Origin of the sequence: Pseudomonas sp. St386 (assembly GCF_018325865.1) — a bacterium.
In the GTDB taxonomy this organism is placed as follows: Bacteria; Pseudomonadota; Gammaproteobacteria; order Pseudomonadales; family Pseudomonadaceae; genus Aquipseudomonas; species Aquipseudomonas brassicacearum.
On sequence record NZ_AP021900.1, the window covers coordinates 3,898,008 to 4,013,350 of the forward strand.

The following is a 115,343-nucleotide window of genomic DNA, read 5'->3' on the forward strand; positions in this document are numbered from 1 at the left end:
CTTGCCGCAGATCACCTCCAGCAACTCGAACAACCCGGCGCGCTGGTTCGGACTGATTTCCCGCGTTTGGAGAATCGCTTGTTCCAGCTCATCCCGACCGGCCACCAGGGTCTCGGTCGGGTAGTCGAGCAGCAACGAAATCACCTTGAGAATGCGCATGCTCATTCCTCCCACAACTGCACGGTTTTGATCACGTCGCGGCGGTTGGCCTTCTTGCCACCGAACATGTTGGTGTCGGAGCTGCCACTGCAACCGCTGCCAAAGCTGAAACCGCACCCGGAACGCTCGGCGAACGCGTCGCTCATGGCGTCTTCGCGGTGGGCGCTTGGCACAACGAAACGGTCTTCGTAGTTGGCGATGGCCAGGTAGCGGTACATCTCTTCCACCTGGTTCACGCTCAAGCCGACGTCGGCCAGCACTTGCAGGTCCTGCACGCCGTCGACCTGCTCGGAACGCTTGTAGGCACGCATCGCCAGCAAGCGTTTCAGCGCAAGCTTGACCGGCTTTTCATCACCGGCGGTGAGCATGTTCGCCAGGTAGCGCAGCGGGATACGCAGGCTGTCGACGTCCGGGATCACCCCGTTCATGCCCACGGTGCCGGCCGTGGCAGCGTTCTGGATCGGCGACAGTGGCGGTACGTACCAGACCATTGGCAAGGTGCGGTATTCCGGGTGCAGCGGCAGTGCGAGTTTCCAGTCCACGGCCATTTTGTAGACCGGCGAGCGTTGCGCCGAATCGATCACCGACTGCGGCACGCCATCGGCCAGGGCCTGGCGAATCACCGCCGGGTCGTTCGGGTCGAGGAAGATCTCCAGTTGTTTCTCGTACAGGTCCTGCTCATTGGCGGTGCTTGCCACTTCGCTGATGCGATCGGCGTCATACAGCAACACGCCGAGGTAACGGATGCGGCCAACGCAGGTTTCAGCGCAGACGGTCGGCATCCCGGCTTCGATGCGCGGGTAGCAGAAGATGCATTTTTCCGACTTGCCGCTCTTCCAATTGAAGTAGATCTTCTTGTACGGGCAGCCGCTGATGCACATGCGCCAGCCGCGGCACTTCTCCTGGTCGATCAGGACGATGCCGTCCTCTTCGCGCTTGTAGATCGCTCCGCTCGGGCACGACGCCGCGCACGCCGGGTTCAGGCAGTGCTCGCACAGGCGCGGCAGGTACATCATGAAAGTGTTTTCGTACTCGCCGTAGATGTCCGCCTGGATCTTGTCGAAGTTCTTGTCCTTGCGCCGCTTGGCGAATTCAGTGCCGAGGATTTCCTCCCAGTTCGGGCCCCATTCGATTTTCTGCATGCGCTTGCCGGACACCACCGAGCGTGGTCGCGCGGTGGGCTGGTGCTCGCCCAGCGGTGCGGTGTGCAGGTGCTGGTAGTCGAAGTCGAACGGCTCGTAGTAATCGTCCAGGCTCGGCAGGTCCGGGTTGGCGAAGATGTTCGCCAGCACGCGGAACTTGCCGCCGATGCGCGGGTTGATCGAACCGTCAGCGTTGCGGATCCAGCCGCCTTTCCACTTGTCCTGGTTTTCCCACTCCTTGGGATAGCCGATGCCAGGCTTGGATTCGACGTTGTTGAACCAGGCGTATTCCATGCCTTCGCGGCTGGTCCAGACGTTCTTGCAGGTAATCGAGCAGGTGTGGCAGCCGATGCATTTGTCCAGGTTAAGGACCATGCCGATTTGTGAGCGAATCTTCATCTCAGTTCTCCTCGATATCAGTCGGCAGTGGACGCGGCAAATCATCGCCACTGGAACCATCGAGCCAATCGACCTTGACCATCTTGCGCACCACGACGAATTCGTCGCGGTTGCAACCGACCGTGCCGTAATAGTTGAAGCCGTAGGCCTGTTGGGCGTAGCCGCCAATCATGTGGGTGGGCTTGAGCACCACGCGGGTCACCGAGTTGTGGTGGCCGCCACGGGTCTTGGTGGTTTCCGAACCCGGCACGTTCACGATCCGTTCCTGGGCGTGATACATCATCACCATGCCTTCCTTGACCCGTTGGCTGACCACCGCACGGGCGGTCAGCGCGCCGTTGACGTTGAAGCATTCGATCCAGTCGTTGTCCTCGATACCGGCGCGCTTGGCGTCGATTTCCGAGAGCCAGACAATCGGTCCGCCACGGCTCAAGGTCAGCATCAGCAGGTTGTCGCTGTAGGTGCTGTGGATACCCCACTTCTGGTGCGGGGTGATCCAGTTCAGGACGATCTCGGTCTCGCCATTGCTGCGCTTGCCCTTCACGCCGGCGATGGTGCGGGTGTTGACTGGTGGCCGATAGCTCATCAGTTGCTCGCCGAACGCCTGCATCCACGGGTGATCCTGGTAGAACTGCTGGCGACCGGTGATGGTGCGCCATGGGATCGACTCATGGACGTTGGTGTAGCCAGCGTTGTAGCTCACGTGATCGTCTTCCAGGCCAGACCAGGTCGGGCTGGAAATGATCTTGCGTGGCTGGGCCTGGATGTCACGGAAGCGAATCGCCTCGTGCTCCTTGGACACCGCCAGGTGGCTGTGGTCGATGCCGGTGAATTCCGACAGCGCTGCCCAGGCTTTCACCGCGACATGGCCGTTGGTTTCCGGCGCCAGGGACAGGATCACTTCGGCAGCATCAATGGCGCTGTCGATTTTTGGCCGCCCTTGGCTGATACCCGCCTCGACTTCCTTGTGGTTCAGTTCGCCAAGGAATTTAACTTCAGTGTCGGTGTTCCAGTTGATGCCCTTGCCGCCGTTGCCGAGTTTTTCCAGCATCGGGCCCAGGGAGGTGAACTGCTTGTAGATGTTCGGGTAGTCGCGTTCCACCACTTGCAGGTTCGGCGCGTTCTTGCCTGGGACCGGCGCCACACCGGCACTTTTCCAGTCGGTGCCGCCGAATGGCTGGGCCAGTTCGCCGACGCTGTCGTGCATCAGCGGTACGGTGACCAGGTCTTTCTCGACACCCAGGTGGCCGACCGACATGGCGGAAAACGCCTTGGCGATGCCCTTGTAGATTTCCCAGTCCGAACGCGACTCCCAGGCCGGATCGATGGCGGCCGACAGTGGGTGAATGAACGGGTGCATGTCCGAGGTGTTCATGTCGTCTTTTTCGTACCAGGTGGCGGTCGGCAAGACGATGTCGGAATACACGCAGGTCGAGGACATGCGGAAGTCCAGGGTGGTCACCAGATCGAGCTTGCCAATGGCGCCCTCGTCGACCCATTCGGCTTCGGTGGGCTTGCACTCGGTGCTATGGCCGATGTCTTCGTTCATCACGCCGTTCTTGGTGCCCAGCAGGTACTTGAGCATGTACTCGTGGCCCTTGCCCGAGGAGCCCAGCAGGTTGGAACGCCAGATGAACATGTTGCGCGGGAAGTTCACCGGGCTGTCCGGCTGCTCGCAGGCAAAGCGCAGGGAACCGTCCTGCAGCGACTTGACCACGTAGTCCTTGGGGTCCATGCCCGCAGCGGCGGCATCGCGGCAGATGTGCAGCGGGTTGGTGTTGAGCTGCGGTGCGCTCGGCAACCAGCCGGCCCGTTCGGCGCGGATGTTGTAGTCCAGGGCGTGCTCGGGGAATTGCGATTTGTCGGCCAGGGGCGAGAGCACATCGTGCATGCTCATCTTCTCGTGGCGCCATTGCGAACTGTGCCCGTAGAAGAAGCTGGTGCCGTTCATCTGCCGTGGCGGACGGTTCCAGTCCAGGCCAAAGGCCAGGGGCAGCCAGCCGCATTGCGGACGGAGTTTTTCCTGGCCGACATAGTGGGCCCAGCCGCCGCCGGTCTGGCCGACGCAACCGCAGAGCATGAGCATGTTGATCAGCCCGCGGTAGTTCATGTCCATGTGGTACCAGTGGTTCATCGCCGCACCGACGATGATCATCGAGCGTCCACGGGTCTTGTCGGCGTTGTCGGCAAACTCGCGGGCGATCTGGATCGCCTTCTCGCGGCTTACGCCAGTGATCTGCTCCTGCCAGGCCGGGGTACCAGGCACCGAGGCGTCGTCATAGTCCTTGGCAACGTTGGCGCCGCCCAGGCCACGGTCGATCGCCAGGTTGGCCGCCGACAGGTCGAATACGGTGGCGACTTTCGCCACGCTGCCGTCGGCCAGTACCACGCTGTGCACCGGCACCCGCCGGAACTGCACCGCGTCACCGGCCACGTGCTGGAAGTACTCCTGGGCTTCGCCAGCGAAGTACGGGAACGCCACCTCGGCGACGTCGCCGCCGATCAGGCTCAGCTTGAGGTCGATCTCACGGCCCTCGCCGCCTTCACGGGGCAGGATGTTCCACTTGCCCTTCTCGCCCCAGCGATAGCCGATGGAGCCTTGGGGCGAAACCAGTTCGCCGCTGGCATCCAGGGCGATGGTCTTCCATTCCGGGTTGTTGTCCTGGCCGAGGTTGTCGGTCAGGTCGCTGGCCCGCAGGAAACGGTCCGGCTGGTAACCCGCACCTGGTGCGGCGCCGAGCATTGGCTTGAGCATCACCAGTACCGGCAGGTCGGTGTAGCGCTTGGCGTATTCGGTGAAATAGACGCTCGGCTTGTCCAGGTGGAATTCTTTGAAGATCACATGGTTGAAGGCCTGGGCCAGCGCGGCGTCGGTGCCCTGCTTGGGGTTGAGCCACAGGTCGGTGAGCTTGGCGACTTCCGAATAGTCCGGGGTGATCGCCACGGTCTTGGTGCCCTTGTAGCGCACCTCGGTGAAGAAGTGGGCGTCAGGGGTACGGGTCTGCGGAACGTTGGAGCCCCAGGCAATGATGTAGTTGGAGTTGTACCAGTCGGCGGATTCCGGCACGTCGGTCTGCTCGCCCCAGACCATCGGCGACGCTGGCGGCAAGTCGCAATACCAGTCATAGAAGCTCAGGCAGACGCCACCGATCAACGACAGGTAACGCGAGCCGGCGGCGTAGCTGACCATCGACATGGCCGGGATCGGCGAGAAGCCCACCACCCGGTCCGGGCCGTGTTCCTTGACGGTGTAGACGTTCGCTGCGGCGATGATCTCGTTGACTTCTTCCCAGTTGGAACGGATGAAGCCACCCATGCCGCGCTTGCTTTTATAAGAGTCGGCCTTGGCCTTGTCCTCGACGATGCTGGCCCAGGCTTCCACTGGCGGCAGGGTCTGCCGGGCTTCGCGCCACAGCTTGAGCAATGGCTTGCGGATCTTCGGGTACTTGAGCCGGTTGGCGCTGTAGATGTACCAGCTGTAGCTCGCGCCACGAGGGCAGCCGCGTGGTTCGTGGTTGGGCAGATCGTTGCGGGTACGCGGATAGTCGGTCTGCTGGGTTTCCCAGGTGATCAGGCCGTTCTTGACGTAGATTTTCCACGAGCACGAACCGGTGCAGTTCACCCCATGGGTGGACCGCACGATCTTGTCGTACTGCCAGCGCGAACGGTAGACGTTCTCCCAGTCCCGGGACTCCTTGCGGGTCTCGCCGTGCCCGTCTGAAAACTCGCCTTGCTTACGGTTGAAAAACCGCAGTTGATCCAGTAAATGACTCACAGTGTGTTCCTCTCAGGCTTGCTCCGCGGGGTCTGCGCCCCGCCCACGCAGGTTTAGGTTCGGCTTAGCAAGGTGTCGCGGCGCCCTTGCGGGCATACCACCACCAGGTCACCACGATGCAGCTCAGGTAGAAGCCGACGAACATGTAGAAGGCCATCTCCGGGCCGCCGGTCAGGGCCATCGAAGTGCCGAATGATTTGGGAATGAAGAAGGCTCCGAAGGCGCCCATGGCCGAGCTGAAACCCAGCACGGCGGCCGATTCCTTGCCGGCGTTCTTGATCGCGTGTTCACGCAGCTCGGGCTTTTTGCCCAGGGCGGCTTTCTCGTGCAGGGTGCGGAAGATCACCGGGATCATGCGGAAGGTCGAACCGTTGCCCACGCCAGTGGTGATGAACAGCAACATGAACATGCCCAGGAAGCCGTAGAAGCTGCCGCCCTGGCCGTTCTGCGGAAGAAAGTGCAGGACGCCGAACACCATCACGATCATCAACACGAAGTTCCACAAGGTGACCTTCGCACCACCGAGCTTGTCCGCCAGCCAGCCGCCCAGCGGCCGTACCAGCGCGCCCACCAGCGGGCCGAGGAAGGCGAATTTCAGGGCGATGACTTCCGGGAACGAAGTCTTGATCAGCAACGGGAAGGCGGCGGAGAAACCAATGAACGAACCGAAAGTGGCCAGGTACAGCCAGCACATCAGCCAGTTGTGCTTGCGCTTGAAGATCACCGCCTGTTCGCTGAACGAGGCGCGGGCGCTGGACAGGTCATTCATGCCGAACCAGGCGATCACGGTAATGGCGAGGATGAACGGCACCCAGATGAAACCGGCGTTCTGCAACCACAGCGAGCTGCCGTCGGCCAACACCTGTGGCTGGCCGCCCATGAAGCCGAACACGCCGAAGGAGATCACCAGCGGCACGCTGAACTGCATCACCGACACGCCCAGGTTGCCCAGCCCGGCGTTCAGGCCCAGGGCGGTGCCCTGCTGGGACTTGGGATAGAAGAAGCTGATGTTGGACATGCTCGAGGCGAAGTTGCCGCCACCAAAACCGCAAAGCAATGCGATCAGCACGAACACGCTGTAGGGCGTGGCCGAATCCTGCACGGCGAAGCCCATCCACAAAGCCGGTATCAGCAACGACGCCGTGCTCAGCGCGGTCCAACGACGCCCGCCGAAGATCGGCACCATGAACGAGTAGAAGATGCGCAAGGTTGCGCCGGACAGCCCCGGCAATGCCGCCAGCCAGAACAGCTGGTCGGTGCTGAAGCTGAAACCGATGGCATTCAGGCGCACGATCACCGTGCTCCAGACCATCCACACCGCGAAGGCCAACAGCAGCGCCGGGATGGAAATCCACAGGTTGCGCCGGGCGGTCAGTTTGCCGCTACTGCCCCAGAAAGCAGGGTCTTCCGGGCGCCAGTCATGAATGACCGGGCCCTTTTCAGGCGTTTGCAGAACGGACATGTTCTTCTCCTTGGGCAATGCTGGAAAACGGGGACTGAGTGGCCGGCGGCTGTTTACCCAGCAGCGGGCGCTTGCGCATTTCGCTGAAGTACATCCAGGCCAGGGAGACCCAGACCACGCCGTACATCAACATGAAGCAGGACGAGCGCACGCCGGTGAGGTCCACCAGGGCGCCGAACATGATCGGCAGCACGAACCCGCCCAGGCCGCCGGCCAGGCCGACGATGCCGGACACCGCGCCCATGTTTTTCGGGTAGTCGTTGGCGATGTATTTGAAGACCGAGGCCTTGCCGAACGCGAAGGCAATGCCCATCACGAACAGCAGCACGGTGAACAGCGTGGGGCTGAGACCAATGTGGAAATCGACGATGCCGTTGACGGTCTGCACTTGCAGTTGAGTCTGGGGATAGGAGAGCAGGAACAGGCAGATCCAGCTGACCCACAACACCCACCAGGTCACGCTCTGGGCGCCCCAGCGGTCGGACATCCAGCCACCGACGGCCCGCAGCACGCCACCGGGCAAGGAGAAACACGCCGCCAGCAGCGCCGCGCTTTGCAGGCTGAAGCCGTATTCCTGCACGTAGTACTTGGTCATCCACAAGGCCAGTGCCACGTAGCCGCCGAACACGATCGAGTAGTACTGGCAGTAGCGCCACACGGCCGGCTCTTTCAGGGTTTTCAATTGCTCGCGCAACGTCGCGCCGCCGGTGCCGCTGTGTTCCTTTTTCTCGGTGGTGAGAAACCAGAACAACAGCGCGGTGATGAACAGGATGGCGCTGAACACTTTCGGCACCAGGTGCCAGGTGCCGAACGCGATCAACGCCGGGGCGAGGAACTTGGTCACTGCCGCACCGGCGTTGCCGGCGCCGAAGACGCCCATGGCAAAACCCTGGTTCTGCTTGTCGAACCATTTGGCGACGTAGGCGATGCCCACCGAGAACGAGCCACCGGCCAGGCCGACGAACAGGCCCAATACCAGGAACTGCCAGAAGGCCGTGGCGAGGGTGATCAGGTACAGCGGCAATACGCAGGCCAGCATCAGCAGGAAGAACACGATCCGTCCGCCAAAGCGGTCGGTCAGAAGCCCCAGGGGCAAGCGCACCAGCGAACCGGTCAACACCGGCGTAGCGGCCAGCAGGCCAAACTGGGTTTCATTGAGGGCCAGCAGTTCCTTGATCGGAACCCCCAGCACGGCAAACATCATCCAGACCATGAAGCACACGGTGAAGGCCAGGGTACTCATCCCTAGTACCAGCCCTTGTTGCACTTGCGCTCGCATCACGATGCACTCCGTCAGTTCGATTGAGCGCAGCCTAGTGATACGAACCCCGCGAAAACTTGACTTGGGTCAACGTGTGCCGGGGCGGTCCAGGCCTATGCTTGGCCCGTCTACCTCCAAGGAGGTAGACCCGGATATTGATACAACCCTTTATTTATCAATACCTTGATCAAGTCTGCCGAAGCTTTTATGGAAATGGAGCGGCCGACAACTCTTTAGAGGTAGTGCGCCCAGGATTGGCTGCTACACCCCCAGGTCCAGGGCGCCCCCTATGCTCGGTTCACAGTTTTGCCCCGCAGGCCCGCGTCGATGATGCGTTGGCTGCGCAGTTCCCTGCCCGCTCGCGCCGGGCTGGCGGTGATCCTGATCGCCATCCTGGCCCTGGCCAGTTCCTTGAGTGCAGGGTTGATCGCCTGGTTCAGCCAGGGCGACGCTGCCGCCATCAACACCGCCGGCTCCGTGCGCATGGAGACCTACCACCTGAGCTGGAAACTGGCGGCGGGGGCCAACGACGACGTCCCGGCGATCATCGCCAGCCTGCAACAACGCCTCGACAGCCCTGCCCTGCGCGCCGTGCTGGAAGATGGGCCGGAAACCTCCCTGCACAAGAGCTATCGCGACCTTGTGCAACGCTGGAACCAGACTTTGCGCCCGGCCATCGAGCGTGGCGACTCGGCGTTTTTCCAGGCCAATGCCAATGCCTTCGTCAACCAGTTGGACCGGTTCGTTACCCTGCTGCAGCGCCAGAGCGAGCACAAGCAAGGCTGGCAGCAGGTGATCCAGGGCGCGGCGCTGTTCAGCACCATGATCATCCTGCTGATCGGCCTGTATGAATTGCAGTACGGCGTGGTCACGCCCTTGCAGGAGTTGGTGGACGCCACCCAGCGCTTTCGCCGTGGCGAGTTCCAGGTGCGAGTCAATCACCAGTCCGAAGATGAACTGGGCCAGTTGGCGACCAGTTTCAACACCATGGCCGAGACCATCGAGCAATCGCACCGCACCCTGGAAAACCAGGTCCGGCAAAAGACCCTGAACCTGCAACAGGCCAACGCCGCCCTGGAGCTGCTGTACCAGAGCAGTCGCAGCCTGGCGACGCGACAGGCCAATGCCGAAGGGCTGGATGAATTGATCCGGCGCTTCCAACAGCGCCTGCCGGGCCTGCGCCTGACGCTGTGCCTGCAAGGGCAATTGCAATCACCGGCCAGGCACCTGCTGGCGTTGCATGGCGCCGACAGCCGCCAGGTCTGCGCCAGCAGCGATTGCGCCAGTTGCCATAAACGCAACGCGGCACGCCCGCAAGCCTTCAGCATCAGCAACCAGGGCAACGAACTGGGTGAGCTCAAGGCTCATTTTGTCGACGGCCACGCCGCGCAGCCCTGGGAAACCGCATTGATCCAGGCCCTGGCCAACCTGATTGGTACGTCGCTGTCGCTCAAGCGCCAGCGCGAACAGGACCATCGCCTGCTGCTGCTCGATGAACGCACGATCATTGCCCGCGAGCTCCACGATTCACTGGCCCAGGCCTTGTCGTACATGAAGCTGCAAGTCAGCCGCATGCAGACCCTGATGCGTCGGGGCGAACCGGTGCAGACCCTGGAGACCGTCACTGGTGAACTGCGTGAAGGGCTCAACAATGCTTATCGCCAGTTGCGCGAGTTGCTGACCACCTTCCGCTTGCAGATCCACGACGATGGCCTGGTCGAAGAGCTCAAGGACACCGCCGAGGAATTCTCCAACCGAGGGGACTTCAAGGTGCATCTGTTCGTCGACACCCTGGCCTTCGAGCTGTCGGCCAGCGAGCAGATCCACATCCTGCAGATCACCCGTGAGGCGCTGTCCAACTGCCTGCGCCATGCCCATGCCGAAAACGCCTGGCTCGAACTGCGCCAGGAAGGCGAGACCGTGCGGCTGTCGATCGAAGACGATGGCCGCGGCTTCAGCGGCGAGGTCGACCAGCGCGAACACCATGGCCTGAACATCATGAACGAACGGGCCCGCAGCCTGCGCGGCCAACTGCAGATTCTCTCCCGAACACCCCAGGGCACCCGCATCCAGGTGCATTTCCAACCGGAATTCCTGGGCCAACACACCGAAGGCCTCGCAACATGAACGCCCCCCTGCGCCACACCCTGCTACTGGTCGACGATCATCCGATGATGCGTCGCGGCATTCGTCAGATGCTTGAGCTCGAAGACGATTTGCAGATCGTTGGCGAAGCCAGCCACGGCGAAGAAGCCCTGACCCTGATCGAACCGCTCAAGCCCGACCTGGTGCTGCTGGACAACAACATGCCGCAGATGAACGGCATCGAGACCCTGCGTCGGCTGCGCGCCATGCACTACACCGGCAAGGTGCTGCTGTTCACCGTGTCCGATGCCGAGGACGACATCCGCGATGCCTTGCGCCTGGACGCCAACGGTTACCTGCTCAAGGACATGGAGCCGGAGCTTCTGATCCAGTACATCCGCGATGCCCTCAACGGCGCCCTGGTGATCAGCCCCGGCCTGACCCGCGTCATGGCCCAGGCGCTGCGCTCGCCACCGCGCCAGGCCGATGTGGAACTGACCGAGCGCGAACGCCAGGTCCTCAAGACCATCGCCGGCGGCTACAGCAACAAGGTCATCGGGCACAAGCTGGGCATCACCGAAGGCACGGTCAAGGTGCATGTGAAGAACCTGCTGCACAAGCTCGGCTTGCGCTCACGGGTCGAAGCCGCGGTGTGGGCGATGGAGCATTTGCGCGGGGCGGGCTAGCCCAGCAAAACACACCGATTGTGGGAGCAAAGCTTGCTCGCGATAGCGGTGGTTCAGCTTGCGCAAATGTTGAATGTACTGCTGCCATCGCGAGCAAGCTTTGCTCCCACAGGGGATTGGCAGCAGATCTGGATTTCGTTCCCCACAGGACTTGTGTCTTGATCGCGCAGCCCATCCCTCTTCCGAGGTAGGCCAGCCGAGGCATAGGCCAATGACGACTTGGGCTCTACCATGACGACACGCGGAGGTACGCCATGCTGACCCACCCTTCCATCGTTTTACTGTTGCGTCGTCATCACCTGTTCAGCCAACTGCCGGAGCGGGTCTTTGAGGATGTCTGCAGCCTGGCCGTCCTCAAACGCCTGGAATGCAACAGCACGCTCATGCACCAGGGCGATCCGGCCAAGCGGTTTTTCTTGTTGGTCAGTGGCCAGATCAAGCTGTTCCGGGTGACCGGTGAGGGCCAGGAGAACCTGGTGGAGATCATCCAGCCCGGACAGACCTTCGCCGAGGCCCTGCTGTTCAGCGAGGCTCGTTGCTATCCGGTCAGTGCGTCGGCAATCAAGGACAGCGTGCTGGTGAGTATCGAGGGTACCCATTACCGCAAGGCCCTGGAGGACCAGCCCAAGGTCTGCCTGGCGATCCTGGCGAGCATGAGCATCCATCTGCACCAGCGCCTCAAGGACATCGATAACTTGACCTTGGCCAGTGCCAGTCGGCGGGTGATCAATTTCCTGCTGCAGGAACGCGATCCGCGGGATGGTCAATTGGTGTTGCAGGTGTCCAAGCGTCTGGTGGCTTCCAAGCTGGGGATTCAGCCGGAGACGTTTTCGCGGATTCTTCATCGGTTGGTTGATGGGGGGTTGATTGCCATGGAGCGGCGTCAGATTCGTATCTTGTCCGAGGATGGGCTTGAGGGTTATCAGCAGTAGGTTTGTGTGAATATCCGTTATTTAGGTAACGGCGACTTATAGTTCAGCCCTTACGGCGGCTCACTTTTGAAGAGCCCGGAAGCCGGCCCAGTCAAAAGTAAGCAAAACGCTCTCGCCCCACCACTTGGTGCCTCGCTTAGGCTCGGCATGCCCGCCTAGTAGCCGACCTGGTTCTTGATGGGGACCGCATTCCTCCTGTGGGAGCGGGCTTGCTCGCGAAGAGGCCGGCACATCCAACATCATCACAAACTGACCCACCGCTTTCGCGAGCAAGCTCGCTCCCCACATGGGTTTTCGGGTATTCAAAGCATCCGCATACGACACAAGAACCTGTGGGAGCGAGCTTGCTCGCGATGACGTCGGCACAGCCAACCTCACCGCGAGCTAACCCACCGCTTTCGCGAGCAAGCCCGCTCCCACAGGAAAAACGCGGTCCCATCAAGAACCAGGTCGGCTGTTAGGCCGCCTCGCGATGGACGTTGATCTCGGACGCCCCGTTAACCACGATGGCCGAACGCAGGTATTGCGCAGTGGGCCATGGATGGCCCTTCGCGGCGGCCCACGGAGCAATGCCTTCGTTCAGGCATGCCGAGCCTAAGCGAGGCACCAAGTGGTGGGGCAAAGCGCTTTTGGTTACTTTTGGCTGGTCCGGCTCCCGGCTCTTCCAAAAGTGACCCGCCGCAAGGGCGGAACCATAAGCCGCCGTTACCGAAGAAATGGATATTCACCCACCCCTAACCCGCATCAATCAACCCCACTACCCGCGAAAACACCAACTCCATCTCAGGCTCACCGCAATCCACCCCGAACCGCTTGCGCAACCCCAGCTGGTTCAGAATCACATGCACATCCGCCACCAAATCATGCTGCCGCAGACACGCCTGAACACACTGCAACGGACAACCATCCAACGCAATGATCCGCCGCCCCGACCGCGCCTTGTCAACCAGCGGCGCCACATGCCCACCCACCCCGACAATACAAGACATCTCCGCCAGACCCGCACGGTCCAGCCGCAGGGCGACGGTGTTGGCCAGTTGCGCCACATTGGAACAACCGGAACACGAATACACCAGGGGAAGCGCGTTCGAAGCTTTCATCAGACCGTCGCCAACCCCTTGCCCGCCCTCTCCAGATTGCGCCAGAGCCACGGCGGCAGGACGTCCGGATCAAGACTGTCGATCAGATTCTTCAGTGCCAGCCCCAACTCGGTATCCCCCTCGATCACCAACCGGCGACGGAAGAACAACGTGTCAGGATCTTCCTGCCGACTGGCCAGTAACAGAAACTCACGCCAGTTGCCGCTGATGGTGACCTGGGCCTCGGCCCGTTCGGCAATCCGCAATCCATCCCGTGCCAAAGTCAGGTACCAGCACAACTTCAAGTCCGGCACACGCAGGCACAACCATCGCCCACGCAGCACATCGAACCCGCCATCGCGCAGCGGCTCGGCCAGGCAGCGATTGAGCGCCTGCTGCAACGCCAGTCGCTGCACCACGAACGGCACCTTGCCCACCAGCGGCAGCAAGCGGTCGGCGCCTTTGAGCACCCACTTCTTCGGACTCAACACAGGCCCGCCTCCTCTACCTTCAACATGCCAGCATGACCGTGCCAGTAACCATTGCAACCGTCCACGAACAGCGGTGGTGCCTCGCCCTGGCGCACCTTGTCGAAGGCCGTGACCACCTCGGCCATGCCCTGGGCGCGAGGGCTCAGGCGCAGCACATCGGCGCCGCAGGCCATCAGCGCGTTGTAATCGGCCAGCAGGTTCGTCACCTCGCCGGACATCGTCTGGATGCCGTTGAGGGTGAACAGCTGTTGGCCTTCCTGACTGCTCAGCGCAAGGCCGTCGGGGTAGTTGATGCAGCAGAACTGACAGTCGTCCTTGGGGCGGTTTTCGGCTCGGGCGGTAAAGCAGCGCGCCGAGTACGCCAAGGGCAGATGACCGTAGGCAAAAATCTCCACCTCGGGCACCTCGCGGTCCATGTCCCGCACCTGCTCCAGCACATCGCCGATCAGCGCCGCCGAGCACTCCACCGGCGGCACCCAACGGATCATACCGCTGTCGAGCAATTGCCCCAGGGCGTGGCCGTTGTACAAGTTCAGTGCCGGGCCACCGACGAAAGGCAGCTTGCGTTCGGCCATGAACTGCACCGCGCCCATGTCATTGGCTTCCACCAACAACTGGCCGTTGTCACACAGGCGTCGCAGCGAGGACAGCTCCGAGGCCGCCTCGATCAGCGTCAGGCTCGACAACACAATCTGTGCCTGGCTGCACGCTTGCAGCTCGCGCGCCAACCCCAGCCACTGATCCAGGGAAAACGCCCGGCGTTTCGAACACACGGTTTCCCCCAGGTAAATCACGTCCAGCGGCAATGCCGACATCTCGGCATAGAAATTCCCCAGTTGCGCTTTGTCCCAATAAAACAGGACCGGTCCCAGGCTGAGTTTCATCTGGCCTCCCCTCATTGCCATGATCGATGGTAGGCACCCAGGGTGGTCTGGCTGCCTTCGGACAAGCCAGCCAGCACCTGGCGCCATTCTTCCTGCACCCGGAACCGTTGCGGCGCGGCCTGATGGGCGTCCAGTGCGGCGCGCCAGACCCGGGTCACTTGTTCAACGTAGGCCGGGCTGCGTTGGCGACCCTCGATCTTCACCGCTTCGACGCCGATGGCTGCCAACTCCGGCAGCAGGTCAAGGGTGTCGAGGCTGGTGGGTTCTTCCAGCGCATGGAAGCGCTTGCCGCCCACCAGGAAGCGGCCTTTGCACAAGGTCGGATAACCGGCCGGCTCTTCGGGCGTGTAGCGGTCGATCAGCACCTCGCTCAGGCGTGCGCTGAGGCCTTGGGCGTCCTCGCTCCAGCGCACCGCCTTGGCGGGCGAGCAGACGCCACACAGGTTCGGCGATTCGCCGGTGATGTAGGAAGACAAGTGGCAACGACCTTCAGCCATGATGCACAGGCTGCCGAAACCGAAGACTTCGATCGGCACCGGACTGCCCGCCGCCACCTGGCGCACCTGGGCCAGGGACAGTACCCGTGGCAGCACGGCGCGGCGGATGTCATAGCGCTCTGCATAAAAAGCCAGGGCCGCCGCGTGGGTGGCCGAGCCTTGTACCGACAGATGCAGCGCCAGTTGTGGATGGCGCTGGCGGGCGTAGCTGAGCACGCCGGGGTCGGCGGCGATCAGGGCATCCACGCCGAAATCGGCGGCGCGGTCCACCGCCCGTTGCCAGCGTTCCCAGCCCTTGGGTTGCGGGTAAGTATTGACCGCCACGTACAGCTTGCGTTGGTGCTGACGGATGTGTGCGACAGCCGCATCGAACTGCTTGTCGTCCATGTTCAGCCCGGCGAAGTGCCGGGCATTGGTGTCATCGCGAAAGCCGACATAGACGGCATCGGCGCCTTGGCGCACCGCCGCTTTGAGGGCAGGCAGATTCCCTGCCGGGCAAACCAGTTGCATGGGGCATCCTCATGAGAAAAACTCAAGCGCCGCCAGTCTAGCCAGCCCTCGGCCGGCGACCTTGACGGCAATCAATTGCCGTCAATGCATCAGCTCGGCGAATGGCAGGTACAGCACCTTGTCGTGCTTGTGCAGTTGCGCCTCACACTCCACCACCGCCAGCCCATCGGCCCAGCAAGCGGCCGCCAGCATCGCCGAACTTTGCTGAGGGTGCAGTTCCACGCACAGGTGGCCGTTGGCATCCGGAACCAACCTGGCCCGCAGGTACTGCCGGCGCCGGTTGCGCTTGAGCCAGTCGAACCCGGCCGGCACCTGCAACGGCACGGGTAACACGTCGCCCATGCCCTGGGCCCGGAACAGGAACGGACGCACGACGATCAGCGCGGTAATCAAGGCCGCCGACGGGTTGCCCGGCAGCCCGATCCATGGCTTGCCTTCCACATCCCCAAAAGCCAGGGGCTTGCCCGGCTGGATGGCCAGGCGCCAGAGGTCAATGCTGCCCAAGGCTTCGATGGCGTGCTTGAGGTGGTCCTCTTCACCCACCGAGACACCGCCCGAGGTGATCAGTACATCGCATTCGGCAGCGGCCAGGCGCAACGCTTGTCGGCTGGCCAATAGCTGGTCGGGCATGACCCCGAAGTCATGCACCTCGACACCCCAACCGCGCAACAGCGCGGCGAGGCTATGGCGATTACTGTTGTAGATCTGCCCTGGCGCCAGTGGCTCGCCCGGCTCACGCAGCTCATCGCCGCTGCTGAGCAGACCCACTTGCAAGGGGCGATAGACGTCCACCTGGCCGACACCGGTACCGGCGAGCAAACCCAACTCCTGGGCGCGCAGACGCGTGCCGGCTTCAAGCAACCGGTCTCCTCGACGCAGTTCCTCGCCTTCCTTGCGAACATGGTCACCGCCGTTGACCGACGGCAACCAGACCCGCTCGCCATCGACGCGACAGCTTTCCTGCGGCACCACCGTGTCGGCCCCCGGTGGCAGCGGCGCGCCAGTAAAAATCCTCACGACCTGCCCCGCCTGCAACGGTTCGCCCGGCTCGTCACCCGCGGCGATCCGCCCGCCCAACAGCAGGTAGCCGCCGTCACCCGGCAGGTCAGCGGCCCGCAGGGCATAGCCGTCCATCGCGCTGTTGTCCCAGGCCGGCAGGTTCATCGGGCACACAATGTCAGTGGCCAGCACACGCGCCAGGGCCTGGTCCAGGCCAACCCGTTGCACGGGCGGTGGCGGCGGTGCCTGGTCGAGCAGATGACGGATCGCCTCATCCACCGGCATCAGCACGCCGCTGTCGCACACCCGGCCGCTCACGAGCGTGTCTCGCAAGCCGTCGGGGCGATGCCGTCCTGGGGCTTGAGGTGCGGAGTGAAATTGCACGGGCCGGTGCGGCTGTCCAATTGCCCGGCCAGGATCTGCTCCCAACCGGTCCGGCAAGCCCCCGGCGAACCCGGCAAGCAGCACACCAGCACCCCATTGCTCATGCCCGCCAAGGCGCGCGATTGCAGGGTGGACATGCCGATCTCCGCCAGCGACACCTGGCGGAACAGCTCGCCGAAACCGTCCACCTGCTTGTCCAGCAGTGGCGCCACCGCTTGGGGGGTGTTGTCGCGCGGGGTGAACCCGGTGCCGCCGGTCATCAACACCACCTGCACCTTGGGGTCGGCGATCCATTGGGAGACCTGGGCGCGGATCTGGTAGATATCGTCCTTCACCAGCCCACGGTCGATGAGCACGTGTCCGGCTGTTTGCAGCAGGTCCGCCAGGGTTTGGCCCGAGGTGTCGGTTTCGAAGGTTCGGGTATCGCTGATGGTGAGGACCGCGATGTTCAGCGGTTGAAAGAGGCGTTGCGTCAGATGGGCCATGATCAGCCGTCCTGTCAGAAAAGATGGCCCAGCCTGAACCGCAATCGTTGCCGGGCCTATTCCTCCTTGGAGGTACCTCCCTCGGCGCTCAAGGCGCCAGGCGACTGCGCTGCCAGACGCCGTCTTGCAGGCGGTAGTCGAGGCGATCGTGCAAACGGTCGGCGCGGCCTTGCCAGAACTCCATCCGTTCGGGCCGCAGGCAATAGCCTCCCCAATGGTCGGGGCGCCGCACGGGTTGATCGGCAAAGCGTTTTTCGGTTTGCGTCAGCAAGGACTCGAGCGCAGCCCTGTCCTCCAGTGGTCGGCTTTGTGGCGAGGCCCAGGCACCCAGGCGACTGGCGACGGAACGGGATTCGAAATAGGCATCCGATAACGCCGGATCGAGTTTGTCGACCGGCCCTTCGATGCGGACTTGCCGCTCCAAACCCGGCCAGAAAAACGTCATGGCCGCCCAGGGATTGGCCGCCAGGTTCTGGCCCTTGCCACTTTGGTAATTGCCGAAAAAAGAGAAGCCCTCATCGCTGAACCCCTTGAGCAACAGGATCCGGCAATGCGGCCGACCCTGCTCGTCCACCGTCGCCAGGGCCATGCTGTTGGCTTCCACGGGTGGACTTTCGGTGTCGCGGGCCTGCTGCATCCAGAGCCTGAACAAAGCCATGGGGGCGTCGGGTGCCTGGGCTTCATCCAGGCCATCGAGGGTGTACTGACGGCGCATTTTTGCCAGGGAAAGTGGCATGACGGTGATCTCCACGATGGATTTGGGCCAGTGTGGGTTCTGCGGCGGTGGCGGGCCTTGATCGTTGTCAATGCCGGTTCTTGTGGTGAGTTGAAGGGTGCTATCGCGAGCAAGCTCGCTCCCACAGGTGATCTGTCGTGTTCACAAGATCCCTGTGGGAGCGAGCTTGCTCGCGATGAGGGCAACTCGGTCCAACCGGTCAACGGTTACTTAAGCCCCAACCGCCGCGCCAGCTTATGCAGATTGCTCGGGTCAACCTCCAACAGCCGCGCCGCCCCCGCCCAGTTCTGCCCGCAGCGTTCCAGGGCCTTGAGGATCGCCTGTCGCTGGCAACCATCGACAGCCTCGCTCAAGGGTTGCACGGGCGCATCCAACGCTTGCAGAGCCTGTTCCGGCAGCGCCTGCGCCGAGGCCGCGCTGGCGTTGACGTCAAGGTCCAGCACCTGCGGTTCCAGGGTCATGATCAGACTGCGACTGGCGCCGCGACTCAATTGCTTCAACGCCGCGCGGCTGATGACGTGTTCCAGCTCCCGCACATTGCCGGGCCAGCTGTACGCCAGCAGCGCCTGTTCGGCCGCCGGCGACAGACGCAACCCACGCAAGCCCAGGCGCGTGCGGTTCAGTTCGAGAAAGTGCCCGGCCAACATCAACACATCGTGGCCGCGCTCGCGCAGCGGTGGGATCGGTACCGGATAGACCGAGAGCCGGTGATACAGGTCGGCGCGAAACAGCCCGTCGCGAATGCTGTCAGGTAGATGCCGGTTGGTGGCGGCGATGATCCGCACATCGACGTGCAGTGGCTTGTCCGCCCCCAGGCGCTGGATCTCGCCGTTCTGCAGGGTACGCAGCAACTTGGCCTGCACGCTCAACGGCAACTCGCCGACCTCATCGAGAAACAGCGTGCCGCCATTGGCCGCATCGAAGCGCCCGGCGCGGTCGGTGGTCGCCCCGGAGAACGCGCCTTTGACGTGGCCGAACAACTCGCTTTCGGCCAGGGACTCGGGCAACGCTGCGCAGTTGACCTGGACCAACGGCTTGTGGCCACGTCGGGACAGCCGATGCAGCCGCCGGGCGAACAACTCCTTGCCGACACCGGTTTCCCCCAGCAACAGCACTGGCAGTTCGGAGTCGGCCAATACATCCAGCTCGTTGAGCAATTGCTGCAACCCCTCGCTGCGCCCGAGGATCTCACCTTCTTCGGCTGGCAGGCGCAGGTCCGCCGGATCGCTGCGCGACGCCCGCAAGCTACGGTTTTCCTGCTCGAGCCGGGTGACCCGCACGGCGGCTTCGATCTGCAACGTACAGCGTTTGAGTTCCTCGCGGGCGCGGCTGTCGAAGGTGCCGGCGTGCAACGCATCCAGGGTGATCGCCCCCCAGAGCCGGCCTTCCACGTACAGGCTCACGCCCATGCAGTCATGCACCGGCAGCGGTTCACCGACGTGGTTGTCGAGCAAGCCGTCATAAGGGTCCGGCAGACGGCTGTCCGGCTCGAACCAGGTAGGTTCGCGCGACGCCATGATCGCCGCCAGGCGCGGGTGCTGGGCAATCACGAAGCGCCGTCCCAGCGCCTCGTGGACCAGGCCTACGGTGGCCACGGGCCTGAGACTGTCATCGTCCAGGCGCAGCAGCCCCACGGCGCCACTGTTGAAGTATTCGCGCAGGGTCTGCACCAGGCGCTGCAATCGCACCGCATTGGGCAGCTCGACGATCAGGTCGGCGGCCAGGCTTTCACGCAGCATGGTAGTGATGACCCTCCAGGGTTCGTTTGACCCTTCACAGCCAGGGTGACAATCACCCTGCCAAAAATTTAATGCTTCATTTTCAATCAGTTGAATCTGGCACGTCGGCTGCAAAGAGAGCATTCATCTGTCCCTGCCGGGATTCAACCCAAGGAAACATGATGAGCCTCGATCTGCTGGAACAAAGCCTCGGCCAACTGGCCTGCGATATTCCCGGTGCAACCCGTACCTTCCATCATTACAACCTCGACTTCTGCTGCGGCGGGCAAAAGTCCTTGCGTGAAGCGGCGCTGGGCAAAGGCCTGAACCCGCTGCTGATCGCCGACGCCCTGCGCACCCTGCAAGCCGCCGGGGAGCTGGGCCATGACTGGCGCGACGAGCCCCAGGCGACCTTGATTGCCCACATCCTGGAGCGCTACCACGCACGCCATCGCGAACAGCTGCCGGAGCTGATCCGTCTGGCCCGGCGCGTCGAGCAGGTCCACGGGGCGCGCCCCAGTTGCCCGAACGGCCTGGCCGATCACCTGCAGGACATGTACCAGGAACTCGAAGGCCACATGCTCAAGGAAGAACAGGTGCTGTTCCCGATGCTGCAACAGGGCCTGGGCGAGCGGGCCTCGGCGCCAATACAGGTACTGCGCTACGAACACGACCAGCACGGTGAAGCCCTGGAAACCATGCTCGCCCTGACCGACCAGATCACCCCTCCCGCTGACGCCTGCAACACCTGGCGCGCCCTGTATCGCGGGCTGGTGGAGTTTCGTGATGACCTGATGCAGCACATCCACCTGGAAAACAATGTGTTGTTCGTCAATGCGATGAAGCCTGCTCACTAACTCTCAAACATTGCCCATTACTTCTGTGGGAGCAAAGCTTGCTCGCGATAGCGATGGATCAGTCAACATTGATATCGACTGACACTGCGCCATCGCGAGCAAGCTTTGCTCCCACAGGCATTTGCTGCTCTCATTTGCTGCCCTCATCTGCTGCTCAAAACTGCCAATAGAACATCGCCTTGGCCAACACCACGATCAGCACCATGTGCCCCAGGATACTGCGGCGCAACCAGCAGGCGCGGCTGAGTGTCAGGCGACCGCTCTTGAGCCAGTACGCCAGCCACAAATAATGACCGATGATACTCAGCGCCAGCAGGATCTTCAGGCTCAGCAGCAGGCCGAAGCTGTTGTTCAACGGCTGGCTCAATGCGCCGCGATGCTGCCAGGCCAGGGCCATGCCGGCGCCGTACAGCACCAACACGACGCCGTGCAGCACGCGTCGCGAGCGCTGGGCGATGGCCTGGTCGGCAGCGTCCCGCGTGCCTTGCACCAGCGGCCGGCGGGCGCTATGCCAGATGAAGACCTCGAAAAACAGCGTGCCAATAAAGGCGATGGCCGCCAACAGGTGCATGATCAGCAAGACCCCGTACATCATCGATTCCCTCCGCCCAACCGGCTCATCCCGGATGCCCATCCACCCGAGCCTTGAGCAGCATCGGCCCATAGCGCCAGGCGTACAGACCGAACGCCAACGTCCAGCACAGCGCCGCCAGCCACAGCCCGGCCAACGGCAACAGCAGCACCAACAGCACGCGGCTCAGGCACGCCAGGTTCAGCAGGATGAACGCCAGGGTCATGCCCGCCGGTGGCTCGAGGGCGCGCCCGGTATGGCCCAGGCTGACACGGGCAACCATCGCCAGGATCAATCCGGCCATGGCGCCGATGGTCAGGCCGTGCACCGCCAGGCTCGGGTTCACTGGCACGCCGAAGTGCCACAGCGCCATGCCCAGGCACGCCACCGCCAGCCAGGCGTAGGCCAGGTGCAACGACCACAGCAGCGGCACCCGCCACAAATCCCGATCATGCCAACGCACCAGTCGAATCCCGTGGCCCACCGCCAACGCGGCGAACAACAGGCCGACCCAGACGCTGGCCACCAGCGCCGGACCGAAGGCATACAACAGTGCCACCAGCGCCGACCCTGCCAGCAACAGGCGATCAAGCCATGGCCAAGGGGCAACGCCCTCGACCCGTCCGAGGCCGCGCTGGGTAAAGAATGGAATCACGCGACCGCCGATCAACCCCATCATCGCCGCCACCAGCCACAGGCCGGTGAGCACGCTCTGGCGCTGCAAGCCCTCGTTGTGCTGCACCAGGCCGTATACGGATAACCCATCGGCGGCGGCCAACAGCAGCAATACCAGCACAATCGGGTAATTGCGCTTCTGCCGCACACGCCACAACATCACGCCCATCAACGCGGCGACCGCTAGGGCAAAACCCAGCTCCAGCAGCGTCAGTAACGGCCAGGGCGCATCCACCAGCCAGGCCAGCCGCGCGCCCAGCCACAACAACGCCAGGGTTGCCAGGCGCTTGCCGCTCAGGCCGGGGATTGCAGTCCAGGTTTGCACTGCCGTCAGCAGGAACCCGGCAATGATCGCCAGGCCGAAACCGAACAACAGTTCATGCCGATGCCAGGCCAACCAGCCGCCAGCCGGCTGCCAGGCCGACAAGCGCCCGGTGAACGCCGCGAGCCAAAGGGGAACGACCAACAGCGCCAATACACACCCGGCCAAAAAGAACGGCCGGAACGCCAGGCGCCACAACGGCAAAATGGCCATGGCCTTGCGACGGTCAAGCACTTGCATACACCACTCCTTTGCCTCGCTGAACCGCCAGCGAGGTACGACAAATCAGGGTTCGAATGATCGGCTATCGACGCTGACTGGCCTTGTCTCAGATCAAGCCAGTTCATCGGCAACCTCCCGTCTCGAACAGGTACTTGCAAGGGGCTTGCCGGACCGGGTCAAGCCTCCCAACAAAACACCTCTGCCCCTGTGGGAGCGAGCTTGCTCGCGATAGCGCTGGGTCAGCAGGCATTGATGTCGGGTGTGCTACCGTCATCGCGAGCAAGCTCGCTCCCACAGGGACTATAGTTCATAGGGTATTTAATACCCTTTCATGGTTGTTTTAACCCTGTCAGGTCAGGGTCATTTTTACCCATCTCATCCCCAACGCCCCACGAATCAACGCCCGCAGGCATGGCCCGTCTCTTGCTCAGGCACGGCATCACCTTTCTTGTCGGGGTCATCCATGAAATCCGTCGTTCTGCCGCTTACCTGGTTCGTCTTGCTCTCCTGCGTCGTGGCGCTGGCCAGCGGCCTGTCCCTGAGCCTGGTCTGACCCCGATCACCTTTTCGCTATTACAAGGATTCCATGCCATGGTGCTCCACCGCGTCCATCACCAGATTCTGCGCAGCCATCACCTGTTCGAGCCTTTGAACGAAGAAGAGCTCAACGAATTGATGAGCAACAGCCAATTGCTGAACATCGACAGGGGCGATCCGCTGTTTCGCCAGGGAGAGCCGGCGCAGGCGTTTTACTTCGTGATTTCCGGCGCGGTGAAAATCTACCGGCTGACCCCGGATGGCCAGGAAAAGGTCTTCGAGGTGATCGGCGAGCGCCAGACTTTCGCTGAAGCCATGATGCTGATGGACACCCCCAACTACGTCGCGTCCGCCGAAGCCGTCGGCCCGACCCAGGTGTACCGGCTGTCCAACGCCACTTACATGCGTCTGCTGCAAAGCAACAGCCGGCTGACCTTCGCCTTGCTCGGCAAGCTCTGCGTGCGCCTGCACCAACGGGTCAACGAGATTGAAACCCTGTCGCTGAAGAACGCCACCCACCGCGTGGTGCGCTACCTGCTGACGCAACTGGTGCGCCTGCAAACCGTGGACAGCCAGTTCGAATTGCCGATGGCCAAGCAGTTGATCGCCGGGCACTTGTCGATCCAGCCGGAAACCTTCTCGCGGATCATCCGGCGCCTGATCGATGAAAAAATCATCACCCAGGACGGTCGCCAGATCGCCATTCTCGATCGCCTGCGCCTGGAACAGTTCGAATGACTACACAGCCCACTTGCCTGTATTGCCAACAAGCCAACCCGATACACGAAACCGAATGTCGCCAGTGCGGCATGCCCCTGCCAGTCGAGGCCGCAAAGGCCAGCGAGCGCCGGTTGCGGCGCTTCACCTGGTTCTGTGTCGGCTTGACGATCTTCTGCATCGTCATGTTCTTCTGGCTGCCCCGCGACATCGTCTGAACCCTCAATCCTGAGTCAATTGCCGGTACAACTGCGGTAAACGCAGCGGCAGTTGCTCGGGCTGGCGAATCAAGGTGTAGCCGTTGGCCCCGAACATGTACGGCAGGTAATCCCCCGCTTCGCGATCGATGGTAATGCAGAACGGCGTCAGCCCTTGGCGCCGGGCTTCCAGCACTGCCTGGCGGGTGTCTTCCACACCGTAGCGTCCTTCGTACAGGTCCAGGTCATTGGGTTTGCCGTCACTGAGCAGCAACAACAATTTGCGCCGCCGCTTGCAGCCCGCCAACCGTTGCGTGGCCTGGCGGATCGCCGCGCCCATGCGCGTGTAGTAACCGGGCTTGAGGCCCTGGATCCGTCCGCGGGTGTGATCGTCGTAGCGCTGGTTGAAGGCCTTGAGTTCATGCATGCGCACCTGCTGGCGGCGCAAGGAAGAGAACCCGTACAAGGCGAAATCATCCCCCAGCACCGACAGGGTTTCGCCGAACAGCAACAGGCTGTCACGGATCACGTCGATCACCCGGTGCTCGTCGTTGAGGTGGGCATCGGTGGACATCGACAAATCGGCCAGCAGCAGGCAGGCCAGGTCGCGGCGAGTCTGGCGCTGGTCCATGAACAGTCCGCGTTCGCTGCACTGGCCGTGCTGGCGCTCGACATGAAAGTCCAGCCAGGCTTGCAGGTCCAGTTCCGAGCCTTGGGTTTGCTGGCGCAACCATTGACGATCGTTGCGCAAGTGTTCGAACTGGCGACGCAAACGCTGGGCCGAGCTTCGCAGGCGTGCGGGCAACGGCTGGGGCTGGCAATCGCGAGGGGTGAAGGTTTGCAGGCTGACGAAGTCGTCCTGCAGTCGTTGTTTGCGGTAATCCCATTCCGGTAACAGGATGCCTGCGCCCAACGGGATGTCATCCACATCGGCCGGCGGCAGGTCCAGGTGCAGTTTCAAACCACCGCCCTTGCGCAAGCGGGTGCGCGACAGGGTCAACTGATCCAGATCCTCGGCGACGCGGGCAGCGTCCGGGTCTTCGCTGTCATCCGCCCAGCGATCCAGGTCCACGTGTTCGGTCCAACTGAACAGGTTTTCCAGGCGCACGATCAGCAGCCCACCGTCACGGGTGGCGTCGTCGATTCGCTCGGCGCGCTTGCGCCCGCCCTGCTGTTCACCGGGGGGTGTGGCCAGGTATTGCTCGGACTCCTCAAGGTTGGCGGCCTGGGGATTGGCCAGGTGTTGGGGTGGGTATAGCCACAGCGGCAACGGCCAGGCCGCCCGCTCGCTGCGTGGAAAATGTTCGACACTGCCCGGTTCGCGCAAGGCTTGGCACAACGCCCGCTCCAGGGCGGCTTCGGCCGGGTTGAGCGTGGCCGGATCGGGGCGCAAGGACAGGTGCGCATCCACCAGCCGCCGGTAGCGAGGGCGCAGCGCCGGGTAGCGCTTCAACACCGCCAGGGTCCAGCACTGATTGTCCCTGCCCCAGTGTTTCATCGGCCCCGACTGCGCGGCCAACAGCGCGAGCCAGCGATACAGCTCTTCGTTGAGCCCGACATCGGGAAACGCCGCAAGGCTCGCCGGCAGCCGCAAGTTATCGCCGTCACAACAGGCCAGGGGCACTTGCTTGCAGGTGCCGGCGATCTGCTGCAACAGGTTGCGACGCAGCAGCAAATCGCGGTCGCTGACCGCTTCCACCCCCAGGTGAGGCGCACCGCCGGTGGCGCGAAACAGCACCTGCAACGAGCGTTGCCGGGGGACCAGCTCGACCCGGGCCTCAGGAAAATCGACACTGGCCCGACGGGTGATGAAACGGTGCCAGACACTGCCGACCCATTCTTCCAGCTCGAGGGTGAATGCCATGGTTATCTCCTCTTAAGCCGAACCCATTGTGGCGAGGGGATTCATGTGGGAGCAAAGCTTGCTCGCGAAACAGGCGCCTTGATCTCTGAAAGATCGCATCGCCCCCATCGCGGGCAAGCCTTGCTCCCACATAAATCCTCTCATCACAAATAAGTCCGGCTCAGTAGTTGTGATGACTTACGAAGGCACCACCGCCGCCGGTGCGCGCAGGGCCGCACGGCCACGTTGACGGAAGCTGAACAGGTAGCAGAGCAACCCGGCCAGGAACCCGACGCCGCTGACCAGTCGCGCCCAGAACAGCGGCTTCAAATGATCCATCGTGGCCATGAATGGCAAGGCACTGCCATCCGTCATCCAGCGTTGCAACCACACCTGGACCACGCCGGCTGCGGTGAGGAACAAGGTGATCATCACCATCGACAAGGTCATCAACCAGAAGCCCCAGATCTCCAGGCGCTGCGAACGCTCGTCCGCCGCTTCACCCAAGCCCCGCAAGCGTGGCATGGCGTAGCTGATCAGCGTCATCACGATCATTGCGTAGGCACCGTAGAAGGCCAGGTGACCGTGGGCCGCGGTCAGTTGCGAACCGTGGGTGTAGTAGTTGACCGGTGCCAGGGTGTGCAGGAAACCCCAGACACCTGCGCCGAAGAACGCGGTGACCGTGGTGCCCTTGGCCCACAACGTGGCGGCGCGGTTCGGGTGTTGCCGACGACGGTTTTTCACCATGCTGAAGGCGAAGACCACCATGGCCAGGAACGGTAGCGGCTCCATCGCCGAGAAGATCGAGCCTACCCACAACCAGACCTCAGGCGCGCCGATCCAGAAGAAGTGGTGGCCGGTGCCAATGATCCCGGTGATCAACGCCATGGCGATAATCACGTAGAGCCACTTCTCGACCACTTCGCGGTCCACGCCGGTGATCTTGATCAGGACGAAGGCAAGCATCGAACCCATGATCAGTTCCCAGACGCCTTCGACCCAAAGATGCACCACCCACCACCAGTAGAATTTGTCGCGGGCGAGGTTCGAGGGGTTGTAGAAAGAGAACAGGAAGAACACCGCCAGGCCGATCAGCCCGGTCATCATCACCATGCTGACCGTGGTCTTGCGACCTTTGAGCAGGGTCATGCCGATGTTGTAGAGGAACCCCAGGCACACCACCACGATGCCCATCTTGGTGATGGTCGGCTGCTCGAGGAACTCGCGGCCCATGGTCGGCAGCAAGTCGTTGCCGGTGAATTTCGCCAGCGTCGCATAAGGCACCGAGAGGTAGCCCAGGATCGTCGCCACACCTGCGGCGGCGAACACCCAGAACAGCACGAGCGCCAGTTTCGGGCTGTGCAGTTCGCGGTCGGCCTCCTCCGGTATCAGGTAATACGCCGCGCCCATGAAGCCGAACAGCAGCCAGACGATCAGCAGGTTGGTATGGACCATGCGGGCCACGTTGAAAGGGATCAGCGGGAACAGGAAGTCGCCGACCACGTATTGCAGGCCCATGATCAAACCGAACAACACTTGCCCCAGGAACAGCATCAGGGCGAACACGAAGTAGGGTTTGGCGACGGCCTGCGAGGCGAATTTCAGATGCGGATTAGCCATGCTCATCTCTCAGCCCTCCTTGTTTGGCGGCCAGCCATTGGTATTGATTTTCGAGCTCCACTTGAGGAACTCGGCGATGTCGTCGACTTCCTGCTCGCTCAGGTTGAACTGCGGCATGGCCCGACGACCCGGAACGTTCAGCGGCTGCATTTTCATCCAGGCCTGCAGGAACGGCTTGAAGGCTTCATCGCCGCCGCGGCGGTTGACCACGTTGCCCAGCTCCGGCGCAAAGTACGCGCCCTCGCCCAGCAGGGTATGGCAGCCGATGCAGTTGTTGCGCTCCCAGACGCCTTTGCCGCGTATCACCGATTCCGTCAATTGCGCCTGGTTGCTGCGTTCTGGAAAGGTCTGTTCCGTGTGGTAGGTCAGGGCCAGGAATATCAGGAAGAAGAAGATGCTTCCCCCGAAATAAATATTCCTGGCCATGCCTTTGGTGAAGGTATCTGACATGGTCACTTCCTCATTGCTTGGCGTGTTCATTCTAGGAAGCGCGGGGTCGGAAACCGCTTGATGGCGATCAAGAATCTCCGATGGTTTTGGTGGGTTGTTCCAACACAGCCCGAAAGGCAGATGAGCTTTTGTGGCTAGGGGATTTATCCCCTCGCCACAGGGTTTTGTGTTTGCAGGGTCAGATCGTGAATGAAATGACGAGCCCGATCACCGTCGCCAGCAGCGCCGCCCAGCTCAACACCAACCGCCGCCACAATCGCGGCGCATGGCGCAGCTCCATGAAGCCGTCGGCGATCAGCCAGGCCTTGGTCACCGCGATCACCAGGATGGCGATGGACACCAGCCCGGTAGCCGCGACCTGGCCCAGGGCAACGGTGCCGGTGCTCAGCACGGCCAGCGTCATCCAGCAAGCGATCAAGACACGGGAAGCCGACATGAGCACCTCCGCTCAATCAAGGATGTAGACAACCGGGAACAGCAGCACCCAGACCAGATCGACCATGTGCCAATACAGCACGCCGGATTCCAGCCCACTGTTGCGCTGCGATCCATAACGACGTCGCCGACAACCCTCGGCCAGCCAGGCGAGGATCACCATGCCCAACAGCACATGCAGGAAGTGGAACGCGGTAAGGATCCAGTACAAGGTGAAGAACGTGTTGTGCTCCATCCCCAGACCGTTCGCCAACAGATGGGCGTACTCCGTGAGCTTGATCCCCACATAACCGCAGGCAAGCAACAACGCCACACTCAACAACGACGCGGCTCGACGCGGCCGGTCCTGCCTGACTTGCTCCTGGGCCAATGCGGCAAACAGGCCAGCGGTCAGCAGGCTGAGGGTCATCGCCAGGCCCGTGGAGCGGTCCAGCAATTGCCGGCCTTCGCTGAAAGTCTGCGGGTACAACGCCTGGGCGACGGTGAACGTCAGGATCAACAACGCGAACACCGACAACTCGGCGAGGATGAAAAACCACATCGCCAGGTCCCCGGGCAAACGCCGGGGCACGGCAACCGCTTCAGCCAAAGTGGACATCGACCACATCCATCAGCGCGGCGACGGTCTGCGGGTCGTCACTCAATGGCTCGGCCAGGCACGCCAGGCAGGCTTGGCGCGGGTCCATCCCAGAGCCGATCATGCGCGCGGCAAAAATCAACAGGCGCGTGGAGGCAACTTCCTCCAAGTCATGCTGATCGAGCCGGCGCAGCGCCTGCCCCAATCGCACCACCTGGGCCGCCAGGGCCAGATCGACCCCCGCCTCGCGGGCGACGATGCGCTCTTCATCGGCCACGGCTGGATAGCCAAAGCGCATCGCCACGAAACGCTGGCGGGTGCTGGGCTTCATGCCTTTGAGCAGGTTCTGGTAACCGGGGTTGTACGACACCACCAACATGAAGGACGGCGGCGCCTGCAGCACTTCGCCGGTGCGTTCCAGGTACAACTGCCGACGATCATCGGCCAGCGGGTGCAACACCACGGCCGTGTCCTGGCGCGCTTCGACCACCTCATCCAGATAACAGATGCCACCCTCGCGCACCGCCCGGGTCAAGGGCCCGTCCTGCCACCAGGTGCCCTGGGCGCCGATCAGGTGACGGCCCACCAGGTCGGCCGCGCTCAAGTCATCGTGGCAGGCCACGGTGTACAGCGGCAGTTTCAGGCGGTGGGCCATGTGTTGGACGAAACGGGTCTTGCCGCAGCCGGTCGGGCCTTTGATCAGTACCGGCATGCCGTGATGCCAGGCCTGTTCGAACATCGCCTGCTCGTTGTCCTGGGGTTGATAAAAGGGTTCATCGGGGTGCTGCAAAGTGTGGATAGCGTTCATGGCAAGGCCTGATCAGACAACACGATTGCAGGCCACGCTACGGTGCCCTGCGACAACCTGGCAAGGGCTGCGGCCGGCAAACTTGATCGCCGTCAAGCGGCTAACCACCGGCCTGGGCATAGCCTTGCACCGCACCAAGAACCTGCGCGCCGAACGTCAATTACAGCGCAGCGCGGGTCACGCCTGAGGAGAAATGGAATGCTGATCAGCCACAAAAAATCGTGGGCCCTGCGGGTCACGGCGCTGTGTACAGCGCTGGCCGCCCCCCACGCCTTCGCCGACCAAACCGCTGCGCCGGAACAACCCCGCGTGGTCAAGACCGAAGGTGCGCCCGACCTGAGCCAGGCCGACTTCGACACGGCCAAGGAAATCTACTTCCAGCGCTGCGCCGGTTGCCACGGTGTGCTTCGCAAAGGCGCCACCGGCAAGCCGCTGACACCCGACATCACCCAATCGCGCGGCCAGGCCTACCTGGAGGCGCTGATCACCTACGGCTCGGCCGCCGGCATGCCGAACTGGGGCACGTCCAATGCCTTGACCAAAGACCAGATCACGGTGATGGCCAAGTTCATCCAGCACACCCCACCGACCCCACCGGAATGGGGCATGGCGGAAACCCGCAAGACCTGGAAACTGCTGGTCAAACCCGAAGACCGGCCGACCAAGCAGATCAGCACCCTCAACCTGCAGAACCTGTTCTCGGTGACCCTGCGCGACGACGGCAAGATTGCCCTGATCGACGGCGACAGCAAGAAGATCGTCAAGCTGATCGACACCGGTTATGCGGTGCACATCTCACGCATCTCGGCGTCGGGCCGCTACCTGCTGGTGATCGGCCGGGACGCCAAGATCGACATGATCGACCTGTGGCCGAAGGAGCCGACCAAGGTCGCGGAAATCAAGGTGGGCATCGAAGCGCGCTCGGTGGAGACTTCCAAGTTCAAAGGCTACGAAGACAAGTACACCATCGCCGGCTCGTACTGGCCGCCGCAGTTCACCATCATGGACGGCGAGACCCTGGAGCCCAAGCAGATCGTCTCGACGCGCGGCATGACCGTCGACACCCAGCAATACCATCCCGAGCCTCGCGTCGCGGCCATCATCGCCTCCCACGAATGGCCGGAGTTCATCGTCAACGTCAAGGAAACCGGCAAGGTGATGCTGGTCAATTACCAGGACATCAAGAACCTCACCATCACCAGCATCGACGCCGCGCCGTTCCTGCATGACGGCGGTTGGGACAGCAGCCATCGCTACTTCATGACGGCCGCCAACAACTCCAACAAGGTCGCGGTGATCGACTCCAAGGAGCGCAAGCTCACCGCCCTGGTGGACGTTGGCAAGACCCCGCACCCGGGACGCGGCGCCAACTTCAACCACCCACTCTACGGACCGGTCTGGGCCACCAGCCACTTGGGCGATGCCGGGGTTTCGCTGATCGGCACCGACCCGGTCAATCACCCGCAATACGCCTGGAAACAGGTCAGTACGCTCCAGGGCCAGGGCGGCGGCTCGCTGTTCATCAAGACTCACCCCGCGTCCCGTCACCTGTATGTCGACACCACCCTCAGCCCCGACGCCAAGCTCAGCCAGTCGGTAGCGGTGTTCGACATCGACAAGCTCGACGCCGGCTACACCGTGCTGCCGATTGCCGAGTACGCCGGTATCAAGAAAGGCGCGCTGCGAGTGGTGCAACCGGAATACAACAAGGCCGGTGACGAGGTCTGGTTCTCGGTCTGGAGTGGCCAGGAAGACGAGTCGGCGCTGGTGGTGATCGACGACAAGACCCTCAAGGTCAAGAACGTGATCAAGGACAAGCGCCTGATCACCCCGACCGGGAAATTCAACGTCTACAACACCCAACACGACATCTATTGAGCCCCATCAATAAGAGGAAAAACCATGAAGCCTATTCTGATTGCCTTGGCCTTGACTGCCGCCTACAGCCTGCCGGCGTTGGCCCAAGACGGCCCGACGCTGTTCAAGAGCAAGCCCTGCGCGGCCTGCCACTCCATCGACACCAAGGTGGTTGGCCCGGCACTCAAGGACGTCGCGGCGAAAAACGCCAGCGTCCCTGGAGCGCAAGACCTGCTCGCCAAGCACATCAAGGAAGGTACGCAAGGCAACTGGGGACCGATGCCGATGCCGGCCAACCCCGTGACGGAAGAAGAAGCCAAGATCCTGGCTGCGTGGGTCTTGACCCTTAAATAACGCTCAAGGAGCACATCCCTGTGGCGAGGGGATTTATGTGGGAGCAAGGCTTGCCCGCGATGGGGGCGATGCAGTCTTTCAGAGATCAAGGCGGCTGTTTCGCGAGCAAGCTTTGCTCCCACATAAATCCCCTCACCACAGGAGCCACGCCCAACTTTATTTCTTGATCAGGAGGACGTCATGGAACGACACAGCTCTGCAACCTTGATAACCACCCTCCTCTTTGTTTTCTCCTCCTGCGCGCTGGCCGCTCCCGACAGCCAGCGCCAGGCCCAACTGCAACACCTGCTGGACCAGGATTGTGGCGCCTGCCACGGCCTGTACATGACCGGCGGCCTCGGCCCACCCCTGACCCACGAAGCCCTGGCCGGAAAATCCCGCGACAGCCTCATCGCCACCGTCACCCTCGGACGGCCCGGCAGCGCCATGCCCGGTTGGGCACCGTTGCTTGCGCCCGACGACATTCGCTGGCTGGTGGACCGGCTCCTTCAAGGAAAACCCGCCTCATGATCCGTTCATTGCTCTCCTCCACCGCCATCGCCCTGCTGCTCTGCGGTTGCGCCCAGACACCGTTGCGCGGCACCGGCGATTTGGGCGTGGTGGTAGAGCGCGCCACCGGCAGCCTGCAAATCATTGAAAGCGACACCCGCACCGCCCTGGGCCGCGTCGAAGGCCTGGGCGACTTGTCCCACGCCTCGGTGGTGTTCTCCCGCGACCAGCGCTACGCCTACGTGTTCGGTCGCGATGGTGGCCTGAGCAAAGTCGACCTGCTGACCGCGCGCATCGAGCAGCGCATCATCCAGGGCGGCAACAGCATCGGCGGTGCAATCAGCCAGGACGGCAAGCTGATCGCCGTCTCCAACTACGAGCCTGGCGGCGTCAAGGTATTCGATGCCCAGACCCTGGAACAGGTCGCCGACATCCCCGCCACGCCGTTGCCCGGTGGCCAAAAGCGCTCACGGGTGGTCGGCTTGGTGGACGCGCCAGGGCAACGCTTCGTGTTCAGCCTGTTCGACACTGGCGAGATCTGGACCGCCGACTTCAGCCTCGGCCTCACCCCGCGCATCGAGCGTTTCACCGCCATCGGCCAGCAACCCTACGATGCCCTGATCACCCCGGACGGGCGTTATTACATGGCCGGGCTGTTCGGTGAAGACGGCATGGCCCAACTCGATCTCTGGCACCCGGAGCGCGGGGTGAAACGGGTACTGGGGCATTACGGCCGCGGCCAGGAGCGGCTCCCGGTGTACAAGATGCCGCATCTGGAAGGCTGGGCCCTGGCCGACCAGCAAGCCTTCGTGCCTGCCGTCGGGCATCACCAGGTGTTGGTGATGAACGCCCAGGATTGGCAACAGACCGACGCCATTGCCGTGGCCGGCCAACCGGTGTTCGTCACGGCGCGACCGGACGGCCGGCAGTTGTGGGTCAACTTCGCCTACCCGGACAACGACCGCGTCCAGGTCATCGACACCCAGACCCACGCCATCGTCGCCGACCTGCGGCCAGGCCCTGCGGTGCTGCACATGGAGTTCACCGCGCGAGGTGACCAACTGTGGCTGTCCGCCCGGGATGGTGGTCAGGTGCAGGTCTGGGATCCTTATCGCCTCGAACGCCTGAACAGCCTGCCGGCCCTGAGCCCGAGCGGCATTTTCTTCAGCAGTCGCGCGCACAAGCCGGGGTACTGACCATGACTTCCAGCTCACTGGCCCGGCGCCTGATCGATCAATTCCAGCATGGCCTGCCGTTGTGCGCCGAGCCCTATCGGGCCATGGCCGAGACCTTGGGCTGCAGCGAAGCCCAGGTCATCGACTGCCTGCAACACCTGCAAGTGGCCGGGACCTTGTCGCGGGTCGGCCCGGTGTTCGAACACACCCGAGCCGGGGCCAGCACCCTGGCCGCCCTGGCAGTGCCCGAAGAGCGCTTGCACCAAGTGGCCGCACGCGTCAGCCAATACCCGGAAGTCAATCACAACTATGCCCGCGAACATCGCTACAACCTCTGGTTCGTGCTGACCGGCCCCAACCGCGCCCACCTGGAAAACATCCTCCAGGAACTGGAGAACGACACCGGTCTCACGCCACTGGACCTGCCCATGCTGACCGCCTACCGCATCGACCTGGGCTTTGCCCTGGAGGCCACCCCATGAAAAACGCCCTGAGCGAACAACAGTCACTGGCACTGCGCCGTTTGCTGGAAACCGGCCTGCCCCTGACATCGCGTCCCTTCCAGGCCCTGGCCGAGCAGATCGAGGCCAGCGAGCAACAGGTGCTCGAGCAGGTGCAGCATTGGCATGAACAGGGGCTGTTCCGCCGTGTCGGCCTGGTCGTCAACCATCGCGCCTTGGGGTTTGCCGCCAACGCCATGCTGGTGCTGGACGTGCCGGACGCCTTGGTCGATGAAGTCGGCCGTCGCCTCGGGCAAACCCCGGGCATCAGCCTTTGCTACCAACGCCCCAGGCGCCTGCCCCAGTGGCAATACAACCTGTTCTGCATGATCCACGGTCGCCAGCGTGACCGTGTCGAGGCCCATGTCCAGGCGCTGCTTGAAGAACATCTGCTGGACGACCTGCCCCACCAGTTGCTGTTCAGCACGCACCTGTTCAAGCAATGCGGCGGACGTTTCACCGCCCCGGCCGGAGCCCGTATCGATGGATGACCTGGACCGCCGCCTGATCAATCGCCTGCAACTGGGCCTGCCGCTGGTGCGCCACCCTTGGCAGGCCCTGGCCCAGGAGCTGGACAGCAGCAGTAGCGAATTGCTCGACCGCCTGCATGAGCTGCTCAACGACGGTGTACTCACCCGCTTCGGCCCGATGTTCGACATCGATCGCCTGGGCGGTGCGTTCACCCTGGCGGCGCTGGCGGTGCCCGAGCCGCGCTTCGAGGCCATCGCCGAGCTCCTCGCGGAGATGCCCGAGGTCGCCCACAACTACCGCCGCGAGCACACCTGGAACATGTGGTTCGTGCTCGCCTGCCCCAGCGAACAGGCGATCGACGACACCCTGCTGCGCATCGAACACCTGACCGGCCTGGTGCCGCTGAACCTGCCCAAAGAGGAGACCTACCATGTCGGCCTGTATTTCCCCGTCTGAGTCTTTGTGGCAAGCGCCGCCACGGCTGGATGAAACGCCCTTGGCCCTGCGCCTGGTGGAACTGACCCAGGCTGGCCTGCCCTTGCTTGAAGACCCCTGGGCCTGGCTGGCCGAGCAACTGGAACTGAGCGTGGAATCCACCCTCGACCTGCTCAAGCGCCTGCAGGCCGAAGGCGCGATCCGCCGCATTGCCGCCGTGCCCAATCACTATCGCCTGGGCTATCGCCACAACGGCATGACGGTCTGGGACGTGGCCGATGCCGACATCTCGCGTCTCGGCGCCCTGCTGGGGGCGCAGCCCTTCGTCAGCCACTGCTACCGGCGCCCGCGCCAGCCCGGCTGGCGCTACAACCTGTTCGCCATGGTCCATGGCCGCAGCCGCGAAGAAATCGACAGCTACCGCGAACACTTGCGCTACCTGCTGGGGGACGCCTGCGCCGCCGACGACATGCTGGTGAGCAGCCGCATCCTGAAAAAAACCGGCCTGCGCCTTTCGCCTGTGGGAGCAAAGCTTGCTCGCGAAACAGATGCGTCGGTTTTATGAAGGACCGCATCGGCTTCATCGCGGGCAAGCCTTGCTCCCACCAAGGCTTGCTCCCACAAAGCGGGAATAAGCCGCGCTGAACTCGGACATCGATCGAAATCGAAGGAGCGCCTTATGTTGAGGATCAGCCATTACCTGCGAGCCCTGGCCGGGCATTGCCCCGCCCCACGTGTCGCGCCACCGGGCAGCAGCCGCCCGCCGGTGGTGATCTGGAACCTGCTCAGGCGCTGCAACCTGACCTGCAAGCACTGCTATGCAACGTCGGCCGACAGCGTGTTTCGCGATGAACTGGACACTCCGGCGGCGCTTCAGGTCATCGACGACCTGCACGATGCCGGCGTGCGCGTGTTGATCCTGTCCGGCGGCGAACCGCTGTTGCGCGAGGACCTGTTCCAACTCAGCGCCTATGCCCGCGACAAAGGTTTTTTCCTCGCCTTGTCCACCAACGGCACGCTGATCGACGCTTCCAATATCGAACAGATTGCGGCGGCAAACTTCGATTACGTGGGCATCAGCATAGATGGCCTGGAAGCGACCCACGATGAATTCCGCCAGCTCAAGGGCAGTTTCGCCAGCTCCATGGCGGCCATCCGGCTCTGCCGCGAACAAGGCATCCGGGTCGGATTGCGCACCACCCTCACCCAGCAGAACCATGCCCAGTTGCCACGCTTGCTGGACTTGATGAATGAGTACGACGTACAGAAATTCTACCTGTCGCACCTCAACTACAGCGGCCGGGGCAAGCGCAGTCGCAAGCTCGATGCCCATCAGCAGATGAGCCGCGAGGCCATGACCCTGATCTTCGAGCGGGCCTGGCGCGACATCGAACAGGGCCGCGACAGTGACTTCGTCAGCGGCAACAACGACGCCGACGCGATCCTGCTGCTGCAATGGGTCGCCCGGCGCCTGCCCCAACACTACGCCGCACTGGAGCAGATGCTGCGGGCCTGGGGCGGCAACGCGTCGGGTAGCGGCATCGCCAACATCGACAATACCGGCGAGGTTCACCCCGATACGTACTGGTGGCAGCACTCGGTGGGCAATGTCCGCCAGACGCCATTCAAGACACTCTGGGTCGATCGCCCCGATGCCCTGCTGCTGGAACTGCGCGAACACCCCCGGGCCGTGGGCGGTCGCTGCGGGCAATGCCGCTGGCTGGCGATCTGCAACGGCAATACCCGTACCCGGGCCTGGGCCGACGGCGACCTGTGGGGCCAGGACCCTGGCTGCCACCTCAGCGACGAAGAAATCGGCTTGCACGCGATCCCCAGCGTTGCGATGCCCTGCGCCTGATCAACCGACGGCGAACCTGATACCGAACCAAGGAAGTCCCATGCCTGCCTCCATCGTTTTGCCCGCTGCCCTGCAATCGCCCTTCAGATCGGGTGAAGTCGCCCTGGTCGGCGCCGGCCCCGGTGACCCGGGCCTGCTGACATTGCGCGCCTGGAGCCTGTTGATGCAGGCCGACGCGGTGGTCTACGACCGCTTGATCAGCCCGCAATTGCTCAGCCTGATCCCGCTGACCTGCGCCCGGCACTACGTCGGCAAGGCCGCCGGTTGCCACAGCCTGCCCCAGCCACAGATCAACGAACTGCTGGCCGACCTGGCCGACCAGGGACAACGGGTGGTGCGACTCAAGGGCGGTGATCCGTTCATCTTCGGTCGTGGCGCCGAGGAGCTGGAGTATCTGCTGGCCCGCGGTATCGATTGCCAAGTCGTGCCAGGCATCACCGCCGCGGCCGGTTGCAGCACCTATGCCGGCATTCCCCTGACCCATCGCGACCTGGTCAATTCCTGTCGCTTCATCACCGGTCATTTGCAACGCGAAGGCGACTTGAATCTGCCCTGGCAAAGCCTGGCGGATGACAGCCAGACCCTGGTGTTCTACATGGGCCTGTCGAACCTCGGCACCATCGCCGCACAACTGATAGCGGCGGGCCTGGCGGCTGATACGCCCGCGGCGCTGATCAGCAACGGCACGCGCCCCGACCAGCAGGTCCTGCGCGGCACCCTCCAGCAATTGCCGGAGATGGCGCTGGCATGCGCCGAAGGCCTGCCGACCTTGACGGTGATCGGCAAGGTGGTTGGCTTGTTTGCCCATCAGGTATTGGAGCATCCGGCCCGCCTGCACCCGGCCCTACCGCTCCAGCCAAATATCGCGAGGGTGGCCTCATGAGAATCGGCTGGCTTGCCCCATTGCTGTGGATCGGTGCCGTCCACGGCGCCCCGGCATCTGAACCGGACCTGGCGTTGGCCGAACAGAACTACCAGCAACACTGCCAGCAATGCCACGGGGTGAACCGCATCGGTGGTGCGGGGCCGGCGCTGTTGCCCCAGAGCCTGAGTCGGATCAAGCCCGACGAAATCCGCCAGGTGATCGAAAATGGCCGCCCGGCCAGCCAGATGGCGGCGTTCGGTGCGGTGCTGGAGCCTGCGCAGATCGATGGCTTGACCCACTATCTCCAGCGCCCACCCGCGGTCGAACCGACCTGGAGCGAGGACGACACTCGCCGCAGCCATCGCCTGCTGGCGGATGTCGCCAGCCTGCCCGATAAACCCCAGCACAGCGCCGACCCGCTGAACCTGTTCGTGGTGGTGGAGGCTGGCGATCATCACGTCGATATCGTCGACGGCGATCGCTTTGAGGTCCTGGCGCGCTTCGCCTCACATTTCGCGGTGCATGGCGGACCGAAGTTTTCGCCGGACGGACGCTTCGTCTATTTCGCCTCCCGGGACGGCTGGATCAGCCTGTATGACCTGCACAACCTCACGCTCATCGCCGAGGTGCGGGCCGGGCTCAATACCCGCAACCTGGCGGTGAGCAAGGATGGGCGCTGGGTGCTGGTGGGCAACACCCTGCCCGGCAACCTGGTGGTGCTGGATGCCCGCGACCTGTCACTGGTCAAGACCATTGCAACGGTGGGGCTGGACGGCCAGGCGTCGCGGGTCAGTGCGGTCTATACCGCGCCGCCGCGCAACAGCTTCATCGTCGCCTTGAAAGATGTGAAAGAGGTCTGGGAACTGTCCACCGGCCCGAGCCCGGACTTTGTGCCCAGGCGGATCGAGGCCGAGGATTACCTCGATGATTTTTCCTTCTCGCCCGATTACCGGCAGTTGCTCGCCACCTCGCGCAAGGCCCAGGGCGGCCAGGTGATCGACCTCGACACGGGGCGGATCGTCACCGACATCGCGCTGCCTGGCATGCCGCACCTGGGCTCGGGGACCTATTGGAAGCGCGATGGGCACTGGGTGTTCGCCACGCCCAACATCAGCAAGGGGCTGATTTCGGTGATCGACTTCGACACCTGGAAAGTCATCAAGCAGATCCCCACGCTCGGGCCGGGTTTCTTCCTGCGCAGCCACGTCAACTCTCGCTACGCCTGGACCGATGTGTTCTTCGGCCCGGACAACGATGCCATCCACCTGATCGACAAACAGACCCTGGAAATCGCCCACACCCTGCGACCCATGCCCGGCAAAACCGCCGCCCACGTCGAGTTCACTCGCGACGGCCGCTACCTGCTGCTGAGTATCTGGGATACCGATGGCGCGCTGATCGTCTACGACAGCAACACCCTCAAGGAAATCAAGCGCCTGCCCATGAACAAGCCTTCGGGCAAGTACAACGTCGGCAACAAGATCGAGTTCGCCGAGGGGACGTCACACTGAAAAAAAAGGGGGCTGATGCGCAGCCCCCAATATCAAAGGCCTGTGGGAGCAAGGCTTGCCCGCGATGAACGATAACGCGGTTCTGCTGTTCGACCGCGGCGCGGCTATCGCGGGCAAGCCTTGCTCCCACAGACGGCGTCGGACCCAAAGGATCCAACTCTTACCAGGTGAGTACCGCCCCCACCGCAAAGGTGTCGGTGTCTTCGTTCTGGGCGCTGGTGTCGTGGCCGTTGATTTCGAACTGGTTGTACTCGGCCACGAGCTTGAGGTTGTCGTTGATGTCGTGGAACAGCGCGATGCCACGGGTTTCGTAATCGGCGCCACTGCCCACCACGCCGTTGCCGTCGTCATCGGTCTTGCCATAGGACAACGCCAGGCGGTTCTTGCCCAGCTTGTAGGAGCCCTGTAACAGGTAGCCCTTGCTGTCGACATTGCGCAGGGTGGCTTCACCGGCGTTGTTGGTGAAGAACGGGTTGATGCCCTTGGCCTGGAACCCCGAGCCGGTCAGCGACAACCCGCCCATCTTCGCCTGCACACCGTACCCCAGGCCTTTGGAGGTGACCGATTCGACAGTGGAGTCGGTGTTGTCCGAGGTCTGGTAGCTGCCGTTGAGCCAGCTGTAGATCTTCGCCCCGCCCAGGTCGAACTGATAGGTGATCTCGCTCTCGGTGCGCGGGTTTTCCTGATAGGCCTTGCCCGTGGCGCTGTTGTCGTTGGTATCCACCGGGTCCATGATCCCCACCGCCACGCGCAAGCCCTCCATCACCGGCGTGCGGTAGGTGATCTGTGAGGTCGGGAACGGGTACGGATAACCGCTGCCGATGTTGCCGAACGAGACGCCACCGCCGTCCACCAAGCCCAGGCTGTCACTGACCTGGCCGTAACCGGCGAGCAACTCGTCCAGCAGGATGTTGGAGCGGGCAAACAGGCCGAAGTCCTTGCCGATCAGCACTTCGCCCCACTCCGGGTTGGCCACGGTACCGTAGAACTGGCGCACGTCGATGGCGGTGTCGGTGCCGTTGGTTTCACTGTCGTTGATGGTCACCCAGAACGAGGCCCGGGCACCGAGCTTGAGGTCATCGACCTGCTTGCCCATGTTGAAGCCCAGGTAGTTGGGCAAGAAACCCATCTTGACCCGTGCCTGCCGACGGTCGTACTGCTCACCGGCGCGGTCCACGTCGCTGTTGACGTAAAAGGCGTTGATGTAGCCGTCGGTGGAAAAGGTGGTCTGGTCCTTGTCGTACAGCATGATTTCGGCGTTGGCCCAAGGCATCAGGCCCAGGCTCGAAACACCTACGATGACCGCAGGCAAAAAACGTTGGCGGGTATTTTTATTGTTGTGCATGGCGCGCTCCGCAACAGGGGACGGGATGTCGGAGGCGATTATCGAAAGGCGCCCGGGCGCGTCATACGCTGCCTTGGAGGCAATTGGCGGATGCTTTGGCAGCGCCGGCCCGGCGCGGCAGTTTGGGTGTAAGACGGCTATTGCGACGGGGGGCGGTACTTTGGGTGTGGGCCGCAGGGCGGCCTATGGAATGCAGTCTGTGGTAGGTCTGTGGGAGCAAGGCCTACCACAGACCTTGCTCCCACAGGCCTTACTCCCACAGGCCTTGCTCCCGCTGGCCTTGCTCCCGCTGGCCTGCGCAGCAGGCCCCTCGCTGTCTCCTCAGAACCGCGGCTTGACGGTCTTCCAGTCCGGCCGGTAACGCTGCATCTGCCGCACATCGTCGCGCTGGCGGATGCCGCAACTGAGGAACTGCTCATGCAGCTTGCCCAGTTGATCCCGATCCAGTTCCAATCCCAGGCCCGGCGCGCGGGTGATCTTCACGCAGCCGTCGACAATCGGCAGCTTGCCGCCCTTGATCACTTCTTCATCCGGCTCCTGCCACGGGTAATGGGTGTCACAGGCGTAGTCCAGGTTCGGCACCGCGGCCGCCACGTGGGCCATGGCCATGAGGCTGATGCCCAGGTGCGAGTTCGAATGCATCGACACACCCAGGCCGAAGGTGCTGCACATTTTCGCCAAGGCCTGGGTGTCGCGCAGGCCGCCCCAATAATGGTGGTCGGCCAACACGATCTGCACGCTGTCCTGCGCCACGCTGCGGCGAAACTCATCGAAATCGGTGACCACCATATTGGTCGCCAGCGGCAGCCCCGTGCGTTTGTGCAGCTCGGCCATGCCCTCAAGCCCCGGCGTCGGGTCTTCGTAATACTGCAGGTCATCCCCCAGCAGCTCGGCCATGCGAATCGAGGTTTCCAGGGACCAGTTGCCATTGGGATCGATGCGCAACGGGTAGCCGGGAAACGCGCGTTTCAGCGCCTTGATGCAGGCGACTTCATGCTCCGGATCGAGGGCGCCGGCCTTGAGCTTGATGCTCTTGAAGCCATAGTCCTGGATCATCCGCCGAGCCTGGGCGACGATCTGCTCTTCGTTGAGCGCCTCGCCCCAACTGTCGGGTGGGTACGGCGAGTCGATGTGCTCGGCGTACTTGAAAAACAGGTAGGCGCTGAACGGAATCTCGTCGCGAATCGCGCCGCCCAGCAGGTCCACCAGCGGCACGTTCAGGTAATGGGCCTGCAAATCCAGGCAAGCCACTTCGAACGCCGAATAGGCATTGCTCACCGCCTTGCTCGCGTGGGAACCCGGCGCCAGTTCGGCACCGGCGATGCTGGCCGGTTTCTGCGCGGCGACGGTCGCCTGGACGATGGCCCGCAACTGGTTGAGGTTGAACGGATCCAGGCCGATCAACTGGCTTTGCAACTGCTGCTGGATCGCCAGGGCCGGGGCATCGCCGTAACTCTCCCCGAGGCCGATGTAACCGTTGTCGCTCTCGATCTCGATGATCGAGCGTAACGCGAACGGCTCATGGATGCCGCTGGCGTTGAGCAAAGGTGGATCGCGAAAAGCGATGGGTGTGACGGTGACGCGTTTGATCTTCATACAGCGGCTCCCGATGGGCCAGGTTTCAAAGCTTGAGGGGGTTGCGACTGATCGGCTTCGACAACGGTTTCAGGCCGGCCGGACAGTGAGTTCGGGGTATCGCGCTTCGGTGCGGTGCGGGCGAAAAAGATCACCACGGCGGCGACCAGCGAAGTGGCGGCCAACCCATACAGGCCGCCCTCGATGGAACCGGTGGTCTGCTCCAGGAAACCGAAGGCCGTCGGCGCGACAAAGCCGCCGAGGTTACCGATGGAGTTGATCAAGGCGATCACCGCCGCCGCGATGCGCGCATCCAGGTAGCCCTGGGGAATCGGCCAGAACAACGCCGACGCCGCCTTGAAACCGATCGCCGCAAAACAGATCGCCACGAAGGCAAAGATCGGCCCGCCGGTGGTGGACATGAACATGCCGAACGCGGCGACCACCAGCGTCACCGCGACCCAGGCCTGTTGGAATTTCCATTTGCCGGCCAGGGCAGCAAAGCCGTACATCGCGATGATGGAAATGATCCATGGAATGGAGTTGAGCAAACCAACCTGGAAATCCCCCAGGTTGCCCATTTTCTTGATCATGCTCGGTAGCCAGAACGTGGCACCGTAGATGGTCAGGGCGATGGAAAAGTAGATGAAACAGAACAGCGCGATCTGCCGGTCGGCCAACAATTTGAACATCGACGGCTTGACCACCTGGGCCGCTTCCCGGGCCCGTTGCTCTTCGGCGATGGCCGCGATCAATACGGTTTTCTCTCCAGCGCTCAGCCATTTTGCCTGGCTCGGGTGCGACTGCAGCCAGAACCAGACAAACCCGCACAGCACGATGGAGGCGAAACCTTCGATCAGGAACATCCACTGCCAGCCATGCAGGCCCATCCCGCTGACATTCAACAAGGCGCCGGACACCGGGCCGGAAATCACCGAGGCGATGGCCGAGCCGCTGAGGAAGATCGCCATCGCCTTGCCGCGCTCGTTGGCGGGCAGCCATTGGGTGAAGTAGTAGATGATGCCGGGAAAGAACCCCGCCTCCGCCGCGCCGAGGATGAAGCGCAGCACATAGAAACTGGTCTCGCCGCGCACAAAGGCCATGGCCATCGCCGCCGCGCCCCAGGTGAACATGATGCGTGTCAGCCAGGCCCGCGCGCCGTAGCGTTGCAACAGCATGTTGGACGGCACTTCAAACAGCGCGTAGCCGACGAAGAACAGCCCGGCACCGAGCCCGTAGGCTGCGGCGCCAATGCCCAGGTCGGTTTCCAGGTGACTGCGCACGAAGCCGATGTTGACCCGGTCGATGTAGTTGACGATGAACATCACCACCACCAGCGGCAGGACATGACGTTTGACCTTGGCCGCCGCGAGCGCCAGGGTGCTGTCATGGGTGGAGTCCGTTACGTTATTCAAGGGTGCCTCCCGATCATTATTTTTGTGGGGAACGGGACGATGATGGACGCAGCGAATTGTTCCCGTCTAATCTAACTTGGCACTTGATTGATACCTGGATTGAATCAATGTTTGAATTGGCCCAGCTACGCTGCTTCACCACCGTGGCGACCGAACTCAACTTCCGTCGCGCCGCCGAACGCCTGAACATGACCCAGCCACCGCTGAGCCGGCAGATCCAATTGCTGGAGCACCACCTGGGCGTCGAGCTGTTCACCCGCAGCACCCGCAGCGTGGCGCTCACGGCCGCCGGCCGGGCGTTTTTCATCGAAGCGCAGAACCTGCTGGAACAGGCCCAACAAGCTGCCATCGCTGCCCGGCGCTATGCCCAGGGCGACATCGGTTCGGTGACCATCAGCTTCGTCGGCAGCGCGGTATACGAGTTTCTGCCCAAGGTGATTGCCGAGGCCCGGCTGAAACAGCCCCAGGTCAAAATCGTCCTGGCAGAGATGAACACCTACCAGCAGCACGAAGCCCTGCGCGCCCGGCGCATCGACCTGGGCATCGTCCGCTCGCCACTGCTGGAGACCGGCTATGCCACCGAATGCCTGGTGCGCGAACCCTTCGTGCTGGCGGTGCCTGCCGGGCATCCGCTGGCCAGCGCCGAGACCGTGAGCGTCCAGGATCTGGACGCCCAACCGTTCCTCATGTACTCCCACGCCGCCTACCCGCCCTTCAACGAACTGCTCACCGGCATGCTGCGCTCGGCCCGGGTCGCGCCGCAATTCGTACAATGGCTGGGGTCGTCGCTGACGATCCTGGCGCTGGTCAACGCCGGCATGGGCCTGGCACTGGTGCCGCGTTGCGCCAGCAGCGTGGTGTTCAAGCAGGTGGTGTTTCGCGAGATCGACCTGGGCGAAGGGGTGCAAAGCGAATTGCACCTGGTGTGGCGCGAGGATAACGACAACCCCGCGTTCACCATGTTGCTGGAAGGGATTCGGGGGGCGGTTCGGGAAGGCTTGTGAAGGCGGAGCAACAAGGCCCATGCGGTTGGCAGTGCCTGACGGAACCCAACGTTCCACCGAGCTTCGCGGACTTAGGTTGTGAGGGCGCTTGCGGCGCCCCCCACAACACTGCCTGGCAACTACCCAGGCTTGTGGTTATCCAGTACTCGATTGACCGCTAGCTCACCCAACATGATGACCCGTTGCAGCACCAGCATCGTTTGGCGTCTTGGGCCGTCCGTCAAATCGGTGAGGTCGCTGACCATCACGCTGGCGGATGCCAAGGATTCGCACGCCTCAACGAGCAACGTCTCGTCATCCACCGCTGCGTCGATGGTGAAGATCGTGCTGGGCTTGCGGGGCTGTATCTGCGTTTTCGTTGCCCCGGGGTTCAGGTAGTGCTTGAGCGCGCGGTCTGCCGCCTCTTTCAACTTTTCAGGGTCGAGAGAGTCGCCGTAGAGTACCGAGTCGATATCCGGGGGGTTGGGAGTTACTTTGAACATAAGTGACAATTCCTACATTGGAGCTGCAACCGTTCTCGACTAAAAGAAGGGTGGCGGCTGTACGCAGGTTAGTCGACCGGTAGGAATTGGTAAAACCCGGCGCGCCCGAGGGCGCCCTGCGCACAACCACCATTTAGTGCAGGAATATAAATAACCTGACTGAACGGTGCTCAAGCACCTTACCAAACCTGATGGGCGACTAAACCCGACCACCGATGGGCAGTGGCAGGTAAACGATAGAGGCCCGGGGCAAAGCGCACAAGCCGGCGGATTCTGACGCATGCGTAAGTAAGGACGCAAGGTCTCGTAGCCTTTAGAGCGTAATGTGGAATGTATTTAAACGTGTCGAGCTGGATATGTTTATGGCAATTAAAAGGGGCGATTTTTCTTCGTTATTTCTTGGGGCTGTATTGGTGTAAATACAGTGCATTACGGGACGCTTTGGCCTCATCGATATTAAACGAGGTCATGCCGTAGATAATACGTTGGCGGATGCTTTGGGGGATTTTCCTACAGTTGACCGGCTACAACTTGTTGCGTTATCAAATGGCACCTTGCCCGATATTTTCCTGCGGTTCCTCATAGACCGATTGAACTCACAGGGTAGTGGTGAACGGTAAATCACTACTTGAAAAGCGGCTCAGACCTGCAAGTGAAGCGCATCCGCCATGGCTTCAATCTCCTGTCGCATCCACAATTTCTGCAACCAATCGGAGGGAATAGCCTGCACGCCATAAAATGCCCCCGCCACCTGACCGACAATGGCAGCGGTGGTGTCAGCATCGTCGCCCAGGTTCGTCGCGGCCAGCACCGCATCGGTGAAACTGTCCGTCTGATGAAAGCACCACAGCGCTGCTTCCAAGGAAGCCACCGAATAACCAGTGCCTGACACATCACTACGACCTTTTCCCTGATAGGCCCCTTGGGCGAGCGCTATCACTTTGGCCTCGGTCAGTTGCTCGGACGCCACACGCAACACATCCGCCTTTGAAGCACCGGTCAATGCGTTGGCAATGACATCGGCCAACACCTGGCAACACTCCACCGCCTCTGTTGCCCCATGGGTTGTGCGTGAACTCAGAGCCGCAAAATCGCGGATGCGTTCGCGATCCGGATAAAAGAACAGCACGACCGGTGCCAGTCGCATAAGCGAGCCATTGCCAGCCGTATCAGCAGCGGTATCCCCCGCGAATGGGTCGCCATGGGACTGATAGCGTTCCAGTGCACCGCGAACGGTCATACCAATGTCAAAGCAATCACCAGTGGAACTCAGATAACCCCAATGCCACCAATTGAGGTATCGGCCCATTTGATCAGCCGCATCAAAACCACGCTTTTGCAACAGGCTCTCAGCCAGACACAAAGCCATCGATGTGTCATCGGTCCATTGGCCAGGCTTGAGACTGAAGGGGCCGCCACCGACCATGTCGGTCACAGGGGTAAAGGTATTGCGTGGCTGGAATTCAACAGTAGTGCCAACGGCGTCACCACATGCCAAGCCCAGTAAGCATCCGCGATAGTGGTCTGAAAGTGTCGAGGACATCCTGATTCCTTCTGTTGCGAGTTCGTCCGCGCAGGAGCGGCGTACAACCAGCGAGATGATAACGGCTGAGCATGCCCAAGGAACCTGATCGCAATCTTTTTTATCGAAAACGCAACGCACACTCGCTCAGCTGTTCCCCCATCTCAAAACAAGTTGTACGATGACCGACGAGCCAATAATCGCTCGCGCTTCCGATACCTACAAAAATAAGGAAATCCCCATGAAAAAAGCCACATTGGTCATCAGCTTCTTGTGCCTGTTCAGCGGCTACGCAGCGGCAGCCACTTCATCGGCCGAGCAGGAAGTGGCCCAGGCCGTCGACCACCTGACCCAAGCCATGCTGCACAAAGACATCCCACAACTCCAGGCACTGGCTGCCGAAAACCTGACCTACGGCCACTCCAGCGGCAACATCCAGGACAAGAAAGCCTTCATCGCCGACATTGAAACGGGCAAGAGTGCGTTCAAGACCCTGGAAATGCAGAACCAGAAAATCACCTTGTCCGGTGATGTGGCCCTGGTGCGCAACCACTTCTCGGCCCAGGCGCTCAAGGGCACTGAGGTTGTGCCAACGGAAATCGAGAACTTCCAGATCTGGCAGAAGCAGAAGAATGGCAAGTGGCTGCTGATCGGTCGTCAGGCGTTTCGGTTCTGATAGCGGGTTGACCGGGTCCACGAGATATCTGTTTTTGATCGTTCCCACGCTCTGCGTGGGAATGCATCCCGTGACGCTCTGCGTCACACTCCAGAAGCGGAACGCGGAGCGTCCCTGGCGACATTCCCACGCAGGAGCGTGGGAACGATCGATATGTATTTTCAGCCTTAAAAATCACATGACGGTTTGCTCCCCTCACCGGTAGTTTTTTCCCCTCAATCCGCGGCCCACTGCTCTCGGTACTGCAGCAAAAAATCCACAAAAGCGCGCACCCGCTGCGGTACGTAGCGGCCGTGAGGATAGAGCAAGGTAAACGGACGTGAGCGACCCGCGAAAGGCGCAAGCACCTCCACCAACTGCCCGTTGGCGAGCTCCTGTTCGACGATGAATTTGTAAGTCTGGAACAAACCGGCACCATGCTTGGCCAGTGTCACGCCACCAAGCACATCGTCCGAACAACAGTAACCCCCTTCGCCGAACACCTCCTTTTCCTTGCCTTCGACATTGAACAACCAGGAAATCCGTCGCCCGCTGCTGGGCAATTCGAACTGGATGCATTCGTGCTCGTCCAGGTCTTCGAGGACCTGCGGCGTGCCGACCTTGCGCAAGTAATCCGGGGACGCGACCACCACCAGTTTTGCGTCTTCCAGCAGCCGGGCGATCATCGACGAGTCGGGTTGGGCCCGCACCCGGATGGCGAGGTCATAACCTTCGGCGACGAAATCGATGTTTCGATTGCTCAAGTGTAAGTCCACGCTGACTTGCGGGTACAGCGCCCGGAAGGCCGGCAGCAAGGGCAGGATGCGGTGATGACCGTAGGTGGTGGGCAGGCTGATGCGCAGTTGCCCGGACGGCACCGATTGCGCGCCCATCATTTCCTGTTGTGCCTCGACCAGTTGCGTCAACGCCTGGCGGCATTGCTCGAAATAGGTCTTGCCGGCCTCCGTCAGGCGAATGCTGCGGGTGGTGCGCACGAAAAGCCGTGAGCCCAGGCGCTCTTCCAGGCGAAAGATCGAGCGACTCACCGCCGCCGGGGTAACCCCCGCCAACTGCGCCGCCGCTGTGAAGCTACCCGCCTCCGCCGCCAGGCAGAACAGTTCTATGCTGCCCAACTGCAGGTCTTCGAAATGACGCTTCATGATTCATTACACCGCGTATCAACTGAAGTTTCCAAAGGCCTGTTTATCAGTCTGCGGCATATAAATACAGTGGGCCCTCAACGGCGTGGGATTCTTCCTGCGCACTTTCTCAGCAGCAGGAGTGCAACATGCCTTTCGTCAATGTGCGAATTACCCGAGACGGCGTCACCCGGGAACAGAAAGCCCAGGTGATTTCCGAAATCACCGAAACCCTCCAGCGCGTATTGGGCAAGGACCCGCACTTGACCCATATCGTGATCGAGGAAGTCGACACCGATAACTGGGGGTACGCGGGGATGACGACGACGCAGTATCGAAGTCTTCCGAAGGAATAACGCTCTGCCCTTTCGAGCCCGGTCCAACTGACCGGGCTTTTTTCTGCCTGCCAATCCCGGCTGACAGCAAGCCCCCACATCCACCACCAATCCCCTGTGGGAGCGAGCTTGCTCGCGATGACGGTGTGTCAGTCACCATCAATACCGACTGGCCTGACGCCATCGCGAGCAAGCTCGCTCCCACAGGAGTATGTGTGGCTCCGGCCATTGATTACATGACGTATCAACTCAAGTACCAGAAGCCTTATTTATCAAACCCTGGCGCACCAATACCCTGAGTTCAACCAACGCCACACCGGCGCATCGGTTCAACTCAATGTGATCAGGAGTCAATCATGAGCCTCAACAAAACCGTCATCATCACCGGCGCTTCCAGCGGGATCGGCCTGGGTTTGGTCAAGGCGTTCCTGGCCCGGGGGTATAACGTGGTGGGCAATGCCCGCTCCCCTTCCGGCCTGGACACTGCCGCCGCCGAGCTCGGCCACCCGGCGGGTTTCATCGGCGTGGCCGGCGACATCGCTGACCCGGCCACTTCAACCGCCCTCATCAGCCAAGCCGTCGCGGCGTTTGGCGCCGTTGACGGGCTGGTGAACAACGCAGGTTTCTTCCTGCCAAAACCCTTCGTCGAATACAGCCCCCAGGACCTGGACGCGCTGCTGGACACCAACCTCAAGGGGCTGGTCTACGCCAGCCAGGCTGCTGCCGCGCACATGATCGGGCGCCAGCAAGGCTTCATCATCAACATTTCAGCCGCCGTGGCCCTGCAACCGAACATCCAGGTGCCGGCCGCTCTGCCGGTGTTGATCAAGGGCGGCGTCAACCAGATGACCCGCGCCCTGGCCCTGGAACTGTCGCCTCACAACATCAAGGTCAATGCCATCGCCCCCGGCATCATCGACACGCCCATGCACGACCCGGCGCACCGCGAATTCCTCGACAACCTGGCCCCGGCCGGTCGCGTGGGCACCGTCGAGGAAATTGCCGAGGCCGTGTTGTACCTGGCGGGCGCCGATTTCACGACTGGTGCGATACTGCCGGTGGACGGCGGGATGAGCACAGGCAAGTGGTAAAGAGGCAAGTGGTAAAAAGAAAACCCCCGAAGGCAGGACCTTCGGGGTTTTCATGACGCATTGGATTCAGAGCGTGTAGGAGATGCCAGCCTGCACGGTCCGCGGTGCGCCTGGGTAGGCATAGACGTTACCGAAAGCGCCTTCTTCGTAGTCGGCGTCGAACAGGTTCTTCAGGTCCAGGTTGAGGCGGATCCGCTCGTTGACCTTGTAGTAGCCGAGCAGGTCCACAACGGTGTAGCTGTCCATGGAGAACGCATTCGCCGCAGTCTGGCCGGCCCGTTCATCAACGTACTTGGCACCCACTCCCAGGCCAAGGCCCTTAAGACCACCATCCTGGAACTCGTAGACGTTCAACAGGCTGAAGGTGTTCTTGGGCACGTTGAGCAAGCGAGTGCCGGACGGGATATTGATGTCCTTGGTCACTTCGGCATCCACATAGGCGTAACCACCGATCACGCGCCACTCCGGCGTCAAATTGCCCGCCACGTTCAGGTCGAAACCACGGCTGCGCACTTCGCCGGCGGCCACGCTGAAGGTGGAGTCCACCGGGTCAGTGGTGAGCACGTTACGTTTTTCGATCTGGTAAACCGCCGCATCGACGCTCAACTGGCGATCCAGCGCTTCCCACTTGACGCCCATTTCGTAGGACTTGCCCTCTTCCGGCTTGAACCCGCCACCTTCGCGACTGGCACCGCTGTTGGGTTTGAACGATCGGGCAGTGTTGGCGTAGACAGCCACGGTGTCGGTCAAGTCGTAGATCACACCCAGGCGCGGGGTGACGGCGCTGTCGGTGACGTTCCAGTTCCGGCTACCGGGCGGGTTCTGGGGGACAAAACTCTCGTACTCATGCTCGAACCGCTCAAAACGCGCCCCGGCCAACAACTTCAAGCGCTCAGTCAGCGCCACCTGATCCTGGACGAATACACCAAACGTCTTCAGATTTTCCTGGTCATTTGTGGGCGTGCGCGTCAACGCCGGGCGTGGCTGGCCATACACCGGGTCGAAGATATCGATCGGGTAGGCCCCGACAGCGCCGGAGGAGCGCTGGATAATGGACTGGTAGTCGTAGTCTTCATACTCGATACCCGTCAGCAACGTGTGCTCGAACCCGCCAGTGGAAAAATGCCCGGTGAGGTTGAGCTGAGTGTCGCGGTCGGTCCATTCCAATTTGCGGTAGTTGAAGTTGCGACCCAGGGTACGCCCATCGGCGGCGATGCCATTGCCTTCGATGGCATTGCCCTGCAAGGTGCCGTCGAGCCACTGGGTACCGCCGGCCAGGGTCCAGTCGTCGTTGAGCATGTGCTCGAAACGCACCTGCAGCATGTTGTTGTCGTTATGCAACTTGCCGGCGTCTTTTTCGCCAAAGAACGTATCGCGCGACGCGGTGCCGCGCTGGCCGGCGTAATGGGTCACGCCACGGTCCAGCGGCGCATTGTTGCGCATGAAATCGCCTTCGAAGGTCAGGCGCGTGGTGTCGTTGACCTGCCAGCTCACCACCGGCGCGATGCCGTAGCGCTCGGTCTCGACGTGGTCGCGGAACGTGTCGCCGCCCTCGCCGATCACGTTCAGGCGATAAGCCAGGCGCCCTTCTTCATCCAACGGACCGGAGGCGTCCAGCGTACCGCGACGCATCCCCTGGTCGCTGACCTGGCTGCCCAGGGTCACCGTACGCTCGGCCAACGGCTGCTTGGACACCACGTTGAAGGTGCCGCCCGGGTCGCCACGGCCATAGAGCATGGTGGCCGGGCCGCGCAGGACTTCCAGCCGCTCGATGGTGTTGGCGTCCGGCATGTTCGGGTAGCCACGGTTGATCGGGAAGCCGTTGCGGTAGAACTCCCCAGTGGTGAAGCCGCGTACGGTGAAGGTGGTCAGGCCCTGGCCGCCGAAGTTGTTGCCCCGGCCGACCCCGCCAGCGTAATCGAGGGCGTCCTGCAGGCGCGTGGCGCCGAGGTCTTCGACAACGTCGCGAGACACCACGGAAATGGATTGCGGGGTTTCATGGATCGCCGTGTCGGTACGGGTGGCGCTGGCCGAACGGGTGGCGTGATAGCCCTTCACCGGGCCTTGTGCTGATTCATAGTCGGCGTTACCGACGATGTCCGTGGCTTGCAGCTCAAGGGTCGACGGGGTGGCAGGGATTGGCTCTTCTGCCCAGGTGGAAACGGAGTAAGCCTGGAGCACACACAGTGAAACGAGAATCCGACGCATCGATGCACAATCCTAATGGAAAAAAGCCACCACATCTGGAGGCTGACAAGAATGTGTCGCGAAAGATACAACAACTCATTCCTGTTTGATATTTATTCCCATTAACACTGTGATTTTTTTGTGACCGTTTAGTCCGCTATCGCGAGCAAGCTTTGCTCCCACAGAGATCTTCAGTGGGTACAAGTCTTGTGACTGGCCCCGGCCCTCCCCTGTGGGAGCAAAGCTTGCTCGCGATGGCGCCAGAACAATCCCCCATACCCTATTGGCCCGCCGCAATCGACTCCTGCTCCACCCGCTGGAAGAACACCTGCGCACGATGATCCTGGGTATAAGCCACGTTCAACCGCAACCAGTCGCACGCCTCGCCCTGGGGCAGGAACGTCGAGCCTTGGGACAGTTGGATCTGCAGCTCTCGGGCCATCTGCTGCACCCGTTGTGCCGCCAGGCACCGAGGCCTGGCCCAGACGAACAAGCCCCCCATCGGCTCGGCAAATACCTCCCATTGGGCCGGGTCCAATTGGCGCAGCGTGCTCGCCATCTGCTTGTTCAGGCGCTGGCGCAAGCGCTGGATCAGCTTGCGATAGGCACCGTTGGCCAGCAACGTCGCCACCACGTTTTCAGCCAGCAGCGAACAACCGATGCCGGTAATCATCTTGACTTCGGCCAGGCGCTGGATGATCTCGGGATGGGCGACCACGTAGCCGACGCGCAGCGAACTGGACAGCGTCTTGGAAAAACTCGCCAGGTAGATCACCCGGTCCAGGGCATCCAGGGAGGCCAGGCGTGAGGTCGGACCGTTCTGGAAATCGGCGTAGATGTCGTCCTCGATGAGGCGAAAGTCATGGGCCGTTGCCAGTTGCAGCAGACGATAGGCCACGCTCGGCGCCAGGCTGGTGCCGGTGGGGTTCTGATACATGCTGTTGATGAAGAAATACGAAGGCTTATGCTCGCCGAGAAGCTGTTCCAGGCGGGCGATGTCCGGGCCTTGCGCGGTTCTCGGCACCGCCACGGTCTTGACCCCATGCAGCTTCAGCAGATTGAACAGGTTGTAGTAGCCGGGGCTTTCCACCAGCACCAGGTCACCGGGCTTGAGCAAGGTTCGTACCAGCAGGTCGAGGCCCTGGCTGGCACCTTGGGTGGTAATGATTTGCCCCGGGTCGACGTGAATATCGATCAGGCCCAGGCGCTTTTGAATGTGCAGGCGCAGATGAGGCGAGCCCAACGGGGTGCTGTAGTTGAACAACGCGTGGTTGTCGCTGCGCACCACTTGGCGGATCGCCTGGCCCAGGTCGGTGTCGTCGCGCCAGGCGTCGGGCAGCCAGCCGCAACCGAGCTTGAGCTGCGTCGATTCATTGTCGAACAACCGCCACCGCGCGTTATCCGTTTCGGGCTCCGGCTCCACGGGTCGGACCAACTGCTGCGCGACAAAAAAACCCGCGCCATGTCGAGACTCCAGCACCCCGTTGGCGACCAGTTGGTCATAGGCCTTGATCACGCTCGACTGGCTCAGGCCGTTTTCCCGGGCCAGTTGGCGAATGGATGGCATGCGCGCGCCGGGGCGGATGCCATGGGCGTTGATCCAGCCCATGAGGTGCGTCACGAGCTGCCGGATCACGGGTTCGGCAACGTTGCGATCGATCTTCAGGTCCACGGCTGCACTCTTGGCTAAGTGTTCTCGAATTTTTAGCGAACAGTTAAGCACAAATGGCCTGGACCTGTTCCTTGTTTGCGCGGTGCCCGGCAGAGATAGTCCCCGGGACTTCATGCACACCCTTTAAGGAACACCCTTGAACCCATCGCATCGACATTCCTGGGGGCTGGCTTTCGGCCTTTGCCTGATCACCCTTGCGGTCAACCTGCAGGCACCGCTGTACACCACCTACGCGCAGTTGTCAGGCTACGGGGCCGGCGCCACGGCGGTGGCGTTTTCCGGTTATGTGCTGGGCGTACTACCGGTTCTGCTGGCGTTTGGCGGGCTGGCCGACCGGGTGGGACGCAAACCGTTGATCCTGGTCGCCCTCGGGCTGTCGATGCTGGCGACGCTGGTGACACTGCTCTGGCCGAGCCTGGAAGCGCTGGGCGTGGCGCGCCTGATGATGGGGGTCGGCACAGGGCTGGCCTCGGCCACATCAACCGCCTATATGGCCGAGCTAATGGCAACCCGCGATCCCCGCTCGCCAGCCAACCGGGTCACCGCCAGCACTTCCCTGGGCTTTGGCCTGGGCGCGGCGTTGACCAGTCTGTTCCTGTTCGTCCATCACAGCGACACGCCTGGCAGCTTCTGGTTGCAGCTGATGTTGGCTGCCATGGCGATCGTCGTGGTCTGGCGGCTACCGGACCCGGCGTTGAAAATCAAAGACGCTCCGCTGCTGCGCCTGCCGTTGTTTCCCGCCGGCAGCCTGCCCTACAGTTTTTCCATGCTGCTGGCCTGGGCGACCTCGGGCCTGGTCATCGCCATATTGCCGTCGGTGCTGGCGACCCATGATTTGCAGCGTTGGTCTGGCCTGTCGACCTTCACGGTCATCAGTTGCGGCTTGCTCTTCCAGCCCTGGGTTCGGCGCATGCAACCGGCCAGGGCGACGGGCTTGGGTCTGCTGATCCTGCCCGCGAGCTATGCGTTGCTGGCCTGGGGCGCGAGCGCCGGCTCCCTGCTCGCCGTGTTGCTCGGAGCACTGGGCGCCAGCAGCGCCTGCTACGGTTTCCTGTACCTGGGCGGGTTGTCAGCCATCACGGCCATGGCCGGCACGGAAAAGGCCCGGGTCAGCGCCGGGTTCTTCCTGTTCGCCTATGTCGGGTTCAGCATCCCGGTGGTGGTGACCGGGTTGCTGGCCGATCATTTCGGCGCTGATGTGGCGTTGATCGTGTTCGGCCTGGCGCTGCTGGCGGGGGCGTCTATCACCGGATGGCGCATCGTCCGGACTCAAGCTTATGTGAGCCAGCTATCCCACGGCTGAGCACACCAACCTGTGGCGAGGGAGCTTGCTCCCTCGCCACAGGGGTCTGGCTGAAGGATTGGAGGAAGCCTGGGACAGCTCGACACCGCGCTCGACAAAGTCGTATACCATATCCCCACCTAAGCCGAACGACCCGCCGCCGTGACTTTATCCAAGTTCAACCTGCCTGACCTGGGCAACACCCCTTCCACCTCGGAAATCATCACCCGCCACCTGCGCGATGCCATCGTGGCCGGGCACTTTGCCGAGGACGAGCCCATTCGCCAGGATGACATCGCCCGGCAGTTCAACGTCAGCAAGATCCCCGTGCGCGAAGCCCTCAAGCGCCTGGAGGCCGAGGGCCTGGTGATGTTCCAGCGCAATCGTGGGGCGATGGTGACGCGCATTTCCGAGGCGGAGCTGGCGCAGATGTTCGAAGTGCGGATGCTGCTGGAAGACAAAGTGCTGCGCCTGGCGATTCCCAACATGACCGAAGCCACCTTCGCCCGCGCCGAAAGCATCTGCCGGGAGTTCGTCGGTGAAGACGACGTCGGGCGCTGGGCCGAGCTGAACTGGCAACTGCATGCCTGCCTCTACGAACCGGCGCAACGGCCCTTCATGGTTAGTCTGATCCGCTCGGTGCACGACAAGCTGGAGCGCTACTTGCGCATGCAAATGAGCCTTTCGGCGGGCAAGGAACGCGCCGATCACGAGCACCGGGAAATCATCAAGGCCTGCCGCGCCGGTGATGTCGAGCACGCGGTGAAGCTGCTGGACGAACACATCGCCGGGGTCTGCGAGACGTTGTTCAAGTTCCTGCCTTCCAGCCATTGATGGATCGGCACTGTGCCGATTTCGTCATCGGCGACAGGTAAAACCATCAAGCCGTCGCCCCCCGGCGCGGGCCACGCTTGCCGTCACTCATCTGAACGGACGTGGCCCTCCCATGAAACGCATCACCGTGATCGATTCCCATACCGGCGGCGAACCGACCCGACTGGTCACCGACGGTTTTCCTGACCTGGGCCAGGGCAGCATGGCCGAGCGCAAGCAACGCCTGGCCACGGAACACGACGCCTGGCGCACGGCCTGCGTGCTCGAACCGAGGGGCAGCGATGTGCTGGTGGGGGCGCTGCTCTGTGAGCCGGTGGACCCGAGCGCCTGTGCCGGCGTGATCTTTTTCAATAACAGCGGCTACCTGGGCATGTGCGGCCACGGCACCATCGGCCTGGTGGCGTCACTGGCCCACCTGGGCAGGATCGGCCCCGGCGTGCACAGCATCGAAACCCCAGTGGGCACGGTACAGGCAACCTTGCACGAAGACCGCTCGGTCAGCGTGCGCAACGTGCCGGCCTACCGTTACCGCAAGGCCCTGACCCTGGAAGTGCCCGGCATCGGCCAGGTGGTGGGCGACGTGGCCTGGGGCGGCAACTGGTTTTTCCTGATCGCCGAACATGGTCAGCGCGTGGCCGGCGATAACCTCGACGCGTTGACCGCCTACACCTACGCCGTGCAGCAAGCCTTGGAGCAGCAGGGTTTTCGCGGCGAGGACGGCGGCCTGATCGACCATATCGAACTGTTTGCCGACGACCCGCAAGCCGACAGCCGCAACTTCGTCCTCTGCCCGGGCAAGGCCTATGACCGCTCCCCTTGCGGCACCGGCACCAGCGCCAAACTGGCGTGCCTGGCCGCCGATGGAAAACTGCAACCCGGCCAGATCTGGCGCCAGGCCAGTGTCATTGGCAGCGAGTTCGAGGGTTCCTATGAGCACTCTGGCGAGCGCATCGTGCCGACCATTCGCGGTCGCGCCTACATCAGCGCCGAAACCACACTGATCATCGAAGCGGATGACCCGTTCGCCTGGGGCATTCGTCCGTGAGCGAGGGCCATGTCGCCGACGTGATCATCATCGGCGCGGGCATCATCGGTGCAGCCTGTGCCCAGGCATTGGCCCGACGCAACGTCAACGTGTTGGTGCTGGACGCCGGTTGGCACGGCGCCACGGCGGCCGGCATGGGGCACCTGCTGGTGCTCGATGACAACCCGGCGGAACTGGCCCTCAGTCAATATTCCCTGCAACGCTGGCGCGAACTGGCCCCAGCCCTGCCCGACGGCTGCGCCTGGCGCAACAACGGCACCTTGTGGCTGGCAGCCAATGCCGAAGAAATGGCGGTGGCCCATAGCAAATACCTGAACCTGCTGGCCCATGGCGAAGCCTGCGAACTGATCGGCCACGCCGCGCTGCATCAGCGTGAACCCGAGCTGCGTCCGGGGCTGGAAGGTGGGCTGCTGATCAAGGGCGACGGCATCCTCTACGCCCCGGCGGCCGCGCGCTGGATGCTGGACGCGCCGAACATTCGCCAGCAACGGGCGCAGGTCAGCGAAGTCGACGGTCATCGCGTGCGCCTCGACGACGGTCGCTGGTTGAGCGCCGAAGCGGTGATTCTCGCCAATGGCATCCAGGCCACTGAATTATGCCCGGAACTGCCGATCGTGCCGAAGAAGGGCCACTTGCTGATCACCGACCGCTACCCCACTACCGTCACCCACACCCTGGTGGAACTGGGTTATGTAACCAGCGCCCATAACGCCAGCGGGCCGTCGGTGGCGTGCAATATCCAGCCACGCCCGACCGGACAATTGTTCATCGGCGCCTCGCGGCAGTTCGGCACGCTTGACCCGCAGGTGGAAGGCTGGATGCTGGCGAAGATGCTCAAGCGCGCCGTCGATTATCTGCCGGGGCTGGCGCATCTGAACGGCATCAGGGCCTGGACCGGTTTTCGCGCAGCGAGTCCCGACGGCTTGCCCCTGGTGGGCCAACATCCACAGCGCCAAGGGCTGTGGCTGGCGGTGGGTCACGAAGGACTGGGCGTCACAACGGCGCCGGCAACGGCCGACCTGCTCGTCGCACAGCTGTTCGACGAAACCCCACCACTGGCCGCGCAGCCTTACCTGCCGCAGCGTTTCTTGGGAGAACCGGCCCATGCCTGACTTGTTTTTGGACGGCCGCCCGCTGTCCGTCGCCAACGGCACCAGCGTCGCGGCGGCATTGGCGTTGGGCGCGGATGGTTGCAGTCGCACCTCGGTCAGCGGCCAGCGCCGTGCGCCGTTGTGCGGCATGGGTATCTGCCAGGAGTGCCGGGTGCTGATCGACGGCCGTCGACGCCTGGCCTGCCAGACCCTATGCCACGACGGCATGCAGGTGCAGACCCGACCATGAACGAAACCACCGACCTGCTGATCATCGGCGCCGGCCCCGCTGGCATGGCCGCCGCCCTCGCCGCAGCCAGCAGCGGCGCGCGCATCGTGCTGCTGGACGACAACCCGCTGCCCGGTGGGCAGATCTGGCGCGACGGGCCCCAGGCCAACCTGCCCAGCGCCGCCCGACGCCTGCGCGAGCAACTGCAAAGCTGCGCCAACGTGCGCTGCCATGCCGGCACCCGCGTGATCGCCTGCGCGGCGGATAAAACCTTGCTGGTGGAAGATGCCGAGCGCGGCTGGCAGATCAGCTACGAGCGCTTGATTCTCTGCACCGGTGCCCGTGAGTTGTTGCTGCCGTTTCCCGGCTGGACACTCCCCGGCGTGACCGGTGCTGGCGGCTTGCAGGCGCTGATCAAAGGTGGCTTGCCGGTGCGTGGCGAACGGCTGGTCATCGCCGGCAGCGGCCCCTTGCTGTTGGCCGGCGCCGCCACCGCGAAGCATCAAGGTGCACGTGTGCTGCGCATCGCCGAGCAGGCCAGCCGCACCGCTGTCGTCGGTTTCGCCGCGCAACTGCCACGTTGGCCAGGCAAATTTTTCCAATCGTTCAGTCTGTTCGACCAGCACTACCGCACCGACACCCATGTGGTGGAAGCGCTCGGTCGGGAACGGCTGGAGGGTGTGCGACTGCATCAGCAAGGCAAGACGATTGAATTGGCCTGCGACCGGCTCGCCTGCGGCTTTGGGCTGATTCCCAATACTCAATTAGGCCAGGCCCTGGGCTGCGCGGTTGAAGACCAGGCGCTGGCGGTTGACGCCTGGCAAGCGACCACTCGCCATGAACATTACGCCGCCGGGGAATGCACCGGTTTTGGCGGCAGCGAACTGGCGCTGGTGGAAGGCGCCATCGCCGGCCACGCCGCGGTTGGCAATAGCGCAGCCGCCCAGCAGCTGTGGCCGCGCCGCGCACGCTGGCAGAGTTTCGCCGGGGCATTGAGCAAGGCCTTCGCCCTCGATCCACGGCTCAAGACCCTGGCCCGCAACGATACCCTGGTCTGCCGCTGCGAAGACGTACCGTACGGCGAACTGGTCGGCCATGAAAACTGGCGCGAAGCAAAACTGGCAAGCCGCTGCGGCATGGGTGCCTGCCAGGGCCGAGTGTGCGGCGCTGTCCTGGAACACCTGTTCGGCTGGACACCGCCCACACCCCGCCCACCCTTCAGCCCGGCGCGAATCGAAACCTTGCTGAACCTGGAAGAAACCCCACCCACCTGAACCCGAAAACAACTTCCCTGTGGGAGCGAGCCTGCTCGCGATGGCGGCGTGACAGGCACTACATTTTCGACTGACACTGCGCCATAGCTCCCACAAAAAAGACGACGCCGGCCATGTACCCCTCGCTCACCGCCTTCGCCCCCTGCGACCTCGACACCCTGCTGCGCAGCCTGCAACCCATCGCTCCTCTGCTGGACACCCTCGCGGACGTGGTGTTTTTCATCAAGGACAAACAGGCCCGCTACGCCTTCGTCAACCAGACCCTGGCCCGCCGCTGCGGTTTCAAACACAGCGGCGACCTGCTCGGCCTCACCGCCGAACAGGTATTCCCCGAGCGCTTCGGCCCGCTGTACACCGAACAGGACCGCCGGGTGCTGGCCAGCGGGCGGGAGTTGGCCGACCAGCTCGAACTGCATTTGTATTACGGCAACCAGCCCGTCTGGTGCCTGACCCACAAGCTCGCCCTGCACGATCCAAACGGCCAGGTCGTCGGCCTGGCCGGCATTTCCCGCGACCTGCAACTGCCGCAATCGAGCCATCCGGCGTTCCACAAACTGGCGGCGGTGGATGCCCATATCAAGCAGCACTTCGCCCGCCCCATCAGCCTTGCCGAGCTGACCGCCATTGCCGAATTGTCGGTGGCGCAACTGGAGCGGCACTGCAAACGCATCTTCCAGCTCACGCCGCGGCAGATGATTCACAAGGCACGGTTGGAAGAAGCCTCGCGGCTGTTACTCGACAAAGACTTGCCGATCACCGAGATCGCCCTGCGCTGCGGTTACACCGACCACAGCGCCTTCAGCCGCCAGTTTCGGGCCCTGACCAGCCTTTCGCCGAGCCAGTATCGCGAAAATCAGCGCTGATTCTTGTTCCCTGATGGGGCGTCGAGCCCCGTGATTGCTCCCATCTGTAACACCCCGCCCCAGCACCGCCTCCTCGCCCAGCTTGTTAACGCCCGGCATGAAAGCCTCTAGATCAGCCCTCCAGTGACATTACTGCGCCTCAACCAGAAACGGGCACGCCGATTGCTTATCTAATATCGTATACGAAATCCTCAATACGATATCTCACCGCATTTATTCGACAGCGAGGCATTTATGAAAAACCCTGCATTGGCCGTAGCCCTCAGCGTTGTCCTCACCCCGCTTTTCATCGCCCCCGCCCACGCCGACAAGCTCGATGACATCATCGGCTCCGGCAAGCTGCGTTGCGCCGTGACCCTGGACTTCCCACCCATGGGCTTTCGCGATGAAAGCAACAAGCCGGCGGGATTCGACGTGGACTATTGCAACGATCTGGCGAAGGTTCTCGGTGTAGATGCCGAAGTGGTGGAAACCCCATTCTCCGACCGAATCCCCGCGCTGCTGTCGGGCCGCGCCGATGTCATCGTCGCCTCCACCTCCGACACCTTGGAGCGGGCCAAGACCGTGGGCCTGACCGTGCCCTACTTCGCCTTCCAGATGGTCGTGCTGACCCGCGACAACACCGGCATCACCAGCTACGCCGACCTCAAGGGCAAGGCCCTGGGCAACACCAGCAGCACCTACGAAGCCATCGCCCTGGAGAAGGACCAGAAAAGTTGGGGCAGCGGCAGCTTCCGCGCCTACCAGTCGCAGAACGACACCTTGCTGGCAGTCGCCCAGGGGCACATCGACGCCACCGTGGTGACCAACACCGTGGCCGCCGCGACCATCAAGTCGGGCAAGTACAAGGGCCTGAAGATTGCCGGTGACGCGCCCTACGTCATCGACTACGTGTCCCTCGGCGCCAAGCGCAGCGAATACGGCCTGCTCAACTACCTCAACCTGTTCGTCAACCAGCAGGTGCGCACGGGTCGCTACAAGGAACTGTTCGTCAAATGGGTCGGCACTGACATTCCGCCGGCCAACCTGACCGTTCCCCAGGTCTATTACTGAGGATCGGCGCATGCCAAGCACGCCTGTCCGTGTGAAAGGCCGCAGCCTGGTGGAGGGTGCCGCCCAGGGCGCCCTGCTGTTCGCCGACGTGGGGCTGAGTTTCTGGGGCGGGGTCGATCCAGCCAGCGGCGAGGTCATCGACCGCCACCATCCCTTGAGTGGCCAGCGCCTGGCCGGGCGCGTGCTGGCGATCCCCAGCGGACGCGGTTCCTGCACCGGCAGCAGCGTCTTGATGGAGCTGATCAGCAACGGCCACGCGCCCGCGGCCCTGGTGCTCGCCGAAGCCGATGAAATCCTGACCCTGGGCGTGCTGGTGGCGCAGGTGATTTTCCAACGCTCGCTGCCGGTGGTGTGCGTGGGGCATGAGGCCTTCAATGGACTGCGCGGCCAGGGTTTCGTGCGCCTGGAAGGCGACATCCTGACACTGTCTGGCCGGCCGCCAAACGACGGCTGGCAAGGTTCTGACCCAGCGCCGCAGCCGCCCACATCCTCAACCCTGGAATTGAGCGAACAGGACCGGGCGTTGCTCGACGGCGCTCACGGCAAGGCTGCCCAAGTGGCGATGCAAATCGTGCTGCGCATGGCGCAGATCCAGGGCGCCACGCAACTGCTGGACGTGACCCAGGCCCATATCGACGGCTGCATCTACACCGGCCCGGCCAGCCTGCGCTTTGCCGAACAACTGGTGCAGTGGGGGGCGAAGGTTCGCGTCCCCACCACCCTCAATTCCATTTCCGTGGACCAGCGACGCTGGCGGGAACTGGGCGTCGATCCGGCCCTGGGCGAACCGGCCAGTGCCTTGGGCGATGCCTACATGGCGATGGGCGCGCAACTGAGTTTCACCTGCGCCCCCTACCTGCTGGACACCGCGCCAAAGGCCGGCGAACAAATCGTCTGGGCCGAATCCAACGCGGTGGTCTACGCCAACAGCGTGCTGGGGGCGCGCACGCAGAAGTACCCGGACTTCCTCGATATCTGCATCGCCCTGTGCGGGCGGGCACCGTTGACCGGCTGCCACCTCGACGACCGGCGCAAGGCCCAACTGATCGTCGACGTACCGGCGCTGGGCCACGTGGACGACAGTTTCTACCCGCTGCTGGGCTATCACATCGGCAGCCTGGCGGGCCGGCGCATCCCGCTGATACGTGGGCTGGAACACGCCGCCCCCACCCTGGACGACCTCAAGGCCTTCGGCGCCGCGTTCGCCACCACCAGCGCCGCGCCGTTGTTCCACATCGCCGGGGTAACGCCGGAAGCCCTCGACCCTGCCGATGTCCTGGAGAACGACGTCACCTTGCCGCAGGAAAGCGTCGATGCCGCCGGCCTGCTTGCCAGTTGGCGCGAGCTCAACAGCGCCCGGGACAACTGGGTGGACGTGGTGTCCCTGGGTAACCCGCATTTCTCCCTCAGCGAATTCGCTGCCCTCGCGACCTTGTGCACGGGCCGGGTCAAGCATCCGTATGTGGTGCTGGCGATCACCTGCGGCCGGACAGTGCTGGAGCAGGCCCGCAAAGCCGGGTACCTGGCCGCCATCGAGACCTTCGGCGCGGTGCTGGTGACCGACACCTGCTGGTGCATGTTGGGCGAACCGGTGATTCCGCCCCACGCCACCACGCTGATGACCAACTCCGGTAAATACGCCCACTACGCACCCGGCCTGGTCGGGCGTGGGGTGCACTTTGCCGCCCTCGCCGAATGCGTCGAGGCCGCCTGCACCGCCTCGACCCGCGGCCAGCCGCCGGCATGGCTGCAACCCACCGCCCGCACGGGGAGCCCGACTCATGTTTGACTACAGCTTCCAATGGCGCCCGGCCTTGCGCGCCCTGCCCGACATGCTCGCCGGGGCCTGGGTGACGTTCGAGACCGCCGCGCTGTCGATGATTTTCGGTGTGCTGATCGCCCTGGTGCTGACGGTGATGCGCCAGGCCCCGAATCGCTTGCTGCGGGGCGTGGGCAATGGCTGGGTGTCCATCGCCCGCAACACGCCCTCGCTGTTCCAGATCTACATCCTCTACTTCGGCCTCGGCTCCCTCGGACTGCACGTCAGTTCCTGGCTGGCCTTGCTGGCCGGGATCACCTTCAACAACGCCGGCTACCTGGCGGAAAACTTTCGCGGCGGCCTCAAGGCCGTGCCCAGTACGCAAATGCGCGCCGCCCGCTCCTTGGGGATGAGCGCCTTCCAGGCGTACCGAATGATCATCGTCCCGCAACTGTTGCGCATTGTGTTCTACCCGTTGACCAACCAGATGGTCTGGGCGGTGCTGATGACGTCCCTGGGGGTGGTGGTCGGCCTGAACAACGACCTCACCGGTGTCACCCAGGAATACAACGTCAAGACCTTCCGCACCTTCGAATACTTCGCCCTCGCGGCGGTGCTGTATTACCTGATCGCCAAGCTGATCGTCGGGCTGGCCCGGCTGTTGTCCTGGCGGTTGTTTCGTTATTGAGGAGCGTGGGTCATGTTTTCTACAAGCCTCAGCGTCAACGACCTGCTGTATTTGCTCGAGGGGGCCTGGGTCACGCTGCAACTGACCGTCTGGTCGATCCTTTTGGGCACCCTGGCCGGGTTGCTGTTCGGTCTGCTGCGGGCGTTGTTGCCACGGGCCAGCCTGCCGTTGGCCTGGTTGCTGGACGTGTTCCGCAGCGTGCCGCTGCTGATCCAGTTCGTGCTGTTCAACTCGCTCAAGAGCATCGCCGGCCTGAACCTCAGCGCCTTCGCCGTCGGTTGCATCGTCCTCGGGGTCTATGCCGCGGCTTACTTCACCGAAATCGTCCGCGGTGGCGTGCTGGCGGTGCCGTTGAGCACCCGCCGGGCCAGTCGGTCACTGGGCCTGAGCTATGTGCAGGACCTGCGGTTCATCGTCCTGCCGATTGCCACCCGGGTGGCCTTTCCCGGCTGGCTGAACCTGGTGCTGGGCGTGATGAAAGACACCGCCCTGGTGATGTGGATCGGCATCGTCGAATTGCTGCGGGCATCGCAAACCATCGTCACGCGCATTCAGGAACCCCTGCTGGTGCTGTGCATCGCGGGCCTCATTTACTACGTCATGAGCCTGGTGGTCGCCCGCCTCGGCGCACGCCTGGAAAGAAGGTGGCAGGAAAATGATTGAGATCGAAAACGTACACAAATCCTTCGGTGACCTGGAAGTGGTCAAGGGTGTGAGCCTGACCGTGGACAAGGGCGAAGTGGTGTCGATCATCGGCGGTTCCGGCTCCGGCAAGTCGACCTTGCTGATGTGCATCAACGGCCTGGAACCGATCCAGAAAGGCAGCATCCGCGTGGACGGCATCGAGGTCCATGACCGGACCACCGACCTCAATCGCCTGCGGCAGAAGATCGGCATCGTGTTCCAGCAATGGAACGCCTTCCCCCACCTGACAGTGCTGGAAAACGTGATGCTCGCGCCGCGCAAGGTGTTGGGCAAAAGCAGGCAGGACGCCGAAGCACTGGCGGTGCAACAGCTTGAACATGTGGGCCTGGGGGACAAGCTCAAGGCCTTCCCCGGCAAGCTTTCCGGCGGCCAGCAGCAGCGCATGGCCATCGCCCGGGCGCTGGCGATGTCGCCGGACTACATGCTCTTCGACGAAGCCACCTCGGCCCTGGACCCGCAACTGGTGGGCGAAGTGCTGGACACCATGCGCATGCTCGCCGAAGACGGCATGACCATGGTGCTGGTGACCCACGAGATCCGCTTCGCCCGGGACGTGTCCGACCGCGTGGCGTTCTTTTGCAATGGCCGGGTCCATGAAATCGGGCCGCCGGACCAGGTGATTGGCAATCCGGTGCAGCCGGAGACGGCGGCTTTTCTCAAGTCGGTGAAATAGCCGATGGCCCCTTCGCGAGCAAGCTCGCTCCCACACTGTTTCGTGTGCACCACAAAACCCTTTGTGGGAGCAAGGCTTGCCCGCGATGAGGCCCGACCAGACACACAAGGATTTGACTCATGCGCTCATCAAAAATCATCCATGTCGTCAGCTGCCACGCCGAAGGCGAAGTCGGCGATGTGATCGTCGGCGGCGTCGCCCCTCCACCCGGTGCCACGGTGTGGGAACAGTCACGCTGGATCGCCCAGGACCAGACCCTTCGCAACTTTGTCCTCAACGAGCCCCGCGGCGGTGTGTTCCGCCACGTCAACCTGCTGGTGCCAGCCAAGGACCCACGGGCGCAAATGGCCTGGATCATCATGGAACCGGCCGACACCCCGCCGATGTCCGGCTCCAACTCGCTGTGCGTCGCCACCGTGCTGCTGGACAGCGGCATCCTGCCAATGACCGAGCCCCAGACCCGCCTGGTGCTCGAAGCGCCGGGTGGCCTGATCGAAGCGGTGGCCGACTGCCGCGACGGCAAGGTGCAACGGGTCGAGATCAAGAACGTGCCCTCCTTCGCCGACCGCCTCGATGCCTGGATCGAAGTCGAGGGCCTGGGCTCGTTGCAGGTGGACACGGCGTATGGCGGCGACAGCTTTGTCATCGTCGACGCCCAGCGCCTGGGCTTTGCCATCCGCCCTGACGAAGCTGCCGAACTGGTGGCCGTGGGTTTGAAGATCACCCGCGCCGCCAACGAACAACTGGGCTTCGTGCATCCGTTGAACCCCGACTGGTCGCACATCTCGTTCTGCCAGATCGCCGCGCCCATCGTCCAGGAAAACGGCATCGCCACCGGCGCCAATGCCGTGGTGATCCAGCCCGGCAAGATCGACCGCTCGCCCACCGGCACCGGCTGCTCGGCACGCATGGCGGTGCTGCACGCCAAGGGCTTGATGCAGGTCGGCGAGCGTTTTATCGGCCGCTCGATCATCGGCTCCGAATTCCTCTGCCGCATCGACTCACTGACCGACGTGGCCGGACGCCCGGCGATTTATCCGTGCATCGCCGGACGGGCGTGGATCACCGGGACGCATCAGCTGTTGCTCGACCCGGCCGATCCGTGGCCCGAGGGCTACCGGCTTTCGGATACCTGGCCGGGTGCATGACTTTTTTGAACTGGCTTCGCCCCCCCTGTGGGAGCAAGGCTTGCCCGCGATGAAGTTGACGCGGTCTTCCGTGAAACCGAGGCGCCTGCATCGCGAGCAAGCTTTGCTCCCACAGGGGATTTGTTGTGAATTCACTTTTACCTGCGTATACGAAATACCATAACCGGAGACAACCCATGAGCAAACGCATCAACTGGAGCGGCGTCTTCCCTGCCGTCACCACCCAATTCAACGACGACTTTTCCATCAACCTGGAAAAAACCCACCAAGTGATTTCCAACGTCATTCGTGACGGTGTTTCCGGCCTGGTGGTCTGCGGGTCGGTGGGGGAAAACACGTCCTTGAGCGCCGAGGAAAAAATCGCCGTGACCGAAGTCGCGGTAGACGCCTCCCGTGGCCGCGTGCCGGTGATCTGCGGCGTGGCCGAATTCACCAGCGTGCAAGCCGCCAAGGTTGCCAACGCGGTGCGCAAGGTTGGCGTCGACGGGGTGATGCTGATGCCGGCGCTGGTCTATGGCTCCAAGCCGTTCGAGACCGCCGAGCATTTCCGCTACGTGGCCCGGCATGCCGACGTGCCGCTGATGGTCTACAACAACCCGCCAATCTACAAGAATGACGTGACACCGGACATCCTGATTTCCCTGGCCGATTGCGACAACGTGGTGTGTTTCAAGGATTCCTCCGGTGACACCCGGCGCTTTATCGACGTGCGCAACGAAGTCGGCGACCGTTTTGTGTTGTTCGCAGGCCTTGATGACGTGGTGCTGGAAAGCCTCGCTGTGGGGGCCGAAGGTTGGGTCTCGGGCATGTCCAACGTGTTCCCGCAGGAAGGCGAGACCATTTTCCGCCTGGCCCGCGCCGGGCGCTTCGCCGAAGCGATGCCGATCTACGAATGGCTGATGCCGATCCTGCACCTGGACGCCCGCGCCGACCTGGTGCAATGCATCAAGCTGTGCGAAGCCATCGCCGGCCGCGGCAGCGCCCTCACCCGCCCACCGCGCCTGGCCCTGCCGGAAGCGGACCGGGTGTATGTGGAGCAGATCATGGCCAAGGCCCTGGCGAATCGGCCGGTGTTGCCGGATGTGGGGCTTTGACCACAAGGCATGACGCTAACCGGCGGTGATTGTGCCGCCGCTATCGCGAGCAAGCTCGCTTCCACAGGGACCAAGGTGCAAGGAGGATTTGCAGCCCATACAAAATCCCTTGTGGGAGCGAGCTTGCTCGCGATAGCGGTCTGCCTGAGCCGGCTATGCTGGATGTGCCGACTAAATCGCGAGCAAGCTCGCTCCCACAAAGTCTTGACGAGGCTTCCCATGAATTATTTCCTGGCCCAGGCCCTGAACAACCGATGGGCCAACCACAGGCTACTCGACGCCTGCGCGCAGTTGAGCGAGGCTGAATACGAAGCGCCGCGCACGGGGTTCTTCCCGTCCATACAAGCCACGCTTTGCCACATCCTGGAAGTGGACCGCTATTACCTCACTGCCCTGGAAGGCGACCGCGATGGGCAGATAAAGGACTTTTCCGAGACCCTGGCCTTTGCCCAACTGAAGCAAAGCCAAACCCAGACCGACCAGCGGCTGGTGGCGTTCTGCGAAACCCTGCGGGAGAAAGACCTCGCCCGCTGCGTGGAGCTGGTACGTGTCGACGGTGTGGAGCGCGAGCGCATCGACCGGCTGCTGTTGCACCTGTTCGAACATCAGATCCATCACCGCGGCCAGGTGCATTCTATGCTCAGTGGCACCGGCATCAAGCCACCGCAGCTCGATGAATTCTTCCTCGATTGCGACCGTACGTTTCGGCAAGACGAAGAGCAGCAACTGCAATTCAACGAAACGACCGTCTGGCAAGACTATCGGCCGGACTGAACGTCGCCCCGGGCCGAAAAAATGCGATGGCCGCTGCCGGCCATCGCCAAATCGCCCACGTCAGGCGCTCTCAGATCCGTGCGGGAGACACGATGATTTTCACGTTGTGCTCCTTGTTATTGACCAACTCCTCGAAGCCCTGGCCGACAATCTGCTCCAGCTGGATGCGACCCGTGACCAGCGGCGAAATGTCCAAGCGCCCATCGGCAATGAAGGCAATCACATCGGCGAATTCACCGTTGTAGGCCAGCGCGCCAAGCACTTGCTTCTCGGTGGAGACCAGTTCAAAGAAGTTGAACTCGCTCGGCTCCTCGAAAATGCCCACCAACACACACTTGCCGGCCTTGCGGATCAGGTCGATGGCCAGTTTCGCGGTGTGCTTGTTACCGATGCATTCGAAACTGACATCGGCCCCCAGGCCACCGGTCAGGCGGCGGACTTCGGCCAGGGCGTCGCATTCGTTCGGATCGATCACATGGCTGGCCCCTACTTCCAGGGCCTTGGCCTTGCGCGCACCGGACATTTCCAGGGCGATCACCTGAGCCGCGCCGGCGGCCTTGGCGCACATGATGGTGCACAGGCCGATGGTGCCGGCGCCGACCACCACCACGTTCTGGCCCAGCAGGCTGCCGGCCTTTTTCACCGCATGCATGCCCACCGCCAACGGCTCGATCAACGCACCGGCCTCGGCCGGGAAATCGGCGGGCAGTTTATAGAGCAGGTTGGCCGGTACGTTGACCAGTTCGGCGAACGCACCGTTGTTCATCAGCCCGGTGAAGGCCAGGTTCTCGCAAATGTTGTAGAGCCCGTGGGTGCAGTAATAGCAGGTGCCGCAGTGCTGACAGGCGTCCGCCGCCACCGGTTCACCGACACTGAAGCCTTCGACGCCGGCACCCAGTTCGACGATCTCGCCGCAGAACTCATGGCCGAGGATGCACTGGCCCTTGATCCCGGTCAGCGGGTGTGGCGCGTCCACCGGGATGAACACCGGCCCGGCCACGTACTCATGCAGGTCGGAGCCGCAAATGCCGCACCATTGCACGCGGATCTGCACCCAACCGGCGGGCGGCGAAACCGGCAGTGGCACGTCTTCGACGCGGATGTCGTTGCGGCCATGCCAGACGGCGGCGCGCATGCTGCGGGTCGGCTTGATTGAAACGTTCATGACGTTGCCTCCAGAATTTTGTAGGGACGACGACGCATGTCGCCGCCCGCTTGATCAGTGCTGCTCGATGAACCCGAGGATCAGCCGGTTGACCTGCTCGGCCGCTTCCATTTGCACCATGTGGCCCTGGCCGGACAGCACCTCCACCTGGGCTCTCAGCCCGTCGCTATGGGCCGCCGGGATAATTGCGTCATCGCTGCCCCAGATCACCAGGCTCGGTACGTCGCCGGCCTGCACCACTTCGCGCAAGTCCATCTGTTGGCGGCCGTCGGCGAACAGCGTCGCTGACAGTTGCTGCAGCGCCGCGTCCACGCCCTCCAGGCGCTTGTACTTGAGCATGTCGTCGAGCATCTGGCGGTTGACCAGTTCGGCATTGGAAAACAGTTGCACCAGTTGCGGCTTGAGGGCGTTGCGGTTGGCCGCTTCGACAAAACCTTGCAGGTAGCTGCCGTTGATCTCCGCGCCCAGCCCGGCGCTGCCGATCAAGGTCAGCGACCGGACTCGCTGGGGCATCAGGCGTGCGGCGTTAAGCGACACCGCCCCACCCATGGAATGCCCCACCAGATGCGCGGCGTTGATGTCCAGGTGATCGAGCAAGGCCAGCACCACGCCGCTCAATTCGTCCAGATCGCCGCGTTGCAGGGTTTTCGAAGATTCGCCGTGGCCCGGCAGGTCCAGCGCAATGACCCGACGCCCGGCCGCCAACGCCTCGTGGTTGAACAGCCAGTTGTTCAGGTCGCCGCCGAAACCATGCACCAGCAACAACGGCGTACCGCCCTCGCCCCGCTCGAAATAGCGGATCACCCGGCCGTCCAACTCGACTTTCTGCGGTTTCGGTCCACTGTCTTCGTCGGCCGCATCGCCGGGCACAAAGGTCGATTGGAACTGCTCGATGACCGCATCGATCTCGGCCTCGCTGGCATCGCCGTCGACCACGATGCCTAGCAAGGCGCCGACCGCCAGGGTTTCGTCCTGGCGGGCGATCTGGCGGCGCAGGATTCCGGAAAACGGTGCCTCGACGCTGCTGGAGATCTTGTCGGTCTCCACGTCCATCACTTCATCGCCCTTGGTGATGGCCTGGCCCTCCTCCTTGAGCCAGGCATCGACCCGGCCCTCGGTCATCGACAGGCCCCACTTGGGCATGGTCAGGGTATGAATCTGGCTCATCAGCGCTTGCTCCACTCGATCACGTTGAGCACGGCTTGTTCGATCTTCGCCGCGTCAGGGATGTACAGGTCTTCCAGCGAATCGGAGAACGGCACCGGGGTGTGCGGCGCGGTGACCATTTCAATCGGCGCCTTGAGCGCGCCAAAGGCTTTTTGCGCCACCAGCGCCGAAATATCGGTGGCCATGGAACAGCGTGGGTTGGCCTCATCGATCACCACCAGGCGCCCGGTCTTCTCGACACTTTCCAGGATGCTGTCCTCGTCCAATGGGCTGGTGGTGCGCAGGTCGATGACTTCGCAGTCGATGCCACGCCCGGCCAGGCTACGCGCCGCGTCCATCGCGGTGTTGACGGTGCGCCCGTAGGACACGAGGGTCACGTCCTTGCCGTCGCGCAGGAAGTTGGCCTCGCCAAAGGGAATGGTGTAGAGCTCTTCCGGCACCTCGCCCTGCATGCTGTAGAGCAACTTGTGCTCGCAGAAGATCACCGGGTCGTTGTCGCGGATCGCCTGGATCAGCAGGCCCTTGGCGTCGTAAGGCGATGACGGGCACACTACTTTGAGTCCCGGAATGTGCGTCCACAACGACGTGAGCATCTGCGAATGCTGGGCGGCGGCGCGCAGGCCGGCGCCGACCATGGTGCGGATCACCAGGGGCGTGGAGGCCTTGCCGCCGAACATGTAGCGAAACTTCGCCGCCTGGTTGAGGATCTGGTCCAGGCAGCACCCGGCAAAGTCGACGAACATCAGTTCGCACACCGGGCGCACGCCGCAGGTGGCGGCCCCGACCGCCGCGCCGACGTAACCGATTTCCGACAGCGGCGTGTCCAGCACGCGTCCGGGGAACTGGGCGTAAAGCCCCTTGGTAACGCCGAGCACACCGCCCCAGGCGTCGTTTTCACCGGGTGCGCCAGCACCACCGGCCACGTCCTCACCCATGATGAAGACGCTGGGGTCGCGGCGCATTTCCTGGGCCAGGGCCTCGTTGATTGCCTGCTGATAGCTGATTTTTCTCGCCATGATGGGATTCTCTATTGTTGTTATTCAGGGGGGCGTTCAGGGATAGCTGACGTAGACGTCGGTCAGCAGGTCCGCCGCGGTCGGCTTGGGATCGGATTTGGCCTTGTTCACGGCGTTTTCAATCAGCATGTCCACTTCCTTGTCGATCTGGTCCAACTGCTCGACGGTGAGCAAGCCGGCTCGGGTGGTGCGCTCGCGGAACTGCATCAGGCAGTCCTGGTTCTCGCGAAAATGCTTGACCTCGTCGGGCGCCCGATAGGTCTGGGCGTCGCCCTCGAAGTGACCGTAGTAGCGCGTCAGCTTGACCTCGATCAGCGACGGCCCTTCCCCGGCACGGGCGCGTTCGACGGCGGCCCCGGCGGCCTCATGCACGGCAAAGAAGTCAAAGCCATCCACCGTCACCCCGGGCATGCCGAACCCGGCCGCACGGTCGGCGATGTGATCGCAGGCCACCGACCAATTGGAGGCGGTGGCTTCGGCGTAGCCATTGTTTTCGGCGATGAACAGGCACGGCAGGTTCCACACCGAGGCCATGTTCATGGCTTCGAACACCGCGCCCTCGTTGGAGCCGCCGTCGCCGAAAAACACCACGGCAACGCTGTCGGTGCCCTTGAGCCGGGCCGCCAGTGCGGCGCCCACCACCAGCGGCGCGCCGGCACCGACAATGCCATTGGCACCGAGCATGCCCTTCTCGAAATCGGCGATGTGCATCGAACCGCCCTTGCCTTGGCAGACGCCGGTTTTCTTGCCATAGATCTCGGCCATCATCCCGTAGACGTCCACGCCCTTGGCGATGCAATGGCCGTGACCACGGTGGTTGGACGCGATGCAATCGTCATCGCCCAGGTGGGCCATGACACCGGCGGCCGAGGCTTCTTCGCCGGCATACAGGTGGACGAAACCGGGAATCTCGCCAGTAGCGAACTCCACGTGCAGGCGCTCTTCGAAGGCGCGGATGGTGCGCATCACCTGGTAGGCGTGCAGCAGTTGATCGTGGGTGAGCGGTGTCGACATTTTTATTCTCCTGGGGTGTCTTCTTGAAGATTCAGAGGGTGTTGCGGGTGTTCGCGGCCGATGGCCAGCAAACGGTGTTGCGCGGCGTAGGCCAGCACCGCATTGACGTCGATGCTCAGCGGGCCGCCTGCATCGAGGGTGACCGTGGGCCGGTCCCGCGCGTTGAATTCGATTTCCCGTTCGCCATCCAGGGCCAGGGTGCCGCTGGAGAGCGACAGGCCGTGGGCGATTCCAGGTTCCAGGGGCCCGGCAGCGAGCACGCCACAGCCTTGCAGCAGCCCTGGCGCAAGCGGCACCAGCAGCGCTTCGGGGGATTGCGGGTCCAGGCGCATCCAGGCACCACCCGGTGCCTGGCGTGACACCGGAAACCACAAGCCGCACAGCGCCGACAGGCCAATGGATTGCGGTTCGGCGAAAGTCACGAAGACTTCGGCCAGGTCCTGTGCGCGACTGATCGCCCGGGCGCCGACAAACCGCAGCGGCGACACGGCGACGTCCACCAGGGCGACTTCGCGCAAGCCACGTCCGGCATCACAGACCAACAAGCGCTTGTTGCGGCGCAAGCCGATCGAATCCGGGATTCGGCCACTGGCGTACAACCCTCCGGCCAAGCCGGCACTGGTGGCCTCGCGCAGTTCGGGAAAGGCGTTGTTGGTGCCGGTGGACAGGGTCAGCAACGGGATGTCCCCCACTTCGGCGGCCACCGCCTTGTGGGTGCCGTCGCCGCCAAGCACGGCGATCAGCGCCACCTCGCGCTCGGCCATCAGGCGTGCGGCCCGGCGGGTGTCTTCGACGGTCTGGCGCAGGGTCAGGTCGAGAAACTCCAGGGCCGGCCAGTGGCTGCTGCGGGCCTGGCGGCTGTGGCTGTTCTTCAGCACGGCGGCGGCCATGCCAATCATGTCGGTGGGCATCAACACCTGTTCGATGCCGGTGGCACCGAAAGCGGCTAGCAGGCGCTGGATCACCGAGACCTTGTCAGTGCTGGAAAACAACCCGGCATTGGCGGTCAGGCGCCGCACGTCACGGCCCGATGCAGGGTTGGCGATGATGCCCACGGTCAATGGCCGGCGACTCATGACACCACCGTGGAGGGGGCAGGCACACGGCCTGGGCAGGAAACCATAGACACCTCGTTGTTATTATTGGATGACCCGTCGAGCGGGCCCCAGAGGTAGAGCAAGGGCGGTGCCAGTTGTAAAAAAAACCTGCTAAAAGCCCGGGCCAGAGCGGCCCCCATGGGATTTTCGATGAAGCGAACCGAGCCCCGGTGAGACGCCCCATGTCAGCCTGCACGAGGTTTCGGCGAGACTCTGAGACGTGGCGTCTCACACCGCCCGAAGAACCCGTCGAGCTTGTCTGCACCCGGCGAACGGCGCTTAATGTGCGCACAACGATAAGAAGCTGAATCGGAGGCCTCTATGCTTTCCGCTCACTCCCGGGCGCACGTGGATTGCGTCAGCCGCGTGGTGAAAAACGCGAACCAATTGCCACAACTGCCCGTCCCGGACCTGATCCTCGACTCCTGGCGCCGGTCCATGGAGCAACATCACCTGGACCCCGGTTCGCTGCAGGGCCCGCGCATCCTGTCCCAGGACGTGCTCAAGCAATGCCGTGAACGCTCCGAGCTGTTCCTCAATATCGCCAGCGAAGAAGTGGCTCGCCTCCATGGCCGGGTCCGCGATGCCGACTACTGCGTGCTACTGACCGATGCCCAGGGCCAGACCATCGACTATCGGGTGGAAACCACGATTCGCAATGACTGCCGCAAGGCCGGGCTGTACCTGGGCACCTGTTGGTCGGAGGGCGAGGAAGGCACCTGCGGCGTGGCGGCGGTGCTCACGGCCAAGGCCCCGGTGACGGTGCACAAGCGCGACCATTTCCGGGCGGCGTTCATTGGCCTGACCTGCTCCGCCGCGCCGGTCTTCGATCCCCTGGGCGAATTGCTCGGGGTGCTGGACGTCTCGGCGGTGCGCTCGCCGGATGATCGGCGCTCGCAGCACCTGATCCGGCAAATGGTGGTGCAGAGCGCCCGGGAGATCGAACAGGCGTTTTTCATGAGCAGCGCCCAGGGTTACTGGGTGCTGCGGGCCCATCGCAACGCCGGCTACGTCGACAGCCAGCCGGACTTCCTGTTCGCCTGGGACGACGACGGTTGCCTGCAAGCCTTGAACCCGGCCGCCCGCCAGTACCTGCTGCAACATTACGGGCAGTTGCCGCAACACATCGGCCAGGTGTTCGACCAGCAGTTGCTGCACCGTGCCCGGGACGAAAGCCTCTGCTCGCTCGACCACGCCATGCACGGGCGCTTGAGCGCGCCGCGCCAGCGGGCCAGTTCACGTTCGCGGGTGGCGATGACCCCGTTGGAGATCGATCCACGCCTGGCCGACAGCCTGCGCCTGGCGGTGCGGGTGAAAGATCGCAACCTGCCGGTGCTGATCCAGGGCGAAACCGGTTCCGGCAAGGAAGTGTTCGCCCGTCAGTTGCACCAGGCCAGCCAGCGCCGTGATCGCCCTTTCGTGGCGTTGAATTGCGCCGCTATTCCGGAAAGCCTGATCGAGAGCGAACTGTTCGGCTACGTCGCCGGCGCCTTCACCGGCGCCTCGGCCAAGGGCATGCAGGGCCTGTTGCAACAGGCCGATGGCGGCACCTTGTTCCTGGATGAAATCGGCGACATGCCGCTGGCCTTGCAGACCCGCCTGCTACGCGTATTGGCCGAGGGTGAAGTGGCGCCGCTGGGCGCGTCCCGTCGCAAGGCCGTGGACATCCAGGTGATCTGCGCCACCCACCGCGACCTGGAGACCCTGGTGGCCGCCGGCGAGTTTCGCGAGGATTTGTATTTCCGCCTGGGTGGCGCGCGCTTCCAACTGCCCCCGTTGCGCGAACGCAGCGATCGGCTGGCGTTGATCAATCGAATTCTTGCCGAGGAGTCGACGCTGTGCGGGGCAACAGTGCAATTGAGCAGCGCGGCCCTGGAATGCCTGCTCGGCTATCACTGGCCGGGCAATGTGCGCCAGCTGCGCCATGTGCTGCGTTATGCGTGCGCGGTGTGCGAAGCCAGCGTGGTCCAGCTCAGCCACCTGCCCGAGTCAATGCACCGCGTGGACGTCACCGACCACGGACCGGAACCGAGCGCCAGCCCGGAACGCCAGGCACTGCTCGATGCCTTGGTGCGCCACCGCTGGAAACCCACCGCCGCCGCCCGGGCCCTGGGCATTTCCCGGGCGACCCTGTATCGACGGGTAAACCTGCATGGCATCGAAATGCCAGGCCGCAGCCCGGCCTGAGGGCCTATCGTCGCGCCAGTTCGTGACGTACACATTGTTCGTAGTAGGTCTGCTTGACTGCGACCGGCTTGAGACGCGAGGCGCTGTTGTAGGTCTGCTCGGTAATGCCCAGGGCGGTCATGCGCATCCAGGGCCGGGGAAACTTGCGCACTTGCAGCTTCTTGCGCGCGCCGTACAGGCTGACGCCGGAAAGCTTCGACGCCTGCGCCCCTGCCGCGATATCCGAACCCCAGCGGCACACCGACTGCTGGTTTTGCGTCAGCGCCCTGGCCTGGGCCTCAAGCGAAACGGCGGCCAGGAGAAACGTCGCCACGACCCACATAGAAATACGCATAGGTTTGTCGCCCAACTTTCTGAAAGGAAAGAAGTTTGACCTTATGTAACTGAGCAAGGGGCCAGCACGGCTGTGCAATTTTTGTGGCTAGGGGATTATCTGTGGGAGCAAGGCTTGCCCACGAAGCAGACGACTCGGTTCCCGATAGACCGTGCGAACTTCATCGCGGGCAAGCCTTGCTCCCACAGATCCCCTTGCCAATAGCAAGCTCCCTCGCCACGGTCATTGACCCGCCTTCGCCTCCTGCAGCAGTTGCTGGATCACCTGCTCCTGCTCGCCATAGCGCCCTTCGCCAAAATGGCTGTAGCGCACCTGCCCCTTGGCATCGATGAAGTAATGAGCCGGCCAGTACTGATTGTTGAAGGCACGCCAGATCGCATACTGATTATCGATCGCCACCGGATAATGGATGTCCAGCTTGCGCACCTGCTCGCGCACGTTGTCGATGATCTTCTCGTAGCCGTACTCCGGGGTGTGGACACCGATCACCACCAGCCCGTCCTTTTCATACTTCTTCGCCCAACCGTTCACATAGGGCAAGGTGTGCTGGCAGTTGATGCAGTCGTAGGTCCAGAAGTCCACCAGCACCACCTTGCCCCTGAGTGATTCGCTGCTCAGCGGGGGCGAGTTCAGCCATTGCACCGCGCCGTCCAGCGCAGGCATGGCGCCCTGGGATTCGAGGGCCGGCATGGAACTTGCGCCGGCCTTGCTCACCACATAGTCGATGGCCTTGGGCACGTTCTCCAGCAGGCTTTTTTCCAAGCTGGCCGATTGTTGGGAGGAAGTCGCCGCCAACAAGCGGTCATCCGCCCCGGTACCAATTGCCACGGCCGCCAGCAATACCGCCACCCCTGTTCCCCGGCGCAGCCAGGTGGTGATCGGCAGCGAGAGTTTCAGGCGTCCGACCAGTCCACGCCCGGCCAGAATCAGCGTGCCCAGGGACAAGGCGCTGCCCAGGCCGTAGGCGAGCAACAGCAGGCAGGTTTGTGCGCTGGCGCCTTGCAGCATGGCCCCGGTCAGGATCACCCCGAGTATCGGTCCGGCGCACGGTGCCCAGAGCAACCCGGTGGCGACCCCGATCAGCCCTGAAGCCACAGGCCCGGCCATCCGCCCGGCGCCGGCGTCCAGGCGATTGCCCAGGCTGACCAGCGGCCGCGCCAGCCAGGTGCCGACCCGACTGAAGATCAGCGACAAGGCAAACACCACCATCACCACCAAGGCCACTTGGCGGCCGACGCTGCTGGCACGCAGCACCCACTCGCTGCTGACCACCGCCAGGCTGGAGACCAGGGCAAACGTCAGCACCATGCCGCCAAGGGTCAGCAGCACCGAGCCACGGGAGCGATCGGCCCGGGCAAACAGAAACGGCACCACCGGAAGAATACAGGGGCTGAGGATCGTCAGGATCCCGCCGAGAAAAGCGATCAGAAGCATGGCAACACCTCAATGGTAGGTAGATAGACAGAACACACCCAATCGGGCAGCGCCTCTGTGGGAGCAAAGCTTGCTCGCGACGCAGACGCCTCGATTACTGGCAATCACCGCGTCATCGTTTATCGCGAGCAAGCTTTGCTCCCACAGGTTTACTGTCACAAGTTGGCTTCCACGGCGACTCAGTTACCGTCATTGCAGTTATCGGAAAGCTTGCGGTAGTCCAGCGCCTGCTTGTGGCCTGCCGAATCCAGGTAGGTCATCTGGGCGTTGACCACGCCGCAGGTCGGCTCGGCGTCTTCGCTAAGGGACAGCACCTTCTGGATGTCCAGGTGGGTGCCGTAGGTGTAGGCCTGCGCCTGCACGTTGCTTTCGGCCCGGGCCGACAGCGTGCAAATGTTCAGTGCAGCGAAAAGGCAGGCGGCGTAGATGGCTTTGCTGTTCATGGCGATTCCTCGATTCAATGGGTTTATCTGCCGAGGCCTGTTGTGTTGCCTCGATGGACGCCATTGAATGCCGCGCAGGTATCGCGCCTGTATCGAACCAGGTGGCTTTTTGCATCGCTGTGTATCCGTCGCGCGCCAGATACACTGCAATACAAACCGCCGCGAGCCGGGCCGGCCGGCGCCTGTAGACTGCTCACAACGAAACGCCGAGGAGCTGGACACCATGGATCATGTCGATCACGTGTTGATAGTGGATGACGATCGCGAGATCAGAGAGCTGGTTGGCAACTACCTGAAAAAGAACGGCCTGCGCACCACTGTCGTTGCCGATGGCCGGCAAATGCGCGCCTTCCTGGAAACCACCCCGGTGGACCTGATCGTGCTGGACATCATGATGCCCGGCGACGACGGACTGGTGCTGTGCCGGGAGCTGCGTGCCGGCAAGCACAAGGCCACGCCGGTATTGATGCTCACCGCGCGCAACGACGAAACCGACCGCATCATCGGCCTGGAAATGGGCGCCGACGATTACCTGGTCAAACCCTTCGCCGCCCGGGAGCTGCTCGCGCGTATCAACGCCGTGCTGCGCCGCACTCGCATGCTGCCGCCCAACCTGGTGGTCACCGAAAGCGGTCGCCTGCTGGCGTTCGGGCGCTGGCGCCTGGACACCACCGCCCGCCACCTGCTGGACACCGACGGCACCATGGTTGCCTTGAGCGGCGCCGAATATCGTTTGTTGCGGGTATTCCTCGACCATCCGCAACGGGTGCTCAACCGCGACCAGTTGCTTAACCTCACCCAGGGCCGGGACGCCGACCTGTTCGATCGCTCCATCGACCTGCTGGTCAGCCGCCTGCGCCAGCGCCTGCTGGATGATGCCCGGGAGCCGGCCTACATCAAGACCGTGCGCAGCGAAGGCTACGTGTTCTCGCTGCCGGTGGAGATCCTCGAGGCCTCGGTATGAGCCTGCCGCTGCGCTGGCCGCGTACGCTGGCCTCGAGGCTGTCGCTGATCTTCCTGATTGGCCTGATCCTGGCCCAGGGGCTGTCCTTCGGCGTCCAGTACTACGAGCGCTACCAGAGCGCCAAGTCGACCATGCTCGGCAACCTGGAAACCGACGTCTCGACCTCCGTCGCCATTCTTGACCGTCTGCCTGCCACCGAACGCCAGGCCTGGCTGCCGAAACTCGCCCGGCGCAACTATGGCTACCTGCTCGACGAAGGCCAATCCGGGCAACCGATGGATCTTGCCGACGCGCCGATCTCGGTGAGTTCGATCCAGGAAGCCATCGGCCAGGCGTATGGCCTGACCTTCAAACAGATTCCCGGGCCGAAAATGCACTATCAGGCGCACCTGCGCCTGGGGGACGGCAGCCCGCTGACCATCGACGTACGCCCGGCGATGACACCCCTCTCCCCCTGGCTGCCAATGGTGTTGCTGGGGCAGTTGGCGCTGTTGATCGGCTGCACCTGGCTGGCCGTGCGCCTCGCCGTCGGCCCACTGACCCGGCTGGCCCAGGCGGTGGAAACCCTCGACCCTAACGCCCACAGCGTTCGCCTGGACGAGAAAGGCCCGACCGAAGTGGTGCATGCCGCCAAAGCGTTCAACGCCATGCAGGACCGCATCGCTGCCTACCTCAAGGAGCGCATGCAGTTGCTGGCAGCGATTTCCCACGACTTGCAGACCCCCATCACGCGCATGAAGCTGCGCGCTGAATTCATGGACGAGGGGATCGAAAGGGACAAGCTGTGGAGCGACTTGAGTGAAATGGAGCACCTGGTGCGTGAAGGCGTGGCTTATGCCCGCAGCATCCACGGCGCCACGGAGGCCAGTTGCCGGATCAGCCTGGATGCGTTCCTCGACAGCCTGGCGTTCGACTACCAGGACACGGGCAAGGACGTGCAATTGACCGGGAAAAACGCCGCGGTCATCGACACCCGTCCCCATGCCTTGCGGCGGGTGCTGGTCAATCTGGTGGACAATGCCCTGAAGTTCGGCGGCGCGGCGCAGATCCATGTGCAGATCGCCGACAACGGGCAATTGGCGATACAGATACTGGACCGTGGCCCCGGGATCAACGAGCAGGAACTGGCCGAGGTGCTCAAGCCGTTTTACCGGGTGGAAAGCTCGCGCAACCGGGAAACCGGCGGCACCGGCCTGGGCTTGGCCATCGCCCAGCAACTGGCGATCGCCATGGGCGGCTCACTGACCCTGAGCAACCGCGACGGCGGTGGTCTGTGCGCCGAGTTGCGGCTGGCATTCGCAAGCTGACATAGCCTCTGTGGGAGCGAGCTTGCTCGCGATAGCGGTGTATCTGCCAGCACCTGTTCAACTGACCTGACGCCATCGCGAGCAAGCTCGCTCCCACAGTGGCTGGGTATTGGATTTGGATGCGGGTTTGTATGCCAGTGTGTCTGCGGGTGATCGGCATACACAAACTTGCACAATCCTGCGTTGCGGACACACCCCGCTTACACCTGCTTGCAAGACTCCCCGGTGTTCCCGGCGGCTATCACGGCCGGGTCTCACCATCCACGGAGCCTTTACATGCCTACCGCAACTGCATCCCCCTTTCGTTATCAGGGCTGGTCGCTGTTCAGCCTGCTCGCCGCCCTGGTGCTGTTGATGACCGGGTTGATCCTGGTGCTCAACCCGGACCTGACCGAAGGCGTGCGCAGTGCCATTCGCGCCACGGCGCGTTCGTCTTTTATCTTGTTCCTGCTGGCCTTCACCGCCTCGGCATTCGCGGTGCTGGTGCCCTCGCCCCTGAGCCGGTCCCTGGTGCGCGAACGGCGCTTCATCGGGCTGGCCTTTGCGTTTTCCCATCTGGTCCATGCCGTGCTGATCTACAGCTACGGCCAGCTCAATCCCGAGTTCTGGCCCGGCCGCACCACCCTTGGCAACGTGCCTGGCACGGTGGGCTACGTGTTCATCCTGCTGCTGGCGCTGACCTCGTTCAAAAGCACCACGCGCCTGATCGGTTTCAAGGCCTGGAAGCGCCTGCATGTCACCGGCATGTGGGTGCTGGCGGCGATCTTTGCCTATTCCAACTTCAAACGCATCCCCATGAGCGCCTGGTATGTGCTGCCCTTCGGCCTGATCTGCGCCGCCACCGCCATCCGCCTGGTGGGCAAGCTGGCCCAGGCCACCCAGCGACGCCAACGACCGCAACACGCGACTGATCTGTAGGAGCTCGCACATAGCGCCTGCGCCGCAGCACCTTGGCGTTGAAAAAATCGAAACCTTGGACGGCAAGCACTGGTCAAGTCCTGTATGAACGTCAACCGCTGCACGTCGCGCCAAGCGACGGCGGCCTGAAGCGAGGGACAGGCATGAGCATGACCGTTGGTGATTTTCTGGTGGAACGTCTTTACGAATGGGGGGTTCGCCGTATCTATGGCTATCCGGGCGATGGCATCAACGGCGTCTTTGGCGCCTTGAACCGCGCCCAGGGAAAAATCCGCTTCATCCAGGCCCGCCACGAGGAAATGGCCGCATTCATGGCCTGCGCCCACGCCAAGTTTACCGGTGAGCTGGGCGTCTGCATCGCCACCTCCGGGCCCGGCGCGTCGCACTTGGTGACCGGCCTCTACGACGCGCGGATGGACCACATGCCAGTGCTCGCCATCAGCGGCCAACAGGCGCGCGCAGCGCTGGGCGGGCACTACCAGCAGGAGCTGGACCTGGTCAGCCTGTTCAAGGACGTGGCCGGGGCATTCGTGCAGCAAGCCAGTGTGCCCGCCCAGGTGCGCCACCTGCTGGACCGCGCCGTACGCACGGCGGTGGGCGAGCGCCGGGTCACGGCGCTGATCCTGCCAAACGATCTCCAGGAAATGGAATACACCGCACCACGCCACAAGCACGGTACGGTTCACTCCGGCGTCGGTTACCGCAAACCCAGCGTCGTCCCCTACGAAGAGGACCTGCGCAAGGCCGCCGAGGTCCTCAATGCCGGCAAGAAAGTCGCCATCCTGGTCGGTGCCGGAGCGCTGCACGCCACCGACGAAGTGATCGCCATCGCCGAGAAGCTCGGCGCCGGCGTGGCCAAGGCGCTGCTGGGCAAGGCCGCCGTGCCGGATGACCTGCCCTGGGTCACGGGCACCATCGGCCTGCTCGGCACTGAGCCCAGCGACAACCTCATGGCCGGCTGCGACACCCTGCTGATGATCGGCTCCGGCTTCCCCTACGCAGAATTCCTCCCACCTGAAGGCCAGGCCCGGGGCGTACAGATCGACATTCAGGCGGACATGCTCAGCCTGCGTTACCCCATGGAAGTCAACCTGCACGGCGATAGCGTCGATACCTTGCGCGCCCTGCTGCCGCTGATCGAAGAAAAACCCGACCGCACCTGGCGCAAGAAGATCGAGCATTGGCGCGAACGCTGGGAGCGGACCCTGGAAAAACGCGCCCGGGTCAGCGCCAAGCCGATCAATCCGCAGCGGGTCACCTTCGAACTGTCGCCGCGACTACCGGAGCACGCCATCATTACCTGCGATTCCGGCTCCTGCGCCAACTGGTACGCCCGGGACATCAAGATCCGCCGTGGCATGATGTGTTCGCTGTCCGGTGGCCTGGCGTCGATGGGCGCGGCCGTGCCCTATGCCATCGCGGCGAAGTTCTGCCATCCGCAGCGGCCGGTGATCGCCCTGGTGGGTGATGGCGCCATGCAGATGAACAACATGGCCGAGCTGATCACCGTCGCCAAATACTGGCGCACCTGGGCCAATGGCACCTGGATCTGCGCGGTGTTCAACAATCGGGATTTGAACCAGGTCACCTGGGAACAGCGGGTCATGGAGGGCGATCCGAAATTCGCCGCCTCCCAGGACATCCCCGACGTGCCCTACCACCTGTTCGCCGAATCCATTGGCTTGAAGGGCATCCTGGTGCTGCACGAGGACGACGTGGCCACGGCCTGGGAAACCGCGCTGGCGGCGGATCGCCCGGTGCTGATAGAGTTTCGCACCGACCCCGACGTGCCACCGCTGCCGCCGCACATCAAGCTGGAACAGGCGAAAAAGTTTGCCTCGACCCTGCTCCAGGGCGACCCGAACGAGCGAGGCATCGTGGTCGAAACCGCCAAGCAGGTATTGAGCAGCCTGCTGCCGGGCCAGCGCACGGATAAAGAGTGAGGCACGACGCGATGCCAACCATTGAGCTGCATCGTCGCTATGAACGATCCCTGCTCCTGGCTTTCTGCGTGGTGTGGGGGTGGCTGGCCATTGCGCCGATAAAACGCAGCGACTGGCTGGCGGAGAACCTGCTGGTCATCGCGTTATTGGTGGTCCTGGTGACCGTTCATCGGAGATTCAGCTTCTCCCGGCTGTCCGCGACGCTGTTGTTCGTGTTCCTTTGCATCCATGAAGTCGGCGCCCACTACACATATGCCAAGGTGCCTTACAACCAGTGGTGGCAGGCCCTGACGGGGGGCCAGTCGCTTGATCAGTTCATGGGTTTCCAGCGCAACCAGTTCGACCGGCTGGTGCACTTCAGCTACGGCCTGCTGCTGGCCTATCCGCTGCGCGAGGCCTTGCTTCGGGTTGCGCCAGCAACGGGGTTCAGGGGCTATTTCCTGGCCTGGAGCCTGATTCTTGCGTCGTCGGCGATTTATGAAATCATCGAATGGTTGGGCGGCGCCTACATCGGGGGCGATACCGCCAAGGCCTTTGTCGGTGCCCAACAGGACCCTTGGGATTCACAAAAGGACATGGCCCTGGCGGCGCTCGCCGCGTTCATGGCCCTGCTGGTCGCCGCCGGGGTCAGTTACCTGCGCCAGCGGGACTTCGCCCTCGAATGGACGTTGCGCTTCAAGGCCCGCACCTGATGCAGGCCCCCATGTCCGCCAGTTCCTGTGTGATCACGTCTAAGTAAATCAGCCCACCAGCCGATATAAGACAGGTGCGGATGAAATCGCTTTTTGGCTGATGACTTATTTTTATGATTGAAATTGCAGGCAATGACTCGACTGTCCTTTCCCCGGGTTCGCCAACCCGAAGTTTCACCCGTCGCACTTTTCCGGCCATCATGCTCCTGCTGTTTGTCATGTCTGCACTGGCGATCGCCGTGCTGCTCAACATCACCGGCGCCCAGGACCGCCGCGCCCGTGAACAGAGCCTGTTTTTCGCCCAGCGGGCCATCGAGGGGATCCGCAAAGGTATCGGACGGGACCTGAGCGACTACTCCAAGTGGAGCGACGCCTACCGGCACCTGCATGCCAGCGTGGACAAGGAATGGGCCTATGACCAGGAAAACGTCGGCAGCAGCGTGTTTTCGCTCTATGGCTACCAGGCGGTGTTTGTCATTTCGCCAACCGGCCAGACTGTCTATTCGGTGATCGATGGCCAGATGAGTGAGGTCGATGCCGATACCTGGCTGGCCGGCGACTTGCGAGCGCTGTTGAAAAAAGCCAGCGCCGCGGAAAATCACGAGGAAGTGGTGGTCGAGATGCTCCATCACGAGGACGCCCCTGCGTTTGTCGCCGCGTCCGCCATCACCGTCGGCACGGACAGCAGCGTGCCCGAAATCCCCGGCCCGCCCAGCCTGATGCTCTTCGTCAAGGTCCTGGATCCCGGAGCTTTGGAAAACCTGGCGCGGGACTTCGCCCTGCCCGATGCCCATATCGCCAGGACACCGGGCCCAGCCGATACCGCCCAGTTGCAGCTCGACGAGCTGACCCAGGAGGCCTTGGCCTGGCGACCGCAGACCCCGGGCCAGGACCTGCGCAAATTCCTCCTGCCGTTGCTGGCCGTGGCGTTACTGGTGCTGGGGATTCTGGCCCTGGCCGTTCTGCGCCATGCCTTGGCCATGCTCCGCGCCCAGGAACGCCAGTACGCCAGCCTGCTGGCCCACCGCAAAGCGCTGGAACGCAGTGAGGAACGTTTCCGCGACATTGCCGAAGTCTCATCCGACTGGTTGTGGGAGGTCGATTCGACCGGGACCCTGACCTATCTGTCGGAACGCTTCGACCAGGTGACCGGCTTCAGTCCCACGGAGTGGCTGGGCAAACCGCTGCACCGGCTGCTTCACCCCCATGGCGGCTCGATCTCGATTGCCCAATGGCTGCTCGGCGGGGCCAACAGCGTTTCCTCGGCGCCGCTACTGTGCGAGTACACCGCGCGCAACCAGCGCATCCGGACCTGCAAACTCTCGGTGCGGGCCATCGAAGCTGGCACCCTGGGTTTTCGCGGCACGGCCACCGATATCACCGACGAATTGCGGGCACTGGCCCAGATCAAGCACCTTTCCCTGCATGATCCACTGACCGGGTTGGCCAACCGCAACCGCTTGTTCGATTGCCTGCGCGAACACCTGGGCCGAGCCGATCGCCCGCCCCTGGCGCTGCTGAACCTGGACATGGACCGTTTCAAGCCGGTCAACGACTCCCTGGGCCATGCCGTGGGCGATAAAGTGCTCAAGGAAGTGGCGCATATCCTCCAGCAAAACGTCCGTGGCACCGATCTGGTGGCACGTCTGGGCGGTGATGAGTTTGTCATTGTCATGCCCGACCCGGGCGATGCCAGCGATCTCGATCAACTCTGTGCACGGCTGATCGATTGCATGCAACGGCCCATGCACCTGGACGGCAACACGCTGTACCTGGGGGTGAGCATCGGTGTCGCCTGGTCGCAGCCCGGTGACGAACGTGCCGATGAACTGCTGCGCCACGCCGACATCGCCTTGTATGCGGCCAAGGCAGCCGGCCGCAACACCTGGCGCGTGTACGTGGAAGCCATGGGCAACCTGGCCCGCGACCGGCGGCGATACGAACAGCAACTGCGCGACGCCATGCAACGGGATCAACTGGAACTGCGCTACTTGCCTCGCTTCGATGTGAGCGCCGAGCAACTGCACGGTTTCGAAGCCCAGACCTTCTGGCACCATCCCGAGAAAGGCGAACTGGGTGGGGCCGATTTCATACCGGTGGCCGAAACCTCGGGCCAGCTTGAAGAACTGGGCACCTGGATGCTGATCAACGTCTGTGAAGAGGCCGCCACCTGGCCGAGCGCCGTCAATGTTTCCATCGCGGTTTCACCCCGGTGGTTCAACAGCAGCTTCCTGCTCAACCAGGTGCAGGAAGCCCTCGAAACGAGCGGCCTGGCGCCCCACCGGCTGACCCTGGAAGTGGCCGAAGGTGTCCTGCTGGCCGACCACAAGACCGTGGCCAGCACCCTCCATGCGCTCAAGGACCTCGGCGTGCGGATCAACATCGACAAGTTCGGCACCAGCATCGCCTCCCTGCGCGAAGTACTGGACCAGCCGTTCGATGGCATCCGCTTCGATCGCAACATCCTCACGCAACTGGGCCTGGAGGATGACAAGGAGGGCGTCCTGGCGATGATCCGATTGAGCCGCAGCGTAGGGCTGATGGTCACCGCAGAAGGCATCGAGAACGCGCGGCAATTCAGCCAGCTGCGCAACGTGTCCTGCGACCATGTCCAAGGCCCCTACTTCGGCGCGGCCCTGGCCCGCTCGGAAATGGCCTCGTTCTTCACCACGCCGCGGTGGCTGTAACCCACCTCCCCACCGCTATCGCGAGCAAGCTCGCTCCCACAGGGTTCTGTGGGGTGTTCATGAGCTATGCGCACCGCTGGACCTATTGTGGGAGCGAGCTTGCTCGCGATGAGGCCAGCACAGCCAACCTCACTGCAAGCTCGGTCTCTTACAAACTCAACCGCCCCCGCTCCTCCTCAGTCAGCCGCTGACGGCTCTGTTCATCCAAAGGCCCTGCGCCCAGGACCTGCACCGGGCTGGCCGGGTCGTAGGCCCGAGGCGCTTCGCGGCTGGCGCCGTCGCGGGACGGGGCCAGTTGCTCGGAGCCAAAGCTCACCACCTGCACGGTAAACACCGACGCCTGGTTCTGCCGCGCCGCGTTCTGTTGCTGACGCGCCACGTCTTCAGCGGCCTGCGTAGCCGAAGACGCCGCCGAACTGGCCGAGGTAATGGCCCCGGTGTTCACCGAGGCCGCCAGCGGCACGCCGGTGGATTTGCCCTGGGTCTGGATGTTGGCTGCGTTCACCACGGTCAACGCCGCGATGTTGACGTTGCCCGACACCCGGATCCCCGCCTCGCCCGCATCGATGGTGCCCAACGGCGCGATCAGGTCGATATCCCCCGGCGCCACTTCGGCAATCGGGTTGAGGGTGGCAATACCGGCACCGGTACTCGGCACCGACGGCGACAGCGTCACGTTGCCCCAGGTGTCGTACAAGCGCTTGGGCGGCGTGTACACCACGGTGGTCTTCGAACCACGACCGGCGTTGATGTCGCCCTGGGCCGACCAGCCGAGGATCGAGCCGCCGAAGGTGGTCATGATCCGGCTCTGGCCCAGCAGGATGCTGTTCTGCGCATACAACTGGATATCGCCCTCGCCCTGGGTGATCACCCCGGCGGTGGACGGCGGCGCATTGCCCTCGATGCCGAATGTTTGCCCGCCGCCCGGGGTGAGCATTTGGATACTGCCGCCGAAATCGGTGTGCACACCCGCCCCGCCGAACATCGTGATGTCACCCTTGTAGGTGATCGCGTTGCCCGCCACATCCTTGCTTGGGAACAACAAGTCGATAGCCTCCCGCCCGCGCAGGTAGCTGCCCTGGCGCACGCCGCCGGCTTCGTTGTACTCCCGACCACCGGCCTTGAGCTCGGCAAAGTACACGTCGCGGGCAAACACCCGCTGCTGCTCCGCCGGCAGTGCCGCGAAGAAGTTGCGGGCCTGCTCGGTGTCGCCGCTGAAGCCGAAGCGTTTCTCCAGCCAATCCACCAGTTCCGCCTCGTAGGTCTTGGCGACCTTGCCGTCCTGGTTCGCCAGGGGCACACCGGCCAAAGCCTGGTTGGCCGGGTCCAGGTAGGCCTTGACGAAGCGCTCGTAATCCGCGCCATTGAGGCCCGCGCCGGCTTGCAGCACCAGGCTCGCCCCAGGACGCGAATCCCCTGGCACCACCGCGCCGATACTGGTGATGCTGACCTTGTCGTCCATCAGGATATTGCGCCCGGCGGTGATTTCAAGCAGGCCGGGGCCGGCGACGTTGAAGGTGCTGTAAAGGATGTCGCGCCCGGCTGACACGATGGAGATGTCGGTGGGGTTGTTGTGGATGAAGAGGTTGCCGGTGCTGGTGTAATTACCCACGTCGGAGTTCTCATTCAGAGACCCGCCCAGCGGTATGCCGCTGCTGACAATGTCTCGCCCAGCCATCATCCGTACAGGTCCGGCGCCTTCGTAGGCGATTCGCCCCGGCCATCTGCCCGTGGAGACTGATGTCATCGACCGTCCAGTGGCGACTGCCAGCAAGTCACCTTCAAGCGCATAGAAGCGAGCAGGATCGACATTGAGGGCCCATTCGCTGGAAGCGCTGCTGGTGTCGAAGGCAAACAGAGGCAATATGTTCGCATCAGGACGTGCGAAATTGCCGTCGGCTGAAAGGTTGCTGGCCTTTATGATGAAACCATCCATGCCGACAAAGGCTGGCCGAAACGGTGTCGCCAGGGCTGCGGACGCTGCACCGGAACGACTGACCGACATGTCGCCGCCGTAGATGGAGCCGCCGGCCATGAATTGCAGCTCACTATTGATGCCGGGAGCTAGCAAAAGGGCCGGACGATTGTTGCCGTTATAACCTGTTCCATCCCATATCGAGGACTGGCCGTAGTAAAGACTGCCACTGGCTGCCACAGCTCTCAAAATCGATGGGTAGAGCAATGCCAGATCCGTTGGCGTAGCGCCAGTCACGGGCGTCAGGTTGCCTCCCGACGACCATAAATCAATCGCCGTATTGGCAGTCCACAATGTAAACCAGCTCTCGCCCGATCCATTGGTCACACCGTTTTTGAAGGGCGACACGCTCATCATCGGCGCCCGACCCGGGTCCGCAACGTCCGTCACCACCAGATCGCCTGAGGTGACCAGGTCGAACGTGGCATCACCCGGCATCAGGGTCAACCCGCCTGTTGGCTGACTGCGCGTGGCTCTAAAGGAATCGTACGCACGCGTTTCTCCGGAAGACTGTGCCGAAGCAACGTTGCCATACCGTAGGTCGATCCGACCGATGGAGCCGCTGTCGATCTGTGCATGACCGCGCAGGTTGATGACCGCACCGTTGAGGTGCCCGCCGGAGAACACGCTATTGGGATTCAAGGCGCCGCCTACACGCAGCTTGAGGTCACCACCGCCGGTCAATTGCAGACTCCCATCGGCACCTACGCGCCCGGTGCTGCCCACAGCCAGCACTAGCCCTTGGCTGCGGCTGTTGCTGATCGGCACAAGACGACTCCCTGCCATTTGATCGAGCACCCCCGCATCGCCGGCGACCTGAACATTCAAGTTACCGCCGCCCAGAGTACCGAACCCCGTAAACCCGACCATCAAATCAGCCTTGCCGTCCTTCGCAGCGGTGTAACTGCCAAAATTGATCCACCAAGCAGGGGGTTGGAACTGCGAGCCGGTAGCGATCGAACCGCTGCCCTGGCGCCACAGCCAATTGCCGACGTTCACCGTATCGTAACCAACGTCTCCCCCATTGGGCCGCCCTAAATTCGTACTCGAGACATCCAGGCTATTACCGGTCAGATTGCCGCCAACTTTCAGAGTCAGGTTGCCGCCAAAGTCAGGGTACCAGGCGCGGTAAAGACTATTCGTACCGCCATCCACGAACTGTTCGTTTTCACCCAGTGCATCATTGAGTACCTTGCCCCCCGCCCCACGCGCCTTGGGTTGGTTGTACGGGTCTTTGGCGTAAGTTTGGCTAGCTGAACTGCCAGCGGTGTAGACGCCATACAGCGAGTCCATTTTCAGATCGCCTGCAGACAGCAGCTCAAGGTCTGCCGCTGCGGTGCGGATCACACTCCAACGTTGGCTGCCTGCCTTGTATTCCGTTTGCCCAACAGCTTTGCAAAACGACGGGGTGTCGTCACACATCCCAGGATAGGCAAGGTTTTCGAAATCAATCGGTTGACCCACGAGGTCTGGAAGCCCATAGTTTTCCGCCCCTTCCTCCGTCCAGACAAAGCCGCTACTGGCTTTGCAAAACGACGGGGTATCCTCACACATCCCTGGATAGGCAACGTTCTCAAAATCAATGAATTTGCCTGCCAGACTCGGATCTCCGAAGTTTTCCGCCCCTTCATCAGTCCACACCAACCCCCCAGCCCCAGCCTTACCAAACATTCCGTAGTGACTGTCAGCCAAATGCAGATCACCACCCGCCAGCACCGGCCGCACGACCCGACTGTCCGCCGCCTGCGTATCGGCACCGGCCACCAGTCGCAATGACCAGGACTGCGATCCCTCGGCCAGCATCGGCGCGATGGCCCAGTTGCTCCCCGCCACTTCCGGACGCAACTGCACCGACTCGACACCGGTCGGCAACTTGATGTCGGTACCTGAAGGAATTTTCGAACCCACACTCAGTGCCAGGGCGCTGCTGAGACGCAGCACATTGGTCAAGCTGTTACTCGCGCCTTCAATGTCTGGCAACGCAACGCCTTTGGGCCAGATCAGGTTGCCTATCGTTGTGCTGCTGCCCAGCAGGCTACCCGCCCCCAGCACCGTGCCCGCCTCCAGGGTTTTGGTCGAAGCCAACAACGTGCCGGCCGCGAACAACAGATTGCCCTGTGCGTCATGCACCGCCGCGGCCAGCACCGTGCCGGCCGGCAGCACCATTGGCTGTTTCAGCGTGGCGGCGACCGGCAACCGCGTTCCCGCAGCCAGGGTCGCGCCCTTGAGCGGCACGTCGAAGTTGAGCACCGAGCCGGCCGGGAACGCCGTGTCCACCTCCAGGGTCACGCCAGTGCCGGGCACGACAATATCGCCCGCCGCAAAATCAATGCCTGGCAACAGCACCCAGCCCTTGTCATCGTTGCTGGCGGGCGGCTGGGCAAAACCGTCGGTGATGCTGCCGTAGATGTTCAGGTCACCGCCAGCGCGCAGCGTCAGGCTGGCGGATTCGCCGGAGCCGTAGACGTTTTCATCCAGGACGTTATGCGGATTGAGGCTCGCATAGCGATAGCGCGACAGGTCCAGATCCCCCTGGACCACCAGATCGCCATCGGCCGTCGCACTCACCACCTCCACACCGGGGCGCAGATGGAACACGTCGCGATAACGGCTGTTGTTCAGCCCGGCGAGTTTGCGCTGCAACAGATCGTTGTTGGCGTGGGCGTTGGTGATAAAGGCGGTGTTGTCTGGATCCACCACATCCTTCAGCCATGTCTGATTGATGACCTGATAAGGCTTGCCGCTGGCCGCCGGCACGTTAACCAGCGGCGCGTCGCTGTATTGCCATGTGGCAACCACCGCAATCGAGCGGGCGCCGAGTACATCCACGGGACCACTGGCATCGATCGCCACATCGCCCCCCGACACGCCACCCAGTCGTGGCGCGCTGAGTTGCAACGTCCCGCGAGGCCGACCGTCGCTCATGCCGGACGCACTGCCCAGCGCGACCTCGGTACCGTGGCGCAAATCGATACGCGCGCCGTTGCCCAGGGTCAGGAGCCCTTCCCTGGCGGTCAAGTCAATGATGGCGCGGTTCGGCGAGTCGATGATCTTGCCGTAGCTGTCCACCCGCAGGCGCCGACCATGGGCGTCAAGCACGGCACCGCTGCCCAGGGTCAGGCCATTTTTTGCAGCCAGGTAAATGCTGCCAACCCGCTCGCTGCTGGCGTCCACCGTGCCGTTGACCAGCAGGCTGCCGTTGTCCAGGGACACGTCAATGGACGAGGCCTTGAGTTCATTGCCGATCACCAAGTGGCCCTGCTTGAGCTGGAAGCTGCGGGAGCCGAATACTTGGCCGTCGTTCAAGCGTTGGTTCAACGCGGCGAACTGCTCGCTGAGACTGCCATTGCCACCCAGGCGCTGGGCCTGGATCTCCACGCCCCGGCCAGGTACGGCATGAGCGTGCCACCGGCATCGTATTCACCGCTGCTGCTGGCGAGGATTCGTCCTTGCAGGTCGACAACCCCGGCCGTACTGCCCAAGGCCACGGCGCTGAGCCGCCCGGCCTGGTTGTGGCGCGCCGAAAGATCAATGCTGGAGCCAGCCGCCTGGCGGATGTTGCCGTTTTGGCTTTTCAGGATGACTTCACCACCGGCGCTGTAGCGGGTGACGTCGTTGAAAGTCACCGTGCGGCCTGCCACATCGATCAGCGACCCGTCGGCCAGGCTCAGCTCATCCGTCGCGCTAAGGGTCAGTTTGCCGCTGGGCAACACCACCGCGCTGGCCAGGTTGAGGCTCGCGCCCTTGAGGGACAATTCGCCGCCAAGCCCCGAAACGGTGCCCGGCTTGGCGGTTGTGCCTGCCACGTTGAGTGCGCCGCCTGCGGTGATGCGGTTGATCGAACCGGCTTCACCGGTGAGCAACGGAGTGAGAATGTTCAGGTTGCCACCGCTGTAGGCGTAGCCCGTTTTAGCGTCATAGGCGCCCTGGCTCTGATACACCGCCAGGCTGCCCTTGTGATTGGCGGTCACGCGTTCGCTGGCGCTGAGATTGACGTTGGCGAAGCCCAGCGCCAGTCGGTCCAGGGTGGTGATCGAGCTCGGTTGGGCGAACTCGCCATAGCCGAACTCGATACGCTGGGCCTGGATGTCCAGGCGACCGGCGCCTGTGCCGGCCCCACCGGCAATCACCGAACCCGGCGCACCGACTGCGCCGTTCCAGATCAGGTTGCTGGTGCGCAGGGTCGCCACATCACTGGCGGTGCCGGAGCCATAGATGCCCGGGGTACTGAGCATCAGGTTGTTCAGGCGCGACTTGCCTGTGGCTGAGTCATAGGTGTCGAGGCTGACGGTGCCATAGAAGTTCAGCGCCTGGCTGGCTGACAGTTCGAGGGTTTCCAGGGCCGGGGCACCGTATTCGGTGTCTCCGCGCAGCAGGCGATCGAGCACGGTCTGGCTCAGGGTGAGGCCGGCCGGCAAGACCTGCCGCGTCGCCGCGTCGCCCAATGCCTGAGTGGTGCCGACGTTGATGTTGCTAAGGGCCAGGGTCAGGTGCCGGGTGCCGTAGCGAACCTGGTCGTTCAGCTCCAGGCTGCTGCCGGAGGCGGCAACGATGCTGCCTTCGGAATGGATCCGGGTCACGCCGCTGCAAGGTGTCAGGCTGCATCCGCCAATGTTGACCGTGCCTGTGGTGCCTGATACTGGGGCCAGGATATTGAGCAAGCCATTGGAGGCAGCAAGCGAGCTGTAGTTCTGGTTCCTCACATTGAAGTTATAGATAAAACCATCGCGCGCGTCGTAAGCGGCCTTGCCCCGCCCGATGGTATTGATGGCGGCGCCCTGTTCCACCAGCAACTCGCCACCATCGGCCAGGAGGAATACCTCAGGCGCCGACAGCGTCGCACCTTCACGCAGCGCAACACTGCGCGACACCCGTTGCGGCGTGATGTAATTACCACCTTGGCCATAAAGCACCGAAAACTGGCCGCCGATCACTTGGCGTGAAGCATTCAACGCGTTCAGGCTTTCAGCATTGAGCGTCATACCCTCGAAGCCGGTCGTAACCCCGCGTCCTTCGGCGACCACCTCCAGGGCTGTGCCATTGCTGGCAACCACTGCGACGGTGCCACCGAACCCTCCGGTCTGGGGCGCGAACTTGCCGATGCCCTTGAAGGAAAAGGCTTGGTCTCCAGCGCCCTCTGCCAGATTCAACTTCAACGTCTTGGCATCGACTGGCAGGAGGGCCCTGGGAACACCCAAGCGCGCGGCGTCGGCCACGGCGAACTGGGCGTAGCTGGTTTCGTTATATTGCGAGTAGCGACGCAGCACGTCGCCCGACGTCAGGATGAGTTGGCTGGACATGCTGTTGCGCTGCCCGGTATTGGCCACCGACAGCACGCCGGCGGTGGTCCAGGAACCGTTGCGCATCTGTTGCGCGCTTGAAGTGGAGCCTTGCCCCGCCAAACCGTTGACCTCGACCCGGAACGCCCCCGGCAGCAAGGCATAGGTGGACGGCATCAGGGTGTAGGTGCCGGCCGCCAGCCCGGGCACACCGGCACCGATGGTGATTTGCTGCCCTACCCTCGGATCCACCGCACCGCCTTCGGCAGCGACCGGCGCATACTGGCTCTGGTTGCCCGGCACGATGGCGTAGACCGGATTGCTGGACAGTCCCGGCAAGGTGAAACCGCCATTGGCGCCGATTTGCACCAGCGGGTTGAAACGCGCATCGGTGGAACCGCCTCGGCCAGAGATAAAACCGGCGCCAAGCAGTTCACCGCCACCCGAGAGATCGAGCACCGAGCCTTCCTGGGCCGCCACTGACTTGCCGCCGAGAATCACGCCGATATTCAGGTCACCATACTCGGAGAGCACCGCGCCTTGCCCTAGCAACACGACCTTCTTGCCAGCGTACGTATAATTTTGACCATCGATGGTGCCGCCATACGGCAGGACCAGGCCCAGGCCACTGACCGAAGTCAGGCTGCCCGGTAACAGCTCCACTCGATCAGTGGTACCTAAGCCATCGTTTATGCCGACTTCAATCAACCCCAACGGTGCTCGTACCACCCCGCCCTGCTCAATCTTCGCACTACCCAGTTGCAAGCGGCCAAATGCCGAATAAGGCACTGCAGGTGTGACCTGGGTAGTACGCTCAATGACCAGACTGCGCGCGGGATCGAAAACCGGGGCGCCGGGGCGCATATATCCCGCCAAAACCCGAGCCCCTACGCCGGTCGCCGGGTACAACTGCGCCGCTTGCAGGATCATGTCCGAGGGGGTCAGCAATTGGGTGGTAAAGCCCGTAGGCAATCCGTCACTGGATAACCCTGCCAGGAATCGCAAATCACCCCGGCTGCGTAGCTGAACCCGGTCGAAACCGGCGCGTTCCAGCGCGACGGCACCGCCGTCGGCCTGCCTCACCGTGCCTTTGCTACTGAACATCACGCTACCCTGAACATCCAGCAGGTCCGCATTGACGGAAAATACCGCCTTGTTCGTCAATAGCGACACCCCGCCGCCATCGACCACTGGCCGGGTATAGGGGTCAAAACTCGGTCGAGTGGTCGTCAGCCCCGTCGCTAGTGCCAGCAACACATGGGGGGCATTGAGCTCGACCCGGGTATTGGCTGGCGCGGTTGCGCTCAATCCAAAGCTGCGGGCGTACAGGTTCAGGCTTTGACCGAGGGACATCGACAGGTCGCCATCGACGCTCATCAGGCCGTTGCTTAACAGGGACAGGCTATCGAAACCACCGGCCTGGACCTGATCGACACCTAGCCGCCCGTGACCATAGACCAGCGAATCCGCCGAGGTTTCAGCCGTATCGCTCAGTGGGCTGGCCTGGGCAGCGCGCGCCAGCACCAGTTCACGCACCTTCAACACCCGATCATTGACCGCACTCTTGAAGTAATAGGGCGTTTCCAGCGCTACCGACAAACTACCCCCCGCGGCCCCTGCTCCACCCGAACGGGCGCTGAACGAACCGTCCAGGTACAGGCCATTGGCCGACGCCAGGGAAATGCTGCCGCCATTGCTCGCCACCGACGTACGCCCCTGGCCGGGGATATCCAGCACGGCCTGGCTGCCATCCGCTTGCAAACGCGCACCGTCGCGCACCACCACAAACAATTCGGACGCCGAAGTCGATCCTTTCGCGGCATCGATCTGGCCGCCGATGACAATCTGCCCGCCGTCGTGCACCAGGCCGTAGGCCTGACCGCGCATGTCCCGAGCTGTTATGGCCCGGCTCGATACATCGATCAGTGATTGTTCACCCAGCCATATGGAACGACCGTGGCCCTGGGCATTGACTTGATCGCGGACCGTATCGCCGACGCTCAACTCGGTGAGACTGACCCTACCGCCCCAGGCGTTGAGGGTGCCGTTGGCAGTCAACTGACCGATGCTGCGCACATCGATGCCCTGGCCCGGATCGACGCTGATCACGCTACCCTCGCCCAGGTTCAACACCGTGCTCGCCATGCCGGCGGCGCTGGAGTTCGCAGTACCGGCAGTGAGGCTCAGGCTCGCGCCGCGACGCTGGGTCAGGACGCCTTTGATCGCATCTTCCTGGTACAGCTGCGGCGTCCAGCGCTGCAACGCATCAGCCGCTTCTGCGCCGCTGCCGGTGCTCAACGCCTGCTCGCCAAAGCGGTACACCGGCATCGTCACCTCGACCCGGGTCCCATCGACCACGGTCAGACCTTCGTTACCGGTGATGTCATAGGCCGAGAAACCCTTGTCGAAGAAATCGCCACTCAGTTGCAAGGTGCCCGGTTCAAGCGGCGAGCCGCTGTCGCCGATCAGCACTTTATTGGCCGCCAGCTTCAAGGTCCCGCCACCGCTCACGCCGGTGCCGCGCAGTTCACCGTCCAGGTTCAAGTCGCCGCTGCTTGACGACGTATTGATAGCCGCCGTCAGGGTCAGGTCCCCGCCCTTAGCGCCGCGGGTCTTGCCATCGACCATGACCGCGGCGCCGGAGCTGACGTCGATCAGGCTGCCCTGGCGCACATCGATATTGTCGCTGCGCACGACCACGGCACCGCCGTTGATAAACGGCAGGTTCTGACGGTCGTTGCCGTCAAGCAACAGATTGCTCCAGCGGCCAGCGGTGTTCAACGTCACGCCCTCGCCCAACGTGACCACAGCACGCTGACCTGCGGCGGGCGAAAGCACGACATCGCCCATCTGGAAATTATCGGTTCTGACCTGTTTAAGCACGTTACCCAAGGCAATGCGACCACTGCGGGCCGTCAGGTCGGCGTTCACTTCGACCTGCGGTGCATAAAGCGTGATGTCGCCGCCATCGGCCACTTTTAGCGTGCCATCGACTTTGATGCCTTCTGCCGCCGCCACCTTGACCGCACCGAGCTGGAAGCCGTTGAGCAGATCGTTATCCAGAACCAGTTTGCCTTGCCGATCGGTGTCGACCACCGAGGTCAGGTCCAGCCCCGCAGCAATTTTCTCGGTCACCTTGCCGACGGTGACCTGATCAAGCGTGGGGTTCAAGGCGCTGTTGATCACACCGCTGGCCTTGTCATAGATCGGCGTGTAGCTACCCACCCACAATTGCGCCCGTCGGGCCACGGCGTTTTGCGATTGCTGGTAGCCATCGAGGTTGAGGTTCGGTGCCTGGGTCTGGCGTTCGCCCTGATAGACCTCACCAACGATCTGGCCTTCCAGCACCGCGTTGCGGGTCGACACCACCAGCTTGCCGGCATCACGACCGACGGTGTAGCCAGCTTCAAAGCGCTGTCGTGGGGCGATCAGCGGGTTGTAGTAGTAATCAGTCTGGCCCCAGCGCTGGCTGTGGTCTTCGTAGCCCTTGTAAATCCCGGTGTAGAGGATGTCCCCCGGCGCCTTGGACAAGTCATACAAACGCCCATTGGGGCCCTTGAGCCAGGACTGGCGTAAGTAGCCGCTCTGCACATCCAAAGTGCCGCCGGACAGGTTCAGTTGCGCTGCCTGTTGGGTCACCACGTCGTTGCCGGTGAACGTCAGGGTGCCACCTTGAGCAGCCCATTCACCGGCGCTGTGGCCTCGGGTCCCCAAATAACCGCCCACTTCCAACAGCCCGCCCGCCGTGTACCAACGGTCGGTGGCGTAGCCGTTGGTGCCCGCCGGCACGTAGATCAAGTCACGCACGTCCACCCACACATCATTGTTGGTCAGCTTGCCGCCCTCGCGGTTGACCGGTGCGTCGCGCTGTTCGTTGCCCTGGACGTTGACCTTGATGGAGTTGGATTCCATCGCCACCTTGACGCCGATGGCGCCGGACACATCGATCACCGCACCATCACGCACCAGGCTGCGCCCGGCAGCGCTGACCGCGACCTGGCCGCCGGTGGCCAGAGTGATGGAACCATTCTGGAAGTCGACGCTGCCGCCGCTGACAATCTCGACCCGGGACTGGTCGCTGCGGTCCACCACACTGCTGAGGTTGTTGAACTGGCCGGTGATCAGGTTGTTCGGCGTGCCATCCAAGCCGGCCGGTCCGGCATTGCGCTGGCTGTCCAGGGCACTGCCGCCGGCAGCATCGAGCAACACCGCCGTGGCGCTGCCCTGCCCCAGGATCACGCTGCCGCTGCTGTCGCTCGAGGCGTTGAGCAGGTGCACGGTGCCGCGGATGTCCACTGAACTGCTCGCCACCGCCACGCCGTTCTGCTGCACAGTGTGCCCGGTGAGGGTGACGTCGCCGGTGCTGGCCTGGATCAGGCCGCTGTTGATCACCGTGCCGGCGCCGCTGCCCGGTTTGAGGGAGGTCGCGACCTCGTTGCCACGGGTGGTGGAACGCAGGTTGCCGCTGGTGCCCTGGCCGCGCCGGATGTAGAAGCTGTCGCCTGCCGCCAGGGTGGTCTGGCCCTTGGCGGTGATGATGGAGCCAGCGTTCTCCACTTCGCTACCCAGCAGCAAGGCATAGCCGCCCCCGGCCGTGGAAGTGGCGGCACGGTGGGTTTGGATCAACGCGCCCTGCTGCACTTCGATCTTGCCCGCTGCGTCGGTGAAAGTCGGTTGGCTGCCGGTGGCATCGACATACAAGCCGCGCTTGCTGAATTGTTCATCGCTGATGTTGGCCGCCACCGCCGCCAGGTTACGCACGTTGACCTGGCTGCTGCCGCTGAAAATGATGCCGTTGCGGTTGACCAGCATCACCGTGCCGTTGCCCTTGATCTGGCCCTGGATCTGGCTCGGTCGCGCCTGGGGGTCGTTGACCCGGTTGAGCACAGCCCAGTCCGACTGCTGCTGGAAATCCACCGTGGTATTGCGCCCGACGTTGAAGGTTTCCCAGTTGAGAATCGCCTTGTCGGCGGTCTGCTCGATCTTCACCGTGGTCTTGCCACCGGTCTGGGTCTGCTGCGGTCCCTTGGCGTTGAGCCAGCCCTGGGTCAGGCTGTTATCGACCTTGAGCCCACCCTCGCCCAAGCCGTCGGGCACAACCTGTACCTGCCCGAGCGCGGCTTGCCGCCCCGCTGCCTGGGCCGCCTGCTGGGCGGCGATGGCGGCTACGGTGTTGTTGAGGTTGGTCAGCGAACGCTGCAACTGCGCATTGGCCCGTTGCTGCTGCGCCAGGGGCGGCGGCATGCCTGGTTGCGCGGTCGTAGGCCGCGCCGCGCCACCGGCCTGGGACGCGCCCTTGGCGGCAAACCAGGCCGAACTGAACGCCGTCGCTGCGTGGGCATTGCCGGCCACCATCAGCAGGGCAATGGCCTGGGCCAGCGGCTTGAGCCGCAACATCGACAACTCGCCATCGCGACGTGGAGCATTCAGGTTCGTCTGGGGTTTGCAGCGCAGCATCCTACTCATCCTTTCGGGTTCGCTCTAAGGGGCGCAACGCAGTGCTATCAAGCTGCCAGCGTTGGTTATAGGGGATAGGCGGTTACAGCCGCTCGGGACCGAACGGATGTCATGAAAATTTCATGTGGCTGTGTTGGTACGGCTGTGACGCAAAAAATCAGCAACGGCTTTCGCCGTTGCTGATCGGTGTTACGTGTCGCTTAGCGTGGTGTTACAGCGGACGACCGATGCCATTGCACACGTTGGTGTTGCCGATGCTTTGAGCGTTGGTAGCGGTCAGGAAGCTGCCACGGATGGCAGATTTCCAAGCGCCAGGCAGTGGAACGAAGCGGTTGGCAGTGATCGCCGCGTCGTTGCTGTTGGCAGCGGTGCCGTTGTAGTGACGGGTGAAGAAATCACGCACCTGAGTGGTTTGTGCAGCATTGGCGTAGCACTGGCTGAAGATCACGTTGGTGAAGCCCAGGATCGGATAACCGGTGGTTGGGTAGAGGCGCAAGCTAGGATCAGCCGGAATTGTTTCATCAATCACTTTTTGAGAAGTGAAAACAGGAACCCAGGCATTCGGGTTTGACCGGTCGGCAGCAGCCGGAACGGGAACGGCATTGATCGCTACCGACACGTTGGCCGGTGCTGGGGAAAGACCGCCAACACGAGCGACCTTGGTGGCGTCATCCAGACCGGCCAGGGTAGTAGCGGCATAGTCCGGGCTCATGTAGGTGATACGACCTTGGGCAGCGTTCAACGCTGTCATTACAGCCTGGCTGCCAGTAGCGGATACGGCGCTGGCTGGCAGACCACCACTGTAGCTGGAAGCGAAGTTGGTGGTGATGGCAAAGGTGCCGGTTTCAGCGCACTTGGCGTTCAGGAAGCGGGTGAACAGCTCGGAGGTGCCGCTGCTCTCGGCACGGTAAACCACGGTGATCGCGCCGGTACGGCCCGAACCAGTGATCTGGCTCCAGTCGGTCAGACGGCCGGAGAACACGCCGCACAGTTGGTTGACGCTCAGGTCGACGTTGGCAGTGCCGGTCTTGTTGAACGGAATGGCAACCGAAGTGGCGACCGAAGGCACCTGGATCAATGGACCCCAGGCGGCACCGTGGGCACTGACGTAGGTGCTCAGTTCAGTGGCGCTGAGCTTGGAGTCGCTACCAGCCCAGTGCACTTTCTTGCCGCTGGTGTCGCCAGGCACGAACTTGGTGTAGTCGTTGGTCAGGAAAGCCGACTTGCCAGCACCGCTGCCCACGCCGATGTAAGGGGCAAAACCGGCAGTCAGTACGCCGGAGGTCTGGTACAGCGGCTGAGGCAAGGTAGCACCACCGCCGTTGACATCAGCCATGGCGGCCTGAGCGGCGCAGAGGCCGGCGAGGGTCAGGGATACCGCGAGAACGTTGCGCTTAAACATGAAGAATCTCCTTTCATCGTGTTCGTACGTAGGTTGGGTGACGCGTGCTTGCCGTCATGGCGCTCGGTCCTGTGCCGATGGCGATGGGGTGAGGCCATGGGTTAGAAATTCGCAGTTTCCGGTGACAGATAAAGGAAAAAACCTCGGGAGCTGAGGGCTGTTTTTCGAGTTTTTTCCTCGGGTGTTCGAGGGCTCTGGGTTGGGGTTTCGAGCGGGTTTCACGGCCGTGCCATGTGGGGGCGCGGTGGAGAGGACGGCGGGTGGTTGCCGGGCGCGGAAAAATGACAGAACGAGGAACCCGAGCTTGGCGCGATCAAGGCTCGGGAGATGCTGCGGCACGGCAAAAATAACTGGCTGATCGCGGCAGTTGTGGCGAGGGGATTTATCCCCTCGCCACAAGATCAATGTTCGCCACGGGTTGCGTGTGCTTACTGAACCAACTGATTGATCTCGATAATCGGCAACAACACCGCCATGACGATCACCAGCACTACGCCGCCCATGACCACGATCATCAACGGCTCCAGCAGCGCAGTCATGCCCATCGCCCGGCGTTCGATGTCTCGGGACAGGGTTTGCGCGGCGCGTTCGAGCATCGGTGGCAGGCAGCCGGTTTTCTCGCCGCTGGCGATCAGGTGGATCAGCACCGGCGGGAAGACTTTTTCCACCCGCAGCGCCGCCGCCAGGTTGACCCCTTCGCGGACCTTGGCCGTGGCCTCGCTGACGCTCTGGCTCAGGCGGTCGTTGGACAAGGTTTGGCGCGCGGCCTCCAGCGCCCGCAGCAACGGCACCCCTGCTCCGCCGAGAATTGCCAGGGTGGAGGCAAACCGCGCGGTGTTGAGGCCCAGTACAAAGCGCCCGATCAGCGGCAGGCGCAACACCCGCGCGTGCCAGTTCAACCGCGCCGCCGGTTTGCGCAAGTACATGCGCCAACTCCAGAAGCCACCGGCCAGTACGCCAAAACACAACCAGCCCCAGGCACGAATGAAATCACTGGCGGTGAGCATCGCCACGGTCAGCGCGGGCAGGTCTTGCCGGGCCTGGGAGAACGCGCTGACCACCTGCGGCACGACATAGCTGAGCAGGAAAATCACGATGGCAACCGACACCAGCCCCACCACCCCGGGGTAGATGAACGCCGTGAGAATCTTGCCCCGCAGGTTGTTGCGCTCTTCGATGTAGTCCGCCAACCGCTCCATCACCTGGGCCAGGTCACCGGACTCTTCACCGGCGGCAATCAACGCCCGGTAGATTTCCGGAAAATCCCGTGGCCGCGCCGCCAGGGCTTCGGCCAGGCGCATGCCGCTGCGCACATCGGCGCGCACCGCGCTCAGGGTCTGGGCGATGTGCTTGCGCTCGGCCTGTTCCACCGTGGCGCTCAACGCCGCTTCCAACGGCAGGCTTGCGCCCAGCAGGCTCGCCAGTTGCCGGGTGGCCCAGGCCAGGTCGTTGTCCGAAAGCTTGGCGCTGAACAAGCCACCGCCGTTGGCTGGCGGCGTATTGCGCTCAACCTGCACCTGCAATGCCGTCAGCCCACGGCTGCGCAACAGGTTGAAAGCCGCCCCCTGGCTGTCGGCTTCCAAGTGTCCGGATTCGATCTTGCCCTGGGCGTCGGCGGCCTCGAAACGGTAGCGATTCATCAGGCGTCCCGTGTTACGCGCAGGATTTCTTCAGGGGCCGTGGTGCCACTGCGCACCCAGCGCTCGCCGTCCTCGCGCATGCTGAACATCCCCGCTCGGCGAGCGGCGGCGCGCAGTGCCTGCTCCCCTGCCCCCTGGTGGATCAGCGTGCGGATGTCATCGTCGATGCAGAATAATTCATGGATGCCGGTGCGGCCGCTGTAGCCGGTCTGGTTACAGCTCGGGCACCCCACCGGCCGCCAGGTGCCGGGCGTGGCCGGATCGGGCTGTTTGCACTGCGGGCACAACCTGCGCACCAGTCTCTGGGCAAGCACGCCGAGCATCGATGAGGCCAGCAGGAACGGCTCGACGCCCATGTCGATCAAGCGGTTGACGGCCGACACCGCATCATTGGTGTGCAGCGTCGCCAGCACCAGGTGCCCGGTGAGGGAGGCCTGCACGGCGATTTGCGCGGTCTCCAGGTCGCGGATTTCGCCGATCATGATGATGTCCGGGTCCTGGCGCAGGATCGCCCGCAGAGCCAGGGCGAAGGTCATGTCGATCTTGGCGTTGACCTGGATCTGGCTGATGCCCGGCAGGTCGTATTCCACCGGGTCTTCCACCGTGAGGATGTTGTGCACGCTGGCGTCCAGCCGAGCCAGGGCGGCGTAGAGGCTGGTGGTCTTGCCGCTGCCCGTGGGGCCGGTAACCAGGACGATGCCGTGGGGCTGGCGGATCAGGTGATCGAGCTTGCCCAGCACGTCCGTGTCCATCCCCAACGTTTCCAATTGCAGGCGTCCGGCCTGCTTGTCCAGCAACCGCATCACCACCCGTTCGCCGTGGCCGGTGGGCACCGTCGAGACGCGGATATCGATCGGTCGCCCGGCGACGCGCAGGGCGATGCGCCCGTCCTGGGGCAGGCGTTTTTCGGCGATGTCGAGCTGGGCCATGATCTTGATCCGCGACACCAGTGCGCCGTGCAGGGCCTTGCGCGGCGAAACCACATCGCGCAGGGTGCCGTCGACGCGGTAGCGCACCACCGAATGGCTCTCGTAGGGTTCGATGTGGATGTCGCTGGCCTCGTCCCGTGCGGCCTGGGTCAGCAAGGCGTTGATCATGCGGATCACCGGCGCGCCGTCCTGGGTGTCCAGCAGGTCAGTGATCTCGGGGATGTCCTGCATCAGCCGGTCGAGGTCGACTTCGTTTTCCGCCGCGCCCACCACCGCCGCGGCGCTGCCGGTGTCGGCATAGGCACTGTTGAGCAGCCCATCGAGCTCCTCGTCGCGCACCCGCTCCAACCGCACCTCACCAAATTGACGACGCACTTCACTGATGGACCAGCCCGGCGTGGACGGACACACCATCAGCACCGCACCTTCTTCGGACTGGCGCAACACCAGGCGCTGGGCCTTGGCCCAGGCGTATGGGAGGGTGTTCATGTTGCCCCCCAGGCCCAAGACACACACACGCCCCCTGTGGGAGCGAGCCTGCTCGCGATAGCGGTGTGTCAGCCTGCATGGCTATCGATCGGGGCGCCGTCATCGCGAGCAGGCTCGCTCCCACAGGGTTGGTGTTCATCAACGGGTGCCTCCTTCGACGGGCACCGCCTTGATCACCGCCCTGGGTGTGTGCAAGCTCACCGGCGCAGCCCCGGGGATGGCCCGGGCCGAGGCCGGCAGTTGCGGGGCTTGCATGTCCGGCAGTGCCCAGCTGCGTTCCGGTTGCAGCAGGCCCTGTGCGCGGCGCATGAAGTCGTAGCGGTTGAGGGTGATGCCGCGGCCCGCCGCCGTGTCGCGGATGATGTAGGGCCGCAGGAACACCATCAGGTTGGTCTTGGTGATCTGCCGCCGCTCGTTGCGAAACAGCGCGCCAATCCCCGGGATCGTCGACAACCACGGCACCGCGTCATTGCTCTGGCTGTAGCCATCCTGCAACAGCCCGCCAAGGACCATGATCTGTCCGTCGTCGAGCAGGATGCTGGTGTCGATGGCGCGCTTGTTGGTGACGATACCCGTGGTGCTCGAGGCGCGATTATCGACGCTGCTGACCTCCTGATAGATATCGAGCTTGACCGTCCCGCCTTCGGAAATCTGCGGCCGGACATTGAGCTTCAAACCCACCTCCTCGCGGGTCACGGTCTGGAACGGGTTGTTGCTGGTGCCGCCTCCGCCGGTGACGTAGCTACCGCTGACGAAGGGAATGGTCTGGCCGACAAAAATGCTTGCTGCTTCGTTGTCCAGGGTCAGCAGGTTCGGTGTCGACAACACATTGGTGCCACCCTTGCTCTTCAAGGCCCGGGCCAGGACCTTGAGGTCGAGAATCTTGCCGATACCGGGAATGTCCACCGTGCCGTTGACCACTCCCAGGTTCAGGCCCTGGGGCAGCACGTCGATGCTGGTCTTGCCATTGAGATTGAGCCCCGTGCCGCCGAGATTGACCCCGCCGATCACGCCGCTGCCACCGAGGTTGCCGGTCTGCCATTGCACGCCGAATTCGCTGGCATCGTCCTCGCCGACCTCGACGATCAGGCTCTCGATCACCACCTGGGCGCGACGCTGGTCCAGCAGGTCGATGACTTCCCGCAGGTTGCGGTACAGCGGGTCCGGCGCGGAGATCAGCAAGGTGTTGGTGGTGGCGTCGGCCTGGATGGTCACGCCGCCAGCGCTGAAGGCAGTGCCCTGTTCGTTTTTCGGCGAAGCGGAGGTCGTGCTGTTGCTGCCTTGGGCGTAGCCGTTGCCGCTGGTCGAAGCACTGCCGCCGGTGGTGCTGCTGGTGCCATCGCCACTGCTGCTCTGCCCGCTCTGGCCATTGGTGTTGCCGCCCATGCCGCTGAGCACCGAACGCGAGTTGTCGCTGCCCTCGCCTTCGCTTTCCCCGGTGAGCAATCCGCGCAGGGCCTGGGCCAGTTTGCCGGCCTGGGCATTGCGCAGGTACACCACGTGCAGGTTGCTCGGGTTGTTCTGGGCGTTGTCGAGTTTGTAGATCAGGTTGCGCGCCAGCTCCGTGCGTTCGGGGCTGCCGGCGCGGATGATGATGGAGTTGGAGCGCGGATCGCCAATCACATTGATCTTCTGGGTCTGGTCGCCGCCCTGGGTTTCCAGCAGGTCGGAGACCATTTGCGCGATGTCGACGGCGATGCCGTTGTGGACCGGCACCACGTCGGTGTCGATGGCGCTCGGGGTGTCGATGCCTTCAATGAGCTGCGCGACCCGCGACAGGTTCTCGGCGTAATCGGTGACGACAATGGTGTTGTTGCCCGGGTAGGCATTGATCGGGTTGTTCGGCGACACGATCGGGCGCAGCACCGGGATCAGGTTCACCGCGTTCTCATATTGCAGGCGAAAGGTGCGGGTCAGCATGCCGTTGCCGGCCGGTTTGTCGGCACTGTAGATCGGCCCACCCAGCAGCTTGGCATCGGCCTCCGGCACCACCTGGGCCACGCCGCCGACGTCTACCACGCTGAAGCCTTGCATGCGCAGCGCGGCCAGCAGCATGTCGTAGGCCTGGTGGGCCGGCACCTGGCCTTCGGACACCAGCGTCAGGTTGCCCTTGACGCGCGGGTCTACCAGGAACTGTTGGCCGGTGGAACGGGACAAGGCCCGCACTACCGCCTGGATATCGGCCTCGACGAAATTCAGCGTCACCGGTTGATCGCCCAAGGGTGTGCGCGCCGGCGCATTGCTACGCGGCTCACGGGCACGGGCGGTAAGGTCGACCTGGTGCCGCACCGCGGGCTTATGTTCACGCAGGTCCTGGGCCCGCTGGCGATCGAGTAATGCATCGCCACTGCGCTGGGTACTCCCCAATGGAATACCCAACTCGCTGTCCACCAGCAACGGTGGCTGCGACGCGGGTGGCGTGCTGTTGCACGCACTCAACGCGAGCAACAACAGCGGTGCAGCCTTGCGCCAATGACGTGGGTATCTGGCCCCTTTCATGAAGCTTCCTTAGCGCCTTGCGCCTGATCCATGCGAACGGTTCCGGACAGTGTGCCGGCGGTGTTGTCGGTGTCGTTGTCGTGGTTGTCGGGATTGGCAAGGGCGGTGCGCTGCAAACGGGCCTCGATCACTTCCAGGGAGAATTGCCGTGGGTTGCCCAATAGCCAGCTGATCACCGCCTCTGCCGGAGCCTGGTCGAACGTGAGCTGCCAGGCGTTGGGGCGCTCGGCGTCGGGCGCTCGCAGTTGGTAGTGCTCGCTCAAGCCGCTGGCGTCCAGGCTCTGGCGCAAGGCCGCTTCAAGAGGCTGGTCGGGCGCAAGCCCTGCGACGTCACGCAACAGCACTTCGAGGGCTTCGGTCTGTGAACGCAGCTTCGGGGTTTCGGCTTGCCAGTAGGCGATGGTCTTGAGCGGTGGCTGGATCAGTGCGAGCCAGACCAGGCAGCCGCCCAACACCAGCGCAGCCAGGGCCACGGCGGCTTGCTCGCGCACTGCCAGCCCCTGCCAGAACGTGCGCAAACGCGTGCGACAGGCTTGCCAGCGCCCCCACGCCAGGGCCAGGGATTGCTTATTCATCTTCGGCGTCCGGAGTTTCGTCGGAGCTGCCCTGGCCGGCCGGAGCCACACGCAGGGTCCAACCCTGATCGATGGCAGCGACGTCAATGCCGGCCTGGGCCAGGAGAATTTTCCAATCCTCTTCGGCAGTGGTTTTCTGCGCCTCGGCCACGACATTCAGGCGCAACTCACCGTTCTCGAATACCAGCGCCTGGACATTGCCGCTCATGAACGGCATGGCGCTGCCCGCCTGTTGCACCAGGCTGGCAAAGCGTTGGGCCGGGTCGGTCGCTGCACCGTTCTGGCGCGCCGCGATTTGCTGGCGCGCCTGTTGCAGCGGGTTGAGAATCACCGGCAACTCGGGAAACGCCTGCTTCACCCGCTGGCTCATCTGCGCCTTGAGCCGTTGGCCCTGGGCCGCTTCGCGGGCGGCGTAGAGGTTCAACCCAATCACCCATACTGCCAGCGCTGTCGCGCAGATCGCCGCCGCCCGGCCCCAACCGCCGCGCTCGGCCGCGTTGCGTGCAAGGCCGGCATGCAGTCCCCAACCTGGCGCAGCACCCATCCAGCGTTGGGTTTCGGCCAAGGTGCTGATCGAAGATTGCGGCGGCGCCTCGCCGACCCAGTGCAACCCAGGCCCCGTTTCCAGCAGCCATTCGTCCAGCGCCTCCTCCTGCAACGGTTGCACCACGGCGTGCTGCAGGTCATGGCGCACCAGCAGGTGGCCGTCCTCGATACAGGCCACCGGCCCCGACAGCACCGGCAAGGCGTAGGCCGCCGGATAGAGGCCACGCAGCTTCATGCCAGCCTGGTGCACAAGCCGGCCCAGCGTGGCGAGGGATTCACGGTCCAGCCAGGCGATCTGCACCTGCCCGTCGACGCCGCGCGGACTGTGGGCCACCTGCATGTGTTCGCTGGCACCGAGCATCAGGGCCTGGGCCGCGCACGTCACCGCGGCGGTGATCTTGGCCGCTGGCAACGACGGTAACTCCAGGCGAGTCAACAGGCTGTCGCGGGGATGAAGGAAGCACTCCACAGAAATAGTCTTACCGCCTTGGCCCAACGCACGGAGGCTGCTGCGGCCCTGCTCACGAACCTGGCCCTGGCGATCCAGCCAGGCAAATGCCACCTCACTGTCGAGATCCAGGCTGCCCAGCGGCGCCAGGGCGATGCGCAAGCGCGTCATACGCCCACCCTTGACCAGATCACCTGGGGCAAGCGGTCCTCGGTGCGTTGCAGCAACGCCTCCAGTTCGACCCGCCGCTGTCCGCTGCGTGCCTGGCCTCGCAGGAGAAACCAGTCGCTGGTGATGCCAACCTTGACGCTGGCGGTGTCCAGCTCCGGCATGCGCAGGCGATTGACGAAATCCCCACGATTGATAAACCAGTGGCCACCGTCGCGTTCCCTGACCAGTGCCTCGGCCCGTTGCAGCGACAGCCCCGGCACGTAGGCGGCCAGCACCGGGGCACTGGCAGTGTTGCCATTGAGCCAGGTGTTGGTCGGCAGGATCGTCACGTAAGGCGCCAGTGTTTCCAGTAACCGCGCATTGACGCCCTTGACGCTGCGCAAGTCTTGCAAGGTGCGCAGCATCGGGCGCGTCGGTGCCTGCGGCGTGTTGTCGGCCTGTGGCGAGGTCTCGCGGCCGCTGTTGAAGGTATTGGCCTTTGGCGCCTGGTCCACCCGCTGCGGATTCAACAGGCGCGGATAGGCCTCGACCACCCTTTCGACAATGCGCGTGCTGACCGCTTGTGCCACGCCCAACTGCTGGCACAGGCGTTCGAAGGCGCGCACTTGTTCTTCGTCCACACGCTCATTGGCGACGAGGTTGCGCAGGTTGAACTTGCCTTGCTCATCTTCCAGCTGGCCTTCGAACGGCGTGTCGATCTGGCCCGAACCCGGCATCACGATGGGTTTGGCCCAGGGTTGGCCAAAGCGCGTCAGCGGATCGCGCTGGCGGGCGTCCCAGAGCAACTGGCGACTCAGTTGCAGGCCACCCTGCAACCGCGCCGTGCCCTGGACGCGCAACTGCTCGGCCTCCAGGCTGCGGGTGAACAGGGTCTGGCGGGTCAGCATGCCGCCGGCGATGACCGCCACCACGGCAGCGATCAGCAAGGCACTGATGACCGCCATGCCGCGCTGCTTCGCCGCGAGGGGCGAATCCGTCTGCATCACGGCCCTTACAACTGCCAGGAGCCAATGTCGGCATTCACGCCGTCGCCGTCAGGCTGACCGTCGGCCCCCAGGGAAAAGATATCGACTTCGCCGTTGGCACCCGGGTTGAGGTAGTTATATGGACGGCCCCATGGGTCGTTGGGCAGGCGCTCCAGATAAGAGCGCCAGGTGCTGTTTTTCGCATCGGCGGGCTTTTCCACCAGCACTTTGAGGCCCTGGTTCATGCTCGGGTAACTGCCGTGGTCCAGGCGATACAGCTTCAGGGCTTGCATCAGGCCGCCAATGTCCTGTTTCGCCGCCGTTGCCCGCGCCTGGTCAGGGCGGTCGAGTACCTTGGGCACCACCATCGCCGCCAGGATGCCGAGGATCACCACCACGACCATGATTTCGATCAGGGTGAAACCCGACTGCCCGCGAGGGCCTGGGAAACGGGCTTTGTAACGGGCAATCTGCATCTCGACGGTCCTTCGCTGGATTCGATTCGAGGCGCAGTGTTGCAAGAAAATATGTCAGTGATATTGAAATTGCTCTGGAGCTTGCGTCGTCAATTGGTCATGAACGGCGGCTAGCCTTGAAGGCTGCCCTCGCCCCCGAGCCCGCGCCATGTCACGCCCTGCGCCGCAAGCCGGCTTCACCCTGATCGAAGTGCTGGTGGCCCTGGCGATCATCGCCGTGGCCATGTCGGCCGCGGTGCGCGTGGCTGCGGTGATGACCCAGAGCAACGGCCTGCTGCGCGACAAATCCATCGCCCTGCTGGCCGCCCGTAGCCAACTGGCGCAGTTGCGTCTGGAAGGCCGTTTTGCCCAGGGCTCGAAAGTGTTCGAATGCGATCAGGGGCGATTGCTGTTGCGTTGCGAACAGAACTTGCGCCCGGCGGAAAACGGTAGGCTGCTGCGGGTCGAACTGAGCGTGTCGGACCGCAGTCGCGAAGCACCGCCGTTGGCTCGGTTGGAGACGTTGGTCAGCCGGGAAAAGCCTTGAGTGGTGTGGGCTAACACATCCTTTGTGGCGAGGGGTTTATCTGTGGGAGCAAGGCTTGCCCGCGATGCAGGCGCCTCATTTCCTCGGAGACTGCGTCGTCTTCATCGCGGGCAAGCCTTGCTCCCACAGAGAAGGCAGACTCACCGAATCCGGCAACCGAGCCAGGACCAGCCGGGTCTGCTCATTGCCGCGCTCGATGACCACCGCCTGCGCCTCGATCGCCACCAACCGTACCCCTTGGGCCACCCGTTCACCCACCAGGAAACTGCGCGGCGGTCCGTCGTTGAGACTGAGGATCGCCACGGGCGTGCGAGTGCCGGCCATCACGCCGCTGACCTTGATGTCCACTGCTGCCGGCTGGTTGGAGAACCATTGCAGCGCCGGGTTATCAGAACGCTCGGCCATGCGTTGCGGGGCGACATCCGGCGTGCGCGACTCGGCCGACGTGAGCAGCAGCGAAGACCAGGTCGCCACCCCGGCCAACGCCGCCAACAGGCCCACGGCCTGGACGATTTGCGCCGGGGACACACGCTCTATGAACGTCATGGCCTGAATCTCCTTTTTTTGGTTCCAGCGTCCAGCGTACGCGTCAATTCTCTCCGTTTTATTTCACATCCTTATCATCTTCACCGTGCAGGATGGCTTTCACGCAAAGGAGCGCGCATGAACCTCGGCAAGCAACGCGGTTTCACCCTGATCGAATTGATGGTGGTGCTGGTGATCATCGGCATTGCCAGCGCCGCCGTGAGCCTGAGCATCAAGCCGGATCCGTTGAAGTTGCTGCGCCAGGATGGCGAGCGACTGGTGCAACTGTTGCAACTGGCCCAGACCGAAGCCCGCACTGACGGACGGCCGATTACCTGGCGCTGGGATGCCAAGGGGTTCGGCTTCAGTCGTCGCGCCGATCAAGGCGTGGGGCTGGATCGCTTCAAGGACGATCCGCAATTGCATTCCCGTCGTTGGCAGAGCCCGTCGATGGAGGTTCGCGTGGAACCCAGGCAGCGGGTCGTGCTCAATGCCGAATGGCTCGGCGAGCCCTTGCAGATCCGCTTGTCGGACGGCCTGAACAGTCTCACGGTGCAACGCAGTGCCGCCGGGCGGGTGCAACTCCAATGAGCGCCCGGCAGACCGGCTTCACCTTGCTGGAAGTGATGGTGGCGATCCTGCTGATGGCGGTGGTCAGCCTGATCGCCTGGCGCGGGCTGGACAGCGTGACCCGTGCCGACAGCCATTTGCAGGCCAGTACCGAACAGACCGAAGCCTTGTTGCGGGTATTGAACCAACTGGAGCGCGACGTGGCCCTGCGCGCCAGCATCGAGCTGAGTGAACCGGTAAAACCCGGCGTCGACGACCCGCCCTCGACCGCCCCGCCCGCCCTCACCGTGCGCAGCACCGATGGCAGGGGGTTTCGCCTGGATGTGATCCGCGTGGCGGCGACCCAGGAGGGCGAGTTGCAACGGGTGCGCTGGTGGCTCAAGGGCGACACGCTTTACCGCGCCCAAGGCCAGGCCCGCAGTCGCTACCCACTGCCCGCACCCGGCCCGGGCGTGGCGGTGCTCAGTGACGTCAGCGACGCCGGACTGCGGTTCTGGGACAGGGAAAAAGGCTGGCGCAAGCTCAGCGGCAACCGCCAGGAAAACCCGATGGGCATCGAAATCAGCCTGACCCGGCAGACGCCTCAGGGCATAGAGAAATATCGACAGGTGCTGGGGCCATTGGAATAGCTCCCCCAGATTATCGGGTGACCTTCAAGGCTTGGCACACATTGTGGGAGCGAGCTTGCTCGCGATAGCGGTGGGTCTGTTGAGGGCGATGTCGAATGTGCCGACCTCATCGCGAGCAAGCTCGCTCCCACAGGGGTATTGGGTGAATTCTAGATTTGGGCCAAGCACGGGGCCTTTGTGGGAGCGAGCCTGCTCGCGATGAGGCCTGCCCAGACGCCACTGGCCTCAGCTCAGCACCACCACCCCACCCGGCAATTCAGTGCATTTGGCGCCGTAGGCATCGCGGATCAACAGCGCCACGCCCGCCAGTTGGTCCAGGCGAAACCGCGCCTGGACCTTGCGCTGGCCCAGTTCGCGGTTGAGCAGCAGCAATATGCCGGGACGGTAGCGGTTGATTTCATCGATGACGCTGGCCAGGGTCGCGTCGTTGAACACCAGGACTTGCTCACGCCAGGCGATGGCTGCCGACACATCGGCACGCTTGGGAGCGCCCACCCGACCAGGGTCGTAAGTCAGTTGCATGCCCGGCTCCAGGCGAAACCGCTGGCCTTGTACCTCGACCTGCACCACACCCTCCAGGCAAGTCGCGCAGACGCTCTGGTCGGTGTAGCGAATGTTGAAGCGTGCCCGGGCAGCGCTGATCCAGCCGGTGCCGGCCTGGACGCTGACCACCTGGGCACTGCGCCCCTGCACTTCAATCTCGCCGCTGAGCAACTCCAGTCCTTGCCCGCCATCGGCCAGCGCGCGGCGACTGAGGCGGGTCTGGGTATTGAGTTCCAGGCTGACGCCCTCGGCCAGTTCCACCCGGCGCTGTTCGCCGACATCGGTGACGTAGTCGGCTCCCAGCCCGGAAACACCACCGGGCACCGTGGCGCGGATCAACAGGAAAGCTGCCGACGCCGCGATGGCGCCACCCAACAACGCCCGGCGGCCGAAATGCCGGGGCGCCTGCACCGCGGCGGCGGCAGGTTGCAGCCCCTGCCACAGCGCCTTGGCCTGTTCGAAGGCCCGGGCATGTTCGGGGCTTTGCCCGCACCACAGGCGCAAGGCCCGGGCATCGGCCACGGTGGCGCGCCCCGAGGTCAGCAGGATCAGCCAGTCTCGGGCCTCGCTGGCCAATCGAGCCTGGGGCGTGGCGTCAGGGGAAGTGATGCTGAAGATGTTCAAGCGCACACACACTCACGAAAGGGTCGGGTCTCTACTCTCAAGACGGTTTTCCCGCGCCGGGACCGAACCGCTGAATGACTTTTCTTTCCAGGCGCTGGGCGCAGTGCCCCAACGCAGCCTTGATTTCCTTCTCCACCATGCGCGTGGAAATACCGAAGCGCTGGGAGATTTCCAGGTGCGGCGCTTCCTCCAGGCGTGCGGCGATGAAAATCCTGCGACGGCGCGTCGGCAGTTCGTACAAGGCCTTGAGCAGGGTCTGCAGCTCCTTCTGCCCACCCACCACACGGGCCGGATCCAGCGTTTCATCCGAGACCTGCAGCAATTCCTCGATTTCATCGCCGGTGAGCAGGCGCGCATCGGCCTGTCGACGGTCGGCGGCGATGTTCAGGGCCATGCGATATAAATAAGCGTTGGGCTGGGCAATCTCCTGCGTATCGATCATTCGATCGACCCGCAGGTAGGTTTCATGCAGCACGTCGTTGGCCAGTTCCTCGGACCCCAGGCGCCTGCGCAGGCGCACCTTGAAATCCTCATACGAGGTGAGGAACAACTTCACCAACGGGCTGCGACCGGAGTCTTTCATCGCCCGGACACCCCTTCCCCTGCTATGCATTCCATGCTTCTTCCTGATGAGTCGGGTAACAAAAGCAGGGTCACCGGCTGGCGCAACGAGCTGGGCGCCGGACGGTCGATCCTGAGGTTTTGCAAACTGTTGACCAAGGCCTTGTCCCGCATCAGGTCGCCCGTGGAACTGACCAGGCGGCTGTGCTGGACCACGCCGTCCCGGCCGATCCACACTTGCAGCACCGCCCGGAAACTGCCTGGGCGGGTCAACGGTGAACGACACAAATTGCGCTGGATGACCGTCTGGATCGCTGCCGCGTAGTTGCTGTCACTCAAGCCTGGGGTGACGCCGGGAGGCAGCGGTACCTCGCGGACCTGCACCGGCTGCAACGTGAACGCATCCTCCCGGGCATAGTGCGCCGCCAGCCCGGTGCCGCTGAGCAACACCCTCAACCCTTCGGAGGGTGTGAACTGCCCCTGGACACCCAGCGTATGACGCTGGCTCGACAACTGGTGGTCCACCAGCACCGCCATGCCCGTCGCCCGGCTGAACTGCTCCAGCGCCGTGGTCAGTTCCTGGGGCGCGATGTCCAGGTCCACCAGGCCGACCGCCTGGATCGGCCCGGCCAGCAGACACAGCAACACCATCAGCCACCGCAAGGGCGCCCTGGTCAATCCACGCCCGCGTCCGCCCCCGGCTCTGCCCTGCTGCACGACTGACGTATCCGTTGAAAACCGTCATCCTGAGGGGTGTTTATGAATGTCGTATGACATCTGATACAAATCCTCCGGGCCGCACTAGACTGATGCCCAGACAACGAACCGTCGGGTGTGACGGGCAGGAGGTCGATGATGAAACAGTGGACGAAAATGATGGCCGGTGTCGGGCTGCTCCTGGCCCTGCCGTGGGCCCAGGGCGAAGAAGCCCCGGCGTGTATCGAGGTGACCGTCGGTGGCTACAAGACCCCCGACTACAACTGCCTGAGCCGGCAGATGGGCAACGACCCGCAGGCTGCAACAGCTGCGCAACGGGCCCAGGATGCCATGAATGTGCCGGTCAACGAACGCGCACCGAACAGCATCGGCCTGGCAACCCCGGCGGCCACTGGCGTGCGCATGGGCAATACGTTTGGCACGTCGGTCAAGCCCCAGCGGCCGCCGGTTCCGACCAGCAATTCGCTGCTGCCCAACGGAAATAAATAGAGGCAAACGACAGACCTGCTCTGTGGGAGCAAAGCTTGCTCGCGATCCAGGCGCCACGGTCCGCCAGATTCACCTCATCATCGTTCATCGCGGGCAAGCCTTGCTCCCACAGTTGGCTCTCGCGGATCAGCCACCCGGACTCTGGCGAAAACTCACCGCCAGCCGGTTCCAGCTGTTGATGGTGCTGATCGCCAGGGTCAGGTCCACCAGTTCCTCCTCGCTGAAGCAGGCCCGGGCCTGGGCATAGACGTCGTCCGGCACCTGGCTTTCAGCCAATAGCGTCACCGCCTCGGTCCAGGCCAGGGCGGCGCGTTCGCGGGCAGTGAAAAAACCGCTGTCGCGCCACACTGCCACCGCGTAGAGCCGCCGCTCGGTCTCGCCCTGGCGTCGCGCCTCCACCGAATGCATGTCGGTGCAGAAGGCACAGCCATTGAGTTGTGAAGCGCGGATCTTGATCAGATGCAGCAGCGCCGGTTCGATACTCAGGCGACTGGTCAGGGCTTCCAGGCCGATCATGGCTTTCATCGCCCCAGGCGATGCAGTGTAGTAATCCAGACGCGGGCTCATGGCGGGCTCCGTGGTATTCGGGACCTTCACGCTAGGCCCTGGGACCGGCCAATGACAGGTCCAATTTGTCGAAAAACCCGGAGGCAAGTCCAATAGGCGGGATTTTCCCCACGCAACTTCTATGCAGTCGCACAATGCGGGTAATCTTGCGCCTTTGACGCCGGCGGCCAAACAATCGCCCAGGAGCTTGCGGGTATGGAACTTCATGTTGTCATCAACGGCCGCAAGGACCTGTCGGGCCAGTTGTATCAACAATTGCGCAGCGCCATCGAAAGCGGTCGCCTGGCGGCCGGCACGCAACTGCCGCCCAGCCGCCTGCTGGCCGAACAACTGGGAGTCTCGCGCAAGACCGTCTCCGACACCTACGCTCAACTGACCTACGAAAACCTGCTCACCGGCATCATCGGCA

The 115,343-nt window shown here is 63.1% G+C and carries 98 protein-coding genes and 2 pseudogenes (2 of these 100 cut by a window edge); 48 read left to right on the forward strand and 52 right to left on the reverse strand.

The window, feature by feature from the left end; all coding sequences use genetic code 11:
* From narJ to KI235_RS17085, 5 genes are all read right to left on the reverse strand, one after another.
* Positions 1 to 159 carry the 5' end (the start) of a nitrate reductase molybdenum cofactor assembly chaperone gene (gene narJ / locus KI235_RS17065; RefSeq protein WP_013693501.1) on the reverse strand. 597 nt of this gene lie to the left of the window's left edge, so only the first 159 of its 756 coding nucleotides appear in the window; the start codon lies at positions 157 to 159; its stop codon lies off the left edge, out of view.
* A gap of 2 nt (positions 160 to 161) precedes the next feature.
* Positions 162 to 1,700, reverse strand: coding sequence for a nitrate reductase subunit beta (narH, locus tag KI235_RS17070; RefSeq protein ID WP_003202449.1), 1,539 nt, complete (start codon positions 1,698 to 1,700; stop codon positions 162 to 164).
* 1 nt (position 1,701) lies between these two features.
* On the reverse strand, positions 1,702 to 5,475 hold the full coding sequence (locus KI235_RS17075; protein WP_114731222.1) for a nitrate reductase subunit alpha: 3,774 nt from the start codon (positions 5,473 to 5,475) through the stop codon (positions 1,702 to 1,704).
* Between the two features lie 64 nt (positions 5,476 to 5,539).
* The gene (locus KI235_RS17080; protein WP_013693502.1) at positions 5,540 to 6,937 is read right to left on the reverse strand and encodes a NarK family nitrate/nitrite MFS transporter; all 1,398 of its coding nucleotides are present in this window, start codon (positions 6,935 to 6,937) and stop codon (positions 5,540 to 5,542) included.
* Positions 6,915 to 8,219, reverse strand: coding sequence for a nitrate/nitrite transporter (locus KI235_RS17085; protein WP_027911614.1), 1,305 nt, complete (start codon positions 8,217 to 8,219; stop codon positions 6,915 to 6,917). Before KI235_RS17085 ends, KI235_RS17080 begins: the two co-directional genes overlap by 23 nt.
* A 306-nt stretch (positions 8,220 to 8,525) precedes the next feature.
* On the opposite strand from KI235_RS17085, the gene KI235_RS17090 reads away from it, so the two are divergent.
* The 3 genes from KI235_RS17090 (at position 8,526) to KI235_RS17100 (ending at position 11,901) form a co-directional block, all read left to right on the forward strand.
* A complete protein-coding gene (locus KI235_RS17090; RefSeq protein WP_003202457.1) occupies positions 8,526 to 10,325 on the forward strand; it encodes a HAMP domain-containing protein in 1,800 nt (599 codons plus the stop codon).
* Complete coding sequence (gene narL / locus KI235_RS17095) at positions 10,322 to 10,969, forward strand: two-component system response regulator NarL (protein ID WP_003202460.1); 648 nt, start codon at positions 10,322 to 10,324, stop codon at positions 10,967 to 10,969. Before KI235_RS17090 ends, narL begins: the two co-directional genes overlap by 4 nt.
* A 254-nt stretch (positions 10,970 to 11,223) precedes the next feature.
* Positions 11,224 to 11,901: a Crp/Fnr family transcriptional regulator gene (locus tag KI235_RS17100; protein ID WP_003202464.1), complete on the forward strand. Its 678-nt coding sequence runs from the start codon at positions 11,224 to 11,226 to the stop codon at positions 11,899 to 11,901.
* Positions 11,902 to 12,635: 734 nt separating this feature from the next.
* On the opposite strand, the gene KI235_RS17105 is transcribed toward KI235_RS17100, so the two are convergent.
* From KI235_RS17105 to norR, 8 genes are all read right to left on the reverse strand, one after another.
* Entirely contained in the window at positions 12,636 to 13,001 is a 366-nt protein-coding gene (locus tag KI235_RS17105; RefSeq protein WP_003202466.1) for a putative zinc-binding protein, read from the reverse strand.
* Positions 13,001 to 13,471, reverse strand: coding sequence for an SCP2 sterol-binding domain-containing protein (locus tag KI235_RS17110; protein ID WP_003202468.1), 471 nt, complete (start codon positions 13,469 to 13,471; stop codon positions 13,001 to 13,003). The genes KI235_RS17105 and KI235_RS17110 overlap by 1 nt, the downstream gene beginning before the upstream one ends.
* Entirely contained in the window at positions 13,465 to 14,355 is an 891-nt protein-coding gene (locus KI235_RS17115; protein ID WP_003202470.1) for a U32 family peptidase, read from the reverse strand. The genes KI235_RS17110 and KI235_RS17115 overlap by 7 nt, the downstream gene beginning before the upstream one ends.
* 11 nt (positions 14,356 to 14,366) lie before the next feature.
* Positions 14,367 to 15,362 (reverse strand): peptidase U32 family protein, encoded by a 996-nt coding sequence (locus tag KI235_RS17120; protein ID WP_003202473.1) that lies wholly within the window; start codon positions 15,360 to 15,362, stop codon positions 14,367 to 14,369.
* Between the two features lie 81 nt (positions 15,363 to 15,443).
* A complete protein-coding gene (gene glp, locus KI235_RS17125) occupies positions 15,444 to 16,679 on the reverse strand; it encodes a gephyrin-like molybdotransferase Glp (RefSeq protein ID WP_027911925.1) in 1,236 nt (411 codons plus the stop codon).
* Positions 16,676 to 17,230 carry a molybdenum cofactor biosynthesis protein B gene (gene moaB / locus KI235_RS17130; RefSeq protein ID WP_003202476.1) on the reverse strand — a complete coding sequence of 185 codons (555 nt, stop codon included), beginning with the start codon at positions 17,228 to 17,230 and terminating at the stop codon, positions 16,676 to 16,678. Before moaB ends, glp begins: the two co-directional genes overlap by 4 nt.
* 88 nt (positions 17,231 to 17,318) lie before the next feature.
* On the reverse strand, positions 17,319 to 17,966 hold the full coding sequence (gene pdxH, locus KI235_RS17135) for a pyridoxamine 5'-phosphate oxidase (protein WP_212795185.1): 648 nt from the start codon (positions 17,964 to 17,966) through the stop codon (positions 17,319 to 17,321).
* A 206-nt stretch (positions 17,967 to 18,172) separates the two neighbouring features.
* Complete coding sequence (gene norR, locus KI235_RS17140; RefSeq protein WP_003202479.1) at positions 18,173 to 19,705, reverse strand: nitric oxide reductase transcriptional regulator NorR; 1,533 nt, start codon at positions 19,703 to 19,705, stop codon at positions 18,173 to 18,175.
* A 161-nt stretch (positions 19,706 to 19,866) separates the two neighbouring features.
* On the opposite strand from norR, the gene ytfE reads away from it, so the two are divergent.
* Positions 19,867 to 20,541, forward strand: a complete 675-nt coding sequence (gene ytfE, locus KI235_RS17145) for an iron-sulfur cluster repair protein YtfE (protein ID WP_003202481.1) — start codon at positions 19,867 to 19,869, stop codon at positions 20,539 to 20,541.
* A 154-nt stretch (positions 20,542 to 20,695) separates the two neighbouring features.
* Here the strand turns inward: ytfE and KI235_RS17150 are convergent, their stop codons facing one another.
* Both KI235_RS17150 and KI235_RS17155 read right to left on the reverse strand, forming a co-directional pair.
* Positions 20,696 to 21,136 (reverse strand): hypothetical protein, encoded by a 441-nt coding sequence (locus KI235_RS17150; RefSeq protein ID WP_003202483.1) that lies wholly within the window; start codon positions 21,134 to 21,136, stop codon positions 20,696 to 20,698.
* Positions 21,137 to 21,158: 22 nt separating this feature from the next.
* A complete protein-coding gene (locus KI235_RS17155; protein ID WP_149632401.1) occupies positions 21,159 to 22,349 on the reverse strand; it encodes an NnrS family protein in 1,191 nt (396 codons plus the stop codon).
* Positions 22,350 to 22,922: 573 nt separating this feature from the next.
* On the opposite strand from KI235_RS17155, the gene KI235_RS17160 reads away from it, so the two are divergent.
* On the forward strand, positions 22,923 to 23,606 hold the full coding sequence (locus tag KI235_RS17160) for a Crp/Fnr family transcriptional regulator (RefSeq protein WP_003202487.1): 684 nt from the start codon (positions 22,923 to 22,925) through the stop codon (positions 23,604 to 23,606).
* On the forward strand, positions 23,603 to 23,803 hold the full coding sequence (locus KI235_RS17165; protein WP_003202489.1) for a hypothetical protein: 201 nt from the start codon (positions 23,603 to 23,605) through the stop codon (positions 23,801 to 23,803). The genes KI235_RS17160 and KI235_RS17165 overlap by 4 nt, the downstream gene beginning before the upstream one ends.
* Before the next feature lie 4 nt (positions 23,804 to 23,807).
* On the opposite strand, the gene KI235_RS17170 is transcribed toward KI235_RS17165, so the two are convergent.
* From KI235_RS17170 to KI235_RS17195, 6 genes are all read right to left on the reverse strand, one after another.
* Positions 23,808 to 25,646, reverse strand: a complete 1,839-nt coding sequence (locus KI235_RS17170; RefSeq protein ID WP_003202491.1) for a VWA domain-containing protein — start codon at positions 25,644 to 25,646, stop codon at positions 23,808 to 23,810.
* Positions 25,647 to 25,823: 177 nt separating this feature from the next.
* Positions 25,824 to 27,251: a cbb3-type cytochrome c oxidase subunit I gene (locus KI235_RS17175; RefSeq protein WP_003202492.1), complete on the reverse strand. Its 1,428-nt coding sequence runs from the start codon at positions 27,249 to 27,251 to the stop codon at positions 25,824 to 25,826.
* Between the two features lie 3 nt (positions 27,252 to 27,254).
* A complete protein-coding gene (locus tag KI235_RS17180) occupies positions 27,255 to 27,695 on the reverse strand; it encodes a cytochrome c (RefSeq protein WP_003202495.1) in 441 nt (146 codons plus the stop codon).
* Positions 27,696 to 27,873: 178 nt separating this feature from the next.
* On the reverse strand, positions 27,874 to 28,131 hold the full coding sequence (locus KI235_RS17185) for a cytochrome C oxidase subunit IV family protein (RefSeq protein WP_060613916.1): 258 nt from the start codon (positions 28,129 to 28,131) through the stop codon (positions 27,874 to 27,876).
* Between the two features lie 12 nt (positions 28,132 to 28,143).
* Complete coding sequence (locus tag KI235_RS17190; protein WP_003202499.1) at positions 28,144 to 28,728, reverse strand: cytochrome c oxidase subunit 3 family protein; 585 nt, start codon at positions 28,726 to 28,728, stop codon at positions 28,144 to 28,146.
* Complete coding sequence (locus KI235_RS17195; RefSeq protein WP_003202502.1) at positions 28,712 to 29,515, reverse strand: CbbQ/NirQ/NorQ/GpvN family protein; 804 nt, start codon at positions 29,513 to 29,515, stop codon at positions 28,712 to 28,714. Before KI235_RS17195 ends, KI235_RS17190 begins: the two co-directional genes overlap by 17 nt.
* Positions 29,516 to 29,713: 198 nt before the next feature.
* On the opposite strand from KI235_RS17195, the gene KI235_RS17200 reads away from it, so the two are divergent.
* From KI235_RS17200 to KI235_RS17250, 11 genes are all read left to right on the forward strand, one after another.
* Positions 29,714 to 31,393 (forward strand): cytochrome D1 domain-containing protein, encoded by a 1,680-nt coding sequence (locus KI235_RS17200; protein WP_003202504.1) that lies wholly within the window; start codon positions 29,714 to 29,716, stop codon positions 31,391 to 31,393.
* Between the two features lie 24 nt (positions 31,394 to 31,417).
* Entirely contained in the window at positions 31,418 to 31,726 is a 309-nt protein-coding gene (locus KI235_RS17205; protein ID WP_003182369.1) for a c-type cytochrome, read from the forward strand.
* A gap of 180 nt (positions 31,727 to 31,906) precedes the next feature.
* On the forward strand, positions 31,907 to 32,236 hold the full coding sequence (locus tag KI235_RS17210) for a cytochrome c (protein WP_003202506.1): 330 nt from the start codon (positions 31,907 to 31,909) through the stop codon (positions 32,234 to 32,236).
* Positions 32,233 to 33,411 (forward strand): cytochrome D1 domain-containing protein, encoded by a 1,179-nt coding sequence (locus tag KI235_RS17215; RefSeq protein WP_212795186.1) that lies wholly within the window; start codon positions 32,233 to 32,235, stop codon positions 33,409 to 33,411. The genes KI235_RS17210 and KI235_RS17215 overlap by 4 nt, the downstream gene beginning before the upstream one ends.
* Positions 33,412 to 33,413: 2 nt before the next feature.
* On the forward strand, positions 33,414 to 33,872 hold the full coding sequence (locus tag KI235_RS17220) for an Lrp/AsnC family transcriptional regulator (protein ID WP_003202511.1): 459 nt from the start codon (positions 33,414 to 33,416) through the stop codon (positions 33,870 to 33,872).
* Positions 33,869 to 34,381 (forward strand): Lrp/AsnC family transcriptional regulator, encoded by a 513-nt coding sequence (locus KI235_RS17225; protein WP_149632403.1) that lies wholly within the window; start codon positions 33,869 to 33,871, stop codon positions 34,379 to 34,381. The genes KI235_RS17220 and KI235_RS17225 overlap by 4 nt, the downstream gene beginning before the upstream one ends.
* A complete protein-coding gene (locus KI235_RS17230; RefSeq protein ID WP_003202515.1) occupies positions 34,374 to 34,817 on the forward strand; it encodes an AsnC family transcriptional regulator in 444 nt (147 codons plus the stop codon). The genes KI235_RS17225 and KI235_RS17230 overlap by 8 nt, the downstream gene beginning before the upstream one ends.
* Complete coding sequence (locus tag KI235_RS17235; protein ID WP_003202518.1) at positions 34,792 to 35,361, forward strand: Lrp/AsnC family transcriptional regulator; 570 nt, start codon at positions 34,792 to 34,794, stop codon at positions 35,359 to 35,361. The genes KI235_RS17230 and KI235_RS17235 overlap by 26 nt, the downstream gene beginning before the upstream one ends.
* 114 nt (positions 35,362 to 35,475) lie before the next feature.
* The gene (gene nirJ, locus KI235_RS17240; RefSeq protein WP_060613917.1) at positions 35,476 to 36,654 is read left to right on the forward strand and encodes a heme d1 biosynthesis radical SAM protein NirJ; all 1,179 of its coding nucleotides are present in this window, start codon (positions 35,476 to 35,478) and stop codon (positions 36,652 to 36,654) included.
* 40 nt (positions 36,655 to 36,694) lie between these two features.
* Positions 36,695 to 37,537, forward strand: a complete 843-nt coding sequence (cobA, locus tag KI235_RS17245) for a uroporphyrinogen-III C-methyltransferase (RefSeq protein ID WP_003202521.1) — start codon at positions 36,695 to 36,697, stop codon at positions 37,535 to 37,537.
* Entirely contained in the window at positions 37,534 to 39,030 is a 1,497-nt protein-coding gene (locus KI235_RS17250) for a cytochrome D1 domain-containing protein (protein WP_013693514.1), read from the forward strand. The genes cobA and KI235_RS17250 overlap by 4 nt, the downstream gene beginning before the upstream one ends.
* 160 nt (positions 39,031 to 39,190) lie before the next feature.
* On the opposite strand, the gene KI235_RS17255 is transcribed toward KI235_RS17250, so the two are convergent.
* The 3 genes from KI235_RS17255 to KI235_RS17265 all read right to left on the reverse strand — a co-directional run bounded on the left by KI235_RS17255 (position 39,191) and on the right by KI235_RS17265 (position 43,365).
* Positions 39,191 to 40,375, reverse strand: a complete 1,185-nt coding sequence (locus KI235_RS17255; protein WP_003202526.1) for a porin — start codon at positions 40,373 to 40,375, stop codon at positions 39,191 to 39,193.
* 321 nt (positions 40,376 to 40,696) lie between these two features.
* On the reverse strand, positions 40,697 to 41,971 hold the full coding sequence (locus tag KI235_RS17260; protein WP_003202529.1) for a glucarate dehydratase family protein: 1,275 nt from the start codon (positions 41,969 to 41,971) through the stop codon (positions 40,697 to 40,699).
* On the reverse strand, positions 41,968 to 43,365 hold the full coding sequence (locus KI235_RS17265) for an MFS transporter (protein WP_003202531.1): 1,398 nt from the start codon (positions 43,363 to 43,365) through the stop codon (positions 41,968 to 41,970). The genes KI235_RS17260 and KI235_RS17265 overlap by 4 nt, the downstream gene beginning before the upstream one ends.
* 107 nt (positions 43,366 to 43,472) lie before the next feature.
* Between KI235_RS17265 and KI235_RS17270 the strand changes: the two genes are divergently transcribed.
* Positions 43,473 to 44,369 carry a LysR substrate-binding domain-containing protein gene (locus KI235_RS17270; protein WP_003202532.1) on the forward strand — a complete coding sequence of 299 codons (897 nt, stop codon included), beginning with the start codon at positions 43,473 to 43,475 and terminating at the stop codon, positions 44,367 to 44,369.
* A 119-nt stretch (positions 44,370 to 44,488) separates the two neighbouring features.
* Here the strand turns inward: KI235_RS17270 and KI235_RS17275 are convergent, their stop codons facing one another.
* Together KI235_RS17275 and KI235_RS17280 are read right to left on the reverse strand one after the other, a co-directional pair.
* The gene (locus tag KI235_RS17275) at positions 44,489 to 44,851 is read right to left on the reverse strand and encodes a DUF6124 family protein (RefSeq protein ID WP_003202533.1); all 363 of its coding nucleotides are present in this window, start codon (positions 44,849 to 44,851) and stop codon (positions 44,489 to 44,491) included.
* A 640-nt stretch (positions 44,852 to 45,491) separates the two neighbouring features.
* Complete coding sequence (locus KI235_RS17280) at positions 45,492 to 46,394, reverse strand: ADP-ribosylglycohydrolase family protein (protein WP_212795187.1); 903 nt, start codon at positions 46,392 to 46,394, stop codon at positions 45,492 to 45,494.
* A gap of 220 nt (positions 46,395 to 46,614) precedes the next feature.
* On the opposite strand from KI235_RS17280, the gene KI235_RS17285 reads away from it, so the two are divergent.
* A complete protein-coding gene (locus KI235_RS17285) occupies positions 46,615 to 47,049 on the forward strand; it encodes a nuclear transport factor 2 family protein (RefSeq protein ID WP_003202535.1) in 435 nt (144 codons plus the stop codon).
* A 215-nt stretch (positions 47,050 to 47,264) separates the two neighbouring features.
* On the opposite strand, the gene KI235_RS17290 is transcribed toward KI235_RS17285, so the two are convergent.
* Entirely contained in the window at positions 47,265 to 48,188 is a 924-nt protein-coding gene (locus tag KI235_RS17290; RefSeq protein ID WP_013693517.1) for a LysR family transcriptional regulator, read from the reverse strand.
* 128 nt (positions 48,189 to 48,316) lie between these two features.
* Between KI235_RS17290 and KI235_RS17295 the strand changes: the two genes are divergently transcribed.
* Entirely contained in the window at positions 48,317 to 48,523 is a 207-nt protein-coding gene (locus tag KI235_RS17295; RefSeq protein ID WP_003202537.1) for a 4-oxalocrotonate tautomerase family protein, read from the forward strand.
* A 94-nt stretch (positions 48,524 to 48,617) separates the two neighbouring features.
* Here the strand turns inward: KI235_RS17295 and KI235_RS30485 are convergent.
* A pseudogene (locus tag KI235_RS30485) lies at positions 48,618 to 48,731 on the reverse strand (metal ABC transporter ATP-binding protein); the annotation flags it as partial.
* A 127-nt stretch (positions 48,732 to 48,858) separates the two neighbouring features.
* Here KI235_RS30485 and KI235_RS17300 point away from each other — a divergent pair.
* The gene (locus tag KI235_RS17300; protein ID WP_003202538.1) at positions 48,859 to 49,593 is read left to right on the forward strand and encodes an SDR family NAD(P)-dependent oxidoreductase; all 735 of its coding nucleotides are present in this window, start codon (positions 48,859 to 48,861) and stop codon (positions 49,591 to 49,593) included.
* A gap of 66 nt (positions 49,594 to 49,659) precedes the next feature.
* Here the strand turns inward: KI235_RS17300 and KI235_RS17305 are convergent, their stop codons facing one another.
* Both KI235_RS17305 and KI235_RS17310 read right to left on the reverse strand, forming a co-directional pair.
* A complete protein-coding gene (locus KI235_RS17305) occupies positions 49,660 to 51,801 on the reverse strand; it encodes a TonB-dependent siderophore receptor (protein ID WP_212795188.1) in 2,142 nt (713 codons plus the stop codon).
* A gap of 259 nt (positions 51,802 to 52,060) precedes the next feature.
* A complete protein-coding gene (locus KI235_RS17310; protein WP_027911918.1) occupies positions 52,061 to 53,452 on the reverse strand; it encodes a PLP-dependent aminotransferase family protein in 1,392 nt (463 codons plus the stop codon).
* Between the two features lie 136 nt (positions 53,453 to 53,588).
* Between KI235_RS17310 and KI235_RS17315 the strand changes: the two genes are divergently transcribed.
* The 15 genes from KI235_RS17315 (at position 53,589) to KI235_RS17385 (ending at position 67,964) form a co-directional block, all read left to right on the forward strand.
* A complete protein-coding gene (locus KI235_RS17315) occupies positions 53,589 to 54,755 on the forward strand; it encodes an MFS transporter (protein WP_100263815.1) in 1,167 nt (388 codons plus the stop codon).
* 141 nt (positions 54,756 to 54,896) lie between these two features.
* Positions 54,897 to 55,568: a GntR family transcriptional regulator gene (locus KI235_RS17320; protein WP_013693520.1), complete on the forward strand. Its 672-nt coding sequence runs from the start codon at positions 54,897 to 54,899 to the stop codon at positions 55,566 to 55,568.
* 112 nt (positions 55,569 to 55,680) lie between these two features.
* Positions 55,681 to 56,613 (forward strand): 4-hydroxyproline epimerase, encoded by a 933-nt coding sequence (locus KI235_RS17325; RefSeq protein ID WP_003202546.1) that lies wholly within the window; start codon positions 55,681 to 55,683, stop codon positions 56,611 to 56,613.
* Complete coding sequence (locus KI235_RS17330) at positions 56,610 to 57,725, forward strand: FAD-binding oxidoreductase (RefSeq protein ID WP_038858895.1); 1,116 nt, start codon at positions 56,610 to 56,612, stop codon at positions 57,723 to 57,725. The genes KI235_RS17325 and KI235_RS17330 overlap by 4 nt, the downstream gene beginning before the upstream one ends.
* Positions 57,718 to 57,954, forward strand: a complete 237-nt coding sequence (locus KI235_RS17335) for a 2Fe-2S iron-sulfur cluster-binding protein (protein ID WP_003202550.1) — start codon at positions 57,718 to 57,720, stop codon at positions 57,952 to 57,954. Before KI235_RS17330 ends, KI235_RS17335 begins: the two co-directional genes overlap by 8 nt.
* On the forward strand, positions 57,951 to 59,207 hold the full coding sequence (locus KI235_RS17340; RefSeq protein ID WP_003202551.1) for an FAD/NAD(P)-binding oxidoreductase: 1,257 nt from the start codon (positions 57,951 to 57,953) through the stop codon (positions 59,205 to 59,207). The genes KI235_RS17335 and KI235_RS17340 overlap by 4 nt, the downstream gene beginning before the upstream one ends.
* A 113-nt stretch (positions 59,208 to 59,320) precedes the next feature.
* Entirely contained in the window at positions 59,321 to 60,070 is a 750-nt protein-coding gene (locus KI235_RS17345) for an AraC family transcriptional regulator (RefSeq protein WP_003202553.1), read from the forward strand.
* Positions 60,071 to 60,304: 234 nt separating this feature from the next.
* Complete coding sequence (locus tag KI235_RS17350) at positions 60,305 to 61,123, forward strand: transporter substrate-binding domain-containing protein (protein ID WP_013693523.1); 819 nt, start codon at positions 60,305 to 60,307, stop codon at positions 61,121 to 61,123.
* A gap of 10 nt (positions 61,124 to 61,133) precedes the next feature.
* Positions 61,134 to 62,912, forward strand: coding sequence for an aconitase family protein (locus tag KI235_RS17355; RefSeq protein WP_003202557.1), 1,779 nt, complete (start codon positions 61,134 to 61,136; stop codon positions 62,910 to 62,912).
* Positions 62,905 to 63,570: an amino acid ABC transporter permease gene (locus KI235_RS17360; RefSeq protein ID WP_013693525.1), complete on the forward strand. Its 666-nt coding sequence runs from the start codon at positions 62,905 to 62,907 to the stop codon at positions 63,568 to 63,570. Before KI235_RS17355 ends, KI235_RS17360 begins: the two co-directional genes overlap by 8 nt.
* Positions 63,571 to 63,582: 12 nt before the next feature.
* The gene (locus KI235_RS17365) at positions 63,583 to 64,233 is read left to right on the forward strand and encodes an amino acid ABC transporter permease (protein WP_003202560.1); all 651 of its coding nucleotides are present in this window, start codon (positions 63,583 to 63,585) and stop codon (positions 64,231 to 64,233) included.
* A complete protein-coding gene (locus KI235_RS17370; protein WP_003202562.1) occupies positions 64,226 to 64,948 on the forward strand; it encodes an amino acid ABC transporter ATP-binding protein in 723 nt (240 codons plus the stop codon). The genes KI235_RS17365 and KI235_RS17370 overlap by 8 nt, the downstream gene beginning before the upstream one ends.
* Positions 64,949 to 65,067: 119 nt before the next feature.
* On the forward strand, positions 65,068 to 66,096 hold the full coding sequence (locus KI235_RS17375; RefSeq protein WP_027911915.1) for a proline racemase family protein: 1,029 nt from the start codon (positions 65,068 to 65,070) through the stop codon (positions 66,094 to 66,096).
* 176 nt (positions 66,097 to 66,272) lie between these two features.
* Positions 66,273 to 67,190, forward strand: a complete 918-nt coding sequence (locus KI235_RS17380) for a dihydrodipicolinate synthase family protein (protein ID WP_003202565.1) — start codon at positions 66,273 to 66,275, stop codon at positions 67,188 to 67,190.
* Between the two features lie 219 nt (positions 67,191 to 67,409).
* Entirely contained in the window at positions 67,410 to 67,964 is a 555-nt protein-coding gene (locus tag KI235_RS17385; RefSeq protein WP_212795189.1) for a DinB family protein, read from the forward strand.
* 70 nt (positions 67,965 to 68,034) lie between these two features.
* Here KI235_RS17385 and KI235_RS17390 read toward each other — a convergent pair whose 3' ends face one another.
* The 5 genes from KI235_RS17390 to KI235_RS17410 form a co-directional block, all read right to left on the reverse strand.
* A complete protein-coding gene (locus tag KI235_RS17390) occupies positions 68,035 to 69,099 on the reverse strand; it encodes a 2,3-butanediol dehydrogenase (protein ID WP_230152698.1) in 1,065 nt (354 codons plus the stop codon).
* Positions 69,100 to 69,183: 84 nt separating this feature from the next.
* Positions 69,184 to 70,296, reverse strand: a complete 1,113-nt coding sequence (locus tag KI235_RS17395; RefSeq protein WP_013693529.1) for an acetoin dehydrogenase dihydrolipoyllysine-residue acetyltransferase subunit — start codon at positions 70,294 to 70,296, stop codon at positions 69,184 to 69,186.
* Positions 70,296 to 71,312 carry an alpha-ketoacid dehydrogenase subunit beta gene (locus tag KI235_RS17400; RefSeq protein WP_003202574.1) on the reverse strand — a complete coding sequence of 339 codons (1,017 nt, stop codon included), beginning with the start codon at positions 71,310 to 71,312 and terminating at the stop codon, positions 70,296 to 70,298. The genes KI235_RS17395 and KI235_RS17400 overlap by 1 nt, the downstream gene beginning before the upstream one ends.
* A 36-nt stretch (positions 71,313 to 71,348) precedes the next feature.
* Positions 71,349 to 72,326 carry a thiamine pyrophosphate-dependent dehydrogenase E1 component subunit alpha gene (locus KI235_RS17405; protein ID WP_003202577.1) on the reverse strand — a complete coding sequence of 326 codons (978 nt, stop codon included), beginning with the start codon at positions 72,324 to 72,326 and terminating at the stop codon, positions 71,349 to 71,351.
* A gap of 2 nt (positions 72,327 to 72,328) precedes the next feature.
* Positions 72,329 to 73,402, reverse strand: a complete 1,074-nt coding sequence (locus KI235_RS17410; protein ID WP_003202578.1) for an NAD(+)/NADH kinase — start codon at positions 73,400 to 73,402, stop codon at positions 72,329 to 72,331.
* Between the two features lie 342 nt (positions 73,403 to 73,744).
* Between KI235_RS17410 and KI235_RS17415 the strand changes: the two genes are divergently transcribed.
* Positions 73,745 to 75,610 (forward strand): sigma-54-dependent Fis family transcriptional regulator, encoded by a 1,866-nt coding sequence (locus KI235_RS17415; protein ID WP_212795190.1) that lies wholly within the window; start codon positions 73,745 to 73,747, stop codon positions 75,608 to 75,610.
* A 4-nt stretch (positions 75,611 to 75,614) separates the two neighbouring features.
* Here the strand turns inward: KI235_RS17415 and KI235_RS17420 are convergent, their stop codons facing one another.
* The 3 genes from KI235_RS17420 to KI235_RS17430 all read right to left on the reverse strand — a co-directional run bounded on the left by KI235_RS17420 (position 75,615) and on the right by KI235_RS17430 (position 77,821).
* Positions 75,615 to 75,944: a hypothetical protein gene (locus tag KI235_RS17420; RefSeq protein WP_027911912.1), complete on the reverse strand. Its 330-nt coding sequence runs from the start codon at positions 75,942 to 75,944 to the stop codon at positions 75,615 to 75,617.
* 222 nt (positions 75,945 to 76,166) lie between these two features.
* Entirely contained in the window at positions 76,167 to 77,378 is a 1,212-nt protein-coding gene (locus tag KI235_RS17425; protein WP_212795191.1) for a cytochrome c biogenesis protein DipZ, read from the reverse strand.
* A gap of 179 nt (positions 77,379 to 77,557) precedes the next feature.
* Positions 77,558 to 77,821: a DUF2790 domain-containing protein gene (locus KI235_RS17430; RefSeq protein WP_013693533.1), complete on the reverse strand. Its 264-nt coding sequence runs from the start codon at positions 77,819 to 77,821 to the stop codon at positions 77,558 to 77,560.
* Between the two features lie 223 nt (positions 77,822 to 78,044).
* Here KI235_RS17430 and KI235_RS17435 point away from each other — a divergent pair, with 223 nt between their 5' ends.
* The 6 genes from KI235_RS17435 to KI235_RS17460 all read left to right on the forward strand — a co-directional run bounded on the left by KI235_RS17435 (position 78,045) and on the right by KI235_RS17460 (position 86,332).
* Complete coding sequence (locus tag KI235_RS17435; protein WP_003202589.1) at positions 78,045 to 78,785, forward strand: response regulator; 741 nt, start codon at positions 78,045 to 78,047, stop codon at positions 78,783 to 78,785.
* The gene (locus KI235_RS17440; protein ID WP_003202591.1) at positions 78,782 to 80,092 is read left to right on the forward strand and encodes an ATP-binding protein; all 1,311 of its coding nucleotides are present in this window, start codon (positions 78,782 to 78,784) and stop codon (positions 80,090 to 80,092) included. The genes KI235_RS17435 and KI235_RS17440 overlap by 4 nt, the downstream gene beginning before the upstream one ends.
* Positions 80,093 to 80,368: 276 nt before the next feature.
* Positions 80,369 to 81,010: a ferric reductase-like transmembrane domain-containing protein gene (locus KI235_RS17445; RefSeq protein WP_003202593.1), complete on the forward strand. Its 642-nt coding sequence runs from the start codon at positions 80,369 to 80,371 to the stop codon at positions 81,008 to 81,010.
* Positions 81,011 to 81,153: 143 nt separating this feature from the next.
* Complete coding sequence (locus KI235_RS17450) at positions 81,154 to 82,953, forward strand: thiamine pyrophosphate-requiring protein (RefSeq protein ID WP_013693534.1); 1,800 nt, start codon at positions 81,154 to 81,156, stop codon at positions 82,951 to 82,953.
* An 11-nt stretch (positions 82,954 to 82,964) separates the two neighbouring features.
* Positions 82,965 to 83,645, forward strand: a complete 681-nt coding sequence (locus tag KI235_RS17455; protein WP_003202596.1) for a DUF2238 domain-containing protein — start codon at positions 82,965 to 82,967, stop codon at positions 83,643 to 83,645.
* Between the two features lie 113 nt (positions 83,646 to 83,758).
* Positions 83,759 to 86,332 (forward strand): EAL domain-containing protein, encoded by a 2,574-nt coding sequence (locus tag KI235_RS17460; protein WP_003202598.1) that lies wholly within the window; start codon positions 83,759 to 83,761, stop codon positions 86,330 to 86,332.
* A gap of 148 nt (positions 86,333 to 86,480) precedes the next feature.
* Here the strand turns inward: KI235_RS17460 and KI235_RS17465 are convergent.
* From KI235_RS17465 to gspG, 9 genes and pseudogenes are all read right to left on the reverse strand, one after another.
* Positions 86,481 to 99,043, reverse strand: a pseudogene (locus tag KI235_RS17465) (filamentous hemagglutinin family protein).
* Positions 99,044 to 99,254: 211 nt separating this feature from the next.
* On the reverse strand, positions 99,255 to 100,445 hold the full coding sequence (locus KI235_RS17470) for a substrate-binding domain-containing protein (protein WP_003202602.1): 1,191 nt from the start codon (positions 100,443 to 100,445) through the stop codon (positions 99,255 to 99,257).
* A gap of 428 nt (positions 100,446 to 100,873) precedes the next feature.
* Positions 100,874 to 102,085, reverse strand: coding sequence for a type II secretion system inner membrane protein GspF (gene gspF / locus KI235_RS17475; protein WP_003202603.1), 1,212 nt, complete (start codon positions 102,083 to 102,085; stop codon positions 100,874 to 100,876).
* Positions 102,085 to 103,503: a type II secretion system ATPase GspE gene (gene gspE / locus KI235_RS17480; protein ID WP_003202605.1), complete on the reverse strand. Its 1,419-nt coding sequence runs from the start codon at positions 103,501 to 103,503 to the stop codon at positions 102,085 to 102,087. Before gspE ends, gspF begins: the two co-directional genes overlap by 1 nt.
* Positions 103,504 to 103,641: 138 nt before the next feature.
* Positions 103,642 to 106,002, reverse strand: coding sequence for a type II secretion system secretin GspD (gspD, locus tag KI235_RS17485; RefSeq protein WP_212795192.1), 2,361 nt, complete (start codon positions 106,000 to 106,002; stop codon positions 103,642 to 103,644).
* Entirely contained in the window at positions 105,999 to 106,577 is a 579-nt protein-coding gene (gene gspM / locus KI235_RS17490; protein ID WP_003202609.1) for a type II secretion system protein GspM, read from the reverse strand. The genes gspD and gspM overlap by 4 nt, the downstream gene beginning before the upstream one ends.
* Entirely contained in the window at positions 106,570 to 107,742 is a 1,173-nt protein-coding gene (gene gspL, locus KI235_RS17495) for a type II secretion system protein GspL (RefSeq protein WP_003202611.1), read from the reverse strand. Before gspL ends, gspM begins: the two co-directional genes overlap by 8 nt.
* Positions 107,739 to 108,725, reverse strand: a complete 987-nt coding sequence (gene gspK, locus KI235_RS17500; protein ID WP_028236933.1) for a type II secretion system minor pseudopilin GspK — start codon at positions 108,723 to 108,725, stop codon at positions 107,739 to 107,741. The genes gspL and gspK overlap by 4 nt, the downstream gene beginning before the upstream one ends.
* Positions 108,726 to 108,733: 8 nt before the next feature.
* A complete protein-coding gene (gspG, locus tag KI235_RS17505) occupies positions 108,734 to 109,183 on the reverse strand; it encodes a type II secretion system major pseudopilin GspG (RefSeq protein WP_003202615.1) in 450 nt (149 codons plus the stop codon).
* Positions 109,184 to 109,331: 148 nt separating this feature from the next.
* On the opposite strand from gspG, the gene gspI reads away from it, so the two are divergent.
* Positions 109,332 to 109,709: a type II secretion system minor pseudopilin GspI gene (gene gspI / locus KI235_RS17510; RefSeq protein ID WP_003202616.1), complete on the forward strand. Its 378-nt coding sequence runs from the start codon at positions 109,332 to 109,334 to the stop codon at positions 109,707 to 109,709.
* Positions 109,710 to 109,784: 75 nt separating this feature from the next.
* Here gspI and KI235_RS17515 read toward each other — a convergent pair whose 3' ends face one another.
* Positions 109,785 to 110,255, reverse strand: a complete 471-nt coding sequence (locus tag KI235_RS17515) for a type II secretion system protein N (RefSeq protein WP_003202618.1) — start codon at positions 110,253 to 110,255, stop codon at positions 109,785 to 109,787.
* Positions 110,256 to 110,372: 117 nt separating this feature from the next.
* Between KI235_RS17515 and gspH the strand changes: the two genes are divergently transcribed.
* Both gspH and KI235_RS17525 read left to right on the forward strand, forming a co-directional pair.
* Positions 110,373 to 110,825 carry a type II secretion system minor pseudopilin GspH gene (gene gspH, locus KI235_RS17520; RefSeq protein ID WP_003202620.1) on the forward strand — a complete coding sequence of 151 codons (453 nt, stop codon included), beginning with the start codon at positions 110,373 to 110,375 and terminating at the stop codon, positions 110,823 to 110,825.
* Positions 110,822 to 111,433 (forward strand): type II secretion system protein GspJ, encoded by a 612-nt coding sequence (locus tag KI235_RS17525; protein ID WP_212795193.1) that lies wholly within the window; start codon positions 110,822 to 110,824, stop codon positions 111,431 to 111,433. The genes gspH and KI235_RS17525 overlap by 4 nt, the downstream gene beginning before the upstream one ends.
* Positions 111,434 to 111,658: 225 nt before the next feature.
* Here KI235_RS17525 and KI235_RS17530 read toward each other — a convergent pair whose 3' ends face one another.
* From KI235_RS17530 to KI235_RS17540, 3 genes are read right to left on the reverse strand one after another with little or no spacing between them, the layout of a single operon-like run.
* A complete protein-coding gene (locus tag KI235_RS17530; protein ID WP_039012850.1) occupies positions 111,659 to 112,600 on the reverse strand; it encodes a FecR domain-containing protein in 942 nt (313 codons plus the stop codon).
* A 37-nt stretch (positions 112,601 to 112,637) separates the two neighbouring features.
* Complete coding sequence (locus KI235_RS17535) at positions 112,638 to 113,183, reverse strand: sigma-70 family RNA polymerase sigma factor (protein WP_212795194.1); 546 nt, start codon at positions 113,181 to 113,183, stop codon at positions 112,638 to 112,640.
* On the reverse strand, positions 113,180 to 113,812 hold the full coding sequence (locus KI235_RS17540) for a secretin and TonB N-terminal domain-containing protein (RefSeq protein ID WP_003202627.1): 633 nt from the start codon (positions 113,810 to 113,812) through the stop codon (positions 113,180 to 113,182). The genes KI235_RS17535 and KI235_RS17540 overlap by 4 nt, the downstream gene beginning before the upstream one ends.
* Positions 113,813 to 114,013: 201 nt before the next feature.
* Between KI235_RS17540 and KI235_RS17545 the strand changes: the two genes are divergently transcribed.
* Positions 114,014 to 114,367, forward strand: coding sequence for a hypothetical protein (locus KI235_RS17545; protein ID WP_003202629.1), 354 nt, complete (start codon positions 114,014 to 114,016; stop codon positions 114,365 to 114,367).
* A gap of 126 nt (positions 114,368 to 114,493) precedes the next feature.
* On the opposite strand, the gene KI235_RS17550 is transcribed toward KI235_RS17545, so the two are convergent.
* Positions 114,494 to 114,934 (reverse strand): carboxymuconolactone decarboxylase family protein, encoded by a 441-nt coding sequence (locus KI235_RS17550; protein ID WP_003202631.1) that lies wholly within the window; start codon positions 114,932 to 114,934, stop codon positions 114,494 to 114,496.
* A 195-nt stretch (positions 114,935 to 115,129) separates the two neighbouring features.
* Between KI235_RS17550 and KI235_RS17555 the strand changes: the two genes are divergently transcribed.
* Positions 115,130 to 115,343 carry the 5' portion of a PLP-dependent aminotransferase family protein gene (locus KI235_RS17555; RefSeq protein WP_003202633.1) on the forward strand. 1,220 nt of this gene lie beyond the right edge of the window, so only the first 214 of its 1,434 coding nucleotides appear in the window; the start codon lies at positions 115,130 to 115,132; its stop codon lies beyond the right edge, outside the window.

Coding starts and splice junctions, on each gene's coding strand:
- narH (WP_003202449.1), bottom strand. CDS start 1,700: ATGAAGATTCGCTCACAAATCGGCATGGTCCTTAACCTGGACAAATGC.
- KI235_RS17080 (WP_013693502.1), bottom strand. CDS start 6,937: ATGTCCGTTCTGCAAACGCCTGAAAAGGGCCCGGTCATTCATGACTGG.
- KI235_RS17090 (WP_003202457.1), top strand. CDS start 8,526: ATGATGCGTTGGCTGCGCAGTTCCCTGCCCGCTCGCGCCGGGCTGGCG.
- narL (WP_003202460.1), top strand. CDS start 10,322: ATGAACGCCCCCCTGCGCCACACCCTGCTACTGGTCGACGATCATCCG.
- KI235_RS17100 (WP_003202464.1), top strand. CDS start 11,224: ATGCTGACCCACCCTTCCATCGTTTTACTGTTGCGTCGTCATCACCTG.
- KI235_RS17105 (WP_003202466.1), bottom strand. CDS start 13,001: ATGAAAGCTTCGAACGCGCTTCCCCTGGTGTATTCGTGTTCCGGTTGT.
- KI235_RS17115 (WP_003202470.1), bottom strand. CDS start 14,355: ATGAAACTCAGCCTGGGACCGGTCCTGTTTTATTGGGACAAAGCGCAA.
- KI235_RS17120 (WP_003202473.1), bottom strand. CDS start 15,362: ATGCAACTGGTTTGCCCGGCAGGGAATCTGCCTGCCCTCAAAGCGGCG.
- moaB (WP_003202476.1), bottom strand. CDS start 17,230: ATGGCCCATCTGACGCAACGCCTCTTTCAACCGCTGAACATCGCGGTC.
- pdxH (WP_212795185.1), bottom strand. CDS start 17,966: ATGCCACTTTCCCTGGCAAAAATGCGCCGTCAGTACACCCTCGATGGC.
- norR (WP_003202479.1), bottom strand. CDS start 19,705: ATGCTGCGTGAAAGCCTGGCCGCCGACCTGATCGTCGAGCTGCCCAAT.
- ytfE (WP_003202481.1), top strand. CDS start 19,867: ATGAGCCTCGATCTGCTGGAACAAAGCCTCGGCCAACTGGCCTGCGAT.
- KI235_RS17150 (WP_003202483.1), bottom strand. CDS start 21,136: ATGATGTACGGGGTCTTGCTGATCATGCACCTGTTGGCGGCCATCGCC.
- KI235_RS17155 (WP_149632401.1), bottom strand. CDS start 22,349: ATGCAAGTGCTTGACCGTCGCAAGGCCATGGCCATTTTGCCGTTGTGG.
- KI235_RS17160 (WP_003202487.1), top strand. CDS start 22,923: ATGGTGCTCCACCGCGTCCATCACCAGATTCTGCGCAGCCATCACCTG.
- KI235_RS17165 (WP_003202489.1), top strand. CDS start 23,603: ATGACTACACAGCCCACTTGCCTGTATTGCCAACAAGCCAACCCGATA.
- KI235_RS17170 (WP_003202491.1), bottom strand. CDS start 25,646: ATGGCATTCACCCTCGAGCTGGAAGAATGGGTCGGCAGTGTCTGGCAC.
- KI235_RS17175 (WP_003202492.1), bottom strand. CDS start 27,251: ATGAGCATGGCTAATCCGCATCTGAAATTCGCCTCGCAGGCCGTCGCC.
- KI235_RS17180 (WP_003202495.1), bottom strand. CDS start 27,695: ATGTCAGATACCTTCACCAAAGGCATGGCCAGGAATATTTATTTCGGG.
- KI235_RS17185 (WP_060613916.1), bottom strand. CDS start 28,131: ATGTCGGCTTCCCGTGTCTTGATCGCTTGCTGGATGACGCTGGCCGTG.
- KI235_RS17190 (WP_003202499.1), bottom strand. CDS start 28,728: ATGTCCACTTTGGCTGAAGCGGTTGCCGTGCCCCGGCGTTTGCCCGGG.
- KI235_RS17195 (WP_003202502.1), bottom strand. CDS start 29,515: ATGAACGCTATCCACACTTTGCAGCACCCCGATGAACCCTTTTATCAA.
- KI235_RS17200 (WP_003202504.1), top strand. CDS start 29,714: ATGCTGATCAGCCACAAAAAATCGTGGGCCCTGCGGGTCACGGCGCTG.
- KI235_RS17205 (WP_003182369.1), top strand. CDS start 31,418: ATGAAGCCTATTCTGATTGCCTTGGCCTTGACTGCCGCCTACAGCCTG.
- KI235_RS17210 (WP_003202506.1), top strand. CDS start 31,907: ATGGAACGACACAGCTCTGCAACCTTGATAACCACCCTCCTCTTTGTT.
- KI235_RS17215 (WP_212795186.1), top strand. CDS start 32,233: ATGATCCGTTCATTGCTCTCCTCCACCGCCATCGCCCTGCTGCTCTGC.
- KI235_RS17220 (WP_003202511.1), top strand. CDS start 33,414: ATGACTTCCAGCTCACTGGCCCGGCGCCTGATCGATCAATTCCAGCAT.
- KI235_RS17225 (WP_149632403.1), top strand. CDS start 33,869: ATGAAAAACGCCCTGAGCGAACAACAGTCACTGGCACTGCGCCGTTTG.
- KI235_RS17230 (WP_003202515.1), top strand. CDS start 34,374: ATGGATGACCTGGACCGCCGCCTGATCAATCGCCTGCAACTGGGCCTG.
- KI235_RS17235 (WP_003202518.1), top strand. CDS start 34,792: ATGTCGGCCTGTATTTCCCCGTCTGAGTCTTTGTGGCAAGCGCCGCCA.
- nirJ (WP_060613917.1), top strand. CDS start 35,476: ATGTTGAGGATCAGCCATTACCTGCGAGCCCTGGCCGGGCATTGCCCC.
- cobA (WP_003202521.1), top strand. CDS start 36,695: ATGCCTGCCTCCATCGTTTTGCCCGCTGCCCTGCAATCGCCCTTCAGA.
- KI235_RS17250 (WP_013693514.1), top strand. CDS start 37,534: ATGAGAATCGGCTGGCTTGCCCCATTGCTGTGGATCGGTGCCGTCCAC.
- KI235_RS17255 (WP_003202526.1), bottom strand. CDS start 40,375: ATGCACAACAATAAAAATACCCGCCAACGTTTTTTGCCTGCGGTCATC.
- KI235_RS17260 (WP_003202529.1), bottom strand. CDS start 41,971: ATGAAGATCAAACGCGTCACCGTCACACCCATCGCTTTTCGCGATCCA.
- KI235_RS17270 (WP_003202532.1), top strand. CDS start 43,473: ATGTTTGAATTGGCCCAGCTACGCTGCTTCACCACCGTGGCGACCGAA.
- KI235_RS17275 (WP_003202533.1), bottom strand. CDS start 44,851: ATGTTCAAAGTAACTCCCAACCCCCCGGATATCGACTCGGTACTCTAC.
- KI235_RS17280 (WP_212795187.1), bottom strand. CDS start 46,394: ATGTCCTCGACACTTTCAGACCACTATCGCGGATGCTTACTGGGCTTG.
- KI235_RS17285 (WP_003202535.1), top strand. CDS start 46,615: ATGAAAAAAGCCACATTGGTCATCAGCTTCTTGTGCCTGTTCAGCGGC.
- KI235_RS17290 (WP_013693517.1), bottom strand. CDS start 48,188: ATGAAGCGTCATTTCGAAGACCTGCAGTTGGGCAGCATAGAACTGTTC.
- KI235_RS17295 (WP_003202537.1), top strand. CDS start 48,317: ATGCCTTTCGTCAATGTGCGAATTACCCGAGACGGCGTCACCCGGGAA.
- KI235_RS17300 (WP_003202538.1), top strand. CDS start 48,859: ATGAGCCTCAACAAAACCGTCATCATCACCGGCGCTTCCAGCGGGATC.
- KI235_RS17305 (WP_212795188.1), bottom strand. CDS start 51,801: ATGCGTCGGATTCTCGTTTCACTGTGTGTGCTCCAGGCTTACTCCGTT.
- KI235_RS17325 (WP_003202546.1), top strand. CDS start 55,681: ATGAAACGCATCACCGTGATCGATTCCCATACCGGCGGCGAACCGACC.
- KI235_RS17335 (WP_003202550.1), top strand. CDS start 57,718: ATGCCTGACTTGTTTTTGGACGGCCGCCCGCTGTCCGTCGCCAACGGC.
- KI235_RS17340 (WP_003202551.1), top strand. CDS start 57,951: ATGAACGAAACCACCGACCTGCTGATCATCGGCGCCGGCCCCGCTGGC.
- KI235_RS17345 (WP_003202553.1), top strand. CDS start 59,321: ATGTACCCCTCGCTCACCGCCTTCGCCCCCTGCGACCTCGACACCCTG.
- KI235_RS17350 (WP_013693523.1), top strand. CDS start 60,305: ATGAAAAACCCTGCATTGGCCGTAGCCCTCAGCGTTGTCCTCACCCCG.
- KI235_RS17355 (WP_003202557.1), top strand. CDS start 61,134: ATGCCAAGCACGCCTGTCCGTGTGAAAGGCCGCAGCCTGGTGGAGGGT.
- KI235_RS17360 (WP_013693525.1), top strand. CDS start 62,905: ATGTTTGACTACAGCTTCCAATGGCGCCCGGCCTTGCGCGCCCTGCCC.
- KI235_RS17365 (WP_003202560.1), top strand. CDS start 63,583: ATGTTTTCTACAAGCCTCAGCGTCAACGACCTGCTGTATTTGCTCGAG.
- KI235_RS17370 (WP_003202562.1), top strand. CDS start 64,226: ATGATTGAGATCGAAAACGTACACAAATCCTTCGGTGACCTGGAAGTG.
- KI235_RS17375 (WP_027911915.1), top strand. CDS start 65,068: ATGCGCTCATCAAAAATCATCCATGTCGTCAGCTGCCACGCCGAAGGC.
- KI235_RS17380 (WP_003202565.1), top strand. CDS start 66,273: ATGAGCAAACGCATCAACTGGAGCGGCGTCTTCCCTGCCGTCACCACC.
- KI235_RS17385 (WP_212795189.1), top strand. CDS start 67,410: ATGAATTATTTCCTGGCCCAGGCCCTGAACAACCGATGGGCCAACCAC.
- KI235_RS17390 (WP_230152698.1), bottom strand. CDS start 69,099: ATGCGCGCCGCCGTCTGGCATGGCCGCAACGACATCCGCGTCGAAGAC.
- KI235_RS17395 (WP_013693529.1), bottom strand. CDS start 70,296: ATGAGCCAGATTCATACCCTGACCATGCCCAAGTGGGGCCTGTCGATG.
- KI235_RS17400 (WP_003202574.1), bottom strand. CDS start 71,312: ATGGCGAGAAAAATCAGCTATCAGCAGGCAATCAACGAGGCCCTGGCC.
- KI235_RS17405 (WP_003202577.1), bottom strand. CDS start 72,326: ATGTCGACACCGCTCACCCACGATCAACTGCTGCACGCCTACCAGGTG.
- KI235_RS17410 (WP_003202578.1), bottom strand. CDS start 73,402: ATGAGTCGCCGGCCATTGACCGTGGGCATCATCGCCAACCCTGCATCG.
- KI235_RS17415 (WP_212795190.1), top strand. CDS start 73,745: ATGCTTTCCGCTCACTCCCGGGCGCACGTGGATTGCGTCAGCCGCGTG.
- KI235_RS17420 (WP_027911912.1), bottom strand. CDS start 75,944: ATGCGTATTTCTATGTGGGTCGTGGCGACGTTTCTCCTGGCCGCCGTT.
- KI235_RS17425 (WP_212795191.1), bottom strand. CDS start 77,378: ATGCTTCTGATCGCTTTTCTCGGCGGGATCCTGACGATCCTCAGCCCC.
- KI235_RS17430 (WP_013693533.1), bottom strand. CDS start 77,821: ATGAACAGCAAAGCCATCTACGCCGCCTGCCTTTTCGCTGCACTGAAC.
- KI235_RS17435 (WP_003202589.1), top strand. CDS start 78,045: ATGGATCATGTCGATCACGTGTTGATAGTGGATGACGATCGCGAGATC.
- KI235_RS17440 (WP_003202591.1), top strand. CDS start 78,782: ATGAGCCTGCCGCTGCGCTGGCCGCGTACGCTGGCCTCGAGGCTGTCG.
- KI235_RS17445 (WP_003202593.1), top strand. CDS start 80,369: ATGCCTACCGCAACTGCATCCCCCTTTCGTTATCAGGGCTGGTCGCTG.
- KI235_RS17450 (WP_013693534.1), top strand. CDS start 81,154: ATGAGCATGACCGTTGGTGATTTTCTGGTGGAACGTCTTTACGAATGG.
- KI235_RS17455 (WP_003202596.1), top strand. CDS start 82,965: ATGCCAACCATTGAGCTGCATCGTCGCTATGAACGATCCCTGCTCCTG.
- KI235_RS17460 (WP_003202598.1), top strand. CDS start 83,759: ATGATTGAAATTGCAGGCAATGACTCGACTGTCCTTTCCCCGGGTTCG.
- KI235_RS17470 (WP_003202602.1), bottom strand. CDS start 100,445: ATGTTTAAGCGCAACGTTCTCGCGGTATCCCTGACCCTCGCCGGCCTC.
- gspF (WP_003202603.1), bottom strand. CDS start 102,085: ATGAATCGCTACCGTTTCGAGGCCGCCGACGCCCAGGGCAAGATCGAA.
- gspE (WP_003202605.1), bottom strand. CDS start 103,503: ATGAACACCCTCCCATACGCCTGGGCCAAGGCCCAGCGCCTGGTGTTG.
- gspD (WP_212795192.1), bottom strand. CDS start 106,002: ATGAAAGGGGCCAGATACCCACGTCATTGGCGCAAGGCTGCACCGCTG.
- gspM (WP_003202609.1), bottom strand. CDS start 106,577: ATGAATAAGCAATCCCTGGCCCTGGCGTGGGGGCGCTGGCAAGCCTGT.
- gspL (WP_003202611.1), bottom strand. CDS start 107,742: ATGACGCGCTTGCGCATCGCCCTGGCGCCGCTGGGCAGCCTGGATCTC.
- gspK (WP_028236933.1), bottom strand. CDS start 108,725: ATGCAGACGGATTCGCCCCTCGCGGCGAAGCAGCGCGGCATGGCGGTC.
- gspG (WP_003202615.1), bottom strand. CDS start 109,183: ATGCAGATTGCCCGTTACAAAGCCCGTTTCCCAGGCCCTCGCGGGCAG.
- gspI (WP_003202616.1), top strand. CDS start 109,332: ATGTCACGCCCTGCGCCGCAAGCCGGCTTCACCCTGATCGAAGTGCTG.
- KI235_RS17515 (WP_003202618.1), bottom strand. CDS start 110,255: ATGACGTTCATAGAGCGTGTGTCCCCGGCGCAAATCGTCCAGGCCGTG.
- gspH (WP_003202620.1), top strand. CDS start 110,373: ATGAACCTCGGCAAGCAACGCGGTTTCACCCTGATCGAATTGATGGTG.
- KI235_RS17525 (WP_212795193.1), top strand. CDS start 110,822: ATGAGCGCCCGGCAGACCGGCTTCACCTTGCTGGAAGTGATGGTGGCG.
- KI235_RS17535 (WP_212795194.1), bottom strand. CDS start 113,183: ATGAAAGACTCCGGTCGCAGCCCGTTGGTGAAGTTGTTCCTCACCTCG.
- KI235_RS17540 (WP_003202627.1), bottom strand. CDS start 113,812: ATGGTGTTGCTGTGTCTGCTGGCCGGGCCGATCCAGGCGGTCGGCCTG.
- KI235_RS17545 (WP_003202629.1), top strand. CDS start 114,014: ATGATGAAACAGTGGACGAAAATGATGGCCGGTGTCGGGCTGCTCCTG.
- KI235_RS17550 (WP_003202631.1), bottom strand. CDS start 114,934: ATGAGCCCGCGTCTGGATTACTACACTGCATCGCCTGGGGCGATGAAA.